We start from the raw sequence: 115343 nt of genomic DNA, 5'->3' as shown, positions 1-115343 counted from the left end.
GCAACAAAAAATGGAATCAAATTATTGTATCCTTTGGACATAACGTTCCGACTACCATTAACGATGAAAACAGGAGGGGCCTTAGAATCTATCGTATTAACAGGCTTGACTCTCGTTGTCCTTTACTACGGAAAGGACATCTTATTGTATTATTTATATCAGTATAAATAAATCGTCATTTGCCGTTGAGAATGTTCAACAATCACTAAGAAATTTTATATCGAGTGTCCTAGATTACAAAAGGCGCAGAATACTGGAAAATTAACAATCAAATGTATTACTAAATAATGATGACTTACACCCAAAGCCCTTCTTCAATTTATTGAAGAAGGGCTTTGGGACGTGTCGCTTATTTACTAACATGAGGAGCATCATGTCTATCGATAACGCGTGAGAGCGTCTACAAGTCGCCCGACTACTGAAAAAGGCAGAGTAGTTGGTAGTCAGTCGAGGTGTGTATGTAAAATAAACTTACTCTTCATTACGAATTACTCCTAAAAGAAAGAACATCCCAATCGTTCCTGCTACAAATACAATTTTGATTATCCATAATAAAAGTTCATCCACTACACTAACCCCCTTGTTCATTATTCGAATAAAACATATGATTGAATTATAACACATTCAACAAAGATAAAACCAAAAATGGAACAATTAGGATTGAAATTAATACGAGGCTGTCTTAAAAGCAAAGAATTAAACCATCTAACGACTAATACATAATAAGATAAATGTGATTAAATACTATATATGGAAACTGAATGATTGAATTAAACATTATTTTACGAAGGTCAGTTATTACAGATTTTCTGAAAGAGAAAGCCCTTGTAAGGCATGGGAGGGATGTGAGGTCAAAAATGAGTATATTTCGTATCAAATTTGACAATTACGTGCCAAAACGAGTTTTATCAACTTAGGAAGATAATAATAATGGAGTATCTTTCATTAAACAAATCTACATAAGAATTTCAGCACAAATAAAGTGTTAGTAAATACACTATTTAAGATGATCAAAGCAAGGAGGGAACCTATTTGTCTGGCAAAAACGTAGATGAAATCATTCAACAAGGAATACACGGACAGAAGGAATTGAAACCGGAAGAAAGAAAAAGATACCTCGGTACGATTCGAGAACGAATTATTGCTGTATTGACACAGCCGCAAGTGAGGGATAAAGAGGTCTATCAGGAATTTATGAATTTGATGAAAAAGCATCCACAGGCACTGCTATTTGCGAACGGAAATATGGAATACTCTTCTTTGAAAAAATATATTGAAGCTGCGCGAATTAATAAAATACCTTATAAAATGGTGATCAATAAAGATTATAATACTGACATTGGACTTGTGTTGGCGTTTGAGTATGCGATTGATAAAGAAGAGATATTTCTAGAAAAAAACGCTTCAAAACTAAAAGTCACCAAAGTAAAAGAACAAGGGTCTTTAGCTAAATTGACGAGTTGGTTAAGAGAAAAACGTCAAGAGGTGAAAGGGAATAAGTAATTCGTAAAAAATGCGAACATCAGCATTTGATGTTCGCATTTTTTCGTTTTTTTGACAAAATAATATTCTTTATCAAAATCGAATTTCATTCATGATATCTTAACAATTATTCGGGCATCTAGCTTACCGCCGCTAATGATACCCATGATTTCTGTTGTTGGTAAATCCCCAATGGATGGCGGCATTGCTAATCCGATTCCCTTCTTAAAATCTGAGGGTGATGGCAATAGAAAGAATGTAATTATTTTAACTCGTAATAAAGAATATAGAAAAAACAAGCAAACTTTTAGCTGGTATTTTAAACGGAAATATGGAAAAGATGAAGAACTGATAAATGCGTTGACGAAGCGTCATGAAGTGTATAATGATACGCTTCACTATTTAGATGAGGAAGAAAAGAAAGAAAGGGAATGTATTCATCATCCGACCAACAGAAGGGCTGGATGTAGGTCGGGTAGAACGAAAACTAAAACATACCAAAAAATTACAGTTTTTATTAAAAATTCGGAAAATTAGGTGATTAACACTTGAACTTTGATAGTATAAGGTAGTAAAATGAAATATAGAATTTTTAATTATAAATTATATCTACAAGGGAGTCTTGGTAATGAAGGAACATGACATGGAGATCACGCTAACAACAACGAAGAAAGAAAAACCGAAATCTGATCAACTAGAATTTGGAAAAGTGTTTACTGATCATATGTTTATTATGGATTATACTGAAGGAAGTGGTTGGCATGATCCACGAATCGTTCCTTATCAATCGATTACACTCGAACCCTCTGCAATGATTTTTCATTATGGACAATCTGTATTTGAAGGGATGAAAGCATACTATACAGATGACAAAGATATGGTTTTATTTCGCCCGGAGAAGAACTTCCAACGGTTAAATAAATCGAATGATCGTCTTTGCATACCTGAGGTAGATATCGATTTTGCATTGGCAGCTTTGAAAAAATTAATTGTTATTGATAAAGAATGGATTCCAGACGCAGAGGGAACATCACTCTATATACGGCCGTTTATTATTTCAACTGAGCCCTACTTAGGCGTATCCCCTTCTTCGCGATATAAATTTATCATCATAATGTCGCCTGTAGGTTCATATTATAAAGAAGGAATACACCCTGTAAAGATTGCCGTTGAAAAAGAATTTGTCCGTGCAGTTGTAGGCGGAACTGGTACAGCGAAAACAGGCGGCAATTATGCTTCTAGTTTAAAAGCGCAAAAAGTATCAGAAGAAAATGGCTATTCCCAAGTACTTTGGCTTGATGGTGTTGAAAAGAAATATATTGAAGAAGTTGGAAGTATGAATGTATTTTTCAAAATTGACGGAGAAGTAGTCACTCCTGCACTAAATGGCAGTATTCTTGACGGTGTTACAAGATCATCGATCATCGAAATGCTTGAACATTGGAACATCCCTGTTTCACAACGGAAAATTTCCATGGAAGAGGTATATCAAGCTCATCAAGAAGGAAAATTGGAAGAAGCATTTGGTACTGGAACGGCTGCAGTCATTTCACCAATTGGTGAGTTTTTCTGGAATGATGAAAAGCTCATTCTCAATGAAGGGAAAACGGGTGAATTATCAACGAAATTATACAACACGATTACTAGAATCCAAACTGGTAAAGAAGAAGATCAGTTAGGATGGATCACACATGTTGAAGAAAAGGTTACTCAAGAATAAAAAAAGGGCAAGCTAATGGAAATTCCAGATGCTTGCCCTTTTTTAGGCATGGTAGAGCATCGAAACGTTTATTTCTTTTTAGCTAGGTAGGTAGGTTAAGAAGTAAAAAACAAATAATGATAAGGGGTTTTAAATTATGCAAACTACTTCTCCGAGCTTATTGACGAAAGAAGATATGCAAAATCCTGATAAAGTACCTCCGTGGTTAATTCAGGAGTACCAAACCTTTCATAACATTGTTACTAATAAGACGTTTCCTTGCTATTTTGGAATGAAAGCTGAAAATAAGGGTGAGCTTCGCTATGCATACATAACTCAAGATGATTGGTCCAATCTACCGAAAGCGATTGAAGAATTTCTAGGATTATTTCAAGAGCCACCATATATACGACATGGGTTATTTGTTTTTGTCGAACCAGAAAAAGAAATGGGGGATATTGCGCATTATCGAACTTATTTTTGGAATGTTTTGCAATATTTGCATGAGCATGATCCGAAAGAATGGCCCCAAGAGAAACCGAAAAATCCTGAACATCATCTTTGGGATTTTCACTTTGCCGGTGAACCTTTTTTCATATTCGGCAACGCACCTGCCTATAAACAACGAAAGACTCGTGACTTAGGGAGGGGGCTTGTACTTGGAATCCAGCCGAGAATGATTTTCAAAGGACTTGAAGGAACAGAAACAGGCGGGATTATGTCTCGTGAAAAAGTAAGAGAACGCGTTGAAAAGTGGGATAACCTACCTAAGCATCCGGATATTAGTCATTACGGTGATCCTACACATAATGAATGGAAGCAATTTTTTATCGGTGATGATATTGAACCCATATTAGGAAAATGCCCATTTCACCATAAGGATCAATTGTAAGAAAATAATTTTTTGAGTTCTACAATACTTGTTTACCTAAATGGGCTTCGCTTATAAGAACATACAGAATGAAAACTATGTTCTGTATGTTCTTCGCTGATATTGGAATGAGACAATTCTAGTAATCTTTGTTAAAGTAAATAACATGATGTAGTTTCAGTTATGAAAATACATACGTTCAAAGCAGATATTTTCCGAAAAGAGATAATAAGTCCTCAACTGAAAAATTAACTAAGGTATGAAAGATTTAACTTTCAGATGTATCACGTTTCATTATATAAAAACCGCTCCAGGCAAATACAATCGAAGCGAGATAAAAGATACTGCCAATCGTAAGAAAATCAACTAAATACCCTGTAGCAATAACAGCAATCGCAGCACCAATTGATGTCCAAATATGATAGCGGCCGATTTCTTTCCCTGCTGTTTCTTTTTTTACAGAACGAGCCAGAACTGTTTTTTCCGAGTTTTTTTGCACCGCACCTAGTAATCCCATCACAATCTGCAATACATAAACGTGCCAAATTTCATAAGCTAGCGGAAAAGCGATCAAGACAAGTGCCATGCCCCAAGAATAAACGACCAACAAGGCGTTGTCTCCAGCGTTATCAGCGAATTTTCCAATCACAGAATAACTTAGTGCTGCTGTTAATGCGAATAAACCATATGCCCAACCAAACTGAGAATAGCTACCGCCAGCATTTTTCAAAAGCAGCACATAAAACGGAAAAATCATGCTTGCTGCCATACCAACAGTCCCTTGATAAATAATAAACCTTCGATAATTCATTTGTGATACACCTCATAGAAAAGATTCATAAATCGTCCGTTAGGATCATATGATTCTTTCATTTTAAAGAATTCCTTTGTGTGTGGATAGGCTTTTTCCAATTGCTCTTTTGTAGGATAATTATAATAAGGAAGATAATAGCTTCCATTATGATCTAATGTCACATCAATCATGTTCCGAATCACTCGACCCGTTTCTTCAATGCTTTCTTTATTCGTTCCTTGGTTAATAAGCATAACGAGCGCAAACATATCATCTTTTGCATAAGACATGATAGCTTCTTCGTTTTTCTCGACATAACGAACGGTGATATTGAGTAGGTTGAAATTTCTTTCATCCTTGAGCGTTTCCCTGAGATTATCAATATAGGCTGTGAATTGATCAACTGGAACAAAGTATTCTTGCAGTATTTCTGTTTTGTTAGAACTATCGTATTCCATAAATGTCGAATCGGAACGCATGGCATTATTTCTAGAAATGTATGAGCCATTAATTTTATCGTTGTATGCTTCTTGAGTAGTCCAGAACATATTCTTTCCCCAATCATTCAAGCGAGAAAGTCCGAGAAAAAATTTAGGTACAGCGATAATTGTTTCTCGTTTTAAAGTGCTATAATTCTCCCAATGTGATGAATCATCTGTTTTATAATAATCAGTTACATACATCTCTTTTAAGAAGCTGTTAGGTGCAACTGAAATTCTAGCAAGATGCATTTTAACGTTACTATTTTGAAGAACATCCTTGGCAATATAAGAACTGTATTCATCATATGCAAGCGATTTTGTTTGAATTTGATAGAGTTCGTCATCTGTCAAATGTAGTGTTATATCAAGAATCACACCGAATAATCCATATCCGCCAATTACTGCATGGAATAGCTCTGAGTTCGCATCACGGCTTACAGTAATGATCTCACCTTGTGCGTTTAATAGACGAAATGATTCAATCGTTTCAATCAAGGCATGATGGCGTATGTCCCGACCATGTACATTTACACTTAATGAACCGCCTACTGTAAAAATATTTTGTGACTGGCTTACTTTTAAAGCAAGACCATAGGGATTGATGAATTTTTGAATATCCGCCCAAGTTGCTCCACTTTGAACGGTAATTTGCTTTTTATTTGCATCTAATTTCAAGATTTTATTATATGGTTTCATATCAAGTAGGATTCCATTTGGATATAGTGTTTGCCCACCTTGACTGTGCTGCATGCCGGCAATGGAAATCGGATCATGATTGATGTTTGCGTCTAACACGATCTGTCTAAGCTTCTGTTCATCATCACCTGATTTCACCGCTTTCATCTTAACTGGCAAGAGACGGCCCTTATCTTCTACGATCGGATTTGTAAGCTGAAATTGAAAGTATGATAAAGAACATATAAAAATTACCGAATAGATTAAGATCACGAAATAACGATACTTGAAAATTAATCTCGCCTCCTTTTTAAAGAATGAAGCTATACTTTTCTATATTACACCATATTATGAAAGATGCTTGACATTTTCGGAAAAACGCCTAGTTATACAGATTCATACATTTTCGATATAATGGGAAAAATAATATAAAAGGGGGATGAATTATGACTGCTTATTCGATTAGAGCTGATGTTAAAGTAGAAGAAACTTGGAGATTGGAAGATATTTATCAAAACCAGGAATTATGGGAACGGGATTATCAAACGATCTTGAATAGTGTGGAGAAGTTAAAGACATTTGACGGGGAAATTGGGGATGCTGAGTCACTATTTCGTTATTTATCACTAAGCGAGGAATTAGGGTACACATATAAAAAACTATATGTATATGCTATGCTTCAGGTTGACTTAGACACAAGAGTATCCGCTGCACAAGGTTTACTTGATCGCGCCAGTCAATTAGGGCAAAAAATTAGTGCCGCTACTTCGTTTTTTATGCCATTTTTATTAAGCCTTGAAGAAGGTACGTTAAAATCATACATAAAAGAAGTAGAAGGATTACGCTATTTCGAGGATGATTTGCTTGATTCTTATCGCTTTAAAGCACATGTTCTGAACAAGGATCAAGAAGCAATTCTCTCATTATTTGGTGAAGCCCTTTCTTCTCCGCAAAAAACGTTTGGCATGATTAACAATGCTGATATTAAATTTGGAGAAGTGACAAACGACGACGGAGAAAAGGTTACTTTAACACGCGGTATGTACAGTAATTTGGTTGAAAATCATGACCGTGGAAAACGAAAAGAGGCATACAAGGCCTATTATCAACCATACCTTCAGTTGCAAAACACGATCGCAAGCACCCTTTCATCGGCCATTCGAAACAATACGACGATGGCTAAAACAAGAAACTATCCATCTGCTCTTGAAAAATCATTATTTTCAGATCAGGTTCCAACAGAGGTATATGATAATCTGATTTCGGCAACGAAAGCGAATATTAAACCAATGTATGACTACATAAAATTGCGCAAAAAGCATTTGGGTGTTGACGAATTACGAGCGTATGATTTAAATGTTCCGCTCGTACAAGAGGCAAAAGAAGATATACCTTATAATGAAGCGTTTGAAATCATGATAAAAGCACTGAAACCACTTGGCGAAGAATATGTATCGACTCTTGTAAGTTTCAAAGAAAATCGTTATTACGATGTAAGGGAAACGCCTGGAAAACGATCTGGCGCTTATAACTTAGGTTTATATGGTGTTCATCCATTTGTGTTACTAAACCATCAAGATGATTTAGACAGTTTATTTACGTTAGCACATGAATCTGGTCATGCGATGCATTCGTATTACAGTTCAAAGTATCAGCCACAAATTAGCGCTGGATATTCGATCTTTGTTGCCGAGGTCGCTTCAACGGTGAATGAAATCCTATTAATACGATACTTGTTGAACACAACGACAGACCAGAATAAAAAGAAGCATTTACTTAATCATTTTATTGACAGCTTCAAAGGGACTTTTTTTACACAAGTCATGTTTGGGGAATTCGAGAAAATTACACACGAAAAAGCGGAGAATGATGAGCCTTTGAATGCAGAAGTCTTTAATACTGTATATGAAACAATATACCGTGCGTATAATGGGGAAGACATTGTTTTTGACGATGAAGTGAAATTCGGCTGGTCTAGAATTCCACACTTTTATCGACCGTTTTATGTGTATAAATATGCGACGGGGTATGCGTCTGCTATTGATATCGCCGACCGGATTTTATCAGGTGATGAAGGTACACTTGAACAGTATTTAACCTTTTTAAAAAGTGGTAGCTCGGAACATCCGCTTGAATTGCTAAAGAAAACTGGAGTCGATCTCACTAAACCAGAGGCGATTGAAAATGCGTTGAAGATATTCAGTGGTCTAGTGAAAGAATTCGGCGAATTGTTGGAGAAGTAATATTTCAAAAAAAGGCTAATCTCTAAAGGTCTATTCCTTTGCTGAGATAGCCTTTTTTTAATCAATCAATAAAAAGATCATGCTACTTTGACAAACTTTGTGAAAAGCGTACTATTGTAAAAGAACATTAATTAAATAATAAAAGGAAGATAAAATGAACTCAACGGTAAGCTATATAAAAGAATGGCAAGCAGCATTAGAAAATGAAATCCGCCATTTAAAAAAATACGGAAGTACCAAATATCACGTTTTAAATGGTCATTTGATAGATCAGGTGGATGGGTTTACTTATTATTTCGAAACGGTTGGTTCACTGAGGATTCCAGTCGGATCATTTGTTCGACTGGAATGGGGAGGAATCAAGCAGGAAGGGGGTGTACTCTCATCTGAAGGCAAAAGCATCATTTTATCATTTGAAAAAACACTTGGTGATTTGATTTCCGAGGCCTTCCTTTACCATGACCCATGGGAACTTTTGGAACAATTAATTGAGCGACTAGACGAAGTGAAAAAAAGTAAGAAAAAGCGGCTTCGAGTCAAACGGTTGATGGACCCTTCGATGGAGAGCAGACATCCGATAACTCAGGATCACAGTAATATTAAGGAGCTTTTTTTACGCTCTAATTTTAATCCAATTACATACGTTTGGGGCCCCCCGGGAACTGGGAAAACATATACATTAGCGCGGATAGCAGCGAATCATTATTTTAAAGGGAAAAAACTTTTAGTTCTCTCCCACAGCAACCAGGCCGTCGATGTACTAATGGCGGAAATTTCCACATTTACAAAAAAGAAAAAACGCTTTAAAGAAGGCGATATTCTAAGGTATGGTTCTCAAACAGGGGATAGCTTAGCCAGTCATCCTGATATCATCTCAAGTCAGTTGTTAGAAAAACATGAACCTAATTTAGTCGAAGACAAGGAAAAACTAACAGAAGAGAAGAGGCTCTTAAAACAAGATTTATCCGGTTCATTTAGCAAGCGGGATACAGATCGATTAATTGAATTGGAAAAAAAACTTGGCAGAGTCATTGAAAAATTTCGTCGTAAAGAAATGGAGCTTGTCAAAGAAGCCAAAATCGTTGGTAGCACACTTGCAAAGGCAGCAAGCGACAGCACACTATATGAACAGGAATATGATTTAGTCATTCTTGATGAAGCGAGTATGGCTTATGTTCCACAAATTGCATTTGCTGCATCGATAGGAAAAAATATCATTGTTTGTGGTGATTTTAAACAACTTCCACCTATTGCTTCAGCTCGTGATGAAAAAGTGAATAAATGGTTAAAAGAAGATATTTTTCATTGTTCAGGAGTTGCGAATGTAGTGAATGAAGGGAAGCTCCATCCACATTTGTTTCTACTAAAAGAACAACGCAGAATGCATCCAGATATTTCGGCTTTCACGAATAAACATATTTATCATTCCCGAGTTTGTGATCATGAAAGTGTACAAACGAGCCGTGCAAAAATTGCAGAGAGAAGACCATTTCCTAATCGTGCCTTAATGCTGTTAGAAACGAGTGGAGCTGGTGAACATTGTATAGCAGAGCGAACATCGAGATCGAGGATGAATCTTTGGCAGCTGTTCTTGTCGTTCCAACTTCTTCATGAAGCATATTCAAGCGGTACACGATCTATCGGATATGTGACACCGTATCGAGCTCAATCTCGTCTTATGGATCTATTATTACAAGAAGTTTATGCGAAAGAACTTGAACAAGCTGATATTATTGCAGCAACTGTTCATCGATTTCAGGGAAGTGAACGTGATGTAATGATATTTGACACGGTTGATAGTTATCCTGAAACACGCGCTGGTATGCTTTTGACTGGAAAAAATAGTGAACGGCTTATTAATGTCGCAATTACGAGAACCAAAGGAAAATTCATACAAGTAAGCGATACGGACTATATTCGAAAAACGGTTTATAAAGGGAAAACATTACGTAAGCTTGTGGACCATCAAACAATCTTCGGACATACAATTGGAACTAGGGACATTGGCAAGTGGATTCAAAATCATCATCCTAGGCTTCAATGGATGCATGCGCGTAAGCTGGAAGTTCTAGGTGAGGATATAAAAAAAGCACGTCATTCTATTCTATTGTCAATACCTGATTCAGGAATCGTTACGGAAGAATGGATAAATTTGCTGAATTGTAAAGAACAACATGTCAAGATTACACTTATTTCAACTCGACCGCATCCTGGTTTGGCCGTAGAAGAACAAATCGAAACTAGTGTTGCTTTTCCCTTTATCATTATTGATAAGCAATATTTCTGGCTAGGTGTTCCTCTTGAAGCAGCGAGTAGGCTTTTCCCACCTTTTGTGGCCGCACGACTAGATTCAGTAGCAGTAGTTGAACATTTTCTTACACAACTCCCTGGGTTAGAATAGAAGAAACTAAAAGGGTCTGGACACAGTATAGATGTGTCTAGACCTTTTTTGTTATATCCTGGTATTACATCCGATAAATCCTAGATAGGTGAGATCTAGTGGAACTTACCCATGTGTAGTTTGCCAATGGGATGTGGGTCACACAGAAGAGATGCTGACATAGCGTGCAAAGCTTCGTAGAGTCGCTTGATCTATTCTACGCGGAGGTATTAGCGACACTAGTAGGGGATTAACCATCAGTGTCTTATAGACAATGTAATATGAAAAAATATTATTCAAACAATTCCGATGAAAAATATATGAATTAATCTTGACAATCAGTTATTAGAATATTATGATAAAACTAACTTAATACTTCTTATCAAGAGAAGCCGAGGGAATGGCCCGATGAAGCTTCAGCAACCTCTACGATTAGTAGAAAGGTGCTAATTCCTGCAAGCACATGCTTGTCAGATAAGGGTGACTACGAATAAAGTCCTCTTTCTATCAGGAAAGAGGACTTTATTCGTTAAATATGGATCAAACCCTTTGGAATTAGACTGTACAAAGGATTATAACTAATTTACTAAGAAAGAAGGTTAACAAATGCCTAATGTTGTGATTTTATCTGGAAGCCCTTCTGCAACTTCTAGGACTGATGTTGTTTTAAAATTTGTTCAATCATTGTTAGAAAAGGAGAATATAACGGTAAAGTATGTTTCCGTTTTAGATATTTCTGCTGAGGATTTGCTTTATGCACGCTATAATAGCGCTGAAATTAAACAAATAGCAAAGTCAATTGAGGAAGCAGATGGAGTAATTATTGGATCTCCTGTCTATAAAGCGTCTTATACAGGTGTGCTAAAGGCTCTAATCGATTTATTACCAGAAAGTGCGTTTAAAGGCATTCCAGTTTTACCGTTAATGGTCGGTGGGAGTAAAGCACATCTGTTAGCAATCGATTTTGCCTTAAAACCGCTTATTACTACTTTAAAAGGAAGAGCCACCCAAGGGACTTATATGATCGATAACCAAATTGATAAAGAAAATCATTTACAGCCTATTACGGATCAAGATATTCAAGCTCGACTTACTAACGATTTAGAAGAGTTTCTTCAAATCATTAAACAAACTAAACCAATAACCGCTTAAGCACACATTTAACACCATATTTCATCATTAAAAAACGAATGGGTGGTAATGATTATGACCAAAAAAAGAATCTATTTAAATGCATTTGATATGAACTGTGCAGGGCATCAATCACCTGGTCTTTGGACACATCCAGACGATCAATCATCTACGTACAAGGATGCAGAATACTGGACGCATCTTGCAAAAGTACTGGAAAAAGGCAGATTCGATGCCATTTTCTTGGCAGATGTCCTTGGAACGTATGATGTATACCAAGGTTCTCGCAATGCCGCAGTTCGTCAGGGAGCTCAAGTTCCAGTCAATGATCCCGCATTTGTTGTTCCAATCATGGCGCAAGTTACAAAGCACTTAGGATTTGGGTTAACTGCGTCGACGAGCTACGAGCATCCATATCTGTTCGCTCGACGGATCTCGACATTGGACCATTTAACGAAAGGACGAATTGGTTGGAATATCGTAACTTCTTATTTAAATAGTGCTGCACGTAATCTTGGTTTAGATCAACAAATTAATCATGATAATCGTTACGATATAGCTGATGAATACTTAGATGTTGTCTATAAACTATGGGAAGCTAGTTGGGAAGATGATGCAGTCGTAGTGGATAAGGAAAAAGGGATTTATGCAGATCCAGAAAAGGTTCATGATATCCATCATGATGGTGAATTCTATAAAGTTCCAGGAGCTCACCTATGTGAACCTTCACCACAACGTACTCCAGTAATATTTCAAGCTGGGGCATCACCAAAAGGAACGAAATTTGCAGCAAAGCATGCAGAACTAGTTTTCGTTGGTTCCACATCAATGGAGCGCACGAAAAACACAGTAACTGCTTTTAGAGAAGAGGCAGTGAAAGCGGGACGGAAAGCAGATGAAATTAAGATCCTTACATTGATTACGCCAATTGTTGGCGCGACTCAAGAAGAAGCTGAAGCTAAATATTTGGATTATAAAAATCATGCCAGTTACGAAGGATCACTTGCATTATTCGGTGGCTGGACCGGTGTGGATATGGATGGGGTGGATCCCCAGGAGAAAATTCAATTTGTTAAAAATGATGCCATCCAATCGACATTAAAATCGATGGCCGATTTTACCGTAGAAGAAGTCGCGGAGTTTATTGGAGTTGGCGGAATGGGACCTGTTGTTGTTGGCTCTCCAGAACAAGTGGCAGATTCTTTAGAGGAATGGATTGATGTTACAGGCGTGGATGGTTTTAATATTGCTTATGCGGTTACACCTGGGACTTTTGAAGAATTTGTCGATTATGTAATTCCGATTTTACAAGAGAGAGGTTTAGTAAGAAAAGAATACGAAGAAGGAACCTTCCGAAAGAACTTATTTGGCAGTGATTATTTGCCAGATCATCACCATGGCAGACAATATCGTAAGAGACTTTTTCCAGTAGCTAGCGTTTAATTTGTGAAATTGTGCATGTATCAAAAAACATACGAGTCTCTAAATCAAATTTTAGCATCATATAGAATGAATCATGAGGATCGAAAGGTAGGCAATCAAATTATTGATTGTCTATTTTTTGTGGAGAACAATCACTATACAAATATTCTGATTCAAGCTCAAAGCGTTCTAAGTGCAATTTTAAGGATTCTTTTATATGATGGCTGTAAGTAATCTGATACTAAATGATTTTAGAAAGAAGATGAATACATGTCACAATCAAAAAAACAGTTGAGTGAAATTCCTTTATCAGTGCTTGATCTTGCAAACATTACAGAAGGTAGTACACCAGCTGAATCTTTCAAACATACACTCAATCTAGCGCAGCATGTAGAAAAATGGGGTTTTAATCGATTTTGGTTAGCGGAACATCATAGTATGCCGGGCATTGCCAGCTCTGCTACATCCGTTGTCATTGGCTATGTTGCAGCTGGAACGTCTACACTCAAGGTAGGATCTGGTGGGATTATGCTCCCAAATCATTCTCCACTTGTAATTGCTGAGCAATTCGGAACACTTGAATCCATGTATCCGGGCCGTATCGATTTAGGGCTTGGACGTGCTCCTGGAAGTGATCAATTTACAGCTATGGCACTCCGCCGTGATAGTAGAAATACCGGCGATGATTTTCCGGAACAATTAGAGCAGCTTCGGACATACTTCGATGCCAATTCCCGTCATAACAGAGTTCGTGCAATCCCTGGTGAAGGCTTAAACGTTCCGATCTGGTTGCTTGGTTCAAGTGGATTCAGTGCTAAGCTTGCTGGTAAACTCGGCTTACCATTTTCTTTTGCCAGTCACTTTGCTCCAGAAAATACAATGGCTGCTTTAGAGATATACCGTAGTAATTTCCAGCCTTCAGATGTATTATCAGAACCATATGCAATGGTCGGCATTAACGTCTATGCAGCAGACACTGAGAGAGAGGCCGCTTATTTAGCGACATCATATCAACAGCAATTTCTTAGTTTGATTCGTAATACGCCAAATCAGCTTCAGCCTCCAGTAGATTCAATGGATGGACTTTGGACGCCTTATGAAAAAGCATCGATTCAAAGCAAGTTGGATGCTAGTGTAATTGGTAACCCTGAACAGGTCAAAGAAAAGTTGCAGGCATTTCTTGATAAAACAGGAGCGGATGAAATGATTATTAATTCAGGCATGTTTTATCATGAGTCTCGACTCCGCTCATATGAAATTATTGCTGAGATTGCTGATAAAAATTAAGATTAACATCAAGTCTCTGAATCTAATTTCAGGGACTTTTTTGATAAGAATCAATATATATAGAGCCAGATCAAGTGTGGCTTTAAAACAAAGATTGATAATTTGTAAAAAAGTTTGGTCAAATATCCTGTATTGATGTGCAGGATTTTTTCTTGTTTAGCAATCAGGCTATTTAATGGAATAAGAAGTTCAATTCAAAAACATTTCTATACAGATATTAAGGGTATTTAAGCGTGTACAAAGGAGAAACCCCCAAATGGAAACACTAGGTTTCCATTTGGGAGTTATGTGTCTTTTTAATCTTCAATTGGAAACCATCCAGGTCTGTTGATAATCGCTTGCCAAAGAGGATCTGGCACGACAAGACGAGATTGAGCGTCTTTCTTTAGTTTTGTTTCAATTTCAGACTCTTTTCCTTGTCTAACCTTTTCAACCCAATCAGGGTCAATAATGAGCTCTCGTCCGATTGCAATCATTGAAACACCAGTTTGAATCGCTTTTAAGGCATCGTCTGCTGTGTAAATTGAGCCTACGCCAATCACGGGAACGCTTTCCCCAACTCTCTCCTGAATAATTTCAAGGCGAGAACGGGAATCTTCGACACCACGTCTTGGAGTTGACCAGAACTCCATTAAGGAAACATGAAGGTAATCAAGATTTTTACTTGCCAAACCATCCACTAATGCAAGAGTATCTGCCATTGTAATTCCGGGTGTTTCAGGTTCCTCTGGTGAGAATCTATATCCAACGAGGAATGGTTGTTTCGCATGTGCAGCTACTACCTTTTTTACTTCATCTACAATGGCAATTGGAAATGATAATCTTTTTTCCAAATTGCCGCCGTACTGATCTTCACGTCGGTTGGAATGTGGTGAAAAGAACTGCTGAATTAAGTATCCATTAGCTCCATGTATTTCAATCCCATCAAATCCAGCTTCGATCGCTCTCCGGGTAGACTCGCCAAAATCACGAATAATGGATTGAATTTCTGTCTCAGTCAAAGCGCGAGGAACTTGATATGATACTGTACCTTGTTCTGCCGGAACAGCACTAGCACTTACAATTTCTCCATTTGGAACTAACTCTGGCGGACACATCCTGCCGCCATGGAAAATTTGCAGGACTGCTTTTGCTCCTTGTTCTTTAATGGCAGAAGCGAGTCGGCGTAAACTTGGAATAAAGTCATCACGATCGCTTCCAAATTCACCATGAAATCCTTTTCCGTTAGCTGTGACATATGCACAAGCTGTGACAACCATTCCGACTCCATTCGAACGGCGGCTATAGTATGCTACTTCCTCATCTGAAACTGTACCGTCTGGATTTGAAGAAAAATGGGTCATCGGTGCCATAACGACACGATTATCTAATTGCATTCCGCTGCGCAAGGTAATTGGCTGAAATAGTGGTATATATTTTGAATTCATAATTCTTGGCCCCCTTATTTTAGTGAACATTTATATCATACTATTACGATATAAAAAATGCGTTAAATATGCTTGATAATAGTAGATTCTCCAGTCATTGAGCTATTTATTCTTCAACGAAGGGCGCAATTGTGAAGCAACATAAATAGGAAATGATCAAACTTTTTTATAAAAAATGAGTCCATTGAAAATATTAAGAGCGTGTTTTGATCAATCCTTTTTTCCAAAACACGCTTTTTTCTATGATCGTTTATCAAGGTTATTAGTATCAATTTGATCAAACTTTATTTTAAAGCAACATCAAGTATGAATAAAGTACTTTACCCCTATAAGAATCCTAATCAAATGACAAATCCAATTATAGTTGAAAACAATATCTAGCAAGCATTTTGAAGATATTTTTGCTAAAATAAAGTACATTGGAATCTAGAAACTAAAGATATGCAAGATGTAGCAACAATTAATAAAATGATCGATCAAAAAAATGGAGACTAACAATGATTTTACTTATCGATAATTATGATTCTTTTACTTATAATTTATATCAATATATCCTCATGGCTGGTAAAGAGATCACCATCTGCCGCAATAATGAAATGACATTAGACGAGATTAGAGAAATGAACCCTGAATCGATTATTCTCTCGCCAGGACCCGGAAATCCTAATGAAGCTGGGATATGTCTTGAGGTTGTAAGGGAATTTCATCAAAGTATACCTATTCTAGGGATTTGTCTTGGGCATCAAGTGATTGCCCAAGCTTTTGGAGGTGTGGTTGAAAAGGCTAAACAGCCGGTACATGGAAAAACGTCGATCATCACCCATGATGGTAAAGGAGTCTTTAGTGGAATTTCTACTTCATTTTTAGTTACTCGCTACCATTCCTTAATTGTCAATGAGTCATCGCTACCTGATTGTATGGAAGTCACAGCAAAAACGATAGACGATGTCGTGATGGGACTTCGGCATACAAAGTATCAAATTGAAGGACTACAGTTTCATCCTGAATCAATATTAACGGAACATGGTCATACGTTAATTAGCAATTTTATTAATAAACAATAAATACGTTATGTAAACGGGGTAGTTATTATGAATAAACATGCTGAAAACATCAATATTCTATTAGAATTTAATAAAGAAAGGAAGTATTTTCAACATCCAATTAAGATTATTGAAGCACATACAATAGAAGAAGTACTGACCGCTCTGGAAACTATCCAAAAAGAAGTGAATGCAGGTTTTTACGCAGCTGGGTATCTGTCATACGAAGCAGCTCCTGCATTTGATTCTACTTATCAAGTGGCAGTCGGTAATAAAATGTCATTACTTTGGTTTGGGATTTTTGAAAAATTCGAATCTTTTCCGTCAACAGAAGCACCCGCTGAATTCAATCTTTCTGATTGGCAATCTGAGATTACTTACGAAACATACGAGAAAGCAATTCATATGATTAAAAACCAAATTGAAGTGGGGAATACATATCAGGTCAACTACACGATGAGGTTGGATTCTTCATTTAACGGCGATGATTTTGCTTTTTACCGCCAGTTAGCTAAAGCGCAAAGTTCTAATTATAGTGCTTATTTACATACGGGTAGATTTAAAGTTTTATCCGCCTCACCTGAACTTTTTTTTGACTGGAAAGATGGCACTCTCACAACACGGCCAATGAAAGGAACTGTGAAAAGGGGAAATACTTTTGAACAGGATATGAACCAGAAGCAATGGCTGCAGAATTCTGAGAAAAATCGGGCGGAAAATGTCATGATTGTTGATTTATTGCGCAATGATTTAGGGCAAATTGCAGAAGCGGGTAGCGTAACAGTTGATCAATTATTTGAAATTGAACAATATCCGACTGTTTGGCAGATGACCTCGACGATTACAGCCAAAACAAAACCGGAAACAACGATCATGGATATTTTTAAAGCGTTGTTTCCATGCGGTTCAATTACAGGGGCTCCAAAAATTAGCACGATGAAAATAATTTCAGAGTTAGAACAATCGCCACGTGAGATCTACTGTGGGGCCATTGGTTATATTTCTCCGAATCATGAGGCAACTTTTAATGTTCCCATTCGAACGGTTGTCATTGATTCTCAAGAAGGAACTGCCCAATACGGTGTTGGTGGTGGTATAACCTGGGATTCGAGTTTTACAGAAGAGTATGACGAGGCTTTCTTGAAAGCTGCATTGCTTACTACTGAAACACCTGACTTTGAATTGCTTGAATCGCTAAAGCTTGAAAATGGTCAATATGTTTTGTTGGAAAATCATTTGAAACGGCTTTCTGATTCAGCAAGATATTTTGGAATCAGTCTTTCAGTCCCAGCTATTAAGAGTGCACTTGAACAATTTGCGGATCGATATGAAACCAGCACTAAAAAAGTGCGCTTACTTGTTTCGAAAATAGGAAAGTTCTCCATTGCAGCCGAAGATATTGCGCCTTTTCCAGATGTACTAGATGTTGTACTAGCTAAAGAGTCTGTTTCAAGTAACGATACGTATTTATACCATAAAACAACAAATCGTTCTGTCTATCACTTACATAAAGACCAGTTTCCTAATTATTTTGACGTTCTACTTTGGAATGAAAGGGAAGAAATAACCGAATTTACTAATGGGAATGTTGTCATAAAGATTGAGGATGAGCTTATTACACCTGCGCTAAATTCAGGGCTTCTCGCTGGCACGTTTCGTGAAAAATTAGTGCAAAGCGGAAAAGTGAAAGAACGAGTTGTCCATCTTACAGAACTTAAATCAGCTAACGAGATTTGGTTCATTAATAGTGTTAGAGGATGGATAAAAGTAAACTTACTATAATAAAAAAACGGAGTGTAGTTTGGAATCTATACTCCGTTTTTGATTGCCGCGATATTCGTACCTAATCTAAAGTGAATAAAGGTTTAATTCTATTCAATTTCACAAAATGAATTCCGTATCATACATGAATCAAGAACAAGCGAATGTTTTTTGAAATAATAGTCTTTAGTGCCTTTGCCCATTAACCTCTTTATGAAGAAAATATTGGGATTAATCCCAATCAAATTTCATTAAAGATTCATAAGATACCTCAGTGTAAAAAGGAGGTAATGTAGAATTGAGTTCGTATAATTATTGTTCATATAGTTGGTCAAATGACTATGAAAGTAAACATAAAAAATGTTCAGACTGTGGAAAAAAGAATTGCGATTGTAATCGGAATATGGAACAAAAAGTTGAGATTAATGTAAATGTACCCGGTGGTTACACTGGTGCAACTGGCGCCACGGGAGGTACAGGATCAACGGGTGCAACTGGAAACACAGGGGCTACAGGATCAACGGGTGCAACTGGAAACACAGGGGCTACAGGTTCAACAGGTGCAACTGGAAACACAGGGGCTACAGGTTCAACAGGTGCAACTGGAAACACAGGAGCTACAGGTTCGACAGGTGCAACTGGAAACACAGGAGCTACAGGATCAACAGGTGCAACAGGAAGCACCGGAGCGACAGGTGAAACTGGTGAAGCGGGAAGAACAGGAGCCACGGGTGCAACAGGGGCCACGGGAAGCACCGGAGCGACAGGTGAAACTGGTGAAACGGGAAGAACAGGAGCCACGGGTGCAACAGGAGCCACGGGAAGCACCGGAGCGACAGGTGAAACTGGTGAAACGGGAAGAACAGGAGCCACGGGTGCAACAGGGGCCACGGGAAGTACCGGAGCGACAGGTGAAACTGGTGAAACGGGAAGAACAGGAGCGACGGGTGCAACAGGGGCACGGGAAGTACCGGAGCGACAGGAGAAACTGGTGAAACGGGAAGAACAGGATCAACGGGTGCAACAGGGGCCACGGGAAGTACCGGAGCGACAGGTGAAACTGGTGAAACGGGAAGAACAGGAGCCACGGGAAGTACTGGAGCGACAGGTGAAACTGGTGAAGCGGGAAGAACAGGAGCCACGGGTGCAACAGGGGCCACGGGAAGTACCGGAGCGACAGGTGAAACTGGTGAAGCGGGAAGAACAGGAGCCACGGGTGCAACAGGGGCCACGGGAAGTACCGGAGCGACAGGTGAAACTGGTGAAGCGGGAAGAACAGGAGCCACGGGTGCAACAGGAGCCACGGGTTCTAGTGCGATCATTCCGTATGCATCAGGGATTCCAGTTGCGCTGACTGTACTTGTTGGTGGATTAGCTGGGACAACAGGTCTAATCGGATTTGGAAATTCTGCTCCTGCTGTTCTCATAGGTGGAACAACAATTGATCTAACTGGTGCCGCAGGAACACTTCTGAATATGGCATTTACAGCTCCTCGTAGCGGTACGATTACTTCAGTATCAGCATTCTTCAGCACTACGGTGGCATTAAGTCTCTTAACATCATCAGTAACTGTTACTGCTCAACTATTTAGATCAGCTGGACCAACGGCCAACAACACATTTACTGCAATTCCAGGAGCATCAGTAACATTAGCGCCATCTTTAACCGGAATCATTGCTATCGGCGATATTAGTCAAGGACTTACTACAGGATTGACCATTCCAGTATCTGCAGGAGATCGACTACTGATGGTGTTTTCTGTAGCAGGAACAGGTATTACTCTTCTTACGACTGTTGCAGGTTATGCAAGTGCGGGGATTACAATCAATTAATTAATCTTTTTTAGCAATGAAATCTAGTAGGGGAGTTTAACTTTGTCCATTCAATAATCATGGATATGTTACTCAAACAAAAATTCTTTGATCTAAATAAATTTTTAAGTCACACAAAGACCTAAGATTGAAATCTAATTTCAGTTTCGGTTTTTGTGTGATTCGTAATTTAATGAAGTGATCTGTTTTTATGACTTCGAGGTTTTGCTTAAATTCAATCACTTAAATTCCAGACTGTGTCATTGCCCACGCTCAAATTTTTTTTGATATCAGCAGTAAGATCAGTCATTCATTTTGAAACTAGTTATCTTAGATTAAGGTGAGCCTTCTCTGACTGAGGAATATTTGCAATAATTAAAATTATTTTGGAAATAAAATATTAATTTTGCATATATTTATGAAAGGAATAGGGGGAGAGTTTTTGATTACAATTAGTTTATGTATGATTGTGAAAAATGAAGAAGACGTAATTGGTCGATGTTTAGAGTCTGTGCGTGATATCGTAGATGAAATCAATATTGTTGATACTGGTTCTACGGATCGCACGAAGGAAATTGTTAGTTTGTATACGAATCGGATTTTTGATTTTTCCTGGATCGATGATTTTGCAGCAGCTAGAAATTATTCATTTACTCAAGCAACTAAGGACTACATTTTATGGTTAGATGCAGATGATGTATTTTTAGAACTTGATCAAAAAAAGTTTCTTCATCTTAAACAGACTTTGAATCGAAATACTGATTCCGTATCTATGAATTATCATCTAGCTTCCGATGAAGAGCAAAATATAACGACAAGTATAAGGAGAAATCGCTTAGTTAAAAGAGAAAAACATTTCCCTTGGATAGGAGCGGTACATGAATATTTAGCGGTTCACGGGATCATCCATGATAGTGATATAGCGGTGACACATTTACCACTTACTCACGATACTAATCGCAACCTCATTATTTATGAAAGAATGCTAACGGAAGGAAAAGAATTTTCTCCGCGAGACTTGTTTTACTATGCAAATGAATTAGTCGATCATGGGAATTATAAAAAAGCGATTGAATATTATCTTCGCTTTCTAAGAACCAAGAAAGGTTGGGTAGAGGATAATATTCGTGCATGTAGCAAATTAGCAGATTGTTACCATCAATTCAATCTTAAAGAACAAGAAGCACATTGGGCATTAAAAGCACTCTCATATGGAATCCCTCAACCGGAAACATGTTGCAGATTAGGTTTTCATTTTTTAGAAAAGAATGAAATCGAAACAGCTATTTATTGGTATGAAAAAAGTCTGGAAAATAAAGAAACAGAAAAATTAAGTTTTCAGAACAACGCATGTTCTTTTTGGCTACCACATCTTCAACTAGCTGTTTGTTATGATCGATTAGGTCAGTATCAATTAGCCTCCAAACATAATGAATCAGCACTACTATATAGGCCAAACGATCCGAGAATGTTAGCAAACAAAGAATATTTTGATGGGTTGACTAAGAATGGGAAATAATTTCCGTTTTTATGTCGGCTTTTTTTATCTGATCATTGTAGTATAAAAATCTTTGTGAATGTTTCCTCATCCAATATATAGGTATGCGCCTTCAAAATGAGATGTAGCTAGATAAAGAAGAACGGCCCTGTATACCAAGCCGTTCTTCTTCAGATCTAAAGTGGTTGTATGATCAGATTTGTGATTCATTTGTTTCGCTTTTTGTTACATGGATAAGAATTTGATAAACCTTACTGTAGTTTGCTAATTGATCCATATTAAACCCGAAATTCTCCGCTAAATGAATGACCTCATTTAGGAAAAGCTCTACATTGGTTTCTACGGCAATTTGCTGATACCGTTGTTCGATGATTTCAAATTGGGTAGATGGGAATAACGTATGAACGGTTTGTGGGGTGAAGAATCTTAAATGGGTTCGATCTAAAATTCCTGCATCGGTATAATGCCAACTACCTTGTAATAAAGGGATAAGTGCCTCAGCATGAGATATATTAGGAATACTACATATGATGGAGCCATTAGGCTTTAGAAATTTAGACAGATTTTCAATAACCTTCCAAGGATCCTTTAGATGTTCTAGGATGTCAGCAAATATAATTGTATCGAAGTAACCAAGTGGATAAGAGAGTTCTAGTGCTTCAACATCTGTATGATCTACAGTTTCATAATGCGCTTTGGCAATGGAACTTACTAATGCATTTAATTCAATCCCGTATAATTGACAAGGCTGCCGATTTAAAAGTTCTAAACCGGTTGCACCGGCTCCACAGCCTACATCCAATATTTTTCTAGCTTCAATAGGCACTAAATCAACAATTTCTGGACGAGGATGGGTGAAATAAGTTAAATCAATTTGCCACTTATCTATAAATCTCCGCCGATTTTCATGATATAAGTAATGAATGTCAATATCTTGATTTCCATTGAAAGTTGCATGACCATGATGGTGGATAAAAGAATCTAAGGAGATATGTAGCTGGTATCCCTCTTGTAAAGCACGAAGACATAGATCATCATCCTCAAATGAGCCATATACAAATCTTTCATCAAAACCACCGATTTTTTCCAAAATCTCTTGTTTTGTTAATAAACAAAATCCTACTAAACGTAGTACGCGTCTGGATTTTCCACGTTGCTGTTCACAGTATCTAGAAGCAAAGTCGTCTATCTGCTCGATATCCTGATAATCTACAGAAATCTGCTGTAACCCGCTGACATAATTACTAACAGGTCCAACCATCCCTACATTCTCCTTATCTAGTAGTTCAATCATCGGATCTAGCCAATTTTCTGTCACAATGACATCATTATTTAAGAATAAAATATAATCACCAGTTGCAAGCTTTAATCCTTGATTACAGCCCTTCGCAAATCCCACATTGCTGGGATTAAAACAAGTTTTGATAAAAGGAAGACCTTTTAGATACTCTACAGTACCATCTGTCGAGCCGTTATCAACGACAATTATTTCAATTTCCTCCATCACAGTGTGCTTTTGAATGCTATTCACACATCTTATGGTTAGAGGTAACTGATTGTAGGTAAGAATAATCACGCTTGTTTTTCTCAATTCGATCTCCATCCTTCCAGATTTCTATTCAATAGGCTATGTTAATTGGTTTATTTGTGCAAAAACATAGTTTCACACGCCAAAATCAATAGCGTTATTTCACAAATTCATTCAATAAAATATGTATATGTTCTGTTGGACTCATATTTTACAAGAAATAAATTTTGTTTGATCTAAAAAAGCAAGATAACGTTCATGTTGTGAAAAAAATAATTTGAAGTAAAAATCATACATAGTAGATGAAATGACACATACCAATTGTAAATGGGGGGAGTAACTAAAATAAATTAGATGAATCGTAATGTCACGTTTCAATCTTGCTAGAACATAGAGAAAAGGCTTATGAAGGATGTGACTGAATATGAAAGGTATTGTGCTAGCAGGTGGAACTGGTACTAGGCTGTATCCTTTAACAAAGGCTGTTTCCAAACAGTTAATGCCTGTTTACGACAAACCCTTAATTTATTATCCACTATCGGTTTTAATGCTTGCGGGTATTAGAGAAATTCTAATTATAACAACCGACGAAGATCAACCACGTTATCAATCCTTACTTGGCGATGGATCGCAACTAGGCATTACACTTACTTATATGATTCAAGAAAAGCCTGAGGGAATTGCACAGGCATTTATTATTGGAGAACCGTTTATAGGGGAAGATTCCGTAGCGCTCATACTTGGGGATAATCTTTTTCATGGTCATAATTTTACAAAAACGCTGGAACGAGTGGCAGCGATTAAATCAGGTGCAACTATCTTTGGCTATCCAGTTAAAGATCCCGAGAGGTTTGGAGTCGTTGAATTTGATCAATATGGAAAGGTCTTATCATTAGAAGAGAAGCCAATTCAACCTAAATCTACGTATGCTGTTACCGGTTTGTATTTTTACGACAATCAAGTCATTAACATTGCTAAAGGTATTAAACGATCACCTCGAGGAGAATTTGAAATTACGACCATCAATGAATACTATTTAAATAAAGGTGAGCTTAACGTGGAGCTTTTGGGTAGAGGGTTTGCATGGTTAGATACTGGTACTCCTAAATCATTATTGCAGGCCTCACTATTCGTGGAGATGATTGAGGATCGGCAGAGTCTTAGGATTGCTTGTATAGAAGAAATTGCCTTTCGAAAAGGCTATATTTCTAGGGAACAGTTACTCGCGTTAGCTAAACCACTAGAAAAAAGTGACTATGGGAAATATCTTACTCGTATAGTGGATAGATAAATAGCGATAACAAGTACAAAATTTTGAATTCCTATAAAATTATTTCTCTAGGAAAGTATGGTGGCGTAATGAAGATTACCAAAACCAAGTTAGAAGGAGTCCTGGTTTTTGAGCCCGTTGTATTAGATGATCGACGTGGCTGGTTTATTGAATCATATAGCCAAACAACATTAAAGGCATTAGGAGTAGAGGTGGTTTTTGTTCAAGATAATCACTCCTTATCTACAGAAAGGGGGACTTTACGAGGTTTACATTACCAATTACATCCTAAAGCGCAAGTCAAGCTCGTCCGTTGTACAAATGGGGCAATTTTTGATGTGGCGGTGGATATACGCAAAGGAAGTCCGAGCTATGGAAAATGGCTGGGCATCGAATTAAGTGCGGAAAATAAAAAGCAATTATACATTCCCAAAGGGTTCGCTCATGGTTTTTTGACGCTAACAGATAATGTTGAAGTCCAATATAAAGTTGATACTGAATATGCATGGAACTTTGATCGAGGAATACGCTGGGATGACCCGACGATCAATATAAAATGGCCGATTCATAATGAACCTATAGTATCAGATAAAGATCAGAAAGCGCCACTTTTAAAAGATGCTGAACATAATTTTGTATTTGGGAAGTGAGGAATTGAAACTATTAGTGACTGGTATCGGTGGGCAGCTTGGTTACGATGTTGTGAGGCAAGGAGTACAGCAAGGATTAGATGTACACGGAATCGGGAGAAGGGATTTAGATATAACGAGAGAGCAAGAAGTATATCAATATATTAGTCGTGTAAAACCAGATGTATTGATTCATTGTGCGGCATACACAGCGGTTGATCAAGCTGAAAGTGACAAAAAAGCTTGCTGGAATGTCAATGTAGAAGGTACAAAACATTTAGTAAATGCAGCTAAAGAATTTAATATAAAATTTATGTATGTTAGTACGGATTATGTGTTTGATGGACTAGGCGAAAAACCGCTTGTGGAAACAGATTTACCATGTCCCAAGAGTTACTATGGGTTAACAAAATATGAAGGTGAAAAAGCGGTACAAAGTATGTTAGATCAATATTTTATAGTACGTACTTCATGGGTTTTTGGCATAAATGGCAATAATTTTACAAAAAAAATGCTTCATCTTGCGAAATCCCGTGAGGAGGTAGAGATAGTAGGTGATCAAATTGGCTCCCCTACCTATACGTATGACTTAGCAAAATTGTTAATAAGTATGGTCCAAACAGATAAATATGGCATCTATCATGTGACGAATGAAGGTTTTTGCAGTTGGGCCGAGTTTGCTGAGGAAATATTCAAACAAGCAAACCGCAATGTTCAAGTACGCATAGTTTCAACCGAAGAGTATCCAGTAAACGCTGTAAGACCCAAAAATGCTCGACTGTCTAAGGAAAAGCTTAAAAGTAACGGTTTTACATCATTACCAACTTGGCAAGATGCTTTAGGACGTTATTTAAGCATATTAAACAAAAAGGAGAAGTAAATGAAAAAGAAAGTTCTTGTGACAGGTGGAGCGGGATTTATTGGTGGTCATTTTGTTCAACGAATGATGAATAGATATCCAGATTATCATATTTATAATTTAGATTTGTTAACATATGCAGGGGAACTATCCAAACATAAGAATATGGAGAAAAGAGAAAATTACCACTTTATTAAAATGGATATTACAGATCGCAAGGCAATTATGGTTTTATTTGCAAAAGAGAAGTTTGATTTTGTCGTCCATTTTGCCGCAGAGAGCCATGTTGATCGATCGATTATAAATCCAGAAATTTTTGTTCGAACGAACGTTTTAGGTACACAAATATTATTACATGCTGCACATCAAAATAAGGTAGCAAAGTTTGTCCATGTTTCCACGGATGAGGTATATGGAGAACTTGATTTTGACCCTACCATCTTTTTTACGGAAGAGTCGAAACTGTTGCCAAATAGTCCGTATAGTGCAAGTAAAGCTTCATCTGATCTCCTTGTTCGTGCCTATTATGAAACCTATGGATTACCCATAAATATTACACGATGTTCTAATAATTATGGGCCATTCCAGTTTCCAGAAAAGCTCATCCCTCTCACAATTTCTCGCGTTGTACAGGAGCAGAAAGTTCCTGTTTATGGGGATGGTAAGAATATTCGGGATTGGCTACATGTGTTCGATCACTGTTCAGCCATCGATTTGGTTATGCATGAAGGTGTAAACGGGGAAATATACAATGTTGGCGGACATAACGAACGAACAACATTAGAGGTTGTAAAAACGATTATTCATAAACTCGGAAAATCAGAAAGCTTGCTAGAGTTTGTAAAAGATCGTAAAGGACATGATAAACGGTATGCAATCAACCCAACAAAATTAGAGAAATTAGGTTGGATACCGAACTTTTCATTTGAAATAGGATTAACACAAACTATTCAATGGTATCTTGATAACAAATGGTGGTGGAATAAACAACTGTAGAAGAAGGATATCAAGATTTATACAATTACCCATATGAATTGATAGTAAGTAAAGAACGCCCATTTATTTTATCATTCCAGGTGAGAAAACTCCCACTTCAATTTTGTGCAGGGCAACGCTCAAAAATAAGTGGGAGATGAATCGCCTTTTTGCGTAGCGAAACACTCGTTTGCATGGTGTAATATTCCTGTACAAGTTGTTCTTTGAAAACTGAAGATATGAGGTTGTGGCAGGAAAAATGTCCGTCACGTAAAATCTTCAACGTTCTTACACCTCCACACGTACCGAAGTTGCGAAAAACAAGCTAAAGGGGCGTATGGCGAGTCAGCGTACAAGACATGAGGCTACCCCCGTAGGGACTACGGGGGTAGCCTGCTAAATAACCGAAGTTTACTTGGGGGTTCGCAGGAATCCCCCATTTCAAAATTCGTATGAAATTAAGTGGTGAGTAGTTCAAGAACGTTCTTACCAGTTGTGTAAAAGGATCACTTTGATTTTTTTCACGAAGTATCCTACCTCGAAAAACATTCCTTCTAATCATTTAACTGGAGAACCCCCAAGCATGTAATAATAGTTGAATCGCATCATCTAATTTCGCTTCAGGAATACCAGCAAAACCAAGAATAATCTCCGGAAGTGCATCAATTTTCTTTTCGATTGAATAAGCAGACATCGGATAGATTTTTATACTTGCCTTTGCAGCTTGATTAATAAGGGCCGTTTCATCCATCCCGTTTTTGACAACTAAAACAATATGCAAACCAGATCTCTCACCAATTATGGAGATTTTGTTTTGATAGGGCTTTAATAGCGTCAAAACAATGTCTAATTTGCGACGATATAGCTTTCGCATTTTATTCAAGTGCTTTTCAAAGTCTCCTTGAATCATAAAATCAGTCAAAATTTGCTGGTCGATTCGAGATACGGTTGAATGATAAAACGAAAATTCCTCCGTATACCGATTCATGAGCGGTTTAGGAAGCACCATATAGCTGATTCTAAGAGATGGGATGAGTGATTTCGAAAACGAACCTAAGTAGATCACTTTTTCAAATTGATCCATACTTTGCAATGAAGGAATAGATTTTCCTGTATAACGAAATTCACTATCATAATCATCTTCAATGATATACCGATATTTAGAACTTGATGCCCAGTTGAGTAGCTTTGTTCTTCGATTGATGGAAAGAACTGAACCATAAGGGAAATGATGTGATGGTGTCACATAGACAACATCAATCTTGTGCTTTTCAATGCTTTCCACCTTGATGCCATCTTCATCCACTTCAAGTGGAAAGGTAGGATTTCCATAGTTTTGGATAATTTTTTGAAATAAATGATATCCAGGGTCTTCCACACCATAAACGGAATTTCTCTCGAATAACAGTACAAGCTGCTGAAGTAGAATCTCAATACCTGCTCCAATGACAATCTGTTCTGGTTCACAAATGACCCCGCGTGCATGGTATAAATATGTAGCAATTTCTCGGCGAAGGTTGTATTCCCCTTGGGCATCCCCTAGTAATAACAATTCTTGGTTGGCAAAATCCATCGTATTTTTTGCATACTTTCTCCATTGAGCGAAAGGAAAATGTTCGGTATCAATTTGACTTGGATGAAAGTGATAGTCATATGTTTTTTTAAATTCATGAATTGGAGGAATATTACTTTTTGCACCTGCATATTCTAAGTCCTCCAAGTCCATGACGTAATATCCTTTCCTAGCTTTGACCTCTAAGTATCCCTCTGCAGCAAGCTGTTCATAAGCCGTCTCTACTGTGTTTCCGCTTATATGTAAATGCTGCGCCAATTTTCGTTTTGACGGAAGTTTTGTTTGGAAATCTAGGCGACCCTCAATGATTTCTGTTTTTATATATTCATATAATTGCTCATATAAAGGGACAGTAATTTCTCGGTTCAACACACATGAAAGCATATTCATAATTGATAATCTCTCCTCTGACCCCATTATTTAATGGAAAACTGGCACTTTTAATGATGTCACTTTCTTTTTATACTAAGGAATATAAATGAAAATTGCAAATATTATTTAGGGGGATTAAGAATGGAGAAATTAATAGCAACAGATGCAGTGAAAAGAGGAATGGCTCAAATGCAAAAGGGTGGCGTCATCATGGACGTTGTCAATGCGGAACAAGCGAGAATTGCGGAAGCATCAGGAGCTGTTGCAGTAATGGCACTGGAGCGAGTACCATCTGATATACGTGCAGCAGGTGGAGTTGCTAGAATGGCAGATCCGCGAATCGTAGAAGAAGTTATGAATGCGGTAACGATTCCTGTCATGGCAAAAGCTAGAATTGGCCACATTGTTGAAGCGAGAGTGCTAGAAGCGATGGGTGTGGACTATATTGATGAAAGTGAAGTATTGACACCTGCTGATGAAGAGTTTCATCTATTAAAAAGCAGCTTTACAGTTCCATTTGTTTGTGGATGTCGTGATCTAGGGGAAGCAGCACGCCGAATTGGTGAGGGAGCATCGATGTTACGGACAAAAGGAGAGCCGGGTACAGGAAATATAGTTGAAGCTGTTCGTCATATGCGAAAAGTGCAAGCGCAGGTTCGTAAACTTACTTTAATGAATGATGACGAAATTATGACTGAAGCAAAAATTCTTGGCGCTCCTTATGAGATTTTGAAACAAATTAAAGAAGCAGGTAAATTACCGGTCGTGAATTTTGCAGCTGGCGGCGTAGCTACACCTGCTGATGCAGCATTAATGATGGAGCTTGGAGCGGATGGCGTGTTTGTCGGTTCAGGAATCTTCAAATCAGAAGATCCAGAGAGATTCGCGAATGCTATCGTTCAAGCAACAACCTATTTCACTGATTATGATCTAATTGGTAAGCTTTCCAAAGAATTAGGAACCGCTATGAAGGGCATCGATATTTCGAGATTGCCGCAAGCAGAAAGAATGCAGGAGCGTGGCTGGTAATATGGCAACGATTGGTATTTTAGGCCTGCAAGGTGCCATTAGTGAACATGTAAAACAGATAGAAGCAACTGGACAAAAAGCCGTAATTGTAAAGCAAGTTGATCAATTAGCAGAGCTCGACGGGTTAATTCTTCCCGGTGGCGAAAGCACAACGATGCGGAAGCTGATGGATCGTTATGGCTTTATAGAACCGATTCTTCAATTTGCGAAGCAAGGTAAACCAATCTTTGGAACATGTGCTGGTATGGTTTTGTTGGCAAAAAAAGTAATTGGATCTGACACGGCTCACTTGAAATTAATTGATATAGAAGTTGAGCGGAATGCGTTTGGTCGTCAGCGAGAGAGCTTTGAAGTGAACATAGATATAAAAAATTTAGAACAGCCTTTTAAAGCGATTTTCATTCGTGCACCAAATGGAGAGAGGGCTGGCAAAGACGTTGAAGTGCTTGCAGACTTTGAAGGGAAAATCGTTTGTGCAAGACAAAAAAATATTCTGGTCAGCGCTTTTCATCCTGAGTTGACGAATGATATACGTATATTGGAACAATTTATTGACATGGTTGAAGAATCACTAAAAACAGGTGTTTAATGAAAAATAGTCTCCCAAAAATGTAATCGATTAATTTGGGTAGACTGTTTTTTTTTGTACTCGAAATCATATTTGTCTCTTGATATTCTATAAAAACTATATTTAAATTTTGTTGCGGATTTGAAATAAAGTTGCGATGATTTATCCCTTTGGATCTGTTTATCAAAAGGGGATTAAGGAATTGGTGAGTGGCAATAAAGTTACTCGACTAAAGATTATGGAATAATACTTAAGAAACTGGTTAAGTACACTATGCAAAGATAATTTAGGATGTAAAAATTTATGGATGCACCATGAAGAAATCAGTGTTATACATTTACTTATATCGAATTCCATTGGATGCTTTATCTAAATCATCCCAATTTAATATACGAATAGAATTTTTGTCTCTTTCAATAATGTTCTTTTGAGTAAGAGAATGAATAACTCGATTTAGATGGCGATATGTCGTGCCAAGTAAATTTGCCATTTCTTTGATGTTGGAAGTTGTTAGCTCTATTCCAAAGTTGTTATTAGGTTCAGCTGATATCGTAGACATAAGGTAACTCGCAAATTTGTTTTCAACAGATGCTAATAAGTTTACACGTGAAGCTGTTGTACAAGTTTGGAGTTTATAGCATACATGTTCTAAAAGTGTATGTAAAAACTTTGGGTTGTCTATTTCGTATTGCTTTATATAATCGAAGGGAAGTCCGATTAATAAGCATTCATTGACTGCTTGGACTTGTGATTGAACGGGAACGTCACGGATTAATTCAATATCTCCAATGATGGAAAAAGGGTGAATAAATCGTAGTAAAAGTGATCTCCCGGTTGCGATACTTGATGTTATTCTTACTTTCCCTTCTACCAAGAATAACAGTGATTGCATCTCCATTCCCTCAAGTAGAATAATTTCATCTGGTGTATATTGCTGTAGTGTAAATGGGAGTTGTTTGGTTTGATCAAACATTTCTTCAACATGATACTGCTGTATAATTTTTTCAAGTAGCTCCGAATCTTGAATATATTTCATATAGAACTCCTTTTTGGGACATATGTCCTTTTCATTATAAGATAAACTGATATGATAAGAACAATAAAAAATGTAGGAGTGGAGTAGAATGAAATTTGTATTCGATTTAGATGGGACAATCTGCTTTAAAGGTCAGCCTGTTTCTGAAAAGCTACTAGTATCGTTAGAAAAGTTAGTAGCACAGGGGCATGAAATTATTTTTGCTTCAGCTAGGCCAATACGTGATTTACTCCCCGTATTACATGCACGTTTTCATCAACACCCAATGATTGGTGGAAATGGATCAATGGTTGCAATAAACGGAAAAATTATATCATCAGTGGGCTTTGCTGAAGAAATACTCGCCAATATTGTTCAATTACTAGAGACATATAACGTTTCTTACTTAATAGATAGCGATTGGAATTACGCTTATACGGGGCCAGCTAATCATCCCATTTTAAATAATCTTGACCCACAAAAACGTGCTAAAAATGTTGAACTGGGTAAATTACAGTCAGTTGTAAAAATCTTGATACTTACTTCAGATAACATGGGAGAAGTATCAGAACAGCTTAGCAAAATGGAAATAGTAGTTCACATTCATGGAAATGAAGGAATCTTAGATATAAGCCCACAAGGAGTAGATAAATGGAGTGGATTACAGCAATTGGGTGTGGAAGAAGGGGAGTATATTGCATTTGGCAATGATGCAAATGATATGACAATGTTTCAACATGCAAAGTATTCAGTTATGATTGGTGGAAATGCACAGCTAAACCCATTCTCATCTGAACAATTGTCATTAGATAACGATATAGAAAACCATTTAGCACAAAGATTTGATGAGCTGGGAAGCATAAACCCATTAAATAAGCCTGTAAACTTACAAGAAGTAACCAATTAAATCTTGTACCTTTTTTGAAATCACTAAAGCCTAAATAAACTAACCAATCAACCAGCTTGTTTATCCCGGTTTAACAGGATACAATATCCCTATCTCAATTTTTGTTTAGAGAATTAAGAAAAAAATTGGTGAGGGATAAACAGCCCAATCTAACAATTAACATTTACAAGGTGTCATCCACTAGTCACATAATTCGCAGTTAAAACAAAAATCCTTACGTTTATAACGTAAGGATTTTTGTTAGTCTTACCCAGCATTCTGCAAACTCTGTTTAGGTTTTTCATGAGGAATAATCAAATTCAAAACAACAGCAGAAATGGCACCTATACCAGTTCCAGAAGAAAGTAGATAGTTTGCAAAGTCAGGTAAAGAATAGAGAATGTCCTTTGGAAGTACTGTTACACCGATTGCCAAAAGAATAGGTATTCCGATTACCATCATATTACGATCATCAACCACAATATGTTGAATAACTTTAAATCCATTCATGACAATAGCCACACAAACAATTCCGAAAATCCCATTGATGACTGGCTCTGGAATTGAAATGATTAAAGCTGAAAGTTTCGGCATCAGTCCCAAAGCAATCAAGATAAAGCCGGCTGCGAGAATCGCCATTCGACTAGCAACACCTGTGAGTGCAATAATTCCGGCATTTGAGGAATATCCGGTCATTGGAGTACCGCCGAATAATGTTCCAACAAAACAGCCAAGTCCTTCACCGAATGAAGCTTTATTTAATCTTTTTTCCGTTAATTCACTGCCTGTCACTTTAGAGACAACAAACCATGTACCAGTCGTTTCAATCAAAATAATGAGATATATAAAGACAATTGTTAAAATGGCACTCATATCGAAGACCGGTGCTCCGAAAGGAAATAGTTTTGGCAGGGAAAACCAAGCTGCATCTGAAACAGCGGAAAAGTCAATTTTTCCAAAAAGACGAGCTGTGATTGTACCAGCTATGATTGCTAGAATAACTGAGACGAGTCTGAAAAAGGTTCCAAAGCTTTTTGCTTGTTTTCCAAGGATCATACAAGCAACTAATACACCAGCTGACACGGCCGCAATGATGACATTATGACCTAAATGGCCGGGAGCGGAGTAAACACTGTTAAATGCATTTGGCATTAAAGAAATTCCAACAATAACAATAACCGTGCCTCCAACGAGCGGTGGGATAATTTTCACAACCGTTTTAGCAAAGATTTTCAATGGATACCCAAGCAATGCGATTAAAATGGCTCCGGGAATCAAGCTTCCATAAATGGCTCCAAGGCCAAGCTTTCCACCGATTGCAGCAAGTGCGCCGATGGGAACATAGGATGGTCCTTGTACGACAGGGAGCTTAATCCCAAATCCGGTTTGAATGATGGTCGCAACACCTGCTGCTAAAAAACACATTTGCACAAAAAATGTTGTATTACTCGTATCAAGCGCCAATAAGCCGGCGATGATGATAGGCGCTATGTAGAGATCCATAGCCAGTACATGTTGTAAACCAAGCAGGATCGATCTACCAACACTGATTTTCTCATCAATTCCTACTAGTAATTCTGAATTTCCCTTTTGTTGTTCCACTGGTTCTTTCCCCCTCGGAAATATGTTTGTGAAAGATATAAACGTAATTATAGGAGAAAAAGGACATTTCGTAAACAGAAAAACGAACATTTATTTTATTTTTATAAAAAATATTCGGTTTACATTGACAACTTCGTGATATATTTCTAAAATAATAAGTGAATAAGTGAACTGGCTAGAGGGGGTACTATTTTGTTAATACAAGATGAAGTTTTACGAAATGATTGGATTGTTGCAAGTAGATCGATAGATATTAAAGGAGAACCCGTTCAGGTTATCGTGATGGGAGAGCGTTTGGTTCTTTATCGTAATGAAGAGGGAGTTCATGCTTTTAAAGATTTGTGTATACACCGGGGAGCAGCTTTGTCATTAGGGTGCGTAAAAGATGGAAAATTGGTATGTCCATATCATGGCTGGGAATACGAATCGAATGGAGAATGTTCTCACATCCCTCAGCTCCCTGAAGGACGATCGATTCCAAAGAAAGCAAAAGCTTTTAAATATGGCTGTATCGAAAAATATGGTCTAGTTTGGGTAAATCTTGAAAACTCAGGGACGGAATTATTTAATCTTCCTGAATTTGATGATGAGAACTATCGTAGTGTTATCTGGGGACCTGTTCAAGCTTTGGCGAATCCGCCTAGAATTGTTGAAAATTTCCTTGATGTTGGTCATTTATCTATATTACATGAAGGCTTTCTTGGTGTCCCAGAACATTCGATAATTGGTGATTATAATATTCACTGGGAGGATGAAAGCATTCGCTCGGATGAGATTGCGATTTATCAACCAGATCCAGATGGCTCTGGACAACCGAAGCATGTGTACTATACATACGAAATTCTTCGTCCATTAACAGTCCGTTTCACGAAAAAAGATCATGAAACAAAGCAAGAGATGGTGATTCTATTAACGGTTTTACCTGTTGAAGAGACGAAATCCATCGCATTTGGTGTCATGTTATTCAATTATGATTCAGGTCAAACAGATCAGGAAATTATTGAATTTCAGGATATGATATTCGCTCAAGACAAACCAATCGTAGAAAACCAAAAACCAGAAGATTTACCATTGGATTTACAAGTGGAATTATCGCTAAAAAGTGATCGGGTAAGTATTGCGTATCGTCAGTATTTGAAGAAATTAGGGGTAGTATTAGGAACAGCGTAAGAATTGCCAAGCTAATTCAAGGAAAGCAGCCAACTTAAAAAAAGTTGGCTGTTTTTTATCATTATGCAGAATTCAACATTGTAACGAATATACTTACAAATGAGTAATCACTCATTTATTATTGATTGAGGGGGTAATGTAAATGAATTACAGCATTGCTATTAACCAAGTAAGCAAAAGTTTTGGGAAAAAAGTAGTATTAAATCAGATCGATTTAATAATCGAAGAAGGTCAAATTTATGGGTTTATTGGTCCTTCAGGCGCAGGTAAGACAACGTTAGTGAAAATGATTGTTGGCATGGATACTCCAGATGCTGGAACGATTCATGTATTAAATGAAAAGATGCCCAATTTAGAATTACTCCAAGAAATTGGTTATATGGCTCAATCTGATGCCCTATATTCTGAGCTAACAGGTATGGAAAACCTTAAATTCTTTGCTTCTCTTTACAAATTAAATAAAGTAGAAATAAAGGAACGTATCTCTTATGCAGCTAATTTAGTACATCTAACCACCGAACTAAATCAAAGAGTGAAAGCATACTCCGGCGGGATGAAACGTCGATTATCTCTTGCAATCGCTTTAATCCAAAATCCAAAAATCTTAATATTAGACGAACCAACTGTAGGAATTGATCCTGAATTGCGATTAAGCATATGGAATGAATTGTTACGATTGAAAAATGAGGAAGGAAAAACAATCATTGTGACCACACATGTTATGGATGAAGCGGAAAGATGTGATTTTGTAGCGATGGTAAGAGATGGTGTCATCTTAACTAGAGGTACACCGGAAGAATTAAAGGCGCATTACCAAGTAGATAATTTTGATGAAGTGTTCTTAAAAGCAGGGAGGAAAGATTCATGAGAACAGTTGCGTTAATCAAAAGAATTTGTCAGGAAATGTTACGAGACAAAAGGACTTTGGCACTGTTGTTTGTTGCACCATTAATCATTCTAACTTTAATGTATTTCTTATTCAACGGAAATACAGTTGACCTTAAATTAGGCGTTGTGAATGTTGATAATAGCCTTGAAAAAATATTAGAGGAAGCAAATATAAACGTGATACAGTATGATACAGCAGATAAGGAAACAATCGTGGTAGAAGATCTTGATGGTTTATTGGAAGTAAAGAATGAAAAATTGGAATTAACATTACAGAATAGTGACCCATCAATCGCTAAAGCCTTGCAAATGAAGGTAAACCAATCTGTATCCTTGCACGCTCAGTCAAAATTTTTGAATCCAAATACTGCACCAGTGGCAATACAGAAAAAAAATATAGATACACAGTATGTATATGGAAACAGTGAAACGGCATTTTTTGATGTGTTAAGTCCTGTCTTAGTTGGTTTTTTTGTATTCTTTTTTGTATTTCTTATCTCGGGAATCGGATTATTAAAGGAGCGAACTACTGGTACTTTGGAACGCTTAATGTCGACACCAATACGCAGAGGAGAAATTGTAACCGCATACTTAGTTGGTTTTGGTATATTTGCAGTGATTCAAACCGTTATTGTCGTATTATATTCAATCAATGTGTTAGATATGGTCATGGTAGGTTCCGTTTGGAATGTTATCCTTATTAATTTACTGTTAGCGTTGGTTGCGCTTTCTTTGGGGACGCTATTGTCTTCTTTTGCCGCTTCTGAATTTCAAATGGTACAGTTTATTCCGATCGCAGTTATTCCACAAGTATTCTTTGCTGGAATTTTCCCGCTTGAAGGAATGGCGGATTGGTTACAATCTATTGGGAAAATCATGCCAATCTATTATGCTGCTGATGCTTTAAAAGGTGTCATGTATAAAGGACTACATTTAACGGATATAAGTGGGGATCTTTTCGCATTGGTTGTATTTGCAACAATCTTTATTATACTGAATATATTCGCATTGAAAAAGTACCGTAGGTTATAAGGAGTTCAGAGTTTAAAGGAAGTGGTTTTAATTGTCTAAAGGCAATCTATTGGATGCAATTATAGCTCAAACCAAATTAACAAAGAAACAAACGGATAAACAGCAAAAAATAGTTGAAACTGCGATTAAATTGTTTGCCGAAAAAGGGTACGCAAATACTTCAACAAGTGAAATAGCAAAAGCAGCAATGGTTGCCGAAGGAACAATTTTTCGCCATTATGGTACGAAAGATAATTTATTACTATCAGTTATTCTGCCGTTTATAAAGGATTCCATCCCTACAATGGCTGAAGAGGTTTTTGGTGAAATTATGTCAAAAAACATTGGATGTTTTGAGGATTTTTTGAGAGCCTTACTAACAAATCGGATTCATTTTATTAATGAAAATAGAGAAATATTTCAAATTGTTGTTAAAGAACTTTTATATAGTGATGAATTAAGGAAAGACTTACTTCCTTTTTTTACTAAAAATATCTTGCACCAAATCAGCAAAGTGATTAATCTGTATAAAAAACGTGGTGAACTGATCGATATCCCAAGCAGTACGATTCAAAGAATGATTTTTCCTTTGATTGGAGGGTATTTCGTATCACGGTTTGTATTACAACCAGATAATTTGGATTTAGATGAAGAGGCGGAAATTGGAAATTTAATTCGATTTATAATGGATGGATTAAGAAAAGAATGAGGGCTTGATTTCGCATACTACACACGGTTCATAGTGGTACTTACGCATAATTTGAATTGTATTGTAGTTGCGGGGTCTGACCCATCCGTTATGAAGAATCTTTAATATTTACATAGTAATAAAGGTTGAAATTGCAAATAAATGATTTCTTATAAATATATCCCTTTATTGTTTTATTCAATCTTCAAATAATTGTGAATTTTCACCATTACTATAGCCACTAGAAAAAATCCGAAAATGACTACTTCGAAAAAGTGAAACTCAATCAGTAGGGGTCTTACTGTCCGTTAAAGCGGGATAAATACTGTGAAAAGGGTAGAAAATTTCTTATGTAGATGTAAAATAGAAATATATATAAATGAAAAGAGGGAGTATAATGGAAGGCATCTTAGATCATCTTAAGGAAGGTTTGGATCTGCTTTTTATCGGCTTTAATCCTAGCATTCGCTCTAGTGAAACCAGTCATCATTATGCTAATCCGAACAATCGTTTTTGGCGGATTATCCATGAGGCGGGATTAACACCAAGAAAATATCAACCGATTGAAGATCGCACATTATTAGAGTTGGGCTATGGATTTACGAACATCGTATCACGGCCCACTAAAGCCGCTAATGAAATTACGAAAGAGGAATACATACAAGGTAGGCAAGAATTGAAGCAAAAAATTATAACTTTCAAGCCAAAGGTAGTTTGCTTTGTAGGCAAGGGAGTATATCAGCAATACAGCAAAAAAAGAGATATACTCTGGGGTGTACAAGACGAAAGAGTTATTCCAGAAACAATTGAATTTGTTGCTCCTTCTTCAAGTGGACTGGTCAGAATGAAAATAGACGATGTCATAAGCATATACAGCAAGCTACCTTCTATTATAGAAGAAACAAAAAATGATCATCGTTGAATAGTGAACAAATCCATGCAGAACAGGAGTAGAATAAATGAGTGAACTAAGTACAGATTTGAACAAAAATGTAATGGAAGAGGGAGATAGCTTTTGGCAAGGAGTCAAAGATTGCATTCCTACATTATTAGGCTACCTCAGTATTGGATTCGCAGCAGGAGTTGTTGAAAAGACTGCAGGCTTGAGCATGATTGAAATTGCACTAATGAGCCTACTGCTATATGCCGGATCAGGTCAATTTATAGCAGCAGGAATGATTGCAGCTAGCCATCCTGTATCTGCGATTATCGTCACCATCTTCTTCATCAATAGTCGACATCTTCTATTAAGTGCAGCGATAGCTCCATACTTTAAAAAAAATACGACATCAAAAAATCTAATCACAGGTGCATTACTAACAGATGAAACATTCGGAGTGGCGATTACCCACGCCCAATCAAAAAAACAATTAGATTATAAATGGATGCTTGGCTTAAATATTGCTGCCTATTTAAATTGGGCGCTAGCTACAATTGCTGGAGGAATTTTTGGCCAATGGATACCAGATCCCGAACGATTTGGACTAGATTTTGCTTTGCCAGCCATGTTTATCGGCTTGCTTGTTCTACAAATTCTCAGTCAGAAGAAGTACTTCATCGACATCATTGTAGCAGTAAGCTCAGGTGTCATTGTCATAGCGGCAAGCTTTTTTGTATCAGGAAGTGCTGGAGTTATTTTGGCGACGATTCTGTCCGCTACGATAGGGTTGGTGATTTCAAAATGGAGATAAATTGGTATATTATGAGCGTTATTATTGGATCTGCCATTGTCACCTTTATACCTAGAATATTACCTCTTGTTGTATTAAGTAAACTCGAAATACCAGAATGGGGAATAAACTGGCTTAAGCATGTGCCTGTAGCGGTAATGTCTGCTTTATTGGCATCCGAATTACTCTTACTTGATAATAAAGTTTCTATTCAAGAAAATACCTTAAATTTAATGTCTGCTATTCCAACTTTATTAGTAGCTATCTACACAAGGAGTTTACTCGGCACAGTCCTTGTAGGAATAGCGACACTTATGACAATCAGATTTTTACTTTAATCGTTTTCATGGAACCCAATAATTTTGGGTTTTTTTGAATTTTCCATACTTTAACCAATATATTTAGATTAAGAAAGAATGATGAATAATATTTATTTATAAGAGCTAAGATAGCCAACATACAACATTATTCCCATAGGCAGATGCTGAATTTTAGATGTTGATAATCAAATCATATAATTCAACATAAAGTATAAGTAACAACAATTGTAAGCGTTATCTTTCAAAGGCTTGTTTTAGAAAACTTGTCTTCAAATGTTTAGAAATTGTATCTCTGTCAACAATGGAGAGGAAAGCAAATAGCTATGGGGGTGTTATTAAATGAATACGAATGAAGCCATTAAAGTTCTAGATCGGATGCGTTTATCGAATGGAGCTTATACGGCAAGTCTGTCGCAAGATTACAGTTTTGTTTGGATTCGGGATATCGTTTACACAGTACTGCCTTTTATGCAAAAACCATCAGAACGTTATGAAAAAGCATATCATGCCTTATTCGATCTATTTAAAACATATGAGTGGAAAATTGATATCCATCGACAAAAGCGTCCGGTATATTTGTTTGAGTATATTCACTCACGCTATTCAACAGATTTAAAAGAACTACCTGTCGAATGGGGGCATGCTCAAAATGATGCTATAGGAGCATTCTTATGGGGCGTAGGGGAAGGCTTTCGTTTAGGGCAAAAAGTTATTCGTGATGAAAAAGATTTAGAAATTGTTCAGAAGCTCGTTGATTATTTAGACTGTCTGCAATACTGGCAAGCAAAAGACAATGGAATGTGGGAAGAAAATATGGAGCTTCACACTTCAAGTATTGGAGCCTGTGTAGCTGGTTTACACGCTGTGAAAATGCTCGTAAATGTGAAAGAAGAAACTATAAAAAAAGGTGAAGAAACATTAAGATTCCTGTTACCTAGAGAAAGTGAATCAAAGGACACGGATTTAGCGTTATTGTCCCTTGTCTATCCTTATCGTATACTTGATCGAAAAACGGCTCTGAAAGTTGTAGAAAATGTATCGAGCAAATTAGAGCGTAAATATGGTGTAATTCGATACGAAAATGATCAGTATTATAATCAAGGCAGTGAAGCTGAATGGTGTTTTGGGCTTCCGTGGCTCGGACTTTGTTATTTAGAATTAGGTCTCTTTAATAAAGCGATTGGCTATTTGGCAAAAACAGAAGCGATTGTTCCAGAAAATTGGGAAGTTCCAGAGTTGTATATCGGTGGCACAAATGTTCCTAACGGCAATACACCACTTGCTTGGTCAGTTGCATTATCTTATCTATTCATCAATCGAATCGAAAAAGTTAGCGATGAAAAAGCAACATAGATCTTTTGAAATGAGGCTGCTCAAACAGTCTCTTTTTTTGTGTCTGAACAATTCATAAGAAAAAGGATACAAGGAAACACCATTATTCAATAATAATATATCAATATGAAAAACCAGATGATGATGATAACGATAGAACCATCCATTAGATGTTAAACACATGAAGAAAAAGGAAGTAAATACCTAAAAATGAAAACGTTTTCTTTGGTACAAAAGTCTCCTTCTGTTTGTGAAATATTAATCTTTTTTGAATTTTCCTACAAAACGACAATAAAAAACAAATTTCGCTAAAGGAATAATCTTTTCCATAGCGAATCTAAATATTACAGAAACATGTTAGTTTCGATTATTTTAAATTGGAGGTGTACAGTGTGAATAGCATAGCGAGCCAGAATACAGATATTACTCCTAGTGAATTAGAAATATATTTATTTCATGAAGGAACGCTCTTTGAAAGTTATAAGATGTTAGGTGCGCATGTCAGTACATATAAAGGGATTGATGGTGTCCGTTTTTCAGTTTGGGCTCCGCATGCTAAGCAGGTTGCCGTTGTTGGAGATTTTAATAACTGGAACGGAACTCAGAACCAAATGCAGCAAGTGAATCATTCTGGAATTTGGGTTTTGTTCATCCAAGGTCTCGAGGAAGGTCAAATTTATAAGTATGAGATTGAAACCGTAAATGGGGAAAAACTATTAAAAGCAGATCCCTACGCGTTTTTTTCGGAATTACGACCTAACACTGCTTCTGTTGTAAAGCGTTTGGACCAATATGAATGGAAGGATAAAAAGTGGCTGCAGCAGCGGGATAAGGAAGAATCTTATCATAAACCGCTTCTTGTTTATGAATTACATATGGCATCTTGGAAAAAGAAAGAAAATGGAGATTTGTACTCCTATCGCGAGCTTGCTGATGAGCTTATCGATTATGTGGTCGAGCATGGATTCACACATATTGAATTAATGCCGGTAATGGAACATCCATTAGATTTGTCCTGGGGCTATCAGCTTACCGGATTCTATTCGGTAACAAGTAGACATGGAACTCCAGAAGATTTTATGTATTTCGTTGATCAGTGCCATCAAAAAGGGGTAGGAGTCCTCCTTGATTGGGTGCCGGCCCATTTTTGTAGAGATGAACATGGTTTAGGGCGATTTGATGGAACCCCACTTTATGAACCACATGATTCACGCAAAGCAGATCGCCCACTCTGGGGTACCTATAGTTTTGATTTTGGCAAACCCGAGATTCATAGTTTTCTAATCTCTAACATAATGTTTTGGATGGAGGTCTATCATATTGACGGGTTTCGTGCAGATGCGGTCTCCTCAATGATTTATCTAAATCACGATAATCCTCAATCAGAGAAGTTAACGAATCAATACGGCGGTGAGGAGAACATTGAAGCCATTTCATTCTTGAAAAAAATGAATGAAGCAATATTCGCGAAATACCCTGGTGTCCTGATGATGGCAGAGGAAGCAACAGATCATCCATTGGTAAGTGCACCAACTTCTATTGGTGGTTTAGGTTTTAATTACAAATGGAATATGGGATGGGCCAATGATCTTCTTAAATATATGAAGCTTCATCCATCTGAAAGACGATACCATCATAATCTTTTAACGTTTTCATTTTTCTATGCATTTTCTGAAAATTTTATTCTTCCTTTTTCACATGACGAAGTGGTTCATGGGAAACTATCGTTATTGAATAAAATGCCTGGTGACTATTGGCAAAAATTCGCTAATTATCGATTGCTTTATGGGTACTTCATGACACATCCGGGTAAAAAGCTCGTATTCATGGGAGCAGAATTTGGACAATTTGCCGAATGGAAAGAATTAGAGGAGCTAGACTGGCTTCTTCTCGATTATGAGTCCCATACTAAACTGAATCGCTATATTACAACGATTCAACATTTCTATAAAAATACATCCAGCTTATGGAGATTAGATCATGAGCAGGAAGGATTTGAATGGATTGATGCTGATAATCGGGACCAAAGTGTCATCACCTTCATGAGACATGGAAAACGAAAAGGAGATTATTGCATTATTGTTTGTAATTTTTCAACAGATGTTTATCATGATTATCGAATTGGAGTACCTTCTAGTGGGAAATACATCGAGGTATTAAACAGCGATGAAGAGGTCTATGGAGGTTCAGGGCAACTTAATGAAAAAGCAATTACAGTAGACAAACAGCCTCATCATAACCAGCCATACAGCATGAACATTAAAGTTCCGCCACTTGGCACAGCAATCTTCATGAAACAAACAAAAAAGCGGCAGGGGAGAGTAATTCATAATGAAATCTAAAAAATGGATCGCAATGTTATTAGCAGGAGGGCAAGGCTCAAGACTTGGTGAATTAACGACTGGACTTGCAAAACCGGCTGTTCCGTTTGGAGGAAAATACCGTATCATCGATTTCCCCTTAAGTAACTGTACCCATTCTGGAATTGATACAGTTGGTGTGTTAACTCAATATCAACCACTTGTCTTGAATCACTATGTTGGTAATGGCAGACCGTGGGATTTAGACCGAAACTTTGGAGGTGTTTCCGTTCTTCCACCTTATCAAGGAAAAGATGGTGGTGAGTGGTACGCGGGTACAGCAAATGCTGTCTATCAAAACATTCAATATATTGACCATTATGATCCAGAATATGTGCTTGTTTTATCAGGCGATCATATTTACAAAATGGACTATAGTCGCATGCTTAAATATCATGTTGAAAAGAAAGCACAAGCGACTATAGCGGTCATAGAAGTACCATGGTCGGAAGCGAGCCGGTTTGGGCTGATGAATACAGACGAAGAAGATAAAATTTCTGAATTTGAAGAAAAACCAGCAAAGCCGAAAAGCAACTTAGCATCAATGGGTGTTTATTTATTTGATTGGAAACTATTGAAACAATATTTAATCGAGGATGAGCTTGATGCATTTTCCACAAAAGATTTTGGGAAGGACATTATTCCTAAAATACTTGGGGATGGAAAGAGTTTATATGCATATCGCTTCGAAGGCTATTGGAAAGACGTAGGGACAGTCGAGAGTTTATGGGGAGCTCATATGGATCTACTGGATGATGTACCAGGATTTGATTTAAATGATCCACATTGGAAGTTTTATGCTGGTAACGCAAATCATGCTCCACAATATATTTCAGCAGAAGCAAATATTACGCAATCATTAGTAAATGAAGGCTGCATCGTTCATGGTACTATTAATCATTCTATTCTTTCTTATAATGTTCATGTGGGAAAAAACACGATCATAAAAGACTCGGTTATCATGCCAAATGTGAAAATTGGTAACAATGTTACGATTAATAATGCAATCATTGCGAGCGATATTTGCATTGAAGATTACGCAGAAATCGGATCAACTTCACCAGCTGCAGAAATTACTGTAATCGGAGATGCCGAGAATATTTCATACGTTGCAACAAACGAAAAAAGTAGAATTAAATAAGAATATGCATATAGGGGAGTCGCTATATTTGGATAATGTAATTGGAGTTATTAACCTCGTGAACGAAAAACAATATTTAAAAGAATTAACATCACATCGCTGTCTTTCTGCTGTTCCATTTGGCGGAAGATACCGGCTTATTGATTTTACTATGTCCAATTTTGTTCATGCAGATATAACCAAAGTTGCTGTATTTACGAAAGAAAAATACCGATCAATCATGGATCATCTGGGCTCAGGGAAGGAATGGGATTTAGATAGACGAAATGGCGGGCTGTTTATATTGCCTCCGACTCATCCAGATGAACTTATTAAAGGAGATTTACAGCAATTTCACGATCATATCGAGTTTTTTAACCGTTCACCTGAAGATACGGTTGTTATTTCACCAGGTCATCATGTGTGTAAAATGGATTTTCAAGAAATCGTTGACCATCACAAGGACAGTTGCGCAGATATTACCGTTGTCTATAAAGATTTTGATGGTGAATCTGTAGACAAACCTATTTATCATAAATATTCAATTCAGAATGATGGAAGAGTAAAGAATATCGAACTCTATACATCACCTGAACAGGGTGATTCTGTAGGGCTTGAGACATTTGTCATCAAAAAGGACTTGCTCATTGAAATTATTAAAACTTGCTGTGAAAATGGTGAATATGATTTCTTAAAAGATGGGGTAAAGGCAAATTTACATCATCTAAAAGTTAATAGTTATCATTATAAAGGGTATTTTCCATTCATTCATTCTATTTCTAGCTACTATAAAAGTAATATGGAATTCCTAAATCCTGAGCTTGCACAAACTTTCTTTTATGACACTTGGGATATCTATACAAAAATAAAGCATGAAGCACCTGTTAAATATTCTATTACTTCTAAAGTAACTAATTCTTTAGTTGCGAATGGCTGTGACATTGAAGGAACGGTTGAAAACAGTATTATTTTCCGCGGCGTGAAAATTCGAAAAGGAGCTGTCGTAAAAAATAGTATCATCATGCAAAAAGGGGAAATCCACGAAGGAACGTATCTCGAAAATGTGATAACAGATAAACAAGTAAACATCACATCAGAACAAGTTGTCATCGGTGATTCTATACCGCGAATTGTAAAAAAAGCAGATGTCGTGTAACGGAGGATTTGTAATGAATATTTTATATGCTGCATCCGAGTGTGCCCCGTTCATCAAAACCGGAGGGCTTGGGGATGTCATCGGTGCATTACCGAAAGCTTTGCAACAACAAGGCGTTGAGGTAACGGTTATATTACCTAAATACAGTGACCTAGCAAACCAGTATAAGAATCAATTAGAACTCGTTAAAATCATAGATGTACCTGTCGGCTGGCGGGAACAATATTGTGGAATCGAAAAACTCGAATATGAAGGGATAACCATCTATTTTCTTGATAACGAGTACTATTTCAAACGGCATGGTAGTTATGGATATTATGATGATGGGGAACGGTTCGCCTTTTTTTCGCGAGCGGTGCTTGAAGCATTGCCCCATCTTGACAAAAAGCCTGACATCATTCATTGCCATGATTGGCAGACAGGGCCTATCCCTGTTTTATTAAAGGCACATTATCGGAATCATCCGTATTATCAAGGGATAAAAACAGTATTCACGATTCATAATCTTCGATATCAAGGTGTGTTTTCCAAGAGTGTTTTAGCAGAGCTACTTGATTTAAGTGAGCTATATTTCCATATGGATGGTCTGGAATTTCGCGGAAATGTCAGTTATATGAAAGCAGGTCTGGCATATGCTGATTATTTGACCACTGTTAGTCCAACCTACGCAAATGAAATTCAAATGCCTTATTATGGAGAAAATTTAGATGGATTCTTGAGACAGCGTAGTTGGAATCTTCGTGGAATTGTCAATGGAATTGATCCTGACACGTATAATCCAGCACTAGATTCAGCCCTTTTTTCAGGCTATGATACTTATGAAGGCAAAATGGAGAACAAACGACTGCTCCAAAAACAATTAGGACTACCTGTGAATGAGGGAATTCCTGTCATTTCAATGGTAACAAGGCTAGTTGATCAAAAAGGGGTTGATTTAGTTCTTCATGTGATGGAAGATATTCTCAAGCAGAATGTACAGGTTATCGTACTTGGAACAGGTGAAGAACATTATGAATGGGCCTTTAAAGATTTAGCACATCGCTACCCTGATCAAGTCTCAGCACAAATTTACTTCGACGAAGGACTATCTCGGAAAATTTATGCGGGTTCTGATCTATTCTTAATGCCTTCCCACTTTGAGCCTTGTGGCATCGGGCAGTTACTTGCACTACGTTATGGTACACTTCCGCTTGTAAGAGAAACTGGAGGACTTAAAGATACCGTCGTTCCATATAATGAGTTGAGCGATCAAGGGAATGGATTCAGCTTCTCGAATTACAATGCCCATGATATGTTATACACGATTGAACGGGCAGTTTGGTATTATCGCTATCAACCGAAGAAATGGAAAAAACTCGTTGAACGAGCAATGAGTATCGATTATAGTTGGGATGCTTCCTCTAAGGAATACAAAGAGCTGTATGAAATGCTAGTATAAAATAAGTAGCACTTCCATGGTAATCTGGAAGTGCTTTTTGCCGATTTGGTTGGGACTGCATTACTATTCTTGAGTTGAAAATGAAGGGGGGAAGTGACGGGTCTTTTTTTACAAAAACAGCATTGCATTTTTATAAATCAATTACGAATATAAAATGAAAGAAAATTTAGTTTAATGATCAGTGTTGGATGGCATTCTTCATGGTTCATGAATTAAAATAAGTACACAAATTTATATGTAGCAAAATATAAAAAAGGAACCATTCTCATATCGGTCTTGAGATTGATTCCTTTTATGTTTTTTTTCATATTTTTCTAAAGTTGCCTGCTTCGTTTTTGTCATTCGGCTAATTGGTTTAATGTCACACCATGTTCCTCTGCTTTTTGAAACATCCCTGTTACCTTCTCTTAGTTGTTTTTCTCTCAACTTCATTGCTTTTGATTTAGCCAATTATTGTCACTCCTTTAAAAAGATCCTATGCTTCTTTCATTATATGCATAATCAGTATAGATGCAAGGTTTTCTTTATTCTCCAAATCGGGTATAAAGAAGAGAGAATAATTTATTTAAGTGAGGATGAACCTTATGAAAAGACGGAGAATGGAATTTATATTTTTATTTGTCTTGATGTTATCCGTTTATATTGTTCTTTTTGGTAGCTTTAGCTCAAACTTGAAGCTTTTTTCGATTGGATTATACGTTCTCATTATCCTCATTACGATGTATTCCTTGATGTTGGAATACCGATCTTCTCACCATACTTTGCTCTGGATGTATGTTTTGCTGTTTATTCCAGTGTTTGGTTATATGTTTTACCTGTATTCAGGGCAACTTTACTTAAAAGGTTATTTATTTAGAACGAAGCGTCATAGAAATCGAGAAGAATGGAAAAAGCTCGTAAATCAAGCGACATCGCCTGATTTATCCTTTCTAAACGATCATCAACGAGCCTTTTCAACGTTTGCCAGTAATGCCTCACAAACTGCATTCAGCACGAACTCTAATACGTATGTATTAAAAAATGGAAAAGAAACATTTAGTGAAATTATTAAGAAACTTAAAGAAGCAAAGCAGTTTATTCATATTGAATATTATATTTTCAGGTCAGACAGGCTTGGAAAAGAGATCATACATATTTTGATGGAGAAGGCTAAAGAAGGTGTGGAAGTTTTATTTATATTTGATGCAGCTGGTAGTTTTAGTCTAGCCAAATCTGATATTAAGGATATGATTTCTGCAGGAGTGAAGGTACAACCATTTTCACCATTGAAAAGTGGCTTTTTTAATCAAAAATTTAACTTTAGAAATCATAGGAAAATTATCGTGATTGATGGGGAAATCGGTTTTGTTGGTGGTTTGAATGTTGGGGAAGAGTACTTAGGTAGAAATAAAAAAATAGGGTTCTGGAGAGATACTCATTTGGAAGTAAAGGGTGAAGCAGTCTATACATTGCATACGGTATTTTTGATGGATTGGGAGTATGTGAGTGGGGAGCAGGTACTTAATGAAAGAGCGAAGATGATGCAGACTCACAAACCAGGTGATGGTGCTGTCCAGATTGTAGCAAGCGGTCCAGATACTCAACAAGGCATCATGAGTGATTTTTATTATTCGCTTATTTCGTGTGCAACGAAATCGATTTGGATTGCGACTCCTTATTTTGTTCCAGATGAGGCAATTCGTGCAGCCATGAAATCCGCTGCTCAAAAAGGCGTTCAAGTACGCTTAATGATTCCAGAAATAAATGATGGGTTTCTGACTCAATATGCAAGTCGTTCCTATTTCAATGAGCTCTTGGAATGCAATGTTGAGATTTATTTGTATAAAAAGGGATTTTTACATCAGAAAGTTATTATTGTCGATCATGATATGGCGACAATAGGAACAGCTAATATGGACAAACGCAGTTTTCATTTGAATTTCGAAGTAAATGTTTTTTTACTTGGAACACAATCTATTAATGAACTTGTGGAAGATTATGAAGGAGACATTCTAGAGAGTGAAAAAGTAGAGATAGACACGTATCGTAAGCGCGGGTTTGTTGTGAAATCGAAGGAAGCTTTCAGCCGTTTGTTTTCAGATGTTCTTTAATAGGAATATGAGCATGAAAATTGTATAGTAGAAAATAGAAAATAGCAAATAGTAATAGTTTTAGGGAGAGTAGAAAAAATGAAATTAGTTTCTTGGAATGTAAACGGAATTCGAGCCTGTGTAAAGAAAGGCTTTCTTGATTATTTTCATGAAGTAGATGCAGATATCTTTTGTTTGCAGGAAACAAAGCTGCAAGAAGGGCAAATCGAATTAGAGCTTGATGGTTACCATCAATATTGGAATTATGCATTGAAAAAAGGCTACTCTGGAACGGCTATTTTTACAAAACAAAAGCCATTATCTGTTTCATATGGTGTCGGCGAGCATGAAGAAGAACCAGAAGGGCGCATTATAGCGTTAGAGTTCGAGGGTTTTTATCTAGTAAACGTGTATGTGCCAAACGCGAAGCGGGATTTAACAAGACTAGATTATCGGCTTCAATGGGAAGATGAAATCCGCGCCTATTTAACTGAACTGGATCAGATGAAGCCGGTTTTATTTTGTGGAGATTTAAATGTTGCCCATCAGGAAATTGATTTACGAAATGCAAAATCTAATTTCGGTAATTCTGGATTTACGATTGAAGAACGTGGGAAAATGACAGAGTTGCTTCAAGCGGGCTTTATTGATACGTTTCGTTATTTTCACCCGGACACGGAAGGGGCTTATACTTGGTGGTCCTATATGAGCAAGGTGAGGGAGCGGAACATCGGCTGGCGGATTGACTATTTCCTTGCATCAAAACGCCTTGGAATCAAGTTAAAGGATGCCGGGATTCATCCGCAGGTTCTTGGAAGTGATCACTGTCCGATTTATCTGGAAGTAGATTTCATATAATCTCCAATAATCGGTTATAGTACTAACACAGTCACCAAATTAAAGGAGGATATGATGAAATCATTTAATGTAACATTTCACAAAGAAGACGATGTAGATACAATGCTTGTCCAAAAACTGGCAGAGCAGGAATTCGAACAAGCGACTGTTGGAGGAACACGTCGATTATTTGAGCTTGATACGAATGTAGGATTTTTCGTATTTTTTGATGGACAAGACAAAGATGGAGACTTGTCTTATTTGATGCTTCAATATGAAGAAGACAGTGAAGATCCAAAAGCATGTTATGCATTTGAAATGAAAGATTTTTATGAGTTCATCACACTTTATTTACAAGGGGTTGATGATTTCCCAGAAGATGATGAAGATGATGATTCGTATGGTCCCATTCATCACTTGGCACATCTATTATTCCATGTTGCTGAAGAGGGGAATTCGATTAACCTAGACTAATTTCGGCGTAGACCTTCAATGCTTATTGAGGGTCTATGATCTGTTTATGTATAAAAAAGAGGTGGATCCATGGAGGATTATTACTGCCCGTTAATGCGGGATAAAAAGGCGATAAACGATTGGAAATCATGTGAAATAAGCCAAGGAGAATTATTTTGATCAAAGCAATGAATATAAAACAAGAAGAAACAGCACGTGAAGCTTTAGGTATCCAACTTCCAGCCTATCAAATTGAGGCAGAGCTAATTAATTTTCATGAAATTCCACCTTTAAAAGACAAAGTAGAGACGATTATGGCTAGTAGAGAACAATTCTTTGGCTATTATATAGAAAGTCAGCTTACTGGGTTTATATCTTTCGAAGAAACAGCGGGTGAAATCGATATTTGCCGCATGGTTGTTCATCCTAATTTTTTCAGGAAAGGAATAGCAAAAAAACTTATTCAGTATATTTTACATACAATCAAAGGCCATAAAAAAATAACGGTCATGACTGGCGAGAAAAACTACCCAGCAAAAAATCTATATTTGTCACTCGGCTTTATAAAAGTAAAAACCGTTGAAGTGGCAGACGGTATCTTTCTGTCAGGGTTTGAGAAGAAGTAAAAAAAGCATCAGAGAATTCTTCTCGATGCCTTTTTATAGATATTAAGTTGAACGGATGTTTTTTACTCTACCAACCTGTCCGTCGGTTAGCCTTACTTTAATGCCATGAGGATGGGAACTTGATTTCGTTAAGATATCCTTCACAATACCACTTGTTAAATTTCCAGTGCGTTGGTCTGCTTTAAGGACAATTTCAACAGCAGCACCAGGTATGATATCTTTTCTAGTTTGCCCGTTCATTATACACCCATTTTTCTGCGGGTATTGCTAATTTTTTTCGTTTGCTGGCTCTTCATCTTTTGACCTGTTTGCAGCCCGTTCGTATTTGTTTTTCCTTTAGCACCTTTATTTTTTTTAGCTTCAAGCTGCTGTTTAATTGCATCTTGAAGGCTCATTTTCTTCTTTGGTGTTTCATCTGGGGTAACTTGGTTATTTTCTGTCATGTAAAAAATCCTCCTGATCAAGTATGTCGTGTACGTCTAGTATAAACCATCTTATTGCGTAAAAGCTATGAATTGATTAAAAGAATAATTTTAACTTAAGTAAAATAAATGTAACTTTACTACTTAAATTGGCATAAGTACTACGGAAAGGTAGGTTTGAATCATATGCCGATGATTAGTGAAGCAATGCAATAATGCAAGCATCTATCTTAGGATAATAGTGAATTTCCCTATTCACTCTAATATAGAAAAAACAGAAAATTCACTATATATCCACTTGCATTTAACTATGTAATTTATGTATGATTAAACTAGATTTACCAAATATAAGGAGGTTTATCATGAGTACATTTGTAAAATCAAATCAAACAGCACTATTTTCAGGAAAGTATGTAGAAGTTGGACAAGGTGGAGGGAAAATCAAAAGGGCACAAACTTTTGAAGCAAAAGAAGGAACTGAACTACCCGAATTGAAGTCCTATACGATTAAATTAGCATATAAAGGGACAGAAAAATCAGTAGAAAGACAGCGTCAATGGAAGCTAATTAAGTAAAAACCAGGATAACTTCTTTATTAAGAAGTTATCCTGGTTTATTTTTTTAAGGATTACTCCTATTTACTTTAATTTTGAAAAGTATTAAATTCACTTATGAACTGCTCTTTCAATCTGTTTGCCTGCTTCAACTCCTCGTTTTTTATCGATAAGGTTGGGTAATGATAATACATAACTGCCTTTTCAATAAAGTGAAACTTTAATTGGTGGGGGGCTTCATCCCCACTGACTGTTAGTTGAACAAATCGGGCTTTTACGGGCAGAAGAATACACTTCTTCGTTGAGGTGGGGGTCTTACTGCCCGTTAATACGGAATAAATGGGGGGAATTATAAATGAAACTTACACCAGAGCAGCGTATTGAATTACATGGATTTAATAATTTAACGAAATCACTTAGCTTTAATATGTATGATATTTGCTATACAAAAACGAAAGAAGAGCGTGAAGCTTACCTAGAATATATCGATGAGCAGTATAACGCTGAACGGTTAACTGCTATTTTAGAAGCGGTGTCAGATATGATAGGTGCACATGTATTAAATGTGGCAAGACAGGATTACTTTCCACAAGGAGCAAGTGTTACGATGTTGGTGTCAGAAGGGCCGATCATTGCTCCTTCAGAATCTTTAGAGAAATCGCCAGGTCCATTGCCAGAAGCACTAGTCATGCATCTTGATAAAAGTCATATTACGGTGCATACATACCCCGAATATCATCCAGATGAAGGAATTAGTACATTCCGGGCAGACATTGATGTTTCAACATGTGGGGAGATTTCCCCGCTTAAAGCGTTGAATTATTTAATCCATTCGTTTGACACCGACATCATGACTATGGATTTCCGTGTTCGAGGCTTTACACGAGACAAAAACGGTCACAAACTCTTTATAGATCAGGACATTAACTCCATTCAAAATTACATTCCTGAAAAAGTAAAAGATCAATATGACATGATTGATGTTAATGTGTATCAAGAAAATATCTTCCATACAAAATGTAAATTAAGAGAATTTGACCTAAATAATTATTTGTTCGGATATTCAAAAGATAAGATTTCACAGAGTGAAGAGAAAGAAATCACAAGAAGACTAAAGCGCGAAATGGATGAAATTTTTTTTGGAAGAAATATGAAGGAAGAATGAAACAACTTTTGATCGTTAATGGTAATAATTCAGTTCATAAATAATAGAACTACTAGATAAAAGTCATTTATAATCAAACTAATTCACTAACTTAGTGCTGTATGTCAGTTTTTCACGCATCAAATGTTTCCATTTGCAAAAGGAACTATTTATCTGATATTAAGCAAGTTCAATTTCTTCCAAAATCATCGCAAATCTTTTAATATGGAGATATTACCATTCTAAAGTGAAAGTAGTGATGAAGTTGTCATTGAATACATGGTTTGAAAAAGGAATGTCGTTTGATGAATACAGAAAGAGTATGGAAGTAAATCGTGATGAACTTTCTCGTGTTTACGAAAAAGTGGATTTTACTGAAGAAGACTTACAATTCTTCGCCAATTTAGCTAACGAGAAATGGAGAGGTGTCGTACTTACCGCTGATTGGTGTGGCGATGCGTCTTTCTGTGTCCCGATTATTCAACGAATCGGAGAAGAAAGCAATATGGAATTGAAGTTTTTAATCCGCGATGAAAATTTAGAATTAATGGATCAATATTTAACAAACGGGACAGCGCGCTCCATTCCAATTTTTGTCTTTATTGATGAAGCTGGAAACGAGCAAAGAGTATGGGGACCTCGAGCGGAAAAAGTGCAGGAGTTTTTACAAACATTGCTGATTAATCTCCCAGACAAAGATGCCTCTGACTTCAAAGACAAACAAAAAGAAGTTTTTGGTCAGTTTAAAGAAAAAGTTACGACAGATCCTGACATGTGGCGAGTTGTTATAGAAAGTGTAATAACGAGACTGAAATAAAAAATGCTGCGCTTCCTTGAATGGAAGGGCAGCATTTTTTGATTTAACTTTTATAAATAATAATATTATGTTAACAAAAGTGCTTTGTTTAGAGGAAACGATAAAGATATTTTGTTCACCAATCACATTTGAATGGTGCCTTTTTTATCATTTTATTGCTAATTGTCAATACACTTTATTGATAAAGTTTTGATTTTTATTGGCATATCAATAATAATGAACTGTTTCAATTTTTTATCTTTTAAAGTAATACAGATAAAAAAGAAAAATTATAACAGTTGATTATTAAAATTAGTACAGAATTAATATAAAATATTTCGATATACTTCTGATATTATTTTATGTTGCATTTCTGTTCGCTCTATATAGTCTTAAAAAAATGCTTTCTAAAATATAATACTTTTATCGGTATTTTTAGTGTTTGTTGCACGGGTTTTCACTAATCAGTAAATCAAATATAGTCGACCGGTATCTTTTGTATACAAAGGATTCCTTTAATCATTCAATGCTTATATATATTTTCTTTTAGAAATAGTAAACTTTTAGTAATAACGTTTGACATATTATAGACAAATAAATATAATATCTATTATATTATAAACAAAACAAGGAAGTGACTATGTAAATGCAACTGTCGGAAGTTTTTTGGAATGCGCGACTTGGGGATCTTAAACGCGGGTATATAGAGGAGCCTGCTTATTTTATGTGTCTTTTATGCGGAAAATCAATTGAAAAAGGGATTGTTTATCAAGATAATGGTGTTTTTTTCGAAGCTGAAAGGTATATGCTACAGCATATTGAGAATACCCATCAATCGGTGTTTGATTACATGATTGATCTTGATAAAAAGCTTACAGGGCTAACCGATCATCAAAATCGTCTTCTTCGTCTTTTTTATGAGGGGAAAAGCGATACAGAAGTACAGAAAGAAATGGGCATCGGAAGTGCTTCTACAATTCGGAATCATCGTTTTGTATTAAAAGAGAAAGAGCGCCAGGCTAAGTTGTTTTTGACAATGATGGAGCTATTAAAGGAGAGAGACAATCATGCACCAGCTTTTATTGATTATCATAAAACGGCAAGGATGGTCGATGACCGCTACAATGTGACAGAAGAAGAGAATGAGAAAATATTAAATAAGTTTTTTCCTGAAGGGATAACGGGACCATTGAAATCCTTCCCACCGAAGGAAAAACAGAGGCTTATTGTACTTGGGGCACTAAGCAGGCGATTTGTAGATGATCAGATCTATGAAGAAAAGGAAATCAATCAACTTTTGAAGGAAGCTTATCATGACTATGTTCTGTTAAGAAGATATTTAATTGAATATGGGTTTTTAGATAGAAAAGCAGATGGCAGCCAATACTGGCTGAAAAAATAATAGTGGGAGTGAATGGGTAATTATGGAACATAAAAAAGAATTGAAGCAGCTTTATAAAGAAACTGAAATAGAAGCGGGAATTTATCAAATAAAAAACACTATGAATGAAAAGTCATTTATTGGAAGTACCCGAAATTTGAAGACATTAAATGGAAGTAGGTTCATGCTAGAAACAGGTGGACATACGAATAAAATGCTGCAGGAAGACTGGGATCATTTCGGAAAAAATGCTTTTACTTTTGAGGTTTTAGAAATTCTAAAAAAGAAAAAAGAAGGATATTTTGATGAAAAAAAAGAGTTGGAAAAGCTTAAAGAAAAGTGGCTAAATGAGCTTCAACCTTATGGAGAAAGCGGATATAATCAGAAAAAAAACGGTTGAAGAGGAATTGAGGTTTGAAATCATCAATAGACTCACTAAGTAAAAGTAATTTTTATCTAGGACGAAGAATACTTCCAGTAGACGATGAACCAACTAGAGTAGATAATCTTGAAATTATAAAATATTTAATGATTCATTTGCCATGTATATAAATCTTAATCACAAGAACTATCCTGTCTATCAGGATAGTTTTTGTGTTTTTGTTGACGTTCTCTCGTGTAGATCATTTGCAAAAATCATTAACGTAGGCCAATCAAGTTTCGTGTCAAATAAGACCTAGGTCTTATTTGGCATTACTTTTCAAGTCCATGTTTAAAATATCCCTTTTCATGTATCGTTAATGCTGTTATATGAAAGGGAGTGCTATGCATTTATGTTTGAATTTATTTATTCAGTAGATCAGTTTATTACCATCTTACTTGTTGTGATATAGGGGCTGGCCATTTATTCAGCGACTGGCCTTATATATGCTTTAACAAAGAAGGGGAAAAGAATTTGGAAAGGAGTCAACTTCTTTAGTATTCGCTCAGGGGTCGTGCTCAATTTCGCTTGGATTAGTTCAATAATAACGATGGGTGTGATGTTAGGTTGGCTATTTATAGAAGATAAAGTATGGGTGTTTCTTCCATTGGTTCTATTCCCATCAATCATGGTGATAGTTTGGACGATGCCGGTTTTTAAGCAAATAAAATCGATTAAGGGGGAGAAAGAGAGGTTATATCCTCATTTAGGAAAATAGCCGCCTCCCACACTTTTCATTCCCAATTAAGACGATGAAGCTAGGTGCAGTCATTGTCTTATGTTTATCGATTTTTGGGTCAGGTGTATTACCAGAAGGAATTGACTTAATCCTCTTTTTTGTTGTATTTGGATTAGTAGTCTGTTTTTTATTTTTCCTTCAAAAAAGAATATATAAGAAGGTTGCAAAAGGAGAGTATCAAAAGCCTAAGTGGACGGAACAATTAATTAAACGATTGGCTATCATCACTGTTTTTATCATCGGCGGCATCAGTTGGATCGCTTTGGGAATGGAAAGAAGTACAATGCCATCCGAAATTAGTATGGTGAATCATGACAACGTCGAATTGGGCGGTGGTTCAATGATTCACCATAACCATAGTCATCAAAGCGGGGGGCTTGGTGTAAAGTAGTACAGCCAAACTAGACCGTACCTACCCCCTTGTCGCCCAGAAAAAGACCATCCAATTAAGTGATAGGGAGACATTTGATGCTTGGACATTTAATGGGAAATATCCTGGTCCGGAGTTAAGAATTCAAAAGGGCGAATTGGAGGAATAATTTACTTATCATTTTAGAGCGAATGTACTGGTATCACTCACATCAGTAATCCTCTGAACAGGTGAAAAGAGGACTTTTCGGATCATTTGTTGTTTTGTCAGGTGATGAAGAAGGTAAAACGAAGAAAATTACCTTCATCGGAGACGACTGGCTTTTCAATGGTCAAGAAGTGCTCGTTTCTGAGGAGCTTGACCAAGGGGTGTGAAAAAAAGGATGTCAACAGATTCGGATGTCCGTATGGGCTTCATTAATACGACAAATCATACAAAAAAGTATTTTATTGAAGGCACGAGGTTTAAAGTAGCGGCGATTGATGGGCAATCTGTCCACAAACCTCAAGAGCTAGAAAATACGAAATTAGAACTTGGTGCGGGTGGAAGATATGATGTTATGTTTACGATGCCGGAAAAACCTGTGTTAATTAAGACAAGTGGATACTCACAACACGGTAAAACAGGTGCGCAGCTCTTATTGAGCCAAGATGATCAAGGAAGTATTCCACTTATTTCTGCTAAAATGCCGAGCTTTAGACCTGAAGAATATGGGGAAAGTCTGCAAACACCCTTTGATCTTTTAAGCCATTTTGATCGAGAAATCATAATGATTCTTGGGCAACGATTCGGTTTTTACGATGGGAAACCCAACTATTTATGGACAATTAATGGGGAGGTATTTCCGAACGCCCCGACACTGATGGTGAAGGAAGGGGATTTGGTGAAAATAACATTTGTGAATAAGAATTTCATGGATCATCCTATGCATTTACATGGCCATCGTATGCTTGTATTAAGTAAGAATGGCAAGCCCGTAACAGGCAACAGATACTCTGAACGTAAACATTTGAAGTCGCTTTTTTGGCGAACAATCCAGGTGTGTGGATGGATCATTGTCACAATCTCGAACATGCAGCCGTAGGAATGACTATGCATTTATCCTATGAAGGAGTCAGTTCACTATTTTCAATTGGGCGAGGTACGTTGAATCCACCGGAATAAGAGCTTATAAAAAATCCCTTAAATAATGGGTTCTCATTACTTCTAAATGAGAACCCATTATTCAATTATAGTGCTACTTTTGATTAGTTTAAAAAGCGGAATGAGGTTTTCCTAAAAGAGTCTGATCACTCACTCTTTACATCGTTTATTGTGTCATGTTCACTTCATAAACGATATAGGAGATGCTGGGTATAGCCCCTACGTTATGGGATAGTATCGAAATATCTTTATTCAGATTGTTGGACGATTATTGCACTTTGGACTTGACTAACCGCTGTTTGGGCTTGGGCGATTTCATTAGCAGCTTGTTTGATTGCTTCCTCAGCTAACGTAGGATCTGAAGCAGACTTTTCGATTGCTTGACTTAATAATGTTTGAGTGAGAGTAACATTTGCTTTAGCTTGGTTTAGTTGATTAACATCAATTGGTTGATTATTTGGGCTCATTTTAATCCTCTCCTATTCAAATTGAAATACCTTTATAGATTGGCCTAGCTTAATGGTTTTATTGGTGGGAAAAAAGGCCATTTTACTTTATATAAATATTCCTATAGCACCGACTAATGATAGGCAGTTGAAAAAGGAAAACAAGTTTTATAAAAATCAATTTTGGACTCACTGTTTAAAACTGCGTATACACATGTCTAATTAGGATAACTAAAAGGGAATATCGGTACATGAATTGTCAAATAAAAGCTCATTTTTTTCCTCCATTTATGAATTCAATAATTAAAATGAACGAAAAATCACCATCGTCATATATGTAGCATTTCAAAAAAAATTACTTTGACAGATAGAGCAATCCAAGATAAAATTACTCTATCAGATAGAATAGTTAGAGTACAAGGAAGTGACAATATGATAAGAAGTGATATTATTCGTGGCCATTTGGATTCGATTATCTTGCGCTTGATTTTAGAAGAAGATAGGTATGGATATGAAATATCAAAGGAAATTAGCTTACGAACAGACAATCGATTTCAAATAAAAGAAGCAACCTTATATGCTGTATTTCAGCGACTAGAAAAAAAGGAATTAATTGAAGCTTATATAGGGAATGTTTCTCAGGGTGGGAAAAGGAAATATTACAAAATCACATTACTTGGAAAAGCCTATTTGAAAGAATTGGTTGAAGAATGGAACGAGGTTAAGGAAATAATTGATTTATTTATGGAGGGTTTAAAATGAAGAGACTGAAAAATCATGTTGAAGAGTTATTTAAAGATATTCCAGAAAGTGAGCAAAAAAAAGCAATCAAACAAGAAGTTTTGGAAAACCTTGAAGAAAAAGTGTGGGATTTAATGGAACAAGGAAAAGAAGAAGAAGATGCCATTAATAAAGCAATTGTCGATTTTGGAGATATTGAAGAGATTAAAATGGAACTTGGGGTAAAGCAACCAACAAAGAAAAACATGACAAAATTAAATTTAGGATATTCCGTTTGGGGGAGTCTTTTAATCATTGCACTTTTTATTTTTATTAATGTTTCATATTCCCCGGAAACAATTTGGTTTGTCTATCCAACCTTCGCTGTTTTATGGTGGCCTTTAACGATGTACTTTCATTGGCAACGTTCAAAATGAGGGGGATTGAAAGTGAAAAAATATGATATTGGTTTTGCTGCGGTAGGAAGTGTGATGAGTATAATCTTTATCATGCTTGTTAATTATCTAACAAGCTCACAATATCCTTGGTTTATTTATCCGTCTATCTTACTACTGTTGTGGCCTATTGGTTTGTACTCTAGAAAAAGTGGGAATTACAAACTACTTTCCATTATTTGTAGTACGTTTATTATTGGTATTATAATTGCTGAAAATTTCATTTATTCACCTAATTATGCATGGTCTTTGTATGCGATTTATCCAATCCTATGGTGGCCAATTCTTGTACTTTTAGGCAAAAAGGCAAAAATGATACGTGTCGCAATAATTGGAAGTTTGAGCATTATCTTATATTATTCGATCTTAAACGGATTCTTTTCACCAGGATATCTTTGGTCTATTTATCCATCTTTTGTAGTATTATGGTGGCCGCTATCTTTATTTCATGCACGGAAAAAGACGTACTATAAGTTCTCAATCCATGCAAGTATATTACTCATTACTTTTTTTATATGTATAAATATTATTTCCACGCCGCATACGATATGGGCAGTTTATCCGATTTTTTGTGTACTATGGTGGCCACTTAGTATGTACTATTTTGTGTATAAAAGGAATGTAGAAAGTAATTTGAAACTATAGAAAATGGTGGTACGGATAAATGAAAGAAAGAAAGGTTTATCTCCTATTTACGGATACAGGAACGAACTTTACGAAGCTAATTAAACTATTTACGAAGCAACCATATAATCATGTTTCGATCTCATTCGATGGAGAATTAAGAGAAATTTTTAGTTTTGGCCGTAAAAAACATGATAATCCTTTTATCGGTGGATTTGTAAGAGAGCAAATAGCAGTAGGATTATTTAAGAAGGCTAGATGTGAACTATATAGTTTTAAAGTTTCAGAATTGGATTACGAACGAATGTTATGTAAAGTAAAACAAATTGAAGCTGAGAAAAACCTTTACAAATATAATTTACTTGGCCTATTTGCTATTCTACTAAATATAAATTTTAAGAGAAAAAATGCTTTTTTTTGCTCTCAATTTGTGGCAATGATTTTAAATGAAAAAAAACATGTAATTGATAAATCACCAAATATGGTGACACCGCAAAATTTATTGGCTCTAAATAGTCTTGAATTAGTTTATAAAGGAAAGCTTCATTTATTTCCATATCAGACTAAAGAAATAGCGGGGATAAACAATTTAGAATTAAGTTTTAGAAGCGATTTTATTGGTAATGCAGTTGATATTAGTTAAGTATTAAGTAAATGTACTCAAAATAATTTCCGAGTTCTTTAATATTTTGTTAGATCGTATTAAGAATTAAACTTAAAAAGATATGTCTTTATACCAGGTTAATGTTATTGCTATCATTCTCATTTTTCAATACTCTTTATTTTCAGAAAAAAATTGACCTCCCAATTTTATCAAGTTAGAATTATATAAATTAAATAATTAATAAGCGATGATTGGAAATAGTAAAAGGTTGAATAAACTTAAAGAGAGCCGATGGATGGTGGAAATCGGCAGTTGTTTGCCTTTGAACTCGTCCATAAGCTACTCCGTGAACTAATAGTAGGGGATGTCGGTTTTCGACCGTTATAAGGATAGGTGGTAATAGCCACCGATTTAAGTGGATTAATTATGTAAATTAATCAATTAGAGTGGTACCGCGAGCACAGCCTCGTCTCTATAGTTTCTATAGAGGCGGGGCTTTTTTTATTGCTATTTATTGAAAAGGAGTGATTCTGAAATGACAAGAAAAATATGGGTATTTGATACGACTTTACGGGATGGGGAACAAGTTCCCGGCGCTAAACTTAATCTATATGAAAAACTCGAAGTGGCCCGTCAATTAAAGAAACTACAAGTCGATATTATTGAAGCTGGATTCCCTGCATCTTCAATTGGTGATTTTAATGCTGTTAAAGAAATTGCAACAAATGTTGGAAATACAGATGATATCATAATCACAGCGTTAGCACGAGCAGTAAAGGCAGATATTGATTCTGTTTATAATAGTGTGAAATATGCAGAAAAACCGTTAATTCATATGGTACTTGGAACTTCAGATATTCATGTAGAAAAGAAATTTGGCAAATCCAAAAATCAAATTTTAGACATTGGTGTGGAAGCAGTGAAATATGCGAAAACATTACTACCTGATGTACAATATTCAACCGAAGATGCTTCTCGATCAGATTTTGAATACTTATGGACAACAATTGAAGCAGTTGTGAAGGCAGGAGCTACGATTATTAATGTACCTGATACCGTTGGTTATGCCGTTCCTGAAGAGTTTGGTGAATTAATTTTCAAATTAAATGACCGCTTGAAAAATTTAAATGATCAAGTACTTTTAAGTGTACATTGTCATAATGATCTTGGTATGGCAACTTCAAACACTTTGGCTGCTATTAAAAATGGTGCTGATAAAGTTGAATGTACAATTAATGGAATTGGAGAACGTGCAGGTAATGCTGCTCTTGAAGAAGTTGTTATGGCTCTTAATACGCGACAAGCATTCTATAATGTTCACACAAACATCAATACGAAAGAAATAATGAATACATCAAAACTTGTCAGTAGTTTAATGGGACTTGATGTACAAGTAAATAAAGCGATTACAGGGGATAATGCCTTCGCACATTCTTCTGGTATCCATCAAGATGGGTTGTTGAAATCAAGAGATGCCTATGAGATTATTAGCCCAACAGAAGTTGGTTTAAGTGATATGGAGCTTGTTTTAACGGCTCGTTCTGGTCGTCATGCAGTGAAAAATGCACTTGAAAAATTAGGCTTTAATCAGTTAACAGATCCACAATTTGAAGATATATTTGCTGGTTTTCTTGAGCTAGCAGATGTGAAAAAAGAAGTATATAATCATGATTTATATGTAATCGTCGAAAACTATTACTCAAAACATGATATGAACAATCAGGATATCAAATATTATAGTGACAATTTCTATGAACTCATGGACCTTCAAGTAATTAGTAATACCATTTTTCCTTCTGCAAGCGTGAAAATTAAGAAGGGAAATCAAATATATAAGAGCAGCACTGTAGGTTCGGGACCAATTGATGCTCTATATTCTTCTATTAAAGAAATCATTGATTTAGATATTAAATTATTAGAGTACAAAATTAGCAGTGTATCAAGAGGTAAAAAGGCGTTAGGTAAAGTAAAACTACAAGTGGAATATAACGGAGAAAAATACATCGCCAAAGCAACAGATACAGATGTAATCAAAGCAAGTGCTTTAGCTTATATTAATGCGGTAAACAGTATAGTAGTTGAAAATTTAATTCCGGTGTAATTGGTGATTGAACCTCATATAACGAGAGGGCCTTGGGCCAAATCAACTACATATCGTTTAAATTACGTGTAAATGACGCAAGAAACGATGTATAGAACAGATGGCCAAGACCCTATTACGACAACCAATTCTATTAAATGGGATTATGTTGTTCGGTGAAACTTAAAGAGCTACCTTTTACTAGTTATGATCTATCTTCTAATGAAGAAAGTCATCATATTAGTGGATGTCTACCTGTACGAAAACACGAAAGCTCCTACCTCAAATCAAAATGTTGATTAGCAATTATTTGAAGTATGCAAGATTTAATCAACGATTTTCTAATAGGACAGCTTTTTTAAGCGATAAAATATGCTAATATACTAAGACAAATCGAGGTAATTAGCATTGCGATTAATGGTTTTAATGCTTTTGTTCGAAGTTCCAGAAGGCTTACATTTAAACCAAGTCCAACCATGGCTGCAGTCAAACACCAAGTAGTAAGATTAGAAAGTCCACTCAGAACACCTTCAGAAACAGGAATATGGCTACCAAAGGCATAGCTCCCAAATAAACTCATTAGGATGAAACCGATCAAGAACCATGGAAATTCAATTTTATTCTCTAGAGAATCCTGATCATGATTTTTCCGTTTCATAAAGTACATGAAAATAAAGCATAAAGGAACGAGAAGGAAGACGCGACCTAATTTTGCTAGTAAGCCGATAGCAAGGGAATCTTCGCCACCAGGTGCAGCTGCTAAAGCAACATGGGCGATTTCATGTAGGCTAATACCAGACCAAATCCCGTAATCGATGGCTGATAATGGTAAAACAGGACGGAGTATTGTATAAGTAATCGCAAAAATTGTCCCAACTAGTGCAATAATTCCTACTCCAATGGCCGTATCTTCATCCTTTGATTTGACAATAGGAGCAATCGCAGCGATGGCAGCAGCACCGCAAACTCCAGTCCCAACAGCTAATAATAAAGAAATATTTTTGTCAGCCTTTAATATCTTGGCAAGCCAAATTGTAAGGAGAATCGCAAAAATAATAACGCCAGCGTCACGAATAAGTAACCCGATTCCGTCGTGTAAAACCGTATTGATATTTAATTTCAAACCGTACAAAATAATGGCAAAGCGTAAAAGCCTTTTCGACGAAAAGCCAATTCCTGGGCGAATCATCTCTGGATAACCGAATATTTGACGATATACAACCGCTATAACGATAGCAGAGGCGAGCTGGCCAACATGGTCAAATCCAGGCACTTTAGCTAATAAGTAGCCAAGTAAAGCGATAAAAAAGGTGAAAACAATTCCACCGACCCATAGGAGTCCAGAAGATTTCCGTTTTGGTTTCATTGGTTCTAGCACTTTTACTTTCTCAGCTTTCATTTCAATACCCCCATAAATGTAATACACTATTAAGTTAATTCATAATTTATGATAAGGAAAATAAATATATTTGATGTTAATAATAAGTAATACTTATTATAGGGGGAGGCAGCTATGGATCAACACTTACTTGTATTTGTAACAGTAGTCGAAAAGGGAAACTTTTCCCGTGCTGCAGAGGATCTGCATATGACCCAACCAGCAGTCAGCCAGTATATCCAATTATTGGAGCGTTCTTATGGGACAAAGCTTCTCGATCGCAATAACAAATATGTTCGGTTAAACAAAGCGGGAGAAATTGTTTATTATCATGCAAAAGAAATATTAGGACTTTATACGAAAATGCAAGGAATAATTGATGACTTGCCTAATCGAGCAAGCGGGCCGCTATCAGTTGGAGCGAGCTACACTTTCGGAGAATACGTTCTTCCACATTTTATTGCTAGAATGCACGAACAATATCCTCTCATAAAGCCGAGTATTACAATTGGAAATACAAAGGAGATAGCGGAGTTGGTCCTTAAGAATCAACTGGATGTTGGAATTATCGAAGGGGATTTCAAGAATGCAGAACTTTCAATTGAAGCATTTGCGGAAGATAAGATGTTTGTTGTTGCTGCTTCTCACCACCATTTGGTTCAAGGAGATCGAGTAGTGAAAATATCTGATTTAGAAAAAGAAACGTGGATCATTCGTGAATTAGGATCAGGCACGAGAGAGGTAACAGAAAAAGTCTTTCAATCCATGTCAATTGCCCCAAATGATATCATGGAATTCGGCAGCACCCAATTGATAAAAGAATCGGTTGAATCAGGACTAGGTCTTACTATCCTGTCCCATTTAGCCATTCGCAAGGAGCTGGCTCTGGACCTATTGAAAATCGTTCAAGTAATAGGAAGCCCTTTTAAAAGAAAATTCTCAATCGTATTGCGCACATCATTCAAAACAAAAGCATTAGAGGTATTCATCGATCTATTGAAAGAACAACAAACATATTTGACGATTATGAAAAGAACGGAAGGCAGTTGAAATATGGTTGGTTAGTTGAAACAATTATATTATTTATGTGATATTCAGTCATTAACTCTTTCACTACTTGTTTGGGCGAGTCAAGCAATTCTATTGATTCGCGTGAGGTTCACTATTTATTTGATATCCGAGAAAGACTTATGTAAATGAAGAATCAGATATACTTAGGGTGGGATTTTTTACAAAATAAGTCTTGATTTATCATTGTGAAGCATTTACTATATTAAGTAACGAAAAACGGAAGGGTGACCTTGAAACAATGATCAATTAATCCTATTTTTTAAAAAAATTCGTTAGAAATACGATATTTTTTTCTGGATAGGATTAGTCTGTACATTTTTCATACAAGCCAATAAGATCATTGTGTTCCTTCTGTTAGGGATATTATGCCATTCTTGACATTGTATCGTACTGCCTCCTGTCCAGATATTTCACAGGAGGTTTTTTATATTGGAAAGTAATCATTCAGCTGGCCCGTCATCTAAGTTGTTTAGCAACCGTGTTTTTCAGGCCATTATCGTTTCGGGATTGTTTTTACAAATAGGAATTTGGATAAGAAACTTTGCGGTACTGTTATTTGTTATGGAACAGACTAACGGTGATCCATTTGCGGTTTCCATGATTTCGGTAGCGGAATTTGCCCCTATTTTTATTTTTTCATTTATTGGCGGGACGTTTGCTGACCGCTGGAATCCGAAAAAAACAATGGTATGGTGCGATATTTTAAGTGCTTTATCTGTTTTTGCCGTACTCATAACGCTTTTAATCGGAACTTGGCAAGTGATATTTTTTGTAACATTGATCTCGGCGATTCTATCACAATTTTCCCAGCCTTCAGGAATGAAGTTATTTAAATTGCATTTGCCAGAAGAACAAGTTCAGGCTGGAATGTCGGTCTATCAAACGATTTTTGCCGTATTTATGGTACTAGGTCCTGTTATTGGGACAGTTACCTTTCAATCCTTTGGAATAGAGATATCAATTATGATTACAGGCATCGCCTTTTTACTTTCAGCTGGTGCACTCACTTTTCTACCAAAAGATTACAAAATGGAAGGGGAAGAAAGAGCATCAACGTTATGGCAAGAAATGAAGAGCGGAGTTAAATATGTTTTGAATAAGAAGGAATTAAGCTTGTTAGGTTTATGTTTTCTAGCCGCAGGTCTTGGATTAGGATTCATTCACCCTCTTTCGATTTTCCTTGTAACGGAACAATTAGGCTTACCAAAGGAAAACCTTCAATGGTTGTTTATGGTTAATGGGATTGGAATGGTAGTAGGCGGAGCAGTTGTCATGATTTTTGCCAAAACAGTGGCTCCTCAGAGGCTCATCACCATTGGAATGCTCGTGAATGCCCTTGGCTTAGCGGTAATGGGATTATCAACAACGCTTTGGATTACGTTAACAGCTGAGTTTGTTAATGGCTTAATGTTGCCTTGTATTCAGATTGGTATTAATACGATGATTTTGAAAAAAACGGAAGGGGCTTATATTGGTAGGGTCAACGGAATTTTAATGCCGCTGTTTACTGGTTCGATGGTATTAACGATGAGTATGGCTGGTATAGTAAAAGAACAATTTTCCTTGGTTGCTACCTTTGAACTAGCAGCAGTCTTGTTTATCATCGGCATGTTTTTCATTTTGCCGTTATACAATCAGAAAACGGAAGTGAAGCCGGAGAAACTAATTTCGCAAAAATAGCCTCTTTATAATAGGAAGACAAGAGTTGTACCTGTAGTTGGTAAATAAACTGACTGAAGGGACAGCTCTTTTCCTATTATTTAGCTATAAATATTACTGAATTAATTATTCAATTCTAGATGAAACAAACTGATTGACTTAACAGAAAAAAAGGAGTAAGTTTTAATAGTTCGAAAATGAACTATTCACAAATAGAAGATTGGTGATGTGAAAATGGAAAGTGAAAATCAACAAATCATGCGTTCAATACTACTCATGCGTTCATTTTGGAACGTGCAGAAAAACATGATGCGATTTGTTCAAAAGACAGCAGTAGAGAATGGGTTATCTGTTCCACAATATGCAGTTTTGATGTGTATTGCACCTCATAAGGAAATGACGCAAAAGAAACTTGGAGAGCAAACATTTCTACCAAAAAGTACACTTAGTCAGGCAGTTGATGGACTCGTTCAAGCAGGCTGGCTAGGTCGAAAGCAAGTAGAAGGCAATCGGAGGGAGATGCAACTAACGCTTAGTGATAAAGGAGAAACCTTTTTAAAAACGATCCATCGGCAAGAAGGTGGTATTCACCAAGTTTTCCAAGCTGCAATTGAATCGCTGACTGACAAGCAGGTTGAAGAACTGCTTAAATCACAACTTCAAATTTCAACTTATTTAGAAGCGCAGGCAAAAGAACAAGGAGAGTGCACGAAATGATTAAAATCCTGAAAAATCTCGCGTTTTATAAGTGGATTGTATTAGCGGTTTTCGGTCTAATCTTTGTTCAATCAATGTCTGACCTCTTTTTACCTACGCTAATGGCAGATATTATCGATAAAGGGGTCGTAGTAGGAGACACGCCTTATATTTGGAAAATTGGTGGGTTCATGATGCTCGTAGCAGCTCTAGGGGCTATTGCCTCTGTTTTTGCAAGCTACTATTCAGCAAAAGCTGCAATGGGACTTGGGCGCGATCTTCGTCGGAACGTCTTTAATAAAGTTGAACAATTTTCACTACAGGAATTTGATGAAGTAGGAACGGCGTCATTAATAACACGGACAACTAATGACATTACACAAGTCCAACAAGTGGTTATTATGATGCTTCGTATGGTTGTTAGTGCCCCGATTATGTTAGTCGGTGGAATCATTATGGCTGTATCGAAGGATGCTAAATTATCACTTGTTATTGTTGTTACAATGCCTGTATTGATTGGTTCGGTACTACTTATTCTCTATAAAGGGATGCCACTTTTTCAAATGGTGCAAAAACGATTGGATCGGTTGAATCTTGTTGTACGAGAAAATCTAACTGGGATTCGTGTCATTCGTGCCTTTAATCGTGAAACAGAAGAGAAAGTACGTCTAAATAAAGCGAATAAAGAGTTGACTGATGTCTCGATTAAAGTAAATAAAATCATGGCGTTTATGATGCCTGTGATGATGCTCGTTATGAACTTGACTGTTGTTGCTATTATTTGGTTTGGTGGGATTCGGATAGATAACGGCGGCATGATGATTGGAGATTTGATGGCATATATCCAATATGTCATGCAAATTATGTTCGCTTTACTTATGGCATCTATGATGTTTATTATGGTTCCACGTGCTGCAGTATCAGCAAAACGAATTAACGAAGTACTTAACATGAAACCAGTCATCTTAGATGAAGGGACAAAAAGGGCGGATCTTGAACACGGTACTCTTGAATTTGATCAAGTAACATTTAGTTACCCAGGAGCAGAAGAACCTGCGTTATCGAACATCAGCTTTACCGCACGCCCTGGTGAAATTACTGCAATTATCGGTGGAACAGGTTCAGGAAAAACAACGCTCGTTAATTTGATTCCGCGTTTTTATGACATAACGAGTGGAACAATTCGTGTCAATGGTGTTGATATACGCGAGCTATCACATGAAGAAGTTCGTTCGAAAATTGGTTACGTGCCACAAAAGGCAGTCCTTTTTACAGGTACGATTGCGGATAATATTCGCTTTGGAAAAGAAAATGCAAGACAGGATGAAATGGAACACGCAGCTCAGATTGCACAAGCGGCAGATTTTATTGGGCAAATGAAAGACGGCTATCAATCAAATATCGAGCAAGGTGGATCGAACGTATCAGGTGGACAAAAACAACGTCTGGCGATTGCGAGAGCCCTTGTCAGAAAACCTGATCTTTATATTTTTGATGATAGCTTTTCTGCACTAGATTATAAGACTGATGCTAATCTTCGTGCGGCGCTTAAAGATGAAACAAAAGACGCAACGGTGTTACTCGTTGCTCAACGTGTTAGTACGGTCGTTGATGCAAATCAAATTATCGTGTTAGATAATGGGCACATTGCAGGCATAGGCACACATAAAGAGTTGCTTCAAACAAATGATGTATATCGTGAAATCGTCGAGTCGCAGCTTTCAGAGGAGGAGATTGCATGAGTAAACATAAAAAACCTCAAGGTGGCGGACCGATGGGACATGGTCCAGGCGGCGGCAATATGATGATGATGGGACAAAAAGCAAAAGATTTTAAAGGAACGCTCAGACGTCTCTTAATGTATTTAAAACCGCGTCGCAATCAATTAATCGCTGTATTCTTCTTTGCAATCTTAAGTACAATCTTTATGATCGTTGGCCCGAAAATCATGGGGACGGCAATTACAGAATTGTTTGAAGGGGCATATAGAAAGTTTCAAGGAGTACCAGGAGCATCCATTAACTTTGATAAAATTGGTCATATTCTTCTACTATTGGCGGGGCTGTATGTTATAAGTAGCCTGTTCAACTACGTACAGCAGTATATTATGTCTAGTGTTGCGCAAAAGACAGTGTATGATCTCAGAGAAGATGTCAATAAAAAGCTTGAGAAACTTCCGCTCAAATATTTTGACGGACGTTCGAATGGAGAAACGCTCAGCCGCGTGACAAATGACATTGATACAGTCGGAAGCACGCTTCAACAAAGTTTGACGCAGTTTATCACATCAATTGTTACGATTATTGGGATTATCATTATGATGCTGTCAATTAGTCCTGTTTTAACTTTAATAGCGATTGTTAGTTTACCGATTTCCATTTTTGCAATTCGACCTATATTAAAAAGATCTCAAAAATATTTTGCTACTCAACAGCGAACACTTGGGCAATTAAATGGGCATATTGAAGAAATGTATACTGGTCATCAAGTCGTTAAAGCATTTGGACACGAGAAAAAGGCTGGTGCCCAATTTAATACAGTCAATGAAGAATTGTATGAAGCGGGACGGAAAGCTCAGTTCATATCTGGTATTATCATGCCAATGATGATGTTCATCGGGAATCTGAGTTATGTCTTAATTAGTGTTGTCGGTGGGATTTTAGTGACGCAACGTGCGATTTCAATAGGTGATATTCAAGCATTTATCACCTATTCTCGTCAGTTCACACAGCCCATCACACAAACAGCTAATATCGCAAACATTATTCAGTCAACGGTCGCAGCTGCTGAACGAGTATTTGAATTACTCGATGAAAAAGAAGAAATCGAAGAAAGAACGACAGCTCATTTAACGAGAGCGCAAGGAGCTGTTACATTCGACCATGTAGATTTCGGGTATGGAGAAGACTTATTAATTGAAGATATGAACATCAATGTCTTCCCAGGACAGACGGTCGCAATCGTTGGTCCGACTGGCGCTGGAAAAACGACGATGATTAATCTTTTAATGCGCTTTTATGAGCTAAATGGCGGAAAGATTACGATTGATGGTCTTGATATAACAGATATGTCTCGGAACGATCTTCGAAAAACCTTTGGCATGGTGCTTCAAGACACTTGGCTTTTTAATGGAACGATTAAAGATAATATTGCTTACGGAAAAAGTGGTGCAACAGACGAAGAAATTTTCGCAGCCGCTCGTTCGTCCCATGCGGATCACTTTATCCGGACACTTCCCGATGGGTACGAAACAGTCTTAAACGAAGAGGCTTCGAACATCTCACAAGGACAAAAGCAACTTCTGACCATTGCAAGAGCTATTCTCGCAGATCCACCAATCATGATATTGGATGAAGCGACATCGAGCGTAGATACACGAACTGAAGTCTTTATCCAACAAGCAATGAACCAATTGATGGAAGGACGGACTAGTTTTGTCATCGCTCATCGCCTTTCAACAATTAAGGGTGCAGACTTAATTCTTGTGATGGATCAAGGAAAAGTGATTGAACAAGGAACGCATTCAGAACTATTAAAGGATAATGGTTTCTACGCTGAACTTTACAACAGTCAGTTCTCGGAAAAATCAGTAGGATAAAATAAAGAGAGGCTCATTTCGAAACCAGAAATGAGCCTTTTTTAATGAAATTTTGTGCTTTCAATTTTAAAGAGAGGGTATAGACAGTTTTATAGTGATAAACTTCAATATTTTTTATAAAAAGCGTAAGCGTTTTTATTTGAAATAAAACTTTGGTAAACTAAACAAATGAATTTTGGAATACTGAAAGTGAGGACATAAAGAAATGAGTACATCTTTAGAAATGGTGACCCAGCTATTTGAACGGGCTGCCCTACTTCTCTTATTCTTGTTCTTCTTAATTAGAATCCCGAGATTTAAGGAATCGCTTCAAAAAGACAAAAACTCGCCACTTGAACTGATTGTCATTACGATTGTTTTCTGCGGCTTTGCTGTTTTTGGTACTTATTCAGGAATTGATGTGGATGGCTCACTCGTGAATGTACGAATTATTGCCATAGTATCTGGCGGGATTTTGTTTGGCCCTTGGGTAGGGATTGTTACAGGGCTTGTCTCAGGGATTCACCGCTATTTGATTGATATTGGCGGCATCACCTCGATTCCATGTCTCATCACAAGTGTTATCGCTGGAGTTGTCTCGGCCTATATCAGTGTCAAGGTCAAAAGATCGCTGCATTGGATTTCGGGGATAGCTGTAGGAATGCTTCTCGAAGTCATGACGATGCTGCTCATCCTTGTTTTTGCTGAGCCCTTTGAGCTTGGTTTAGAAATTGTTACTATTATTGGGCTGCCAATGATTATTGGCGAGGTTAGTATTGGATTCATTGTGATATTGGTAAGGAGCGTCGAAAGTGAGAAGGAAATGATTGCAGCTATGCAGGCCAAATTAGCTTTGGATATTGCCAACAAAACGCTCCCATATTTCCGTTCGATGAACAATAAATCATTGCATACAATATGCAAAATTATCAAAAATGACATCAAAGCAGACGCAGTCGCGATTACCGATACGAGAGATGTTCTTGCATATGTAGGGTTTGGTGAGGAAAGGTATCGAATTGAGCATGAAATAAATAGTGAGTTGACGAAGGCAACGATTCGAAGTGGTGAAATTACGATTCGCAACCGAGCCACGGATAGTAATATGCCGGAAATGAAATGTCTATTGATCATTCCTTTAGCGGAAAGAGGAGAAATTACGGGAACGATGAAAATCTATTACCGCAAAGCATATAAAATCACGTATCCATTACAGACAATGGCAATCGGCTTAGCTCAGATCATTTCAACTCTCATGGAAGTATCTCGGGTTGAACAGATTAAGGAAGCAGCGAATAAGGCAGAGTTGAGAGCTCTTCAGACAAGAATCAATCCGCATTTTCTGTTCAATGCCTTGAATGCTATCGCCTCGACTACGCGCAAAAGCCCTGAAAAGGCACGTGAATTAATCATCAATCTCTCTGGCTATATGCGTTATAATCTAGAGCTGACTGATGAAATGATTGATATTCATAGGGCACTTAAGCAGATACGTGATTATGTGGAAATTGAAAAAGCTAGATTTGGGAACCGATTACAAGTGGAATATGAAATAGATGAAGTGAACGTGCAAATACCAAACCTACTAATTCAGCCATTGGTAGAGAATGCGATCAATCATGGAGTGTTAAAAATGAAGGAACCTGGAGTCGTCACGATAGCCGTCCGAGATCTAAAAGATAAGGTAAGAATTAGTGTGACGGACACGGGTGTCGGAATCAGACAGGAAGTGATTGATAAAATACATCAAGATGATGTTCCTACCAAACAAATTGGCTTATACAATGTCCATCAAAGGGTAAGGCTTATTTATGGGGAAGGTCTGATCATCCGTAGATTATCGCCTGGAACAGAAGTCTACTTTGACATTACAAAAAAGGAGAACGTATGAAAGCGATCATAGTGGAAGATGAGATACTGGCTCGTGAGGAGCTTGAGTATTTAATAAAAAGATATAGTGATATTGAAGTGACGGACTATTTTGAGGATGGACTGGACGTTTTGAAGTATTTAAAGGATCAGGAACCCGATGCTATTTTTTTAGATATCAACATACCCTCACTCGATGGAATGTTTTTAGCAGCAAATATCCATAAGTTCGCTAAAAAGCCGTATATTATTTTCACGACAGCTTATAGGGAGCATGCAGTTCAAGCTTTCGAGCTCGAAGCCTTTGATTATATTTTAAAACCTTATGATGAGAAACGGATAGCCGCTATGTTGACCAAGCTCGAGACTTCTTATAAGCGAAGTCAGCAGGGGCCTGTTTCTGAAGAAAATGAAGCTGCGAATACAGAGACTATCCTTGTTAAGGAACCAGTTGGAACGGTTAATCGTATCAACCTGAGAAAAGACGAGAAAATCATCGTCACAGATGCGAATGATATTTACTATTCTTCTGCGAGTGAAAAGGTAACCCTGGTATTTACAAAAAACGAGAAATACATCATGCCGATGAGTATCACCGAATTTCATTCAAAGCTACCACCGGACCTTTTTTTTCGATGCCACCGTTCATTCTCAGTTAATCTTTCTAAAATTCATGAAATCATCCCTTGGTTTAATCAAACCTATTTGTTGAAATTGAAGGATATGGATGTTGAGATTTCGGTAAGCCGAAGCAAAGTGAAGGAGTTTCGACAAATTATGCGAATCTAGGTGCAATTCATTCCGAATTCGCCGCATTTCATTCTGGAAACGATTTCATTTTTTATTCTGGTGGTATACTTTTTTTATAGACAAAAGAGTTTAACCACAACTAAGAAAGACAGAATGGAAAGAGGAGATCAAGATGAAAACAAGCACAGGTAACCGTTTGCTTATTGTATTAGGTACCATCATTGTCCAGATGGGACTTGGCACAATCTATACATGGAGTTTATTCAATCAACCGTTAGTGGATAAATTTGGCTGGGAGCTAAGCTCAGTGGCGATAACATTTTCAATCACAACCTTTGCCTTGGCAATTGCGACCTTATTTGCCGGAAAGCTACAGGATAAGTGGGGCATACGTCGGTTGGTAGGTTGCGCCGGTATCGTGCTTGGAATCGGGCTAATTCTTAGTTCTCAGGTGTCATCATTATGGATGCTTTATCTATTAGCAGGTTTTATCGTGGGTTTTGCAGATGGAACAGCATACATTACAACCCTATCTAATTTAATTAAATGGTTTCCGAAGAATAAAGGCTTAATATCTGGTATCTCAGTGGGAGCGTATGGGACAGGCAGTTTATTATTTAAATATATTAATGGATCGCTAATTGAGTCAGTCGGTGTGACACAAGCCTTCCTAATTTGGGGAATCATCGTTCTTGTGATGATTTTAGGTGGATCATTCCTTATTAGGGAAGCACAGGCAGTAGAAGTAAGCAAGTTGAATGGGGTAGCGACAAAGGATTACACAGTGAAAGAAATGCTGAAAACAAAGCAAGCCTACTTATTATTTGTGATATTCTTCACAGCTTGTATGAGCGGATTGTATTTAATCGGAATTGTAAAGGATGTAGGTGTAAGCTTAGCAGGTCTTGATATAGCAACAGCAGGAAATGCAGTAGCGTTAGTGGCAATTTTCAATACAACTGGAAGACTTATACTTGGAGCATTATCTGATAAAGTTGGTCGTTTAAAAGTAGTTTCAGTCACATTTCTCGTTATGGCAACGGCGGTTACGATCCTGAGCTTCGCTGACTTGAATTACGGCTTATTCTTTGGCTGTGTTGCGGCAATCGCATTTTGCTTCGGCGGAAATATCACCATATTTCCAGCTATCGTCGCCGACTTCTTCGGTTTGAAAAACCAAAGTAAAAACTATGGTATAATTTATCAAGGCTTTGGAATTGGGGCGTTAGCAGGGTCATTCATTGCCGCAATGCTTGGAGGATTCGTACCAACTTTTACGGTGATTGCCGTACTATGCGTGATTTCTTTCTTAATTGCTATCACTCTAAAGGTTCCTGTCCAAGTGGAGTCACACCCTGAGCGTACAAACAGCAAGGATAAAATGCGTCACATGAGGCCTGATACTAAGCTAAATTAATGAATAGCATCTATGAAAGTGAATTAAGCAAAAAAACCTTCACTTTTCTAGGGTATGAATTTATCCGCAACATCCGACGCATAGATCCAAAGAAACTTCGGAAATTCAAAGAAAAAATGAAAAAGAAAACACACAAGAATCAAACTATAGATATAGGGCTACTCATAAAAGAGCAACTTAATCCTCTCATTAGAGGATGGGGAAATTACTTTGGAAAACGAAATGTGAAAACACTCTTTAAAAACTTGGATTCATAGATACGAAGAAGGGTAAGGATGGTTCAACTAAAAAGTTGGAGGCATGTAAAAAGCCTGTATCGGGATCTTAGAAAGAAAGGGTGGAATGAAAGTAGCTTGAGAGGTACGAGAATGTTCGCCTGGAGGAGTTCAAAAAGCTCCATGATACATGGAGCCTTGGACAATCAGTACCTTATAAAACTTGGATTGGTCAGTCTTGAGTCTAGATATATGCCCCTTGTAACAAATGGGAATTAGTGAAAGGATTCGTATGCGAAGATCCGCACGTACGGATCAGTAAGAGGGGTGGTCAAAAATGACAACCCCTACTCGATTTCAGGGACCAATCGGTCCAGATCGCTCTGGTAGCCATTCTTTATAATAAGTAGGAAGTGTATCATCGTAATGCATTTGGGCATGACCACTTTCTAATAGATGTAATGTTTTATCAGTACTTGAAACGGCACCCATAATCGGATCAATCATCGCTTTAGGCACGAGTCGATCACTTTGGCTTGCAATGACTAATAAATTAGCTTTTATTTTATTTAGTTTTGCTTTTTTTCCTCGAATCTTAAGTGTTCCTTTAATCAATTTATTACCAATTATGAGATCATCCGCCATCTGCTTTATTGTTCCTGCCGTTAGTGGAATATGATCATTTGTCCAGGCATTAAAACGCCGCCATCTTTTCACATATTCTTCATCATCCGCCCGATATAATAAGGACAGCAAAGGAGACACATAAACGGGAGAAGTCATCAGTCGCATACCGGACTTAACGGCTTTAGCTGGTACAATTTGAAATACATCCAAAATCTCATCAAACGAGACTCTTCCTTCACGCAGTGCTTCAGTCCATTGATCAAACTGGGGTACTGATTCGAAATCGATTGGAGAAACCGTTAAGATTAAATTTTTTATTGGCTCCTCTGCAATCGCTGCATACATGGCAGCTAATGTACCACCAATACAAGAACCAAGTAAGGTAATTTCCTCTGCACCGGAATGTCTAAGAACTCGCTGTACTCCTTTTTGAATATAATCCAATATATACTCATCTAACGAAATGTTTCCATCTTCGTACCCAGGAATTCCGAAATCTAATAAATAGATGTCATATCCTTCTTTACCAAAAGCTTCTATCAAACTATTACCAGGACCTAAATCAAAAATATAAGGCTGATTTATTAATGAATAAACGATAACAATTGGTACGCTGTATCGTTTTTTCTTAGCTGGATAATGCCATAATGTTGCCTTATTCTTTTTCCAGACAGCTACTCTCGGAGTCATCCCTATTTGTGGCATTTCTTGATTTTTGATGTCTAAGAAACTTTGCAATCTCGATGCTTTTTTTGGATTAGATTTTCGCTTTTCCAATTAAATTCCCCATCTCATTTGCATTATCTCCAGAAAAGAGGGAAGTTAGTAAAATCTTTTTTAGTCGTTTTTTTCTTTCATCTGCAGATGTTTTGTTATTAGCCATGTTAATTTGAGGGTTTTTTTGAAACAGGGAAGTCAGGGTTTCGTCTAATTTATCAAGTTTTTCTTCAAGTTGAACGGTCATTTTAGCGATATTAGCTACATCTTTTTTTGTAGGAAAATTAAGAGCAATGGACAACGAGTCTACAATTTCTTGGTTTCTTTTAATTTGCGGGGCAATTTGATTAGAGTATAAACTTGCGAGTTCAATGATTTCTTTTTTATTCAATGAATCTTGAATTTTCTTATTAATCTTTCGTTCTGCATTGGTTCCGTGTTTCTTCAATTCATAATAAACATCCCGTTTTTTAGCCATCATGATCTTCCTTTCATATAGTTTACACGAGTGCTGTAATTCCGCCATCGACAACCAATACATGACCAATCACATAATCAGATGCCTTTGAGGCAAGGAAAATAGCAGCACCTTTTAAATCCTCTTGATTTCCGAAACGTCCTGCCGGCATATTCCCGAGAATATCAAAATTTGTTTGCGCAATAATTTTTTGTGTGATTTTTGTAGGAAAGAAACCAGGGGCAATCGCATTTACTTGTATCCCATGTCTTGCAAGTTTGACGCCTAAGTCTTTCGTAAAGGTAATCACTGCTCCTTTACTTGTGTTATAAGCAATAGTGTCTAATAATTCAGGGGCAGTACCTCCAAATCCATTCACAGAGGCTATATTAATAATTTTTCCAGATTGCTGTTTGATCATGACTGCTGCGACTGCTTGAGAAAATAAGAAAGTACCGGTTACGTTAACATCCATTACTTTTTTCCATTGATGCTCTTTAAGATCAAGCATAGGAGATACCCAGGATGTACCGCTATTGTTCACTAAAATATCGATTGAACCAAATTCTGCAACAGATTCACTCACAACATGATCGATATCGGCTTTTTTTGTAATATCACATTGAAAAGCAAGCACTTTGACCCCCATTTTACTAAGTTCTTCTTTGGCAGCCTCACACGCCGTAATGTCGCGGGAGGCAATTACGATATTGGCACCAGCTTCAGCTAAGGCACTCGCAATCTGTAACCCAAGACCGCGGCCACCCCCTGTAATAATAGCTGATTTTCCAGTTAAATCGAATCGATTCATCTATAAACCTCCAATCCATTTACCTTTCTTAATAGTATAGACAAGCACACCCCAACGTGTGCGTAAAAATAACCATCTGCCCCCGCCAATTTTTTTGTGGAGTATTGAGGTCAGTGAATGACTTTACGCACTTCAAGAAACACATCTGTTGCAATATGTGTAGTGAAACGCTAATGTTAAAGAATAAGGAAGCTCAATGTACATCAGTGTTGTTCAAACAATTTTAAAAAATAGATAAATGAAAGAAACTTCTTAGATCCAAAACAAAATCATGTGTCGGCGATGGAAGGTGAGAAGATGAAGGGTATCGTTTTATTTGATGGAGAATGTAATTTTTGTGATAAAAGTGTGCAGTTCATCATCAAACGTGATCCAAAAGGGTATTATAATTTCGCATCAATCCAAAGTACATTAGGGCAAGATCTTTTAAAAAAGTACAATCTTGATTCAAACATGGACAGCTTTGTCCTTATAGAACATAATAAAGCCTATGAAAAGTCCGCAGCTGCACTTAGAATCACCAAAAACTTAAGATGGTGCTGGAAATTTCTTTACCCTTTAATTCTTGTTCCTGTACCATTTCGAAATTGGATTTATGGGGTCATCGCTAAAAATAGATATAAATGGTTCGGCAAAAAAGATCAATGTGTAATTCCTTCTCCAGAAATTAGGAAGCGATTTTTAGATTAATGGGGATGAGAAAAAGCAGAGTAGTCGTGAACCGCACCTCCAATTGTTAGACACAATCTAACAATTGGAGGTGCGGTTTTTTATGACAAAGTTTAAGTTAGAACTAAAATGGATGCTTGTAGTACGCTTTAGAAGCGGAAATGAAAGTGCGATAGAAATCCTCATTAGTTTTTTTACAAAATCCTAATCTCGCTTACATCTTCAAACTAAACAATTGTACCTCAAGCTATTTGATTAAGCTCTTCTAAAAACACCAATTTTTCATTTAAGCAAAAATCTTGAAAGTCAAAGAAGGTCAAGGTATAATAAGGTCAAAGATAGTCAAAGTTAAAATTCGAAACAATTAAGGGGGAGTACAGTATGTACTGTGAAATTTGTCAAGATAAACAAGCTAATATTCAAGTTTATATGGTTGTCAACGGTCAGCAGCATGACGTGAAATTGTGCTCCACATGTTATAAAAAAGAATCAAATAAATTATCAGCGATGAATGAGGAGATGTCTTCATTCAACCCAGATTTCTTTAAAGCATTCAATCAACATCTAAATCATATAAATAGTCATAATCAAGCTACGAAACAAACGGAACATAAAGGTGGAGGATTACTTGACGAATATGGCCGAAACTTAACGGATGTAGCAAAAGTTGGTCTTATTGATCCAGTCATCGGTAGGGAAGAAGAAGTGAGACGCGTTATTGAAATATTAAACCGCCGGAATAAGAACAACCCCGTATTGATCGGGGAGCCAGGTGTTGGTAAAACGGCGATTGCTGAAGGATTGGCCTTGAAAATTGTAGTGGGGGATGTTCCGGTAAAATTACGAACGAAAGAAGTGTATACACTTGATGTTGCTTCGCTTGTATCCAACACCGGAATACGTGGACAATTCGAAGAACGCATGAAACAGCTAATTTCTGAATTGCAGGATAGAAAAAATGTCATCTTATTTATTGACGAAATTCACCAAATTGTTGGTGCGGGTTCTGCAGAAGGCTCCATGGATGCTGGTAATATACTAAAACCTGCTTTAGCACGTGGTGAACTTCAGCTTGTCGGTGCGACAACTCTATCAGAGTATCGAAAAATTGAGAAAGATGGGGCACTAGAACGTCGTTTCCAACCCATAACTGTTAACGAACCAAGTATTGCTGATGCGATAACGATTTTACAAGGACTAAAATCAAACTATGAAAACTATCATGAAGTTGAATACAGTGAAGCAGCGCTTAAAGCAGCGGTTACGCTATCACATCGTTATATTCAAGATCGTTTTCTTCCAGATAAGGCGATAGATTTAATGGATGAAGCAGGTTCAAAATTGAACTTAAAGATAGAAGCAAGGGATCAAGAGAATATCCAAGCCCGTTTGGCGCAAATTTTCCAAGAAAAAGAACAAGCACTTAAAGAGGAAAATTATGAAGATGCTGCTAAATTACGAGACGAGGAAGAAAAACTAGGCAAGCTCCTACAAAAAGAAAATCCGGAAAGCCCAATTGTCACAGTAGAGGACATACAAGCCATTATTGAGCAAAAAACCGGCATTCCTGTCGGCAAATTACAGGAAGATGAACAGCAGAAAATGTTACATTTGCAAGAAGAACTAGCGAAGAAAGTCATTGGTCAGGAAGAAGCTGTGAAAAAAGTAGCCAAAGCAATCCGAAGAAGCCGTGCTGGATTGAAATCAAAAACACGTCCGATTGGTTCCTTCCTTTTTGTAGGGCCTACTGGCGTTGGGAAAACCGAACTTTCAAAATCACTAGCAAGTGAGTTATTCGGTTCTAAAGATGCGATGATTCGACTAGACATGAGCGAATTCATGGAAAAACATAGTGTATCAAAACTAATTGGTTCTCCACCAGGTTATGTAGGGCATGAAGAGGCAGGACAATTGACCGAGAGTGTTCGTCGTAAACCGTATAGCATTATTCTTCTTGATGAAATTGAAAAAGCCCATCCTGATGTAATGCATATATTTTTACAAATCTTAGAAGATGGGCGTCTAACGGATAGTCAAGGGCGAACCGTTAACTTTAAAGATACAGTCATAATCATGACAAGTAATGCCGGTGTTAGAGAAAAACAAAATGTCATGGGTTTTGGAACAAGTACTGTAGCTGAGGAAGCAAGTATTCTGCAATCACTCGGCAGTTTCTTTAAGCCTGAATTCTTAAACCGTTTCGACAACATCATTGAATTCGCAGCACTGAAAAAAGATGACCTATTGCAAATTGTTGACTTACTGTTACAAGAACTGTATGAAACAATTGAAGCACAAGATCTTTCAATAGAAGTGACAGAAGAAGCAAAAGAAAAACTTGTGGATCTCGGATATCATCCAGCTTACGGGGCACGTCCTCTTCGCAGAATGATTCAAGAACAATTGGAAGATGGGATTGCAGATTTTATATTTGAACAACCTGAAGTAAAAAGCTTTAAGGCAATTGTAGAAAATAACAAAATGAAAATTGTGGAAAAATAAACGATGAACGAGGCTGTTCCGTAACGAAAGGATCAGAACCCCACATCTACTAGATATCGCTTATAATGTGTAAATGACACAATAAGCGGTGATAGAGTGTGAGGTTAGACCCTTTGGGACAACCTCGTTTTTGAGTTCGGAAAATCAGTCTTCTATTGCCCCCTTCACATCGTAAAGCTCTAATTCAATATCCAATGGCAAATCAAGTGCGAGCTTTGCCATTTGCAATCCGATATAAGGCCCCATTGTCAGTCCTGAAGCTCCTAGGCCGTTTGCGACTATTAGTCCATCCCAACCTGGCATAGATCCGATAATTGGAAGGAATCCAGGTGTAAACGGACGGAAACCGACCCGCGCTTCTAAAAACGTACTATCCGATAGACCAGGTGCTATATCCAATGCTTTATCCATCACGTCCTTCATTCCACCTACTGTCAAGCGTGTATCATACATCACCGTGTTTTCATGCGTAGCACCCACCACAATTTTCTGATTATCGAATGCGAGCATATATTGGTCATTCGGTGGCATAACGACCGGCCAAGCGCTTGTTTCTGTTTCTGGCAGTTCTAAATGAACGATTTGTGCTTTTTGGAAGCTTACTTGAAAGTTAATTCCTAATGGCTGGAATAATTGATTGGCCCATGCACCAGCACATACAATCACTTTACTTGCTACTAGCTTCTGATCATGTACTTGAACTCCAGTAACTCGCTTTCCTTCAAATTGAAGAACAGCATCTCCATAAACAAGTTTTGCTCCGTTTTTTTTTGCCGCCCGAAGCAATGAATCTCTCAGCGAACGACCATCTACTCTAGCCGCACCGTTGACATGTAGCGAAGCATATTCTTCTGAAAGCGGAGGGAATAGGCGATTTGTTTCTGTTTCCGAGAGTTTGACGATTTTCCCGATTTCAGGTGCATCATCTTTTCGCTTTAAAGCGCGTTTTTCCATGGCATTAATTTTTTCTTCATCCTTATGTATACTAATCGCTCCAACTCGAGCATAACCGGTTTCCATTTCTCCATCTTTTTCAAGTTCGTCAATTAATTCAGGATAAAAACGTGCACCTGACTTCGCAAGCTGATACCATGCTTGATTTCGGCGCTGCGATAGCCAAGGGCAAACAATTCCTGCCGCCGCATCTGTCGCTTGACCAGCATCTTTGCGGTCGACAATGATGACTTCCGAACCCATTTTTGAAAGCTGATAAGCGGTTGATGCTCCAAGAATTCCAGCTCCAACGATAATAAACTTTTGCATATAAAACATCCTTTTCTTACAATTTCAATATGATCATTATATACCTATTTACTAGAACGTCACAGTCTCTGCCAAGATTGAATCGAAAATCATTCCGTTCCTTGTGTAAAGTATTGTATAATCAGTTGCAAGGTTAGAGCGACATGAGGAGGATTATTATTTTGATAAAAAACAAATTGGAACAATATATAGCGGAAGAATTAAGAAAGGGCGATACAAAGAAGATTGAATTATACAAGGAAGAAAAAGAGTATGCTGAAACATATCAACTCATTGATCTAAATACAATATATGTAGAAGAGAAGAAAGATGAAATGCGTTTTGCTGATGTTTATATCGAAAGAAGCGATAAAGAATCGGAAGATCTCATTGCAGAAGAAAACAGTGCTTTTTTAACTCAATCCCTTGATTTTTTGAAAAAAAATCAGAAGGAGTTTATGTATTTTGAGTCTGATTCATTTGATTTAATTGGGGTTGAATCTGTGTCACTTGAACTTGATGATGTGTTTGGTACATACGATGTAATGCTTGGCCTAAAGCAACAGAAAAAAATGGGTCCTGTCATTAAACAATTACTGGAAAAACATCTTGGTGATTCAACATCTTTTGATTTACTATTCAACCAAGGAGATGGTATGTGGGATCTGAATTTTTCATTGAATCCTCTCTCTGATTTTAAAGAGGAACTATCGATCGGGGAAGCACTTCAACTTATTTACCGTTTCTTATTTACATTAGTTGCAGAAGTCGAAGTGGCAAAGTAAAAGAGAGATTGGCTATACGAAAAGTGGAGGATTTGCCGATACACTTATAGTTTTCTATCTCCAATAACTATGAAAAAACAGCCCATTAAATTTTATTTAGGGCTGTTTTTTCATAGTTAAAGGGGTACTTCAAGCTGTTCTTTCTGTTTTCTATCTAAGGAATCTATAAATGTTCGGATTATTTTCATTGAATACTGAAATACAGGGCTTTGAATAAACGTATAAATAAATGTCATAACAAACACTGGACCTCCCAAAATAAACCCGATGATCAGAACCAGTGTTTCTACGACAATCCTAGCGCGACTTACAGATAATCCCGTTTTATCAGATACCGATAGCATAAATCCATCCCGTGGACCTGCTCCAAACCCGCAAGCTACATACATACCACCGCCAATCCCGGTGATTGTAACTCCAGATAATAGAATTAGCAAATTTAACCATAAATGCTCCGTTGCATGGGGAAGAATATTAAGCCATAAGAAAAAATCCATGATTGGACCTATCAGTAATGCATTAAAAAATGTACCGACACTAATGTATCTTTTGTCAATAATAAAGACAATAAATACCAGTATTAGTCCACAAATTACATTCCATGTTCCAATCGTCATGCCAAAACGTTGAAACATGGCAACATTAAGAACCTCCCAAGGGTGCAAGCCGAGAAATTTCACATTGACCGCAATCGCATTCCCTAATCCAAATAATATTAAGCCTAGGAAAAATATAAAATAGCGAAAAAAACGCAAACCCATTAACTCACCTCTAACTTGTATATATACCCATTACTTTAAAACACCAGAAGGGAAAGAACAAGTGAAAAATGGAATGGTTTCCATGATGGCTTTTTCACAAGCAATTATAACGTTGCATAAGAAGATCCTTTAATTAGCTCTCTTGTGATAACATTCCTCTAATCATGAAGTGTAAACAGGCTTTAAGTTTATAGAGATAGAAATGAATGTATCAAACTCCTTATGAATGTCCGGATTGTCCTTCTATATTATCTCCATTTGAAATCCCCAATTAATTTACTCAATTGTTTTAAAATTTAATTGGCGTATTTAAGAAAATAAGAACTCGAAAGAGTAGATAACAGTATGGTTTCCCGAGCACTATAAGATTGATAATCTCCACCTTCTATTACAACATATTTATAATGAAGAGACTTATTACTAATTACCACTTCTTGATGGAGATATTTTAGCTTTTATACCTAGATAAAACGTGAATTGTTCATAATCTTAATTCAAATGTTTTACATAAAGTACGATAGGGAAGAAGGGAGGTAACATATACTTAAAGAATTGGTGGTGAAATGACAATTAAAGCCCTTATACTCAATTGTACATTGAAGAGAAGCTCGGAAAAATCAAATACCCTTGCATTGGTCGAAGAAGTACCGATCTTTTTCAACGGTAAAGATATTGAAACAGAAATCTTGAATAAACATGGTTTGCTTAAATGAATTTTTTTAGAATGGACCTTCTTTTTAATAAGATTGAAGGTCTCTTTTTTTTGTAAACAATAGTACGTAACTGAACAAAAATAATAATATATTTCCATTGAAAATTACAATTAAATTATTAACGATAAGATATGTAAAAAATATTGTCTGTATTTTCGGAATTATGATACAATATTTATAAATGAAGGAGGTAATATAAATGTCTGAAAATTACGAAGTATCTATTTCTAATTATGAAAGCGTTATCAATGATGTGATTAACAAAATGGAAGAAGTTAGAATAAGATTTAAGAAAGCGGCTGTTCCCTATGTAAAGGAGTGGATGGGACATACGGCCAGAAATGAAATTAAAGAAAACCCAGAATTAGCAGAAAAAGTTGGCGAAAAAAGACTAAAGGAATTAAAGTCTGAAGTTAACGCTTTAATCGAAAATGCTGCCAGTTTAATTGATGTACATCTCGACAATACTACTATTTGGTGGCATTTAAATGATCAGCAGGATAGATCATATTATGAAAATAACAGAATTCCCGATGATATCGAAAAAGCAATTAAATATATATTTGGGCAATTGGGAGTGGTTCTTTCTAAAGACGGATTTATAAATCTTTCATCTACTTCTGGGCAACAAAAATATAAAGCGTGGATTGAAAGTGGAAATAAATATATGGATGAGAAGCCGATATTCCCATATGCAATAATTATACCTAAAGAGATGAAAGCTATTTTTATTGAATACCAAACACTGATAAAATCAGCACAAGAGAAAATAAAAACAATTGAAGCCCTGAAAAAAGAACAAAAACAAACCGAAGTTGCAGCACTTTGGGATTCACTATAAAGATATTTAATAAAAACTACATAGGTAGTGTATAAATGTAGTGTATAAAAAAATATAAAGTGAAACTTCAATCGGGATTTTACGGGCAAGTTATCTCCCACCTACGCTTCCTTGATTCCTCTAAACCTTGAGGTTAGGGAAATACTGCCCGTTAATGCGAGATAAATAACTATATATAATCTATTGAATATGAAAAATTTAGAAACAGCACATTTAAGGTGTTGTTTTTTCTTTTGCAGAAGTCTTTTTGATTGGTTTTAGGTCTTGTTTTATACAAAAATATAAGTATTTTTTAATTTCCGACCCTCTTCGTTTGAATTTTTATTCACTTTTTGTTAAGGTAAACAAGTACTTCCGGGTTACACAATTAGTAAATTATGGACTAAGTCAAACCTTGGGAGTAAAAATAACCATTATATATCAGTTGATGTATGCTGTATCTGCTAGTTTCCTCAATTGTGATTGTACCTCTTTCCCTACTCGAAATGCTCATTTAATCACAAACTTACTTAAAGCAAAAATTGCTTACGGGAATCTTTTTTTTCAATTTTGGTGTCTAGCGCAAGCAGCTGACCTCTCGAGTCGCGTCAAGCAAAGCCTTGACGGCAAGCACAGGATCACCTGAGTTCGTCATTCTCAAAGACGCGGTATTCCTTAGTCGAAATATTAATCGAAGTATGTGGGTCAGAACGAAGGAGACATATGGAGGTGGCACTTAGCGCTTCTTCTATTATCTCGAGTGTGCTGACTTCGGCGTCTGAATGGATATAGCAATTCCTAGTCGAAGTTTCATATAGGCGCTTGCACGTTTTATGATTAATCATCATAAAACGAGAAAAATTCGGCAAAACTGAATACGATATGGGCAACTATTAGAATGAGGTGACTTGATGAATCCGTATGTAGAAGTCAGGAATGTCTCGAAAATATTTGGCAAATCTCCAAAAGCGGCCATTGATTTATTGAAGCAAGGCAAATCAAAAAAGGAAATTTTGAAAGAAACAGGTCAAACTGTCGGGGTTAATAATATTAATTTCGAAATTTACCCCGGTGAAATTTTCGTTATTATGGGGTTATCAGGAAGTGGGAAATCCACTCTAATTCGCATGTTTAATCGATTGATTGATCCAACAATTGGAGAAATCTTGATTGAAAATGAAGATATTGTGAAGATGAATGCAAATCGATTAAGAGAAGTAAGGCAAAAGAAAATAAGCATGGTCTTTCAAAATTTTGCACTATTTCCTCATAAAACGATTTTGGAAAACACCGAATATGGGCTCGAAATTCAAAAAGTAGATCCCAATGTTCGTAAAGAAAAGGCGATGAATGCGCTTGAAGTCGTTGGCTTAAAAGGGTATGAAAACCAGCTTCCATCACAGCTTAGTGGTGGAATGCAACAAAGGGTAGGTCTTGCACGGGCACTAGCTAGTGACACAGATGTCTTATTGATGGATGAAGCTTTTAGTGCACTCGATCCATTAATTCGTAAAGACATGCAAGATGAATTACTCGAAATACAAGAACAATACAAAAAAACGATTATTTTTATTACTCATGACCTTGATGAAGCGTTAAGAATAGGTGACAGAATTGCCTTGATGAAAGATGGCAGTGTCATTCAACTCGGTACACCTGAACAAATAATGATGAATCCTGCAAATGAATTTGTTGAAAAATTTGTTGAAGATGTGGACTTATCCAAAGTATTAACGGCATCACATGTTATGAAACGTCCAGAGAAAATCGGTGTAGACCGAGGACCAAGGGTTGCACTGGAAATTATGCGAAAACAAGGATATTCCAGCATATTTGTTGTGGATCGTAAGCAGAAGCTATTAGGGGCGTTGACTGCCGAAGAAGCACGTCAGGCAATTGATCAGAATCAATCCATTTCTGAAGTGATGACAACTGATATCCCAACCGTTACAGAAGATTCATTACTTGTAGATCTTATGGACGTGATGGCAACCTCAAGTCTACCGATATCGGTCATAGATGCAGAGAATAGAATTAAAGGGATTATTATTCGTGGAGCTGTAATAGGTGCTTTAGCGGGTAATAAAGATTCTTTGAACGAGATGGAGAGTGATTGATTAAATGAATATGCCGAAAATTCCCCTAGGAGCTTGGGTAGATTCTCTAGTGGATTGGATAACGATTGCATTTGCTGGATTATTTTCTCTTATAACCAGTGCGATTGAGGGGCTATTAAATTTCCTAGTGGATGTAATGAGTGTAGGACCTTCTATCGTATTAATTATTGTCTTTACCCTTTTGGTTGCATATACAAGTAGATGGCCTTTAGGAATTTTTACGTTAATTAGCTTACTATTGATTGATAACCTTGGTTATTGGGAATCAAGTATTCAAACACTTGCAATCGTAATATTATCAGGATTTCTCACCATACTGATTGGGATACCAATCGGAATATGGTGTGCGCAAAGTAACACAGTGAGAAAAATTATTACACCCATTTTAGATTTTATGCAAACAATGCCTGCATTTGTTTATTTAATTCCATCCATCTTATTTTTTGGAATTGGCGTCGTGCCCGGGATTATCGCTTCGTTCATTTTCGCGATTGCACCGACAATCCGCATGACCAATCTTGGAATTCAAGAAGTACCTAAAGATCTAATAGAAGCATCGGATGCATTTGGTTCGACTAGTAGTCAAAAATTATTTAAGGTCCAATTACCATTGGCAACTCCAACGATTTTAGCAGGGGTTAACCAAAGTATCATGCTTGCTCTATCAATGGTTGTTACTGCTTCATTAGTTGGAGCACCTGGACTTGGAGCAGATGTTTACAGAGCTGTAAGTCAAATAAATGTAGGGCAAGGCTTTGAAGCTGGATTATCCATAGTCTTCATTGCAATTATTCTCGATCGTATTACGCAGAACTTACGTAAACCAGCGTATGAGCATATTGTTAGCCGAAAAATTGTCATTTCAATTTTAGCTGTACTTGTGGTAGTTGCAGCATTATTTGGTACAATTACAAAGGAAAATGCTGTGAAAGGAGATCCAAACAGCATTGGCGGACAAACGAACTATAAAATCATTGGTATTGAACCTGGCGCTGGGTTGATGAAGCAGACTAGGGATGCATTAAAAAAATACGAATTGAATAATTGGCAACTTGTTGAAGGGTCATCGGCGGCAATGGTTGCAGAATTGAAGAAAGCCTATAATAAGAAAGAACCAATCATTGTTACTGGATGGTCACCACATTGGATGTTCTCAACATACGATTTGAAATATCTCGAAGACCCCAATAATTCTTATGGTGGGGCCGAAAACATTAATACAATCGTTAGAAAAGGACTCGAACAAGATGCACCGGGCGCTTATACCATTCTCGATCAATTTGCTTGGAAAACAAGTGATATGGAAGAGGTGATGGTTGATGTTACTGGAGGTATGGACCCATCTAAAGCTGCTGAAAAATGGATCAATGCGAATCAAGATAAAGTAGCTGAATGGACAAAAGGTGCTCAAACAGGAAATAGTGAAAGTATCAAACTTGTCTATGTTGCCTGGGACACAGAAATAGCCAGTACAAATGTGATTGGCAAAGTTCTTGAGCAAAATGGCTACAAGGTTACACTAAGTCAAGTTGAAGTGGGACCAATGTATGCTGGTATTGCCAATGGCAGTGCCGATGCAACGGTTAGTGCGTGGCTACCAAGTACCCATCTCGAATATTATAATACTTATAAAAATAATTTCGTTGACCTAGGACCCAACCTTAAAGGAACGAAGACGGGCTTAGTTGTACCAAAATATGTCGATATTAATTCTATAGAAGAATTAAAATAAAAAGATCAAAATATCTAATAAAGTAAGAGTCAGACCCGCACTCAAAATTGCAGCTCAAATTGGGAGTTAGTACCACAAGCGCTGTGTATAGAGAACGTGGTCTAACTCTTTTTTTGTAAATCATATTAAGAAGGAACAAAGATGAGAAACCCTTCAATAATAAGGATTTAACTTATTCTAAGGAAATATGTATTTCAATAATTACCTCGATAGAATATATAATATATCCTTAATCCCTAAATTACATAAAATAAATAATTTTATATTTAAAAGTATTATTCCAAACCACTAATATTTAACGCTGCGTACATAAATATAAATTTCATTTCGCCACCTTTTCGTAATGAAATTTCCTATGTTAATTACTATATAAAAAAGACATGATATGTGACAGTTTTCAGCAAATAAAAAATAAAGAAAGTGCTAAAGTTGAGTCAATATCTTGTATAGGAATTAACTAGAAGCAATTTTATAAGGGGGAATAAAGAAATGAACTCGAAATCAGAAGCAATTATTCAAAAAACGACTAAATATGGTGCCAATAATTATCATCCGCTGCCAATTGTAATTTCATATGCCGAAGGAGTGTGGGTAAATGATCCAGAAGGCAAACGTTATATGGATATGTTAAGTGCCTATTCGGCAGTGAATCAAGGGCATAGACATCCCAAAATCATTCAAGCGTTAAAAGAGCAAGCAGATAAATTAACTTTAACATCACGAGCCTTTCATAATGACCAGCTTGCACCGTTTTATGAAAAAATCGCAAAATTAACTGGAAAAGATATGATTCTACCAATGAATACGGGTGCTGAGGCTGTGGAAACAGCTATTAAAGCAGCAAGACGCTGGGCATATGATGTAAAGGGCGTTGCAGAAAACAAAGCAGAAATTATTGCTTGTATCGGGAATTTTCATGGACGAACGATGACGGCTGTTTCGCTTTCTTCAGAACATGAATATAAAAGAGGATTTGGTCCGTTCCTGCCGGGAATTAAACTGATTCCATACGGAGATATAAAAGCACTAAAGGCAGCAATCACTCCGCTTACAGCAGCTTTTATCGTTGAACCAATCCAAGGTGAAGCTGGCATCATCATTCCTCCGGATGGTTATTTACGGGAGGTTGAAAAGATTTGTAAAAGAGAGCATATATTATTCATCGCAGATGAAATCCAATCTGGACTTGGTCGTACTGGAAAAAACTTTGCTTGTGATTGGGAAAATGTGATTCCTGATGTATATATTATAGGTAAAGCACTAGGTGGAGGCGTATTCCCGATTTCATGCGTTGCGGCTAATAAAAGCATTCTCAGCGTATTCAATCCTGGGTCACATGGTTCAACATTTGGTGGAAATCCACTTGCATGCGCTGTTTCAATAGCTTCACTTGAAGTATTAGAGGAAGAAAAGCTATCTGATCGTTCATTATTGTTAGGAAATTACTTTAAAGAAAAACTTCAAGAAATTGAAAATCCTCTTATGAAAGAAGTGCGCGGTAAAGGTTTATTCATTGGACTTGAGTTAACGGAAGCTGCACGACCTTTTTGTGAGAAGTTGATGGAAGCAGGCCTATTATGTAAAGAAACACATGATACAGTCATACGTTTTGCACCTCCTTTAGTGATATCACAAGAAGAGCTTGATTGGGCTATCGCAATAATCCAAAGGGTTCTTTCAAAATAAATGGTGTTTCAAGAAGGATTACACAAGAATAAAATCGAATTACTTACTCATCAACGTAGTATTATTTCTAAACAATATAGCTCTAAAAAGCGAGGGGAGTAGTGTATAAATTGCTCCCCATTTTCCTTCTATTACTAACGATTATGATGTTCTTTAAGACCAAGCTTACTTGATGAGGAGAATTAAGATGAATAAAAAAATTACGATTATTGGGATGCCGATGGATCTGGGACAAATGAGACGGGGAGTAGATATGGGACCTAGTGCCATCCGTTATGCTGGTATAGTAGAGAGGCTCGGCAGTCTGAATTACGAAGTCCACGATATTGGAGATATTCATATCGGACGCCCTGAAATGAGCATTGACCAGGATTCAAAGCTTCGAAACTTAGAATTAATAGCCGAAAAGAATGAACTTTTGGCCATTGAGGTACATAAAGCAATCGAAAACGGTGCTTTTCCATTAGTATTTGGCGGCGATCATAGTATTGCAATTGGAACGCTTGCTGGCGTCTCCAAACATTATGAAAATATAGGGGTCATCTGGTATGACGCACATGGCGATTTGAATACGGCGGAAACATCACCTTCAGGTAATATTCACGGAATGCCGCTTGCTGTAAGTCTCGGATTGGGACATCCTAGACTTACTCAGTGTGGGGGATACACGCCGAAAATCAAACCTGAAAATGTAGTTATTATCGGTGCACGCGCATTGGATGAAGGAGAAAAAGAGTTAATTAAAGAAAAAGGAATCAAAGTGTATACAATGCATGAAATTGATCGAATCGGCATGACAAAAGTGATAGAAGAAACAATTGAACACTTTAGAGGACGTACAAATCATGTTCATCTATCACTAGATTTAGATGGGCTTGACCCAACTGATGCCCCCGGAGTCGGAACACCGGTTATAGGAGGCATTTCATATAGGGAAAGTCATTTAGCTATGGAAATGTTGGCAGAAGCAAGCATTATAACATCAGCAGAATTTGTCGAAGTCAATCCGATTTTAGATGAAAAGAATAAAACTGCGATTGCTGCTGTGGCATTGATGGGCTCATTATTTGGCGAAAAGCTTCTATAATTGAACGCCCAACTATTGGAAGCAAGAGACATATTGACCGGAAGGCTATTTACATTGGCAGGTACCGTATTATTCCTTATTGGTTCTATAATTACTGCCATCACCATATATAGGGACTAAGAAACTATTGTCGAACAAGCTTCTTAACACCGTTCTGTTCTTTAATCGTTATTATTATGTAAGATTCTATTTCAATCAATGGAAAAAGCTACGCATTTACTAGGATGATATCCTCATTTTCACTGCGAAGCGAAAGAGACTGACACCTGAGTCAGCCTTTTTTGCTTTAAATATAGTCAAACAATCCGTATTTTCTATTAGTTAAACTATCTACTTAATAATATGGGTATCCACCATAATAAGGATATGAATATGAATATGGATAACCATAGCCGTCGCCGTATCCGTATCCGCCGTCGTATCCATATCCGCCGCTCAATAAGGAACCTGCGACCAAACCTCCAAGAAAAGGAGCACCGAAGCCAAACCCAAATGGTCTTCCGAACCCAAATGGTCTTCCGAACCCAAACGGCCTTCTAAATCCACCAAATCCACCAAATCCATGACCAAAACCTCCAAAACCAAATGGTCTTCTCAAGTCATTTGCATCTATATGATTTATTAATTCAGTATTCATAAAGGGCCTCCTTTTTTCTAATTCTCTATAAACTATGCTTATACCTAGAAGATGTATAGGTAAATGTCCAAATTAGAAAAAAAATTAAGAATTCCATCAAGTACCCGTGTTTGAAACACAAGTGATCATACCGAACTTATTTTCGTTAGGATCAAGCATTTGGCTCTATTTACTAAATGCTTCGTGTTATAAACACAAAGCACTTTAAACTATCAGACTTTTAAAACTCTGGATTGTGTTCTTTTTTTCAGCAACTTACCCTTTTGTTCATCACCCTGCGATTACTATTATTATTTTAAGCTGATAGAAAATGATTCAATTAATGCTGAAACTATAGCATTACCAGCTAAAAAGATTGAGATAAATCCAGTAGTTAAAAATGCATCATAAAATTATTGCAGAATATCAAACTAAATGTTATACCTTTTCACAAAGATCACTCAGAGAACTGGCTATTTACTGAATTAGGAAGAAGATGGTACTGAAAATGAAAAATACTGTTTTTATAAACTAAACATAAAGACAAAAAAAGGTTAGAAAATTCTAATGAAACACCAATCATTTTTTTACAATTCCTTCATCTAGCCTTTATATCGATAAAGTAAGATACTAGTAATGGTAATTAGAGATTCTAGAGAAATTGGTATTTGGTATATGATAAACATGAAAAGCTGGTAAACTCAAATACAAGCAAAAGCATAAAGAAAATAGTACGTTTTTTTAAAAAAACTACCTTAAAACAGGCAATCATGTTAAATTAAAAGACGAAGAGCAAAGGAGGTGAAAAAGTGCAAGCAATTAAAAGCTTAATCGACTTTATATTACATATTGATACCCATCTATTAGCATTAGTAAGCCAATATGGTACCCTAACATATTTCATATTGTTTTTAATCATTTTTGGTGAGACGGGATTAGTCATCACTCCTTTTCTTCCAGGAGATTCACTTCTATTTGTAGCTGGATCAATAGCAGCACAGGGTTCCTTAAATATATGGATATTACTAATAATCTTGTTTATTGGAGCCATACTCGGAGATACTGTTAATTTTTGGATAGGTCATTATATTGGTCCAAAAGTATTTGAAAATGATCGGTTTAAACTAATCAATAAAAAATATTTACTAAAGGCACAGGATTTTTATGAGAGAAAAGGTCCTATCGTCATTGTTTTAGCTAGATTCATTCCTATAGTTAGGACATTTGCACCTTTTGTAGCCGGTGTTAGTAAAATGAATTTTAGGAAATTCGTCATTTACAATATCGTAGGTGGGGGATTGTGGATCTTTTTAATGACACTAGCCGGATTCTTCTTTGGAAGTATTCCGATAATTAAGGAAAACTTTAGTCTGGTTACGATAGCAATTATCATCATTTCACTCATTCCGGTCGCCAAAAGCGTCATTCAAATGAAATTTAAAAAAACAAGCTAACTCGAAAATAGTTAGCAACAGACATGGCAAGGTAAGTGGTTTATAAGACTAAAGAAATTGATTTATTAGAGCTGTGTTTTTGCAGCTCTTTTTTTGCTTCGCATTCCTATTCGGGTATTATTTTAGATAATGTAAAGCACTATCCGTATCTAACGCAAGTAGCCTACGAAGTTTATGTGCTTGGTATTCCACATGAACTTTATAGGCTAAATTCAAAAATATAAAAGTCAATATAACTTTTTATGTAATTAAATGATTTCACATGACTTTTCCATTATATTTGGTCTTTCTCCAATATACAAATGCAATAATTAAACTAAGAACAACTACAAAGACAATAACATTTAGGCTATATTTTGATAGATAGAAACCAACCTTTTTCCATTCCCTACCTAGTTTTGTCCCAATTGTGATAAAAGTAAAACACCACAATAAAGCACCAGAATAGGCATACACAGCAAATTTTTTAAAGGAAAGACCGTTTATACCGGCTAGATAGGCGGTTACATGACGGATTCCAGGAATAAAATAGCCGATAAAAAGAAGAAAAGGTCCAAATTTCAAAAATAATATCTTGGTTTTATTAATTCCTTTCTCAGTAAGATGAATTTTAGGTCCATATTTCCTTAAAAACGGTAATCCTAATTTAATACCTAATAGGTAACTAATCGAAATACCCGCAGTTGCACCTACAACAGCACTTACCAAACAAACTATGTAAGACAATTGACCTTTATAAACTAAATACCCTAGATATGTCAAAAGAATCTCATCTGGTATTGGAAGTCCTATAATCCCCCCCATTAAAGCTATGATGATACCAAAGTATCCAAAATGTCCTAGAAGATACATCAAATGCTGCATCATGGATTCACCCACCCAGTATTGAAAATAAAAACTTTTAACAAATTAGCTATCGAATAAATCATAAACATAAATAGATTGCACATAACAGAAGTTTTCTAGTTCAGCATTACAACTATTAGACGGTCCTGTTCTAGTATTACATTCCGATATTGCCTTGTAAACAATTAGTTAAAAGGTCATAGTAAATTATGGCCCTTAATATAGGGGAAATTAAAGCAACATTTAACCAATTCGCAAAATCAAATATGTAGTTTGAGTTCAATTTTAGTCGAAATACCATTAGTGAGTAAGAGTATTGATCAAATGTTTCCGATGACCATCTATCAAATTTATAAAGGGAGGGAGACTATGTCTCAAATCACACTTAAAGATTATGCTTCACAAATTTCTTTGTTTAACGAATACAAACTATCTTCACTATTTTTATATCAACAAAAGGAAATCGTAGATGATTTATTACATTCACTAGTAAATGAACAAAATGGGTTCATACAAACGAACATAAAAATAATAGCTCCCATAATTAGCGAAGTTTTTCTAATTTACTCGATGGAGAGTCCGGGAGTGAAAAAACTGACACCCACAAACTCTGTTCTCTACCCGGAAATGTTAGTTAGTCAAAAAAACGAGCCTTTAGAATTATTTCTAAGGCTCGTTTTTCCTGTTACAATTTTTAGCTTTTCTAAAAAATCACTTATTCATAAATTATCCCTCTAAGTAAGATTGCTTCTTTCCAGAACAAGAAGGTGAAGTATGCTCTAATTTCCTTAAAACCTTTTTATATTTCTTCAAAGAATAAACCCACCCCGTATAGGAAGCTTTGCTTTTTAATTCAGTGGAAATAAACACAACAGCAAGATAAGGAAAAAATTTATTGTTACGAAAACGGAGATCTTTCCAACAAACAAAGGTTCCATTTTTCTTTTTCTGGACAAAAGGGTAGGCAAAATTTGTGCTCGAAAGAAAATCTGATACGAGACTGTCATTCATGCTTTCCAAAATCAAATCAGAATCATCCTGCTTTTTCGGTAGTGTATGATCAATAACAAGACTTTTCCTAGAATATTCACCAAATAAAAAATCATCCTCCGTTTCTATCAACAAATCCCAATAAAGGATTCCGGCTCTCGGCATGAGTTTAATGCGAATTGCATTTTGAAAGTGGCCTTGCAAATATCTTTTTGTAAAGCTGGCATAAGACGTGCGAAGCAATAGATATAAGAATATCAGCATGTATATGATGATAAAAACTCTTCCTGCTTCATAAAAAGGAAGAAGAAAAAATCCAATAATATGAAGGGATAAAATATACGGATCTACCAACGGTATAGAGTCAAAAGAAATCCACTTCGTGGAAAATGGACGAATAGCTTGAGTTCCATACACATTAAATAAATCTAAAAAAACATGTAAAATCACAGAGAGAAACGTCCATAAAAACAAATGTAAAAAGGGTACTTCTGAAAAAAAGAAATATATGGATCCAGAAACGATGAGACCCCAAAGAGGTAGAGCTAGAAGTGAATGTGACCATCCTCTATGATGGCGATAATAGCTACTATTTCCTTTTAATTTATAAACATAATCAAAATCAGGAGCGTTTGAACCAAACACTGTACCTATAAGGACTGCGTATGATAACGTTGCACTTTCAGCGACCATAGGATCAATATGAGAGAGCGCTCCTAATCCTAAGCCAATAATAATATGGGAAGTTGTATCCATTATCATACCTCCTCAGCGAAATATTGAATCTTGCTGTTTGATCTGATTGATAGCAAAATCGGCGATGAGAGCAGAAGATTGTGACTTGTGAATTATATGTAATGCCTTTTTCATACTTTGCGCTAAATCTTCATTTCTTGTAAGCGCATGTACATGCTGAACCGTTTCCATTTTAGTGCGGGAAACAAGAGCCGCGCCATTTCCCTCAAAATGTCGAGCGTTTTCACCTTCTTGTCCGGGCACAGGATTATAAAGAATTAAAGGGATTTTCAATGCGGTGGCTTCAGTAAGGGTTATTCCTCCTGGTTTTGTAATGAGACAATCAGATATTGCCATAAGCTCATGGACTTTTTCTTCATATCCGAATAAGTGAAAAGACTCAGGATAGCGAAGAGCAAGCGGGAGAAGCTTATCGTACAAATTCTTGTTTTTTCCACAAATGGCTACAATATGATAGGTAGGATTACACACTAGGAGCTGACAAAGTTCTTTTACGTGTTTTAAAACACCTAGGGCTCCTGCAAGCACCGTAATTATTTTTTTGTTCAGATCTAGATTGTATTTTTGGTAAATAGTTCTCTTATCAATAAGCATTTCAAATTCTGGTCGAATGGGAATACCGCTTACCGTAATACATTTTCCCTTGATGTTTTGATTTAATAAAGTGTTTTTAACCGATTCAGAACCTACAAAGTAATGATCAATTAATGGATTAATCCAATAAGGATGAATGCAATAGTCCGTTATGACAGTGTAGGTTGGAATGAAAAATCCTGATCTTTTGCTAAGAAAAGGTGCAGCGTGAAGAGGGAAAGTTGTAATGATAAAATAGGGTCGATGAACGTTAATAAGTTCCTGTAGCCTTTTTCTGCCTAAATATCGAGAGAATTGAGAAAGCCCTTTCGAATTTACTTTTTTTGTTCCGTAATAAAACCATTTATAAAAAGAAGGTCCATACGAAACACTTTTGACTAGTAAAGATTGCGTAAAGGTAGTAAATACAGGATAAGACTCACCGAATAAATCAGATATAATAGGCTCAAATCCTTTTTGTTTAAGTTCGCTTGCAATAACATTAGCAACCTGAAGATGGCCGTTCCCATAATGCGCTGTAAGGACTAAAGCGGAAGCACGTCGCAAAACTAAACCCCCCTCTTGTTTTTTTAAGAGTAACATGCCTGTTTTAAGGAAATATGAAGGGACAAGAAGGATTTGTAAAGGGAATGAAAATATTTGATGAGATTTATGTGGAAGTTTTGAATCGAAAATATGCTGTTGCTAGCATCTAATAATTAAAAAACGTAGGGGGATCCAGAATAATTTTCGATAGTAAAGAATGGACCAATAATTATTGCCTGTTTTGGGTACCTAATTATTCAATTGTGATAACCTTTTTATTAGTTATTGTAAAATAATCAATTCCCTATTATAGATTATTTTAACTGTTTATATCTATGTAACGCACTTATGCTAATGGAAAACACCCAGAACAAGAAATATAAACTTATTTACAAAACTTTGTATTCCTTGCAAAAGGGTTTTAAAACTGTTTATTTATTCGTCAAATCAATTGTAATGGACTTTACTTAAGATTGGGTGTAATTAAGGTCCCAAATCATACCAAAAGGATCTTTCACTTTTGCAAATTTTGCTCCCCAAAAAGTGTCTTGTAGCTCCATATGGATTGTTCCATTTTGAATTAGTCGTTCATAGACTTTTTGAATTTCCGCTTCATCCTCGAAATCAATTGTCAAAGAAATGTGATTTCCAAATTCTATTGAATTACCGGGAAACGTATCTGAAACCATGAAAAATAAATCATCTTTTTTAAATTGTGCATGAATAATGCGGTCATCAGCTTCTGATGGAGTTGGAAAGTCTGCTTCACCAAAAGTTTGAATACCTAAGATTTCACCTTCGAAAATCATCTTATAATATTCTAATGCTTCTTTAGCATTTCCGTTAAAGTTTAGATACGGTGTAATCTGTTTCATAATTACAACTCCTCGTTTTTTTTCGAAATAGTTTAATAGCTGCTCTTTTGCATCCACTGTTATCGTAGCTGATTTCAGAAATTGGACTTACTGATACAACAGCCCCTCCACCTGCATATTTTCTTTCATAAATCATTATAACAACTAGAATAAGAAAAACACGAGAGTGTATGTTCGTTTTTGGGTTGCTACTGATTACTAAGAATTTGGAAAAATTCAGATTAAGAGCTTGTCCTATAAATACGATAGCAAGCCTTTCTTGATTAATGATTCAGTAATAACGTTATGAACAAAAAATGGCATTGAGAGAAAAGATAAAGGTGAACTGGAGAAAAATCTACAATTAGATATTTCAGGTAAGAAAAAAGGGGGCGCCTCAAAAGCAAGGGGCAGACCCTGCAACAACTAGTAGCTGAAGAAGAAAGTGAATATATTCAAAAAGCAAAAGTAACTTCCAAGAAATAAAACTGAAAAGAATCATTGGTAATATTTTTAGAAGTGATTTTTTTATGAGACATATTGTGAATATTCGAGGGGGAGAAAGATGGAGGCACACATAAAAAATGCTTTAAGTGAGTGGAAAAAAAATTAGCGAATTATTAGTATTACTGAAAAATAGTTTCAAATGGGATATATTATCGCCGAATCTTATCTCGTAAAGAACACGAAATCTTTTTATGTTTGTATTTGAGAAAACATGCGATAGACCGTTGATTCAACAGTTCTTTTAGTTGAGTGAGGATGTCCCGAAAGGGTCAACCTCACTTGGTCTTGTCAAATAATTAGCGGAACATTGATACTGTATAGAAGGGAAGGATTAATCTATTCCTTTTAGTATGTTATTTTGTTTAAATACATAAATATCATCAGCCTTTAATGCTTTGGAAATAACACCCGTCAAACTGAATAATCCTTTTGCATCATGTCCAGCCTCCCAGAGCATCATCCCGCCAAATCCATTATCTAGTGCTAACTTTGTTTTCTTTTGAATGGTCTTGGCACCATTGTAATAATATGTTGTTCCATTCATATTCACAGTATCTCGTTCAGCATTTTTCGGATTATTTTTGATGATTGCCTCATAGGATATCTGCTTAATCGAAGGATCTTCTGGCTGCGCATAAAAGGGAACCCCTAATACAAGTTTTTCTTTTGAAAGATTATGAGCTTCAAACAGCTTAGTCCAATAGTTTACGACTTTCTCATTAAACGGATATGGAGACAAGTTAGCCGCAACATACCCACCATCCCACTGACCATCATAAGCCATTATGTTTACATGGTCGACATATTCGAACATCGATGGTTCATACAGGACATTATTGATTTCACTACCTGTAACACTGTTAATTTTTGCTTGAACTGCAGTGGATAGTTCTTTATCTTTATCGTGAAGCTTTTCACTTAATACTTTGATAAAACTAGCTAGATCTTGCGCATCTTCCCATGATCGTGGGTGTTCAAAGTCAATATCTATGCCATCAAGATTTTCCCGGTCTACTATACTTACAAGCTCATTGATAAGCTTATATCTCGATACTGGGTTAGCAATCGCAGACTTAAAATATTCATAGGATTCGCCACCCTGGATGTGATACCACCCACCTACAGCAAGTATAACTTTCGTATCATGCATATGTGCTTTTGAAACCATGACCCGTAAGTTATTCAAAGCGGTTTCTCCATTAAGCAAAAGACCACCATCCTTTGTCGGATGGGCGAAAGAAAAAATAATATGTGTCATATTATCATAATCAAGCTTATCGGGATCACGAAAATCCTGAATATAACCAATTAATACTTTGGCTTGTTCCGATTCCAACTTTGGCAGTTGCTTAGGGACAGGTTTTATGGCTGATTTGGTTGTTTGTTCCATTGTTAATCTTTCTTGCTGATTATTAGTAGAAAATAATTTACCTGCAAAAAATCCTCCTGTAAAGGTTATGACCAATACTAGAAGAAGAAGGAGTTTAAGATTTTTCATAGATGTATTCCTCCCCATACTTATTCAACATAAGAATTGTAACAAGAAAATTGATAAGTAAGGGGTGGTAAAATCAAACATATAATTTAAGCGAACTAGGAGAAATGAAAAACGAAAATAAAATAACACATTTTTTGGCTCATTCATGTGAAATCACGATTTCATCGACCTAGAGCTAAAATGAGCCAAAAATCCGTCACGTTACAGGGTTTTAAATTAATTTACCTCCTTTATCAAGACTTTAGCTGCCACCATTTTTTCTTTTTTTCTTTAGTTGCTGCGGCATCACGATAGGTTGATATCATCACTTTAAAAACCTCTTCAATTTTTTGTATTTCACCTGTCGAGTGTTTTAGTTCGTTAAGAGATTCAATTAGATCATCCTGCCTAGTATCGAATGATTGCGTGATATGTCTTATTTCATCCTTTGCTTCATTTACAGTTTGAGAAACTTTCTCTAGTATATTTTGATTCTCTATTTCAGCAACTTTTACAGTCAGATCCATTCGCTTCGAAAGCTTTTCGAAAGTAGCTTTCGAATCCTTCACAACATCAATGGAAAGGGTTGTGAATGTTTCAGAAGTACGTTCCGAAGCCTTCATAACCATCTCCGAAATTTCAAGAACCTCCACTTTTCTCTTATCATCAGATCTCTGAATCGATTTAGAAATTTCTTCAACGGTTTGAAAGGAGGCATTTAAAAACTCATTTTTGATTTCTTCAATGAGTACATTACGGCTTACCACCATCTCATTTTTGATTTCTGATAATAGATTCTCCCTGAATGTTTCCAAAGCAGTATTAAATTCCAGCATATTGTCTGTTTGACGCCCCTTTGATGGCTGAATGGATGTCTCTTCGGAAGGCCGAATCGTCATTTCGAACGTTTCGGAAGTAGGTTCTGAATCGATTTTTATATGTTTTTTTAATAAAGAACGAATCATCCCTTTACTTATATCTTGTTCACGCATCTCTTTTATTTTATTAAGTAGTGTAATCTCTTTCTCTGTATAATATCTAGCACCTTGCTTCGTACGAGGAATAATAAGAAGTCCTTGTAAATCCCTTTCCCACTGTCTAATTGTCCCTGTTGGAATATTTATTTGTCTAGAAACTTCATTAATTGAATAGGCTCTTAAAATCTGACTATTGTCCATATCTCCATTCCTTTCTAAGTGGCCACAAATTGGGTTAATTTAAGATATATTCTTGATTGTGGTTCTCTTTTTCCTGCTACATGACAAAAGCTATCAAAAGAAGGGAAGATTCAACAAAAAGTGTTGATTTGATGCGAAATTAGTCGTCCTAGTAAATGGATGCTAACTTTTTAACAGCACTACTCTTCAAACGTATAAAGAACGTGGCACAACGGTAAGGGATAGAAGAAGGATCCGAAAATAAACTAAAAAAATTCTCAGTGAAAGATTTAATTAAAGTAGGGGAACTTGGAGAGCAAGTATTCATAATAATGCAGATGAATGGGGAATGAAAAAAGCATTTGTCTCACTGTAAAAATATACCTGACCTCCGTTATCGATTATCTAACAGGGGGCAGCCACGTTTTAACCAACAATAAAAAGAATAGATGAAAGTTAAATAGAGGATATAACCGATCAATGAATAAATATGATTCCATGAAACACTATGAAAGAACAAGCTAAATGTTTCCGCTTGTTTTTCACCAACAGCCATCAAAAGACTTAAAATGATAATCAGTCCTCCTATTCCCTATGAGTTCATTTTATTACAAGCATAAAGAAAGACACCAATCAACAAGGGAAGACCAATCAAAGTAAAAGCAATATTAATTGAAAAGACCGTTGACATGGGCCTTATAGGAAAGGAATAGAAGCCTTTTCCTATAAAATATAGATCGAGGTACGTTCCTAATAATGAGGCAAGCAGGATTGATGGAAGGAAATTTGAACTGTTTTTAATCCAATCGGGGGAAATCGCCTTTTTTGTGATTGCCGCGAATTCAAGTCTTTCGAGTGTTTTGCAATATTCATGTTTAATCTCTCCAACTATATTTTCTTTAGAATTGATTAAGTAATAGATTACTTGCCACTCTTTGTATCAGTCAGCAATTCCAGCACGTATATGCATTCGATTCTTCCACGAAAATATTAGTTTAGGGCTATAGAATCTCGTTGAACCTGGTAACAGCTGGCATGATTTTATCCTTGTTTTCAATAGTCTACTTGGAGTTTCTTCATCTATATGATTAAATATATGGGGCCAATAATCCATTCTAGAACCAGTATGAGGAGCTGAAATCTCCCATTTTTCTATCATTTTTAATCGCTCGTCATCACCAAACAAAATGGTATACAATCGTTTTCCTAGCATGATCCGCTTATGTAAATCCTCAAAATGATGTAGCGCTTGGCCAGCGATTTTCACCTCCCCATCCACTACATATGGAAAAAGAATATGATTCATGGAAAGGAAGTCCTGTAATTTAAATTCTAATTTGCTGAAAACTTCTTTTTTAAACGTGGGATTTTCAAGCACTCTTGATTCTAGATCGTTTTGTTCATTAATGATAAGATCAACAGTTAATAGATAGGGGTCATGTTCACTCCAAAAATAAAGCCAAATCGTTTCCATAAAAGTTGACACATGTAAATGCTTTAACAGGTAAAATAAGTTCTGTCCTCTTTTTTTACTTTCTTCATACACCAAAAATTGCAGGAATACATCTTGGAAAATCAGCCAATTTCCACGTTCTAAAAATGTGAAGAATGAATCCGCTTCACTCTTTGTCAGTAGCCTTGGTAGTAATCCACCTTTTAAATCCGTCATATTCCATCTGCCATTTCGAGAAACCATATGTCCTAAAAATACCTAATGGATTTCCGGATGCACATTATAAAAATCAAGATACGCTTTCGTTCTCGTGACATTATTTTTATTCAAAATGCATGTTTGATCTTCTGGACAAGAGCTTCTTCTTTCGACGAAAGATTTTCTTCTTTAAGCGACTTTTTGCTTTTATTCTTCAGCTCTTTCTTTATTTCTATAAGAGGTTCAGGAAGTATTCTTTTTTTCTGATTCATGATCTTATGCCAAATGATCATTACCTCCTTGGGCAAACTCACTCGATATTCTATGGACATATATGTAACATGGACATTTTAAAGAAAAGGAATGGATACAGTTAAAACCTTTGGGGAGGACATTCTCCCTATAGTTCATGAACATATCTCTTGGAAACCTGAATCCACTGATTGTTATATGATCATTCTATTAAGTTCATTAGAAATTCATGATGAAAATTTAATAATACAGCTTGCGAAGCCGATTTTAAGCAAACAAGAATAAAGTGTTCACACAAGTCATACTGCACTAACTGATTAGATTAGTCGACCTATCCTTTTTTCTTTTTCAATAGAATCCAACATCGCTCCCGGTAAATTTTTATAGACTTTTTGAATTTAGGTGGGAAAACCTGACTTCATTTAGAGAAATTCTGTTTTTTTCACCTAATAAAGCCTATAAAACAATTTTTAGAGCAGAACATACTTGAAAAATAATTGGTTTGTTGTGTTAAAATATATAAATAAAGGAAAATGATAGGGGTTGTAGTTATAAACGGTTATTTGTGTACTTCAATATAAAGGTGTTTTAACCGATTCTTTCAAAAGTGTTGAAAGCGCTTTTATTTTTTGGTAATCTTTATAAAAGTGAGTAGATTAAAAATTCAGATAATAATTTAAAATTAAATAGCTGGAGGTCATCATACTTGGATGAAATTTTAATTGTTGAAGACGATAAGGATATTCAGAAAATTTTATCGATGAATTTAACTCTAGAAGGGTTTGCCTATACGATTGCTTCAACTGGAATGGATGCTATTAAAAAGGTTCGGGAAAAAGCACCAGATCTTATTCTTTTGGATATACAATTACCTGATATGAATGGAATTGATTTATGCCAGCAACTAAGAGAAATGACAGCCGTTCCCATCTTGTATGTAACCTGTAATAATGAAGATAAGGAAAAAATTCTAGCTTTTGCAATGGGGGGCGACGATTATATTGAAAAACCCTTTAACTCAAGAGTTTTAATTGCCCGCATTAAAGCTCACTTAAGAAGAAATTCGATTAATCACAATCAAAACACGTTAAAAAGGCAAATAACTTTTGATGATATCGTCATCGATTTATCTGCTCGGGAAGTAAGGCGAAACGGACATGTGATTGAATTAACAGCAAAGGAATTTGAATTGCTTACTTTTTTTGCCCAGCATCCAAATCAAGTATTTTCAGCGGAACAGCTTTTAAATCAAATTTGGGGATATGATTCGTTTAGTGAGAAAAGTACGATTATCGTTCATATTTCAAACTTGAGGAAAAAGATTGAGGATTATCCAGTAAACCCATCCTACATTATTACAATGAGGGGGGTCGGCTACAAGTTTGTGCAAGCGTCCATTTAAGTTAAATAAATCCTACTATTTTAAAATATTAGCATTTACAACAATGATCTCATTTATTCCCTTTGTTATGATCGCTGCATACAGTATGTATCAAGGGAGCAATCTATCAAATCAAATTATGAAAGATCAAATAGCCAATACAAAAAAAGAAGTTTTATCACAAAAACTCTTGTATTTACAAAAAGAAACTCAAAATTTGAATACAGATTTGCATAATCTCGAAAACACATTAAGATTAATTCAAAAACAAGCTGAGACTATTTATAGTCGGCCTAATCTAGGTCTTTCAAATGAATTACATGTAACAAAGGGAAAAGAAGGTTACTGGTGGGAAACATTTGACGATAAATATGAAAAAACAAATGTTTTTATTAGTTCGAGATCAAGCGATTTGGTTGATACAGCAATAAATGACCTGAAAATAGCAAAGCAACTTGAACCATTGTTCGTTCAAACGATGGAAAATGAAACGATGATCAATGCCGTTTACTTAGCGTTACCTAGTTCTTCTTGGCTATATTATCCGTTTTTAGACGTTGAGGCAGCCATTTCTTCAAAAAAATTTGCACCTAATCTGCGTTTTCAAGATTATGAATTTTATACAGTTGCTTTAAATCCACAACGGAAAGTGAAATGGACGAAACCTTTTATATGGTCGGCTAAACCCATGGGGGATGTAACGAAAGAGGATTGGCTAATATCAGTCGGGGCACCCGTTTATTTGAATTCGGTCGAATTTAAAGGAATGGTAGGTTTAGATGTACCCATTGAAAACATTACAAACAAATTAATGGACGTCAAATTCAGTGAACCAAACGCCTTTGCCTTTTTAATTGATGATAAAGGTAATTTTATTTCGGGACAAACGAAAGCAGAAGGGATCGAGGAGAACGTACCTCTTATGAATAGCGCTTTAAAAAATAAAGAAGGCATCTTGCCAATAACCTATTCCAATTCAGAAGCGTATCTTTTATCTTCATCATTAAATAACGGATGGCGTCTCAATTTTATCATTTCAGAATCTGATATTGTCGAACCAATCGTCAAAAGTACAGAGGCACAAACGAATAAGCATATGCTTCTTTTTTTATCTCATCTTTTAGTATTTTTACTTTTCGGAATCATTATTCTGTTATATATGACCTACCGTTTTTCACGAACAATCACCCAACCAATTGATCAGTTAACTACTGCGCTAAGAGAAAGTGCTGACGGCAATTTTGTGAAAGAACTTCATATTGAGCAAGAAGATGAAATTGGTAACTTGGCGGTAGCGTTTAATTTTATGAACCGAAAAATCCAAGAATTAATTGGGGAATTAAACTTAAAAGCTCATCAACTGGAAGACAAAGTGTTAGAGCGAACGAAGGAGTTGGAAAATGCTAATGAACGGTTAATTAACACAAACCAACAACTTCAAGAATCTGAGAAACGGCGAAAAGAATTTATGTCACAGATTTCTCACGATTTAAAAACGCCATTAACGTCCGTAAGAGAATACACGGAAATCTTAGTTAATCATCAGTCACTTCCTGAAATCCAGAAAAAGGAAATTATGAATTCCATACTACTACGCAGTAATCATATTATCCAATTAATTAATGACTTATTTGATATGAACACGGATGATGATGGAGATTACGTAAAAGAAGTCATTCCATTTGATTTCTTGATGGAGCAATCGTTAAACATGATTGCGATCCGATCAGAAGGGTCCGATATTGAAATTACTAAAAACTATGAAGTAGGTTCATTGTTCATTTTTGTTGATCCTAAGAAAATGAATCGCGTCTTTATTAATATTTTAGAAAATGCCATTAAGTATTCAAAATCAAATAATGGTAAGAAAATTAAAATAGACATTTTTGCCTACCAACAAAATGAAAACTTGATTATTAAGTTCAAAGATTACGGAATTGGTATATCGGAAAATAATAAAGAAAAAATATTCCTTCCATTTTTTAGAGAGAAAAGAACAAGTACCGAAAAAATTCAAGGAAATGGATTAGGTTTGCCTATCGTTAAAAAAATTATTACCGCACACGATGGACATATTTTAGTAGAAAGTAAAGTAAGCGTAGGAACGACGATTACGATTGTGCTACCATTAGTAGAGCTATCAGACATTTAAGCAATATAAGTAACTATTTAGCAAATCGAGGGAAATGCCCATTCCATTAATACAAAATGTGACTTCAGAACAACATTAAGTTTATATTCCGACAACAAACGTTGAAACATTTAACAAACTAGATTTCTTGTTTACAATTGACGAATTAAGGGTGTCCAAATAAAAAGGTTAGATTCACATTTCCTATATATCGTTTATTTAACGTGTGATAACATACTAAACGGTTTATAGAGTGTGAGGACAGGCTTTTTGGGACACCCTATTTTTTTGTTTAAGTGTTCGATATCCTTTCAACCGTCGACATGAAGCCTGTAAAATAGTGAAAATTCATGAGAAATTTTATATTTTTTGGAATTTATTGAAATTTTATCGTTAGTTTAGATTGACTTTAGGATAACTTTATAAATAAATCATATGATACATATATAGAAAAAAGCAACAGCCACAACAAGATACACGGAATTAGTGAATCGAACAGTACTATAGTAATTCAGGATTTACGACCACTCGTAATGAAAGCGTTAACAGGTGTGGGTATCATCCATGTACCTAGAAGAATTCTACACGTTTAGAAAAATAATTTGTCTTCAGTGAAGAAATTATTGTTTCTAACAATCAATGGAAAAACATAATGCCTAAGTAGTTGATCTATACGTGTTAATCGCTGAGTACAAAGATGTTTTTAATGATGAAAGCGATGGTGACGCTTATTGAAAGTAGATCGACTAACTTAAACCTTTAATTCTTTAAATTAACGATTAGGAGGCGGATAAGTGGAAGTCATTTATGTAAATAAAAGCAACCGGCATTCGTTTCTAGCGGAATGTGAACCAAATGTGATTGCTTTAGGATTTTTTGATGGGGTTCATCTAGGTCATCAACAAGTCATCAACGAAGCTATAAAAATCGCTGATGAAAAGCAACTGCAACTTGCATGTATGAGCTTTTTCCCCCACCCAAAAGAAGTACTGAAACGAGATAAGAAAAAAATTCAATATTTAATGCCAATGATTGCCAAACAACGAATTTTGAAAAAGTTAGGTGTAGAAAAATTTTACATCGTGCAATTCGATCCGGATTTTGCTTCGTTAACACCAGAGCAATTCGTACAAAAATATCTCCTTGATTTTGGAGTAAAGTATGCGGTTGCAGGATTTGACTTTACTTATGGTCAATTTGGAGAAGGGAATATGGATCGAATAAAAGAGGACTCTAACCACGTCATTGAAGGAATAAAAGTAAAGAAAGTGGAGATTGAAGGCGAAAAAATAAGCTCTACTCTAATAAGAAATTTAATTTCTACCGGAAAAATGGACATCATTCATCGTTACTTAGGCGAACATTATCAGATCAAAGGGAAGGTTTTTTCAAATAATACAAGTGTTGCAGTAGTACCGAGCCCTTATTATCTACTTCCTCCCCCTGGAGTATATGAAGTATCTGTTTTAAAAGGGGATGAAACATACGACCAAGTCGTATTAGTCACACAAGATGCTGCTAAAATAATTTTTCCTGCTCACAGCATGCGATTATTAGAAAACCAAGAAGAGATTCATATAAGCTGGATAAATCGTTTGTCTTCTGGATTGTTCACGATATTGGAGCAACACCCTAAATATAACATGATGAATAAACCGGTTTTTACTTCCGGACTATTATAAAAAAAAATATAAAAATAATGGAGGAACAAAAATGAGTACAGAAACTACATGGTTAGATGAATTAACGTATTTAAATGATAAACCAGGTGTGAAGGTCATAAAAGCTGGGACATATAAAAAGAAGGAATTAAATAGTATTCTTGGTATTCCAAATCTTGAGAGCCAAATTATTGATGTTCCAGTTTGCACAGATAAGCATGGTTTACAAATGGGTTACTTCTCTATGCAAAATTCAGAAGATTTCGAATTTACTTACACGTTTTTAGAAATAAAAATCGTCTTTAGAGGGAAAATAATTGTTCGTGACGAGCAAGGGAATAAGTATATCGCTGAAGAAGGAGATGTATTCGTTTTCAGCCCAACTACAACCGTTATATTTGACGGTGAAAGCGACGGAGACGCTTTTTATACCGCGCATCGTCTGCCTGAACCTTCGTTTTTGTAACATATAAAAATAGAGAGTAGTAGAATTCGAAATCAAAAAATGTTAACAAACTATATTATTTGAATAAAAATAATAATTGATAAAACAAAACTGATAGGAGTGGGTAAACATGAGCCAACCAACAACAGAAGCAACAAACTATGATTATTTGAGCAAAGCACCTGGTATCCAAATTATTAAAGCAGGTACTTATCAAAAGAAAGAATTGAATGGTCTGCTAGGAATTCCAGCATTAAAAAGTCAAATCATTGATGTTCCTGTTACATCAAAAGAAAATGCCATTACAATGGGATACTTCGATATGCAACCAGGTGAAGAATTTGAATTTGTCTATGAGTTTTTAGAAGTGAAATTCGTCATCAAAGGTCAATTTATATTACGAGATATAGAAGGGAAAAAATATATAGCAAAAGCAGGGGATGTCGTCATCTTCACGCCTAATGTACCGGTGATTTTTGATGCTGAGAGTGATGGAGAAGCTTTCTATACAGCCCATCGCATACCTGAACCATCATTTTTGTAAACTTGGTTGAACGTACAAATAAAAAACAGTATGACCCCAACTGAATAACGTTTAAATATTCTAATTTCCGTAAAAGAAAAAAAGGGGGGATTCAAAAATGCATACAGTCAATGCCATGAACTATCAGGACTTTGACTTTGAATTAGAAGGGAAGAAAGTACTGTTAGAAGATATTTTCCCGAATTTCAATGAATATGACCGCGTTGGAGTGGTCGTAAGAGAAACAGGTGGCGGAACTGGTGCGAGTAGTTTACTAATGTCGGCACTTACAAGATTTTATGATTTTTTCCGACCTAATCTTGGTGTAGAACCTGGACAACAGTTTATTTATCCCGAGTTTTTTATCTTCCATATAGGAAAGCAGCATATGACCCATTATTGGATGGATATTTGGCCGCCGCATAAAGAGATTGTCGTTGAGGATGACCCTGAACAAATTTTAGAAGCGATTAATGATCGCGGCATTACACGGTTGCTCGTGGAAGACATTACGCCTATCCAACCTATTTTTTTAAGAGAAACATTAAATAGTGCAAAACATCGAATTGTTAGCGCATTGGCTTATTCTCCGACAGGTCGTGTTGAAAATAGCGATGTCCAGATTACCAGTTGTGAAGCTGCAGAAAAAAATGTACTTGACACTATCAAAATTTCAGAAGACCTTTCGATTGAAGATAGGGCTCTATTACTAGAAAGACGGAACTCTCTTAAAACGAATGGGCGTGTAACTGAAACATATCGCCGCATCGAAGTATCTAATGCTTTGAACATGCTTACTCAAAATACTGAACCGGGTCCCACTACCCGAAGCTATTTTAAAATGCTTGAAATGGAAGATGAGATTTCGAAAGACAAAGTAATATAAATGAGTCTATATCAATAGTAATTAATTCACTACGAATTCATATGGCTATTCAATTAATTCCAATAAAAATTACTGAGGAGTGAAGGATTATGTCAGTTTCAAACACAGTATTAAATGAAGGTATTATGCAAATTCCAAGCTGGTGGACATGCCCTCCAGGTTATGAAGAATTACAAGCAAAAGCACACGCGCTTGGAAAAAGTGAATTGCTAGAAAGAGCTGCAATTTCTGATCAGGAAAGCCTCTATCCTCGTGAAAGTATAAGTAAAATTGCTGAAGCAGGATTTGGCGCTGTTACCCTACCAAAAGAGTATGGCGGACTTGGAGCTGGACTTACTGGTTTTGCCGTATTATCTGAAAGTTTTGCTCAATATTGTGCATCTTCAACGATGTGTTGGGTTATGCATACAGCTGCTGTTCAAACACTATTTTCAGCTGGTACCGAAGAGCAGCGTCAGCGTTTTATCCCTGATGTTCTTCGAGGAAAAATCGGCGGATTAGCTTTTAGTGAACCAGCAACTGGAAGTCACTTTTGGAATGTAGTTAGTGAAGCCCCGCGTCTCGGAAATGGCTACTCATTGAATGCAGATAAATCATTTGTTACAAGTGCTGGAGAAGCTGATTGGTATGTCGTGGCGACAACGTATCCAGAAAGTACAGAATCTGATAAATTAATGTTCTTACTTGTAGAAAATGGGCAAGAGGGGATCACGCAATTTCCATTCTCTGCAATGGGACTTCGCGGAAATTCTAGTGGACCAATGAAATTTAGAGATGTATATGTCCCAGCTGAAAACCGTCTCGGCAGTGAAGGCGGGATGAATTATCACAATGATAATACAATCGATCCACTGTTTTTATTAGGAACAGCTGCTTGTTGGACTGGAATTGCACAAGGTGCTCTTAATGCAGCGATTAATGGTGCGAAGAAAAAGGTTCATGCTGATACTGGAAAATCAGTAGCTAGTTATCAAGTCATCCGTCATGAATTGGCGAAAGCTCAAATTATGGTGGACAGTGCAAGAAGTATGCTGTATCGAACAGCTGAAGGACTGGACAAAGCTATTGCAAATGGGACGCCACTAGGAGAATGCCTCTTCCCAATTTGGCAATTAAAAACTCATGCAGCTGATATCGTTATTCAAGTAACGAACCAAGCGCTACAAGTTTCAGGAGGAAGAGGCTATTTGACAGGTCAAGTAGAAAAATATTTACGTGATGGTCGCGCTGGTGCATTAATGGGACCTACAAATGAAATTTTACGTGAGTGGATTGGCAATACATTAATCGATGTTCCATGGTTTGAGTAAATATTAGAAGTAATTAAATTTCCATGTATATACCAGGACCGAAACGAAGTGGTTTGGTTCTGGTATATACCTCCTTTGAAAGGGTATGGCCCATTTCATCCTAAAACAATTAACATCTTCTCGGTAAAAATGGCACTGGGATTCCGTAAGTTTTTCTTTTTTGGAGTGGTACTTCATTTATTTGTTATAGGGGCACACATAATAAATCCTCTTTGGACTCACCTCAAGAATAGGAGAAAGGAAGCCACTCTTCATCGAAGATTAGTATGATGTTATTATGAGTTAAATACTTCCGGGGAAAACTTTCAGAATATTTAGTAATTTTTCTTTTGGATAACCAAAAAGTATCAAGACTATTTAGTTATGAAAGTCGAAAGATGGTACAAGTAAATCCTTGTTCCTCTAACTTGGCATATGCCAGCAGGATTATATTAGTATAAGGAGGATATTTAGCATGAAGTTACTAGGGATATCAGGAACGATTACTGGATCGAAACCACGAGTTGTCGTTCAAAAAGTGTTAGACGAAGTAAAGCGAAATAACCCGGAAATTGAAGTAGAATTGCTTGATTTGAAGGATTATAATATTCAGTTCTGTGATGGCCGTAATCCGTCAACATATACGGGGGATACGAAGAAAGTGATCGATATTGTTTCCTCAGCAGATTTTTATATTATTGGTACTCCAATTTTCCAAGGTTCTATTACTGGCGCTCTTAAAAACTTATTCGACTTAATCCACCCGAAAGATTTTCGCAATAAAGTAATGGGTTTTATTGCTACAGGGGGAACATATCAACATTATTTGGTCATTGAAAATCAATTGAAGCCAATTGCCGGATATTTCCGTGCCTTTGTTGCACCAGGATTTGTTTATGCTCATAATGACCATTTCAGTTCTCAAAATGAACTAGTGGATAAAGAAGTCTTAGATCGAATTACCGCTTTAAGTGAAGAAGTCGTCTTAATGCAGAAAGCACTAAAATCTTCAAATAGCGCTGTTCAATATAATTGAATAACAAGTGGTCGGGAGATCTTTTATTAAACGAAAAAAAGTATGAAAATGTGTTAGAATAACCTCTTTTTTCTAAGAATACTTTTAGGGAAAAGAGAGTTTTTCTTTTAAGAAGCATGATGCAACTGGGAAAAGCCAAATAAATGATTTTCTGTATCATTAAAGTGTTTTATGTGCGATTCTTCTCGACTGAACTTAGCCTTTGGAAGTTGTTGAATATACGTTTAGTTTCTTAAATGATGACGGTGATGAATTCAAGGAACATGAGATGAATTCCAGCGAACATTAGGATATAAATATGAAGCTGGAATCATTTCATTAGGAGGGGCATGTATGAGTTTAGTGGATATTGCAAGAACAAAACACAAAGAGAAGACAGTACGTTTAGGTTTTATGTGGGCTTTATGGGCTGCCATTCTGTGGGGAGCCTGGTATGTACCAGGCTCAGCGATATGGTACGAGTTTCCCTTCGTTTCCATGCCCTTTCATACAAATTCTGAGTATGTGACAGCTGCAGCCGTAATAGCTGGTTTAAATGCAATCGCTGTTTTATTGTTTATGTTTGTGTGGACAGGTGTTTTAGGTAAATGGAAAGATTATGGACGAACGATTGTTCAGTTTAAAAAAGTGACGAAATGGTATTTTGCAGCTGCAATTTTCGGCGGACCGATGGCTATTTTCGGTAGTTTTCTGGCGATCGGCTTTATTGGCGGTGTTTTTGCAGCAGTGGCAGCATTAATGTATCCCATCGTAGGTTCTATACTAGCGTACAAATGGTACGGTGAAAAGATAACTCGGAGGGCTGCTATTGGTATCGCTATGATTATTATCGGTGGGATCGTCGTATTTGCTCCTGGTATTTTAGGCGAGCTCAAGGACAGCTCAGGCTCTTGGTTAGGATACTTAGGCGGATTAATGGCTGCCATTGGCTGGGGAATTGAAGGAGCCATTGCTGGACGAGCACTGGATGTTACAGATCCTGATATTGGCTTAACACTTAGATTTACGGGTGAAGTTTTCTGGTGGGTAGCGGTAATCTTTCCGCTGTTTATCCTATTTGGTGATGTGCCCATTGTGCCAATGATCGCAAAAACGATGACATTGTTACCGATAACTTGGCTGCTTTTAGCCGGCATTACATTTGGTTTTTGCTACGTATCATGGTACAAGTCCTTCCCATTAATTGGCGTTGGAAGAGGCCAAGCAATCGGAGACTTATATGGAATCTTTGCCATCATTTTTATAAGTATCTTCACACTTACCCCACCAGAATGGAATTTCGTTTTAGGGGCGCTAGTTGTTATTATAGGCGGGTTTGTCATGTTTACTGAAAAACGAGATGTACTAGAAGTCATCCGTACCGTGCCTTCAGACAAGAAAGAAAAAGAGGAGGCGATATAATGCCGAAAATTCATATTAAAGGAAGGATTCTACAAATCATACGTGAGCATACGATGGAAAGACCAGACAAAGGAATATGGGATTATGATATTGCCAAGCAAATTCTGAAAGAATACGGGTTGGCTGGCGCATATGCCTCAGGGAATGTCCGAGTAACATTAACTGATTTATTTTCAGGAGCGCTTATAGAAACCATTGATGAGA

The 115343-nt window shown here is 36.5% G+C and carries 106 protein-coding genes, 1 pseudogene, 1 riboswitch and 1 other annotated feature (2 of these 109 only partly in view); of the genes and pseudogenes, 81 read left to right on the top strand and 26 right to left on the bottom strand.

The window, feature by feature from the left end:
* The 5 genes from AC625_RS13350 to AC625_RS13330 all read left to right on the top strand — a co-directional run.
* Positions 1-171, top strand: the final stretch of a protein-coding gene (locus tag AC625_RS13350; protein ID WP_049683728.1) for a metal-dependent hydrolase. It extends 321 nt beyond the left edge of the window; only the last 171 of its 492 coding nucleotides appear in the window; the start codon falls outside the window, past its left edge; it ends in the stop codon at positions 169-171.
* A gap of 861 nt (positions 172-1032) precedes the next feature.
* On the top strand, positions 1033-1503 hold the full coding sequence (locus AC625_RS13345; protein WP_049681714.1) for a YueI family protein: 471 nt from the start codon (positions 1033-1035) through the stop codon (positions 1501-1503).
* 135 nt (positions 1504-1638) lie between these two features.
* Complete coding sequence (locus AC625_RS13340) at positions 1639-2019, top strand: patatin-like phospholipase domain-containing protein (protein WP_180320101.1); 381 nt, start codon at positions 1639-1641, stop codon at positions 2017-2019.
* A 91-nt stretch (positions 2020-2110) separates the two neighbouring features.
* Positions 2111-3202 (top strand): branched-chain amino acid aminotransferase, encoded by a 1092-nt coding sequence (locus AC625_RS13335; protein ID WP_049681713.1) that lies wholly within the window; start codon positions 2111-2113, stop codon positions 3200-3202.
* Between the two features lie 136 nt (positions 3203-3338).
* Entirely contained in the window at positions 3339-4073 is a 735-nt protein-coding gene (locus tag AC625_RS13330; protein ID WP_049681712.1) for a YqcI/YcgG family protein, read from the top strand.
* A gap of 247 nt (positions 4074-4320) precedes the next feature.
* Here AC625_RS13330 and AC625_RS13325 read toward each other — a convergent pair whose 3' ends face one another.
* Together AC625_RS13325 and AC625_RS13320 are read right to left on the bottom strand one after the other, a co-directional pair.
* Positions 4321-4863, bottom strand: a complete 543-nt coding sequence (locus AC625_RS13325; protein WP_049681711.1) for an MFS transporter — start codon at positions 4861-4863, stop codon at positions 4321-4323.
* The gene (locus AC625_RS13320) at positions 4860-6296 is read right to left on the bottom strand and encodes an FAD-binding oxidoreductase (protein ID WP_049681710.1); all 1437 of its coding nucleotides are present in this window, start codon (positions 6294-6296) and stop codon (positions 4860-4862) included. Before AC625_RS13320 ends, AC625_RS13325 begins: the two co-directional genes overlap by 4 nt.
* A 152-nt stretch (positions 6297-6448) precedes the next feature.
* On the opposite strand from AC625_RS13320, the gene pepF reads away from it, so the two are divergent.
* The 5 genes from pepF to AC625_RS13295 all read left to right on the top strand — a co-directional run bounded on the left by pepF (position 6449) and on the right by AC625_RS13295 (position 14465).
* Positions 6449-8245 (top strand): oligoendopeptidase F, encoded by a 1797-nt coding sequence (pepF, locus tag AC625_RS13315; protein WP_049681709.1) that lies wholly within the window; start codon positions 6449-6451, stop codon positions 8243-8245.
* Positions 8246-8399: 154 nt separating this feature from the next.
* Complete coding sequence (locus AC625_RS13310) at positions 8400-10646, top strand: AAA domain-containing protein (RefSeq protein ID WP_049681708.1); 2247 nt, start codon at positions 8400-8402, stop codon at positions 10644-10646.
* A gap of 355 nt (positions 10647-11001) precedes the next feature.
* Positions 11002-11106, top strand: a riboswitch (SAM riboswitch).
* A gap of 125 nt (positions 11107-11231) precedes the next feature.
* Positions 11232-11777 (top strand): NADPH-dependent FMN reductase, encoded by a 546-nt coding sequence (gene ssuE, locus AC625_RS13305; RefSeq protein WP_049681707.1) that lies wholly within the window; start codon positions 11232-11234, stop codon positions 11775-11777.
* A 54-nt stretch (positions 11778-11831) separates the two neighbouring features.
* Positions 11832-13199: an LLM class flavin-dependent oxidoreductase gene (locus AC625_RS13300; protein WP_049681706.1), complete on the top strand. Its 1368-nt coding sequence runs from the start codon at positions 11832-11834 to the stop codon at positions 13197-13199.
* Between the two features lie 249 nt (positions 13200-13448).
* A complete protein-coding gene (locus AC625_RS13295) occupies positions 13449-14465 on the top strand; it encodes an LLM class flavin-dependent oxidoreductase (protein ID WP_049681705.1) in 1017 nt (338 codons plus the stop codon).
* Positions 14466-14761: 296 nt separating this feature from the next.
* Here AC625_RS13295 and AC625_RS13290 read toward each other — a convergent pair whose 3' ends face one another.
* Positions 14762-15892: an NADH-dependent flavin oxidoreductase gene (locus AC625_RS13290; protein WP_049681704.1), complete on the bottom strand. Its 1131-nt coding sequence runs from the start codon at positions 15890-15892 to the stop codon at positions 14762-14764.
* A 497-nt stretch (positions 15893-16389) separates the two neighbouring features.
* Here AC625_RS13290 and AC625_RS13285 point away from each other — a divergent pair, with 497 nt between their 5' ends.
* The 5 genes from AC625_RS13285 (at position 16390) to AC625_RS13265 (ending at position 22027) form a co-directional block, all read left to right on the top strand.
* Positions 16390-16956 carry an anthranilate synthase component II gene (locus AC625_RS13285; protein WP_049681703.1) on the top strand — a complete coding sequence of 189 codons (567 nt, stop codon included), beginning with the start codon at positions 16390-16392 and terminating at the stop codon, positions 16954-16956.
* Between the two features lie 27 nt (positions 16957-16983).
* A complete protein-coding gene (gene pabB / locus AC625_RS13280) occupies positions 16984-18717 on the top strand; it encodes an aminodeoxychorismate synthase component I (RefSeq protein ID WP_049681702.1) in 1734 nt (577 codons plus the stop codon).
* Positions 18718-18994: 277 nt separating this feature from the next.
* Positions 18995-20050: a hypothetical protein gene (locus tag AC625_RS28230; RefSeq protein WP_281177234.1), complete on the top strand. Its 1056-nt coding sequence runs from the start codon at positions 18995-18997 to the stop codon at positions 20048-20050.
* Positions 20014-20529 carry an exosporium glycoprotein BclB-related protein gene (locus AC625_RS28225; protein WP_342671014.1) on the top strand — a complete coding sequence of 172 codons (516 nt, stop codon included), beginning with the start codon at positions 20014-20016 and terminating at the stop codon, positions 20527-20529. The genes AC625_RS28230 and AC625_RS28225 overlap by 37 nt, the downstream gene beginning before the upstream one ends.
* Before the next feature lie 421 nt (positions 20530-20950).
* Positions 20951-22027, top strand: coding sequence for a tetratricopeptide repeat-containing glycosyltransferase family 2 protein (locus AC625_RS13265; protein ID WP_049681701.1), 1077 nt, complete (start codon positions 20951-20953; stop codon positions 22025-22027).
* A 172-nt stretch (positions 22028-22199) separates the two neighbouring features.
* On the opposite strand, the gene AC625_RS13260 is transcribed toward AC625_RS13265, so the two are convergent.
* Positions 22200-23597, bottom strand: a complete 1398-nt coding sequence (locus AC625_RS13260; RefSeq protein WP_425415450.1) for a glycosyltransferase — start codon at positions 23595-23597, stop codon at positions 22200-22202.
* Between the two features lie 361 nt (positions 23598-23958).
* On the opposite strand from AC625_RS13260, the gene rfbA reads away from it, so the two are divergent.
* The 4 genes from rfbA to rfbB all read left to right on the top strand — a co-directional run bounded on the left by rfbA (position 23959) and on the right by rfbB (position 27288).
* Complete coding sequence (rfbA, locus tag AC625_RS13255) at positions 23959-24825, top strand: glucose-1-phosphate thymidylyltransferase RfbA (protein WP_049681699.1); 867 nt, start codon at positions 23959-23961, stop codon at positions 24823-24825.
* A gap of 68 nt (positions 24826-24893) precedes the next feature.
* Positions 24894-25454, top strand: coding sequence for a dTDP-4-dehydrorhamnose 3,5-epimerase (gene rfbC / locus AC625_RS13250; RefSeq protein ID WP_049681698.1), 561 nt, complete (start codon positions 24894-24896; stop codon positions 25452-25454).
* A 4-nt stretch (positions 25455-25458) separates the two neighbouring features.
* On the top strand, positions 25459-26313 hold the full coding sequence (gene rfbD / locus AC625_RS13245; protein ID WP_049681697.1) for a dTDP-4-dehydrorhamnose reductase: 855 nt from the start codon (positions 25459-25461) through the stop codon (positions 26311-26313).
* Complete coding sequence (gene rfbB, locus AC625_RS13240; protein ID WP_049681696.1) at positions 26314-27288, top strand: dTDP-glucose 4,6-dehydratase; 975 nt, start codon at positions 26314-26316, stop codon at positions 27286-27288.
* A gap of 541 nt (positions 27289-27829) precedes the next feature.
* On the opposite strand, the gene pdxR is transcribed toward rfbB, so the two are convergent.
* Complete coding sequence (pdxR, locus tag AC625_RS13235) at positions 27830-29230, bottom strand: MocR-like pyridoxine biosynthesis transcription factor PdxR (RefSeq protein ID WP_049681695.1); 1401 nt, start codon at positions 29228-29230, stop codon at positions 27830-27832.
* A 123-nt stretch (positions 29231-29353) separates the two neighbouring features.
* Here pdxR and pdxS point away from each other — a divergent pair, with 123 nt between their 5' ends.
* Together pdxS and pdxT are read left to right on the top strand one after the other, a co-directional pair.
* Entirely contained in the window at positions 29354-30241 is an 888-nt protein-coding gene (gene pdxS / locus AC625_RS13230) for a pyridoxal 5'-phosphate synthase lyase subunit PdxS (RefSeq protein ID WP_049681694.1), read from the top strand.
* Between the two features lies 1 nt (position 30242).
* Positions 30243-30830, top strand: a complete 588-nt coding sequence (pdxT, locus tag AC625_RS13225) for a pyridoxal 5'-phosphate synthase glutaminase subunit PdxT (protein ID WP_049681693.1) — start codon at positions 30243-30245, stop codon at positions 30828-30830.
* A 316-nt stretch (positions 30831-31146) separates the two neighbouring features.
* On the opposite strand, the gene AC625_RS13220 is transcribed toward pdxT, so the two are convergent.
* Complete coding sequence (locus AC625_RS13220; RefSeq protein WP_049681692.1) at positions 31147-31845, bottom strand: Crp/Fnr family transcriptional regulator; 699 nt, start codon at positions 31843-31845, stop codon at positions 31147-31149.
* An 88-nt stretch (positions 31846-31933) separates the two neighbouring features.
* On the opposite strand from AC625_RS13220, the gene AC625_RS13215 reads away from it, so the two are divergent.
* Positions 31934-32731, top strand: coding sequence for an HAD-IIB family hydrolase (locus tag AC625_RS13215; protein ID WP_049681691.1), 798 nt, complete (start codon positions 31934-31936; stop codon positions 32729-32731).
* A 246-nt stretch (positions 32732-32977) separates the two neighbouring features.
* Here AC625_RS13215 and AC625_RS13210 read toward each other — a convergent pair whose 3' ends face one another.
* Positions 32978-34312 carry a uracil-xanthine permease family protein gene (locus AC625_RS13210; RefSeq protein WP_049681690.1) on the bottom strand — a complete coding sequence of 445 codons (1335 nt, stop codon included), beginning with the start codon at positions 34310-34312 and terminating at the stop codon, positions 32978-32980.
* Positions 34313-34504: 192 nt separating this feature from the next.
* On the opposite strand from AC625_RS13210, the gene AC625_RS13205 reads away from it, so the two are divergent.
* From AC625_RS13205 to glgA, 12 genes are all read left to right on the top strand, one after another.
* Positions 34505-35482, top strand: coding sequence for an aromatic ring-hydroxylating oxygenase subunit alpha (locus AC625_RS13205; RefSeq protein WP_049681689.1), 978 nt, complete (start codon positions 34505-34507; stop codon positions 35480-35482).
* Positions 35483-35624: 142 nt separating this feature from the next.
* Positions 35625-36350 carry an ABC transporter ATP-binding protein gene (locus AC625_RS13200; protein ID WP_049681688.1) on the top strand — a complete coding sequence of 242 codons (726 nt, stop codon included), beginning with the start codon at positions 35625-35627 and terminating at the stop codon, positions 36348-36350.
* A complete protein-coding gene (locus tag AC625_RS13195) occupies positions 36347-37402 on the top strand; it encodes an ABC transporter permease (RefSeq protein ID WP_049681687.1) in 1056 nt (351 codons plus the stop codon). The genes AC625_RS13200 and AC625_RS13195 overlap by 4 nt, the downstream gene beginning before the upstream one ends.
* Before the next feature lie 31 nt (positions 37403-37433).
* Positions 37434-38090: a TetR/AcrR family transcriptional regulator gene (locus AC625_RS13190; protein WP_049681686.1), complete on the top strand. Its 657-nt coding sequence runs from the start codon at positions 37434-37436 to the stop codon at positions 38088-38090.
* Positions 38091-38466: 376 nt separating this feature from the next.
* Positions 38467-38991: a mismatch-specific DNA-glycosylase gene (locus tag AC625_RS13185; protein ID WP_049681685.1), complete on the top strand. Its 525-nt coding sequence runs from the start codon at positions 38467-38469 to the stop codon at positions 38989-38991.
* A gap of 37 nt (positions 38992-39028) precedes the next feature.
* On the top strand, positions 39029-39760 hold the full coding sequence (locus AC625_RS13180) for an AzlC family ABC transporter permease (protein ID WP_049681684.1): 732 nt from the start codon (positions 39029-39031) through the stop codon (positions 39758-39760).
* An 11-nt stretch (positions 39761-39771) separates the two neighbouring features.
* Entirely contained in the window at positions 39772-40077 is a 306-nt protein-coding gene (locus AC625_RS13175) for an AzlD domain-containing protein (RefSeq protein ID WP_342670992.1), read from the top strand.
* Positions 40078-40398: 321 nt separating this feature from the next.
* Positions 40399-41412, top strand: a complete 1014-nt coding sequence (locus AC625_RS13170; RefSeq protein ID WP_049681682.1) for a glycoside hydrolase family 15 protein — start codon at positions 40399-40401, stop codon at positions 41410-41412.
* 371 nt (positions 41413-41783) lie between these two features.
* A complete protein-coding gene (glgB, locus tag AC625_RS13165) occupies positions 41784-43733 on the top strand; it encodes a 1,4-alpha-glucan branching protein GlgB (protein ID WP_049681681.1) in 1950 nt (649 codons plus the stop codon).
* Positions 43723-44892 carry a glucose-1-phosphate adenylyltransferase gene (locus AC625_RS13160; RefSeq protein ID WP_049681680.1) on the top strand — a complete coding sequence of 390 codons (1170 nt, stop codon included), beginning with the start codon at positions 43723-43725 and terminating at the stop codon, positions 44890-44892. The genes glgB and AC625_RS13160 overlap by 11 nt, the downstream gene beginning before the upstream one ends.
* A 28-nt stretch (positions 44893-44920) precedes the next feature.
* Entirely contained in the window at positions 44921-46027 is a 1107-nt protein-coding gene (gene glgD, locus AC625_RS13155; RefSeq protein ID WP_049683726.1) for a glucose-1-phosphate adenylyltransferase subunit GlgD, read from the top strand.
* 13 nt (positions 46028-46040) lie between these two features.
* The gene (gene glgA, locus AC625_RS13150) at positions 46041-47465 is read left to right on the top strand and encodes a glycogen synthase GlgA (protein WP_049681679.1); all 1425 of its coding nucleotides are present in this window, start codon (positions 46041-46043) and stop codon (positions 47463-47465) included.
* A gap of 231 nt (positions 47466-47696) precedes the next feature.
* Here the strand turns inward: glgA and AC625_RS13145 are convergent, their stop codons facing one another.
* Positions 47697-47915, bottom strand: a complete 219-nt coding sequence (locus AC625_RS13145; RefSeq protein WP_049681678.1) for a hypothetical protein — start codon at positions 47913-47915, stop codon at positions 47697-47699.
* Positions 47916-48049: 134 nt separating this feature from the next.
* Here AC625_RS13145 and cls point away from each other — a divergent pair, with 134 nt between their 5' ends.
* The 4 genes from cls (at position 48050) to AC625_RS13125 (ending at position 51450) form a co-directional block, all read left to right on the top strand.
* Positions 48050-49555: a cardiolipin synthase gene (gene cls, locus AC625_RS13140; protein WP_049681677.1), complete on the top strand. Its 1506-nt coding sequence runs from the start codon at positions 48050-48052 to the stop codon at positions 49553-49555.
* Positions 49556-49633: 78 nt separating this feature from the next.
* Positions 49634-50392: an exodeoxyribonuclease III gene (locus tag AC625_RS13135; protein ID WP_049681676.1), complete on the top strand. Its 759-nt coding sequence runs from the start codon at positions 49634-49636 to the stop codon at positions 50390-50392.
* A 54-nt stretch (positions 50393-50446) separates the two neighbouring features.
* Positions 50447-50845 (top strand): hypothetical protein, encoded by a 399-nt coding sequence (locus AC625_RS13130; protein ID WP_049681675.1) that lies wholly within the window; start codon positions 50447-50449, stop codon positions 50843-50845.
* A 155-nt stretch (positions 50846-51000) separates the two neighbouring features.
* On the top strand, positions 51001-51450 hold the full coding sequence (locus tag AC625_RS13125) for a GNAT family N-acetyltransferase (RefSeq protein WP_049681674.1): 450 nt from the start codon (positions 51001-51003) through the stop codon (positions 51448-51450).
* 42 nt (positions 51451-51492) lie between these two features.
* On the opposite strand, the gene AC625_RS13120 is transcribed toward AC625_RS13125, so the two are convergent.
* Both AC625_RS13120 and AC625_RS13115 read right to left on the bottom strand, forming a co-directional pair.
* Entirely contained in the window at positions 51493-51690 is a 198-nt protein-coding gene (locus tag AC625_RS13120; protein WP_049681673.1) for a YwbE family protein, read from the bottom strand.
* Positions 51690-51893 (bottom strand): hypothetical protein, encoded by a 204-nt coding sequence (locus tag AC625_RS13115; protein WP_049681672.1) that lies wholly within the window; start codon positions 51891-51893, stop codon positions 51690-51692. The genes AC625_RS13120 and AC625_RS13115 overlap by 1 nt, the downstream gene beginning before the upstream one ends.
* Positions 51894-52234: 341 nt before the next feature.
* Between AC625_RS13115 and AC625_RS13110 the strand changes: the two genes are divergently transcribed.
* The 8 genes from AC625_RS13110 (at position 52235) to AC625_RS13075 (ending at position 58361) form a co-directional block, all read left to right on the top strand.
* Positions 52235-52447, top strand: coding sequence for a hypothetical protein (locus AC625_RS13110; RefSeq protein ID WP_049681671.1), 213 nt, complete (start codon positions 52235-52237; stop codon positions 52445-52447).
* 334 nt (positions 52448-52781) lie between these two features.
* Complete coding sequence (gene speD / locus AC625_RS13105; protein WP_049681670.1) at positions 52782-53591, top strand: adenosylmethionine decarboxylase; 810 nt, start codon at positions 52782-52784, stop codon at positions 53589-53591.
* Between the two features lie 235 nt (positions 53592-53826).
* The gene (locus tag AC625_RS13100) at positions 53827-54387 is read left to right on the top strand and encodes a thioredoxin family protein (protein ID WP_156187658.1); all 561 of its coding nucleotides are present in this window, start codon (positions 53827-53829) and stop codon (positions 54385-54387) included.
* 625 nt (positions 54388-55012) lie between these two features.
* Positions 55013-55768 carry a DUF2087 domain-containing protein gene (locus AC625_RS13095; RefSeq protein WP_049681668.1) on the top strand — a complete coding sequence of 252 codons (756 nt, stop codon included), beginning with the start codon at positions 55013-55015 and terminating at the stop codon, positions 55766-55768.
* A gap of 22 nt (positions 55769-55790) precedes the next feature.
* Complete coding sequence (locus AC625_RS13090; protein WP_049681667.1) at positions 55791-56147, top strand: GIY-YIG nuclease family protein; 357 nt, start codon at positions 55791-55793, stop codon at positions 56145-56147.
* Positions 56148-56920: 773 nt separating this feature from the next.
* Positions 56921-57298 carry a hypothetical protein gene (locus AC625_RS13080; protein WP_049681665.1) on the top strand — a complete coding sequence of 126 codons (378 nt, stop codon included), beginning with the start codon at positions 56921-56923 and terminating at the stop codon, positions 57296-57298.
* Positions 57299-57507: 209 nt separating this feature from the next.
* Positions 57508-57651 carry a hypothetical protein gene (locus AC625_RS26805; protein WP_156187532.1) on the top strand — a complete coding sequence of 48 codons (144 nt, stop codon included), beginning with the start codon at positions 57508-57510 and terminating at the stop codon, positions 57649-57651.
* 8 nt (positions 57652-57659) lie between these two features.
* A complete protein-coding gene (locus tag AC625_RS13075; protein ID WP_049681664.1) occupies positions 57660-58361 on the top strand; it encodes a multicopper oxidase domain-containing protein in 702 nt (233 codons plus the stop codon).
* Between the two features lie 307 nt (positions 58362-58668).
* Here AC625_RS13075 and AC625_RS13070 read toward each other — a convergent pair whose 3' ends face one another.
* Entirely contained in the window at positions 58669-58887 is a 219-nt protein-coding gene (locus AC625_RS13070) for a hypothetical protein (RefSeq protein ID WP_049681663.1), read from the bottom strand.
* Positions 58888-59298: 411 nt separating this feature from the next.
* On the opposite strand from AC625_RS13070, the gene AC625_RS13065 reads away from it, so the two are divergent.
* From AC625_RS13065 to AC625_RS13045, 5 genes are all read left to right on the top strand, one after another.
* Positions 59299-59628, top strand: coding sequence for a PadR family transcriptional regulator (locus AC625_RS13065; protein ID WP_049681662.1), 330 nt, complete (start codon positions 59299-59301; stop codon positions 59626-59628).
* Positions 59625-60023 carry a permease prefix domain 1-containing protein gene (locus AC625_RS13060; protein ID WP_049681661.1) on the top strand — a complete coding sequence of 133 codons (399 nt, stop codon included), beginning with the start codon at positions 59625-59627 and terminating at the stop codon, positions 60021-60023. The genes AC625_RS13065 and AC625_RS13060 overlap by 4 nt, the downstream gene beginning before the upstream one ends.
* 12 nt (positions 60024-60035) lie before the next feature.
* Positions 60036-60686, top strand: coding sequence for a hypothetical protein (locus AC625_RS13055; RefSeq protein ID WP_245645001.1), 651 nt, complete (start codon positions 60036-60038; stop codon positions 60684-60686).
* A gap of 19 nt (positions 60687-60705) precedes the next feature.
* Positions 60706-61308, top strand: coding sequence for a hypothetical protein (locus tag AC625_RS13050; protein WP_049681660.1), 603 nt, complete (start codon positions 60706-60708; stop codon positions 61306-61308).
* 199 nt (positions 61309-61507) lie between these two features.
* Positions 61508-61746 (top strand) — a binding site (T-box leader).
* A 58-nt stretch (positions 61747-61804) separates the two neighbouring features.
* Complete coding sequence (locus AC625_RS13045) at positions 61805-63370, top strand: 2-isopropylmalate synthase (RefSeq protein WP_049681659.1); 1566 nt, start codon at positions 61805-61807, stop codon at positions 63368-63370.
* Between the two features lie 337 nt (positions 63371-63707).
* On the opposite strand, the gene AC625_RS13040 is transcribed toward AC625_RS13045, so the two are convergent.
* Positions 63708-64715, bottom strand: coding sequence for a YeiH family protein (locus AC625_RS13040; protein WP_049683724.1), 1008 nt, complete (start codon positions 64713-64715; stop codon positions 63708-63710).
* Positions 64716-64862: 147 nt separating this feature from the next.
* Between AC625_RS13040 and AC625_RS13035 the strand changes: the two genes are divergently transcribed.
* From AC625_RS13035 to AC625_RS28605, 9 genes are all read left to right on the top strand, one after another.
* Positions 64863-65777 carry a LysR family transcriptional regulator gene (locus AC625_RS13035; RefSeq protein WP_049681658.1) on the top strand — a complete coding sequence of 305 codons (915 nt, stop codon included), beginning with the start codon at positions 64863-64865 and terminating at the stop codon, positions 65775-65777.
* Between the two features lie 447 nt (positions 65778-66224).
* Positions 66225-67478, top strand: coding sequence for an MFS transporter (locus tag AC625_RS13030; RefSeq protein WP_049681657.1), 1254 nt, complete (start codon positions 66225-66227; stop codon positions 67476-67478).
* Between the two features lie 213 nt (positions 67479-67691).
* The gene (locus AC625_RS13025) at positions 67692-68174 is read left to right on the top strand and encodes a MarR family winged helix-turn-helix transcriptional regulator (RefSeq protein ID WP_049681656.1); all 483 of its coding nucleotides are present in this window, start codon (positions 67692-67694) and stop codon (positions 68172-68174) included.
* Positions 68171-69895 (top strand): ABC transporter ATP-binding protein, encoded by a 1725-nt coding sequence (locus AC625_RS13020; RefSeq protein ID WP_049681655.1) that lies wholly within the window; start codon positions 68171-68173, stop codon positions 69893-69895. Before AC625_RS13025 ends, AC625_RS13020 begins: the two co-directional genes overlap by 4 nt.
* Positions 69892-71751, top strand: a complete 1860-nt coding sequence (locus tag AC625_RS13015; protein WP_049681654.1) for an ABC transporter ATP-binding protein — start codon at positions 69892-69894, stop codon at positions 71749-71751. Before AC625_RS13020 ends, AC625_RS13015 begins: the two co-directional genes overlap by 4 nt.
* 205 nt (positions 71752-71956) lie before the next feature.
* Positions 71957-73621 (top strand): sensor histidine kinase, encoded by a 1665-nt coding sequence (locus tag AC625_RS13010; protein WP_082191092.1) that lies wholly within the window; start codon positions 71957-71959, stop codon positions 73619-73621.
* Positions 73618-74388: a LytR/AlgR family response regulator transcription factor gene (locus tag AC625_RS13005; RefSeq protein ID WP_049681653.1), complete on the top strand. Its 771-nt coding sequence runs from the start codon at positions 73618-73620 to the stop codon at positions 74386-74388. Before AC625_RS13010 ends, AC625_RS13005 begins: the two co-directional genes overlap by 4 nt.
* 133 nt (positions 74389-74521) lie before the next feature.
* Complete coding sequence (locus tag AC625_RS13000) at positions 74522-75766, top strand: L-lactate MFS transporter (protein WP_049681652.1); 1245 nt, start codon at positions 74522-74524, stop codon at positions 75764-75766.
* Positions 75766-76023, top strand: a complete 258-nt coding sequence (locus AC625_RS28605; RefSeq protein ID WP_049681651.1) for a group II intron maturase-specific domain-containing protein — start codon at positions 75766-75768, stop codon at positions 76021-76023. The genes AC625_RS13000 and AC625_RS28605 overlap by 1 nt, the downstream gene beginning before the upstream one ends.
* 315 nt (positions 76024-76338) lie before the next feature.
* Here AC625_RS28605 and AC625_RS12985 read toward each other — a convergent pair whose 3' ends face one another.
* From AC625_RS12985 to AC625_RS12975, 3 genes are read right to left on the bottom strand one after another with little or no spacing between them, the layout of a single operon-like run.
* The gene (locus AC625_RS12985; RefSeq protein WP_156187530.1) at positions 76339-77385 is read right to left on the bottom strand and encodes an alpha/beta fold hydrolase; all 1047 of its coding nucleotides are present in this window, start codon (positions 77383-77385) and stop codon (positions 76339-76341) included.
* The gene (locus AC625_RS12980) at positions 77366-77803 is read right to left on the bottom strand and encodes a hypothetical protein (protein WP_049681649.1); all 438 of its coding nucleotides are present in this window, start codon (positions 77801-77803) and stop codon (positions 77366-77368) included. Before AC625_RS12980 ends, AC625_RS12985 begins: the two co-directional genes overlap by 20 nt.
* Before the next feature lie 22 nt (positions 77804-77825).
* Positions 77826-78593: an SDR family oxidoreductase gene (locus AC625_RS12975; RefSeq protein WP_049681648.1), complete on the bottom strand. Its 768-nt coding sequence runs from the start codon at positions 78591-78593 to the stop codon at positions 77826-77828.
* 297 nt (positions 78594-78890) lie between these two features.
* On the opposite strand from AC625_RS12975, the gene AC625_RS12970 reads away from it, so the two are divergent.
* Together AC625_RS12970 and AC625_RS12965 are read left to right on the top strand one after the other, a co-directional pair.
* The gene (locus tag AC625_RS12970; RefSeq protein WP_049681647.1) at positions 78891-79283 is read left to right on the top strand and encodes a thiol-disulfide oxidoreductase DCC family protein; all 393 of its coding nucleotides are present in this window, start codon (positions 78891-78893) and stop codon (positions 79281-79283) included.
* Positions 79284-79643: 360 nt separating this feature from the next.
* A complete protein-coding gene (locus tag AC625_RS12965) occupies positions 79644-81764 on the top strand; it encodes an ATP-dependent Clp protease ATP-binding subunit (protein WP_049681646.1) in 2121 nt (706 codons plus the stop codon).
* Between the two features lie 144 nt (positions 81765-81908).
* Here AC625_RS12965 and AC625_RS12960 read toward each other — a convergent pair whose 3' ends face one another.
* The gene (locus tag AC625_RS12960; protein WP_049681645.1) at positions 81909-83027 is read right to left on the bottom strand and encodes an NAD(P)/FAD-dependent oxidoreductase; all 1119 of its coding nucleotides are present in this window, start codon (positions 83025-83027) and stop codon (positions 81909-81911) included.
* 161 nt (positions 83028-83188) lie between these two features.
* Between AC625_RS12960 and AC625_RS12955 the strand changes: the two genes are divergently transcribed.
* On the top strand, positions 83189-83791 hold the full coding sequence (locus AC625_RS12955; protein ID WP_049681644.1) for a hypothetical protein: 603 nt from the start codon (positions 83189-83191) through the stop codon (positions 83789-83791).
* A 116-nt stretch (positions 83792-83907) separates the two neighbouring features.
* Here the strand turns inward: AC625_RS12955 and AC625_RS12950 are convergent, their stop codons facing one another.
* The gene (locus tag AC625_RS12950) at positions 83908-84552 is read right to left on the bottom strand and encodes a YczE/YyaS/YitT family protein (RefSeq protein WP_049681643.1); all 645 of its coding nucleotides are present in this window, start codon (positions 84550-84552) and stop codon (positions 83908-83910) included.
* 563 nt (positions 84553-85115) lie between these two features.
* On the opposite strand from AC625_RS12950, the gene AC625_RS26800 reads away from it, so the two are divergent.
* The 6 genes from AC625_RS26800 (at position 85116) to rocF (ending at position 92707) form a co-directional block, all read left to right on the top strand.
* Positions 85116-85265: a hypothetical protein gene (locus tag AC625_RS26800; protein WP_156187529.1), complete on the top strand. Its 150-nt coding sequence runs from the start codon at positions 85116-85118 to the stop codon at positions 85263-85265.
* 199 nt (positions 85266-85464) lie between these two features.
* Positions 85465-86106, top strand: coding sequence for a hypothetical protein (locus tag AC625_RS12945; protein ID WP_049681642.1), 642 nt, complete (start codon positions 85465-85467; stop codon positions 86104-86106).
* Positions 86107-86996: 890 nt separating this feature from the next.
* Entirely contained in the window at positions 86997-88202 is a 1206-nt protein-coding gene (locus AC625_RS12940) for a quaternary amine ABC transporter ATP-binding protein (protein ID WP_049681641.1), read from the top strand.
* A gap of 4 nt (positions 88203-88206) precedes the next feature.
* Positions 88207-89934 (top strand): glycine betaine ABC transporter substrate-binding protein, encoded by a 1728-nt coding sequence (locus tag AC625_RS28220; RefSeq protein ID WP_049681640.1) that lies wholly within the window; start codon positions 88207-88209, stop codon positions 89932-89934.
* A gap of 489 nt (positions 89935-90423) precedes the next feature.
* Positions 90424-91620: an ornithine--oxo-acid transaminase gene (locus AC625_RS12930; RefSeq protein ID WP_049681639.1), complete on the top strand. Its 1197-nt coding sequence runs from the start codon at positions 90424-90426 to the stop codon at positions 91618-91620.
* Positions 91621-91807: 187 nt separating this feature from the next.
* Complete coding sequence (gene rocF / locus AC625_RS12925) at positions 91808-92707, top strand: arginase (RefSeq protein ID WP_049681638.1); 900 nt, start codon at positions 91808-91810, stop codon at positions 92705-92707.
* 334 nt (positions 92708-93041) lie between these two features.
* Here the strand turns inward: rocF and AC625_RS12920 are convergent, their stop codons facing one another.
* Complete coding sequence (locus tag AC625_RS12920; protein WP_049681637.1) at positions 93042-93344, bottom strand: hypothetical protein; 303 nt, start codon at positions 93342-93344, stop codon at positions 93042-93044.
* Positions 93345-94132: 788 nt separating this feature from the next.
* Here AC625_RS12920 and AC625_RS12915 point away from each other — a divergent pair.
* Positions 94133-94777: a DedA family protein gene (locus tag AC625_RS12915; protein WP_049681636.1), complete on the top strand. Its 645-nt coding sequence runs from the start codon at positions 94133-94135 to the stop codon at positions 94775-94777.
* Positions 94778-95035: 258 nt separating this feature from the next.
* On the opposite strand, the gene AC625_RS12910 is transcribed toward AC625_RS12915, so the two are convergent.
* A complete protein-coding gene (locus AC625_RS12910; protein ID WP_049681635.1) occupies positions 95036-95644 on the bottom strand; it encodes a DedA family protein in 609 nt (202 codons plus the stop codon).
* Positions 95645-95992: 348 nt separating this feature from the next.
* Here AC625_RS12910 and AC625_RS12905 point away from each other — a divergent pair, with 348 nt between their 5' ends.
* Positions 95993-96361: a hypothetical protein gene (locus AC625_RS12905; RefSeq protein WP_049681634.1), complete on the top strand. Its 369-nt coding sequence runs from the start codon at positions 95993-95995 to the stop codon at positions 96359-96361.
* Here the strand turns inward: AC625_RS12905 and AC625_RS12900 are convergent.
* The 7 genes and pseudogenes from AC625_RS12900 to AC625_RS12870 all read right to left on the bottom strand — a co-directional run.
* Entirely contained in the window at positions 96350-97369 is a 1020-nt protein-coding gene (locus tag AC625_RS12900; protein ID WP_049681633.1) for a metal-dependent hydrolase, read from the bottom strand. The two genes, AC625_RS12905 and AC625_RS12900, sit on opposite strands and share 12 nt — an antisense overlap.
* A gap of 12 nt (positions 97370-97381) precedes the next feature.
* A complete protein-coding gene (locus AC625_RS12895; protein WP_049681632.1) occupies positions 97382-98509 on the bottom strand; it encodes an MGDG synthase family glycosyltransferase in 1128 nt (375 codons plus the stop codon).
* A gap of 446 nt (positions 98510-98955) precedes the next feature.
* Positions 98956-99363 (bottom strand): VOC family protein, encoded by a 408-nt coding sequence (locus tag AC625_RS12890; protein WP_049681631.1) that lies wholly within the window; start codon positions 99361-99363, stop codon positions 98956-98958.
* A gap of 817 nt (positions 99364-100180) precedes the next feature.
* Positions 100181-101347, bottom strand: a complete 1167-nt coding sequence (locus tag AC625_RS12885; protein WP_049681630.1) for a glycoside hydrolase family 18 protein — start codon at positions 101345-101347, stop codon at positions 100181-100183.
* Between the two features lie 233 nt (positions 101348-101580).
* Positions 101581-102504 (bottom strand): MerR family transcriptional regulator, encoded by a 924-nt coding sequence (locus tag AC625_RS12880; protein ID WP_049681629.1) that lies wholly within the window; start codon positions 102502-102504, stop codon positions 101581-101583.
* Between the two features lie 571 nt (positions 102505-103075).
* Positions 103076-103285: a CBO0543 family protein gene (locus AC625_RS28215; RefSeq protein WP_281177274.1), complete on the bottom strand. Its 210-nt coding sequence runs from the start codon at positions 103283-103285 to the stop codon at positions 103076-103078.
* Positions 103286-103297: 12 nt separating this feature from the next.
* Positions 103298-104427, bottom strand: a pseudogene (locus AC625_RS12870) (DUF2515 family protein); the annotation flags it as partial.
* Between the two features lie 665 nt (positions 104428-105092).
* Between AC625_RS12870 and AC625_RS12865 the strand changes: the two are divergent.
* The 10 genes from AC625_RS12865 to AC625_RS12820 form a co-directional block, all read left to right on the top strand.
* Positions 105093-105788 (top strand): response regulator transcription factor, encoded by a 696-nt coding sequence (locus AC625_RS12865; protein WP_049681628.1) that lies wholly within the window; start codon positions 105093-105095, stop codon positions 105786-105788.
* Positions 105769-107919, top strand: coding sequence for a HAMP domain-containing histidine kinase (locus AC625_RS12860; RefSeq protein WP_049681627.1), 2151 nt, complete (start codon positions 105769-105771; stop codon positions 107917-107919). Before AC625_RS12865 ends, AC625_RS12860 begins: the two co-directional genes overlap by 20 nt.
* A gap of 773 nt (positions 107920-108692) precedes the next feature.
* On the top strand, positions 108693-109580 hold the full coding sequence (locus tag AC625_RS12855; protein WP_049681626.1) for an FAD synthetase family protein: 888 nt from the start codon (positions 108693-108695) through the stop codon (positions 109578-109580).
* Positions 109581-109611: 31 nt separating this feature from the next.
* Positions 109612-110025: a cupin domain-containing protein gene (locus AC625_RS12850; protein WP_049681625.1), complete on the top strand. Its 414-nt coding sequence runs from the start codon at positions 109612-109614 to the stop codon at positions 110023-110025.
* A 109-nt stretch (positions 110026-110134) separates the two neighbouring features.
* Positions 110135-110548: a cupin domain-containing protein gene (locus AC625_RS12845; protein WP_049681624.1), complete on the top strand. Its 414-nt coding sequence runs from the start codon at positions 110135-110137 to the stop codon at positions 110546-110548.
* A gap of 97 nt (positions 110549-110645) precedes the next feature.
* A complete protein-coding gene (locus AC625_RS12840; protein WP_049681623.1) occupies positions 110646-111413 on the top strand; it encodes a hypothetical protein in 768 nt (255 codons plus the stop codon).
* 89 nt (positions 111414-111502) lie between these two features.
* Entirely contained in the window at positions 111503-112723 is a 1221-nt protein-coding gene (locus AC625_RS12835) for an acyl-CoA dehydrogenase family protein (protein ID WP_049681622.1), read from the top strand.
* Positions 112724-113177: 454 nt separating this feature from the next.
* Entirely contained in the window at positions 113178-113738 is a 561-nt protein-coding gene (locus AC625_RS12830; RefSeq protein WP_049681621.1) for an NADPH-dependent FMN reductase, read from the top strand.
* 333 nt (positions 113739-114071) lie between these two features.
* Positions 114072-115139, top strand: coding sequence for a DMT family transporter (locus AC625_RS12825; protein WP_049681620.1), 1068 nt, complete (start codon positions 114072-114074; stop codon positions 115137-115139).
* A protein-coding gene (locus tag AC625_RS12820) for a hypothetical protein (RefSeq protein WP_049681619.1) crosses the window boundary here: on the top strand, positions 115139-115343 show its 5' portion. It continues 101 nt past the right edge of the window; the window shows 205 of its 306 coding nt (coding positions 1-205); its start codon is at positions 115139-115141; the stop codon falls past the right edge of the window. The genes AC625_RS12825 and AC625_RS12820 overlap by 1 nt, the downstream gene beginning before the upstream one ends.

It is taken from the genome of Peribacillus loiseleuriae, from assembly GCF_001183985.1.
In the GTDB taxonomy this organism is placed as follows: domain Bacteria; phylum Bacillota; class Bacilli; order Bacillales; family DSM-1321; genus Peribacillus; species Peribacillus loiseleuriae.
This window is presented reverse-complemented; position numbering and strand designations above follow the sequence as displayed.

Bases quoted from the DNA above. Each gene is read 5' to 3' on its own strand.
- AC625_RS13185 (WP_049681685.1), top strand. From the start codon at position 38,467: ATGGAAGGCATCTTAGATCATCTTAAGGAAGGTTTGGATCTGCTTTTT.
- AC625_RS13080 (WP_049681665.1), top strand. From the start codon at position 56,921: ATGAAGCTAGGTGCAGTCATTGTCTTATGTTTATCGATTTTTGGGTCA.
- AC625_RS12885 (WP_049681630.1), bottom strand. From the start codon at position 101,347: ATGAAAAATCTTAAACTCCTTCTTCTTCTAGTATTGGTCATAACCTTT.
- AC625_RS13285 (WP_049681703.1), top strand. From the start codon at position 16,390: ATGATTTTACTTATCGATAATTATGATTCTTTTACTTATAATTTATAT.
- AC625_RS13095 (WP_049681668.1), top strand. From the start codon at position 55,013: ATGCAACTGTCGGAAGTTTTTTGGAATGCGCGACTTGGGGATCTTAAA.
- AC625_RS13035 (WP_049681658.1), top strand. From the start codon at position 64,863: ATGGATCAACACTTACTTGTATTTGTAACAGTAGTCGAAAAGGGAAAC.
- AC625_RS12930 (WP_049681639.1), top strand. From the start codon at position 90,424: ATGAACTCGAAATCAGAAGCAATTATTCAAAAAACGACTAAATATGGT.
- pdxS (WP_049681694.1), top strand. From the start codon at position 29,354: ATGGAGAAATTAATAGCAACAGATGCAGTGAAAAGAGGAATGGCTCAA.
- AC625_RS13295 (WP_049681705.1), top strand. From the start codon at position 13,449: ATGTCACAATCAAAAAAACAGTTGAGTGAAATTCCTTTATCAGTGCTT.
- AC625_RS13175 (WP_342670992.1), top strand. From the start codon at position 39,772: ATGAGCGTTATTATTGGATCTGCCATTGTCACCTTTATACCTAGAATA.
- AC625_RS13110 (WP_049681671.1), top strand. From the start codon at position 52,235: ATGAGTACATTTGTAAAATCAAATCAAACAGCACTATTTTCAGGAAAG.
- AC625_RS13130 (WP_049681675.1), top strand. From the start codon at position 50,447: ATGAAATCATTTAATGTAACATTTCACAAAGAAGACGATGTAGATACA.
- AC625_RS12835 (WP_049681622.1), top strand. From the start codon at position 111,503: ATGTCAGTTTCAAACACAGTATTAAATGAAGGTATTATGCAAATTCCA.
- AC625_RS13015 (WP_049681654.1), top strand. From the start codon at position 69,892: ATGAGTAAACATAAAAAACCTCAAGGTGGCGGACCGATGGGACATGGT.
- AC625_RS13335 (WP_049681713.1), top strand. From the start codon at position 2,111: ATGAAGGAACATGACATGGAGATCACGCTAACAACAACGAAGAAAGAA.
- AC625_RS13135 (WP_049681676.1), top strand. From the start codon at position 49,634: ATGAAATTAGTTTCTTGGAATGTAAACGGAATTCGAGCCTGTGTAAAG.
- ssuE (WP_049681707.1), top strand. From the start codon at position 11,232: ATGCCTAATGTTGTGATTTTATCTGGAAGCCCTTCTGCAACTTCTAGG.
- pdxT (WP_049681693.1), top strand. From the start codon at position 30,243: ATGGCAACGATTGGTATTTTAGGCCTGCAAGGTGCCATTAGTGAACAT.
- pabB (WP_049681702.1), top strand. From the start codon at position 16,984: ATGAATAAACATGCTGAAAACATCAATATTCTATTAGAATTTAATAAA.
- AC625_RS13025 (WP_049681656.1), top strand. From the start codon at position 67,692: ATGGAAAGTGAAAATCAACAAATCATGCGTTCAATACTACTCATGCGT.
- AC625_RS12890 (WP_049681631.1), bottom strand. From the start codon at position 99,363: ATGAAACAGATTACACCGTATCTAAACTTTAACGGAAATGCTAAAGAA.
- AC625_RS12905 (WP_049681634.1), top strand. From the start codon at position 95,993: ATGTCTCAAATCACACTTAAAGATTATGCTTCACAAATTTCTTTGTTT.
- AC625_RS12960 (WP_049681645.1), bottom strand. From the start codon at position 83,027: ATGCAAAAGTTTATTATCGTTGGAGCTGGAATTCTTGGAGCATCAACC.
- AC625_RS13040 (WP_049683724.1), bottom strand. From the start codon at position 64,715: ATGAAACCAAAACGGAAATCTTCTGGACTCCTATGGGTCGGTGGAATT.
- rfbC (WP_049681698.1), top strand. From the start codon at position 24,894: ATGAAGATTACCAAAACCAAGTTAGAAGGAGTCCTGGTTTTTGAGCCC.
- AC625_RS13020 (WP_049681655.1), top strand. From the start codon at position 68,171: ATGATTAAAATCCTGAAAAATCTCGCGTTTTATAAGTGGATTGTATTA.
- rfbA (WP_049681699.1), top strand. From the start codon at position 23,959: ATGAAAGGTATTGTGCTAGCAGGTGGAACTGGTACTAGGCTGTATCCT.
- AC625_RS28220 (WP_049681640.1), top strand. From the start codon at position 88,207: ATGAATATGCCGAAAATTCCCCTAGGAGCTTGGGTAGATTCTCTAGTG.
- AC625_RS13045 (WP_049681659.1), top strand. From the start codon at position 61,805: ATGACAAGAAAAATATGGGTATTTGATACGACTTTACGGGATGGGGAA.
- AC625_RS12975 (WP_049681648.1), bottom strand. From the start codon at position 78,593: ATGAATCGATTCGATTTAACTGGAAAATCAGCTATTATTACAGGGGGT.
- AC625_RS13005 (WP_049681653.1), top strand. From the start codon at position 73,618: ATGAAAGCGATCATAGTGGAAGATGAGATACTGGCTCGTGAGGAGCTT.
- AC625_RS13310 (WP_049681708.1), top strand. From the start codon at position 8,400: ATGAACTCAACGGTAAGCTATATAAAAGAATGGCAAGCAGCATTAGAA.
- AC625_RS12830 (WP_049681621.1), top strand. From the start codon at position 113,178: ATGAAGTTACTAGGGATATCAGGAACGATTACTGGATCGAAACCACGA.
- AC625_RS13195 (WP_049681687.1), top strand. From the start codon at position 36,347: ATGAGAACAGTTGCGTTAATCAAAAGAATTTGTCAGGAAATGTTACGA.
- AC625_RS13325 (WP_049681711.1), bottom strand. From the start codon at position 4,863: ATGAATTATCGAAGGTTTATTATTTATCAAGGGACTGTTGGTATGGCA.
- AC625_RS13000 (WP_049681652.1), top strand. From the start codon at position 74,522: ATGAAAACAAGCACAGGTAACCGTTTGCTTATTGTATTAGGTACCATC.
- pepF (WP_049681709.1), top strand. From the start codon at position 6,449: ATGACTGCTTATTCGATTAGAGCTGATGTTAAAGTAGAAGAAACTTGG.
- AC625_RS12910 (WP_049681635.1), bottom strand. From the start codon at position 95,644: ATGATGCAGCATTTGATGTATCTTCTAGGACATTTTGGATACTTTGGT.
- speD (WP_049681670.1), top strand. From the start codon at position 52,782: ATGAAACTTACACCAGAGCAGCGTATTGAATTACATGGATTTAATAAT.
- AC625_RS13050 (WP_049681660.1), top strand. From the start codon at position 60,706: ATGAAAGAAAGAAAGGTTTATCTCCTATTTACGGATACAGGAACGAAC.
- AC625_RS13075 (WP_049681664.1), top strand. From the start codon at position 57,660: ATGTCAACAGATTCGGATGTCCGTATGGGCTTCATTAATACGACAAAT.
- AC625_RS13010 (WP_082191092.1), top strand. From the start codon at position 71,957: ATGAGTACATCTTTAGAAATGGTGACCCAGCTATTTGAACGGGCTGCC.
- AC625_RS12965 (WP_049681646.1), top strand. From the start codon at position 79,644: ATGTACTGTGAAATTTGTCAAGATAAACAAGCTAATATTCAAGTTTAT.
- AC625_RS12845 (WP_049681624.1), top strand. From the start codon at position 110,135: ATGAGCCAACCAACAACAGAAGCAACAAACTATGATTATTTGAGCAAA.
- AC625_RS12970 (WP_049681647.1), top strand. From the start codon at position 78,891: ATGAAGGGTATCGTTTTATTTGATGGAGAATGTAATTTTTGTGATAAA.
- AC625_RS12880 (WP_049681629.1), bottom strand. From the start codon at position 102,504: ATGGACAATAGTCAGATTTTAAGAGCCTATTCAATTAATGAAGTTTCT.
- cls (WP_049681677.1), top strand. From the start codon at position 48,050: ATGAAAAGACGGAGAATGGAATTTATATTTTTATTTGTCTTGATGTTA.
- AC625_RS12950 (WP_049681643.1), bottom strand. From the start codon at position 84,552: ATGGGTTTGCGTTTTTTTCGCTATTTTATATTTTTCCTAGGCTTAATA.
- pdxR (WP_049681695.1), bottom strand. From the start codon at position 29,230: ATGAATATGCTTTCATGTGTGTTGAACCGAGAAATTACTGTCCCTTTA.
- AC625_RS13060 (WP_049681661.1), top strand. From the start codon at position 59,625: ATGAAGAGACTGAAAAATCATGTTGAAGAGTTATTTAAAGATATTCCA.
- glgA (WP_049681679.1), top strand. From the start codon at position 46,041: ATGAATATTTTATATGCTGCATCCGAGTGTGCCCCGTTCATCAAAACC.
- AC625_RS12900 (WP_049681633.1), bottom strand. From the start codon at position 97,369: ATGGATACAACTTCCCATATTATTATTGGCTTAGGATTAGGAGCGCTC.
- AC625_RS13180 (WP_049681684.1), top strand. From the start codon at position 39,029: ATGAGTGAACTAAGTACAGATTTGAACAAAAATGTAATGGAAGAGGGA.
- AC625_RS12920 (WP_049681637.1), bottom strand. From the start codon at position 93,344: ATGAATACTGAATTAATAAATCATATAGATGCAAATGACTTGAGAAGA.
- rfbB (WP_049681696.1), top strand. From the start codon at position 26,314: ATGAAAAAGAAAGTTCTTGTGACAGGTGGAGCGGGATTTATTGGTGGT.
- rocF (WP_049681638.1), top strand. From the start codon at position 91,808: ATGAATAAAAAAATTACGATTATTGGGATGCCGATGGATCTGGGACAA.
- AC625_RS12840 (WP_049681623.1), top strand. From the start codon at position 110,646: ATGCATACAGTCAATGCCATGAACTATCAGGACTTTGACTTTGAATTA.
- AC625_RS26800 (WP_156187529.1), top strand. From the start codon at position 85,116: ATGACAATTAAAGCCCTTATACTCAATTGTACATTGAAGAGAAGCTCG.
- AC625_RS13120 (WP_049681673.1), bottom strand. From the start codon at position 51,690: ATGAACGGGCAAACTAGAAAAGATATCATACCTGGTGCTGCTGTTGAA.
- AC625_RS12945 (WP_049681642.1), top strand. From the start codon at position 85,465: ATGTCTGAAAATTACGAAGTATCTATTTCTAATTATGAAAGCGTTATC.
- AC625_RS12825 (WP_049681620.1), top strand. From the start codon at position 114,072: ATGAGTTTAGTGGATATTGCAAGAACAAAACACAAAGAGAAGACAGTA.
- AC625_RS13160 (WP_049681680.1), top strand. From the start codon at position 43,723: ATGAAATCTAAAAAATGGATCGCAATGTTATTAGCAGGAGGGCAAGGC.
- AC625_RS28605 (WP_049681651.1), top strand. From the start codon at position 75,766: ATGAATAGCATCTATGAAAGTGAATTAAGCAAAAAAACCTTCACTTTT.
- AC625_RS12850 (WP_049681625.1), top strand. From the start codon at position 109,612: ATGAGTACAGAAACTACATGGTTAGATGAATTAACGTATTTAAATGAT.
- AC625_RS13170 (WP_049681682.1), top strand. From the start codon at position 40,399: ATGAATACGAATGAAGCCATTAAAGTTCTAGATCGGATGCGTTTATCG.
- AC625_RS13215 (WP_049681691.1), top strand. From the start codon at position 31,934: ATGAAATTTGTATTCGATTTAGATGGGACAATCTGCTTTAAAGGTCAG.
- AC625_RS12940 (WP_049681641.1), top strand. From the start codon at position 86,997: ATGAATCCGTATGTAGAAGTCAGGAATGTCTCGAAAATATTTGGCAAA.
- AC625_RS13070 (WP_049681663.1), bottom strand. From the start codon at position 58,887: ATGAGCCCAAATAATCAACCAATTGATGTTAATCAACTAAACCAAGCT.
- AC625_RS13065 (WP_049681662.1), top strand. From the start codon at position 59,299: ATGATAAGAAGTGATATTATTCGTGGCCATTTGGATTCGATTATCTTG.
- AC625_RS13115 (WP_049681672.1), bottom strand. From the start codon at position 51,893: ATGACAGAAAATAACCAAGTTACCCCAGATGAAACACCAAAGAAGAAA.
- AC625_RS13220 (WP_049681692.1), bottom strand. From the start codon at position 31,845: ATGAAATATATTCAAGATTCGGAGCTACTTGAAAAAATTATACAGCAG.
- AC625_RS13340 (WP_180320101.1), top strand. From the start codon at position 1,639: ATGATACCCATGATTTCTGTTGTTGGTAAATCCCCAATGGATGGCGGC.
- AC625_RS13090 (WP_049681667.1), top strand. From the start codon at position 55,791: ATGGAACATAAAAAAGAATTGAAGCAGCTTTATAAAGAAACTGAAATA.
- AC625_RS13330 (WP_049681712.1), top strand. From the start codon at position 3,339: ATGCAAACTACTTCTCCGAGCTTATTGACGAAAGAAGATATGCAAAAT.
- AC625_RS13200 (WP_049681688.1), top strand. From the start codon at position 35,625: ATGAATTACAGCATTGCTATTAACCAAGTAAGCAAAAGTTTTGGGAAA.
- AC625_RS13300 (WP_049681706.1), top strand. From the start codon at position 11,832: ATGACCAAAAAAAGAATCTATTTAAATGCATTTGATATGAACTGTGCA.
- AC625_RS12980 (WP_049681649.1), bottom strand. From the start codon at position 77,803: ATGGCTAAAAAACGGGATGTTTATTATGAATTGAAGAAACACGGAACC.
- AC625_RS13290 (WP_049681704.1), bottom strand. From the start codon at position 15,892: ATGAATTCAAAATATATACCACTATTTCAGCCAATTACCTTGCGCAGC.